Origin of the sequence: Pseudomonas sp. 18173 (assembly GCF_050432945.1) — a bacterium.
Classification (GTDB): Bacteria; Pseudomonadota; Gammaproteobacteria; order Pseudomonadales; family Pseudomonadaceae; genus Aquipseudomonas.
On sequence record NZ_JBKFTN010000004.1, the window covers coordinates 170898 to 286240 of the forward strand.

Consider the following 115343-nt stretch of genomic DNA (forward strand, 5'->3'; position numbering starts at 1 on the left):
GTGCATGCTGTTGGCGTAGCCATCAAGCAGGTCCATGGCCTTGTCCGGGTCCTGGCGAGCCAGGCGGCGCAGGCCGAGGCTGACCACGTCGGACATGGCTTCATCGGCCGGGGTGAAGCGCGACGGCTGGTTGAGCAGCTCCGGTTTCTGCGCGACGTCCACCAGCAAGCGACCGCGAGGGGCGAGGGTGGTCATGCCGTTGACCAGGCTGTTGGCCAGCGGGTAGTTGCGCGCCTGGGCGGCGAGTTTGGCGCGCTCCCAGCGTTTCTGCTCGGTCAGCTGGCCGTCCGCGGCCCACATGCCGAACACGGCATCGCACGCTTCGGGTTGGGATTTACCGGTCAGCCAGAGCTTTTCAGTGTTGGCATAACCTTCGGATTTGAGGTTGTGGCTGATCTGGTACTGCGCATTCAGGCAGTCCAGTTCGGTGAAGTTCATCTTCGGGTCGTAATACCTGACGAAGGTCGCCCAGTCGCCGCGCTCCGCCAGCCAGCGCAACCAGCGCAGTTTCATCCAGTTGGCCTGGGGCAGGTCGCCGTGTTCGGCGAGGAATTTCTCGATTTCGGCGTTGCTCGCGGTTTTCAGGCGCGCTGTCAGCTCGTCGTAGGCCAGGTACGGTTCCAGTGGATAATCGGCGAGGGCCTGGCTGTATCGGAAGTACGGGCCGCTATCGCCCTTGGCCAGGGCGCGTTTGGCTTCATCGTAATACTGGCGTTGGGTGGAAAGGTCCACCGCCTGGGCGGATTGAACGGCAGCGGCAGAGAGAAGAAAACAGGATAAAAGTCTGAAGAGGCGACTGCGCATGAGACGTCCGGGCAGAGAAATCATGACAAGTGCGGGTCGGGCCCGCACTGAATTGTCTGTAGCTTAGCCTTTTGCCAGCAGCCGGCGAAAGCTTTGCGGGTGTTCCCGCATCAGTTCGCAACATTTGTCGTTCAGAGTACAGCGAGAGTGAAATTGCCGGCCTTCTGAAGCCTCAAGTCAGGTAGAATGCGCGCCCGGTTTTTGGAGAAGCTCATGACCCTGCTCAAATTCAGCGATGTGTCCCTTGCTTTCGGCGCTATGCCGTTGTTGGACAAGGTGTCCTGGCAGATCGCCCGTGGTGAGCGGGTGTGCATCATCGGCCGCAACGGCACTGGCAAGTCCAGCATGATGAAGCTCGTCAAGGGCGACCAGAAGCCCGATGACGGTTCCGTCTGGCGCGCACCCGGGCTCAAGATCGGCGAATTGCCGCAAGAATTGCCGGTAGCCGACGAGCGGACAGTGTTCGACGTGGTGGCCGAAGGCCTTGATGGTGTCGGTGCGTTGCTCGCCGAGTATCACCACCTGAGCCAGAACATCGTCACCGATGCCGACCTGGACAAGCTGATGCACGTCCAGCACGACCTCGAGGCCCGCGATGGCTGGCGCTTGCAGACCCTCGTCGACAGCACCTTGAGCCGCCTGCAACTGCCGGCCGACAAGACCCTCGCCGAGTTGTCCGGCGGCTGGCGTCGTCGCGTCCTGCTGGCCCAGGCCCTGGTGTCCGAGCCGGACCTGCTGTTGCTCGACGAGCCAACCAACCACCTGGACATCGGTGCCATCGCCTGGCTTGAAGAAGCGCTGAAGGATTTCCAGGGCGCCGTGCTGTTCATCACGCACGACCGTTCTTTCCTGCAGAACCTGGCAACCCGCATCCTTGAACTGGATCGCGGTGGCCTGATCGACTGGAACGGCGACTACGCCAGTTTCCTCGTACACAAGGAAGCGGCACTGGCCGCCGAAGAAACCGCCAACGCCTTGTTCGACAAGCGTCTGGCCCAGGAAGAAGTGTGGATTCGCCAGGGCATCAAGGCCCGTCGTACCCGCAACGAAGGCCGCGTACGTGCGCTCAAAGCCTTGCGTGTCGAGCGCAGCGAGCGTCGTGAGCGTACCGGCAAGGCCAACATCCAGCTGGAAACCGCCGACAAGTCCGGCAAGCAGGTGATGGTGCTCGATAACGTGAGCTTCGCTCACCCGGACGGTCCGTTCCTGATCAAGGACTTCTCCATGGTGCTGCAGCGCGGCGACCGTATCGGTCTGCTCGGCGCCAACGGTACCGGCAAGACCACCCTGCTGAAGCTGATGCTCAGCGGTTTGCAGCCAACCAGCGGCAAAGTGGAAGAGGGCACCCGGATCGATGTCGCCTACTTCGACCAGTTGCGCCATCAGCTGGATCTGGAAAAAACCGTGATCGACAACGTCGCCGAAGGTCGTGACTTCATCGATATCGACGGCCAGAGCCGCCACGTGCTGAGCTACCTCGGCGATTTCCTGTTCAGCCCGCAGCGTGCGCGCACGCCGGTCAAGGCGCTGTCCGGTGGTGAGCGTGCCCGTCTGTTGCTGGCCAAGCTGTTCAGCAAGCCGGCGAACCTGCTGGTACTCGACGAACCGACCAACGACCTCGACGTCGAAACCCTCGAATTGCTCGAAGAGGTCCTGCTGACCTTCAACGGCACCGTGCTGATGGTCAGCCACGACCGGGCATTCCTCGACAACGTGGTCACCAGTACCCTGGTCTTCGAAGGTGAAGGCAAGGTTCGCGAATACGTCGGTGGCTACCAGGACTGGTTGCGCCAGGGCGGCTCGCCGCGCCTGCTGGGCGTGACCGAGAGCAAGTCTGGCAAGGCTGACCTGAACTCCGCCGTGGTGAAGGCCGAGCCTGCGCCGGTGGTGGCAGCGGTCGAAGCGCCAGTGGCGAAGAAAAAGCTCAGCTACAAGTTGCAGCGCGAGCTGGAAGCGTTGCCGGGGCAGATCGAAGCCATGGAGCAGCAGATTGCCGCCGTTGAGGCACAGATGGCGGACGCGGGCTTCTATCAGCGCCCGGCTGCCGAAACGGCTGCGGTGATTGCCCAGCTGGAGCAGTTGCAGGCTGAGCTCGACATCATGGTCGAGCGTTGGGCCGAGCTGGATGCCTGATTGATCCGGCAATGAAAAAGCCCGGCGCTCAGTGATGAGCGCCGGGCTTTTCATATGTAGATCTATCCACTCCCTGTAGGAGCGAACTCGCTCGCGATGGTCGCCAACGATGACGCGGGCAGCCTGACTCCCCGCGGCGCTCTCAGGTTCATCGCGAGCAAGCTCGCTCCTACACGGTGGTGGTGCAGTGTTCAGCTTTTGTTTTGCAGGCGCACCGCAAGCACGTCGCAAGGCGCGCCATGCAGCACGTCATTGGCGGTGGAGCCCAGCAGCAGTGCCAGGCCGTGCCGGCCATGGCTGCCCACCACGATCAGGTCGCAGGTTTGCTCCTTGGCCAGGTGGTGAATCTCCTGGCGTGGCTGGCCGTAGGTCAGGTGGCTGTATTCCCTGGAGAGCTCAGGATACTTGAGGATCAAGCGGTCGAGGCGCTCCTTGGCCTGATCGAACTGCTGTTGTTGCAGTTGTGACAGGTCCATTGGCACGTCGCCACCGAAGGCCATCGCCATCGGCTCGACAATGTGCACCAGTGACAATTTCGCGCCGTTGCTCACCGACAGCTCGCGAGCGCGGTGGATCACAGGGTCGCACTCTTCGGTCAGATCTACAGCGACCAGAATATGGTTGTAGGGCATGAGGTGCTCCTCCTGAGGATTGCAATATTGGTAAGTATGGCTGGTTTCAAGCGCATTGGTTCCAAAGTGACACAATGGGCTCATCAAGAATCGGGAGTACAGATATGACGGTCTGGATAGTGGTGTCAATCCTGCTGGTGGTACTCAGCCCCCTGGCATGGTTGCGCCCCTCACGTGCCCAGAGTGGGCGTATCGCCCTGCGGATGGAGGCCCGGCGCATCGGCCTGGCCATGCAACTGGCGCCTCAGGAGTGGCCGCACTGGCTGAGCCAGGAGCCGCCGAGCCCGTGCGCCCAGTACCATCGTCCGCGCCGCGGCACTCAGCCGGCGTGCTGGAGCTATTGGCAAAAATCACCTGGTCTGTGGGTGAATCAGTGGCAAGAGGTCTGCGAGGATCAGGCGTTGCTGAATCATTTCGAAAAATTGCCAGGTAACGTCTACAAGGTCGAGGCTGACAAGCAAATAATTGCCTTGTATTGGGGCGAGAAGGGCGAGGCCGAGGTGTTGCAGCACATCGACGCCACCCTCAAGGCGCTTGCCTGAACCCCCGATCCCCTGTGTAGGAGCGAGCTCGCTCGCGATGGTCGTCAACGATGACGCGGGAAGCCTGACACCCCGTGGTGCTCTCGGGTTCATCGCGAGCAAGCTCGCTCCTACAGGTGTTTTTCCCATGCAATAAAAAGCCCGACATTCATCATCGGGCTGGAGTTGGCCAGGCAGGCCGGTAAAAACGGTGTGGGCTGATCTTGCGCCAGGCGTTCGCCAAAGCGTTCAACTTTTCCCCTTGGTTTCGCCAGAGTAGCTTGTTAAACGCGGGCTGCAGCGAATTAGGGCGATTTTTCTAATGATTGATCTTATGAATGGCTCCACATGCAGCCGCGTGTTGCAGGCCTTCGTCTTACAGAAATGACCGCAAAGTCGCATTTCAACCCGCATTCTGGGCGATTGACAATTGGCGGAAATTCCGTGAAGGTGGCGTACCCAAATCAAACGGGCGTATGAATTGAGCGTTTGTATTTCAGACCGCTCCTACAGAATCCCGACTATCGCGTTGGCGGGTGTGCCGGGCAGATTGGCGTAGCATCGACGTTTAACGTCCTGCCAAGCTGGTCGCCTGCTTCCGACGTGTACTGTTCAGCTTCCATATCGTGGAGATCAGTTGATGATTTACGAAGGTAAAGCCATCACGGTTAAGGCTCTTGAAAGTGGCATCGTCGAACTGAAGTTCGACCTCAAGGGTGAGTCCGTCAACAAGTTCAACCGTCTAACCCTGAACGAATTGCGTCAGGCCGTAGACACCATCAAGGCAGATGCTTCGATCAAGGGCGTGATCGTCAGCAGTGGCAAGGACGTGTTCATCGTCGGCGCCGACATCACCGAATTTGTCGACAACTTCAAGCTGCCGGATGCAGAGCTTGTTGCTGGCAACCTGGAAGCCAACAAGATTTTCAGCGATTTCGAAGACCTCAACGTCCCGACCGTCGCCGCGATCAACGGCATCGCGCTCGGTGGTGGCCTGGAAATGTGCCTGGCGGCGGACTACCGCGTCATGTCCACCGCGGCCAAGATCGGTCTGCCGGAAGTCAAGCTGGGCATCTACCCGGGCTTCGGCGGTACTGTGCGCTTGCCGCGCCTGATCGGCGCCGACAATGCCATCGAGTGGATTGCCGCCGGCAAGGAAAACCGTCCTGAAGACGCGCTGAAAGTTGGTGCTGTCGACGCCGTGGTTGCTCCAGAGAAGCTGCAAGACGCCGCGCTGGAACTGATCAAGCGCGCCATCTCCGGCGAGTTCGACTACAAGGCCAAGCGCCAGCCGAAGCTGGAAAAGCTGAAGTTGAACGCCATCGAACAAATGATGGCTTTCGAAACCGCCAAAGGTTTCGTGGCTGGCCAGGCTGGCCCGAACTATCCGGCGCCGGTTGAAGCGATCAAGACCATCCAGAAAGCTGCGAACTTCGGTCGCGACAAGGCGCTGGAAGTCGAAGCCGCAGGTTTCGTCAAGCTGGCCAAGACCTCTGCCGCGCAGAGCTTGATCGGCCTGTTCCTGAACGATCAGGAGCTGAAGAAAAAGGCCAAGGCCTACGACGAAATCGCCAAGGACGTGAAGCAGGCTGCCGTATTGGGCGCCGGCATCATGGGTGGCGGTATCGCCTATCAGTCGGCTTCCAAAGGTACGCCGATCCTGATGAAGGACATCAACGAGCACGGTATCGAGCAGGGTCTGGCCGAAGCCGCCAAACTGCTGGTCGGCCGCGTTGATAAAGGCCGCATGACCGCCGCGAAAATGGCTGAAGTGCTCAACGGCATTCGTCCTACCCTGTCGTACGGTGATTTCGGTCACGTGGACCTGGTGGTGGAAGCGGTCGTCGAAAACCCCAAGGTCAAGCAGGCCGTACTGGCTGAAGTCGAAGACAAGGTCAAGGAAGACACCATCCTGGCGTCCAACACCTCGACCATTTCCATCACCTTGCTGGCCAAGGCCCTCAAGCGTCCGGAAAACTTCGTCGGCATGCACTTCTTCAACCCGGTGCACATGATGCCGCTGGTGGAAGTGATCCGTGGCGAGAAGTCCAGTGAACTGGCGGTCGCGACCACCGTTGCCTACGCCAAGAAAATGGGCAAGAACCCGATCGTCGTCAATGACTGCCCGGGCTTCCTGGTCAACCGCGTGCTGTTCCCGTACTTCGGCGGTTTCGCCAAGCTGGTCAGCGCCGGTGTGGACTTCGTCCGTATCGACAAGATCATGGAAAAATTCGGCTGGCCAATGGGCCCGGCCTACCTGATGGACGTGGTCGGCATCGACACCGGCCACCACGGTCGTGACGTGATGGCCGAAGGCTTCCCGGACCGCATGAAGGACGACCGTCGCTCGGCCGTTGACGTGCTCTACGAAGCCAAGCGCCTGGGCCAGAAGAACGGCAAGGGCTTCTACGCCTACGAGACCGACAAGAAGGGCAAGCAGAAGAAAGTCGCCGATCCGTCGGTGCTGGAAGTGCTCAAGCCGATCGTTTACGAGCAACGCGAAGTCACTGATGAAGACATCATCAACTGGATGATGATCCCGCTGTGCCTGGAAACCGTGCGTTGCCTGGAAGACGGCATCGTCGAAACCGCTGCCGAAGCCGACATGGGTCTGGTCTACGGTATTGGTTTCCCTCCATTCCGTGGCGGTGCGCTGCGCTACATCGATTCGATCGGTGTGGCAGAGTTCGTTGCCCTGGCTGACCAGTACGCTGATTTGGGCGCGCTGTACCACCCGACCGCGAAGCTGCGCGAAATGGCCAAGAACGGCCAGAGCTTCTTCGGTTAAGCGCCCCCAACTAGAGTGAGAGTGAACTTATGAGCTTGAATCCTAGAGACGTCGTGATTGTCGACTTCGGTCGTACTCCGATGGGCCGCTCCAAGGGCGGCATGCACCGCAACACCCGCGCCGAAGACATGTCGGCGCACCTGATCAGCAAACTGCTGGAACGTAACGTCAAGGTCGACCCGAACGAAGTCGAAGACGTGATCTGGGGCTGTGTGAACCAGACCCTGGAGCAGGGCTGGAACATCGCGCGCATGGCGTCGCTGATGACCCAGATCCCGCACACTTCGGCCGGCCAGACCGTCAGCCGCCTGTGCGGCTCGTCGATGAGCGCTCTGCACACGGCTGCGCAAGCGATCATGACCGGCAATGGTGACGTATTCGTCGTTGGCGGCGTCGAGCATATGGGTCACGTGAGCATGATGCACGGTGTCGATCCGAACCCGCACATGTCGCTGTACGCGGCGAAAGCCTCGGGCATGATGGGCCTGACCGCGGAAATGCTGGGCAAAATGCACGGCATCACTCGCGAGCAACAGGATGCTTTCGGCGTGCGCTCCCACCAACTCGCCCACAAGGCGACCGTGGAAGGCAAGTTCAAGGACGAAATCATCCCGATGCAGGGCTACGACGAGAACGGTTTCCTGAAAACCTTCGACTACGACGAAACCATTCGTCCGGAAACCACCCTGGAAAGCCTGGCGGCCCTGAAGCCGGCGTTCAATCCTAAAGGTGGTACCGTGACTGCCGGTACTTCGTCGCAGATCACCGATGGTGCTTCGTGCATGATCGTGATGTCGGCGCAGCGCGCACAGGACCTGGGTATCCAGCCTCTGGCAGTGATTCGCTCGATGGCAGTGGCGGGTGTGGATCCGGCAATCATGGGCTATGGTCCAGTACCGGCCACACAAAAAGCATTGAAGCGCGCGGGTCTGGGTATCTCCGACATCGACTTCTTCGAGCTCAACGAAGCTTTCGCCGCACAGGCCCTGCCAGTGCTGAAAGATCTGAAAGTGCTCGACAAGATGAACGAGAAGGTTAACCTGCACGGCGGCGCGATCGCCCTGGGCCACCCGTTCGGTTGCTCCGGTGCGCGTATCTCCGGCACTTTGCTCAATGTGATGAAGCAGAATGGCGGTACCTTCGGGGTGGCCACCATGTGCATTGGTCTCGGCCAAGGCATCTCCACCGTCTTCGAACGCGTTTAAGCGTCTCGTTGATGGAAGCCGGGGCCAAGTGCCCCGGTTTTTGTTTTTCCGGATTTATTTTGTTTTTTATTTGAAAAAATTTGAGTGAGGGCCAAATCATGCCGATACAACCTGGGCTCTACCAACATTACAAAGGTCCGCAGTACCGTGTATTCAGTGTTGCGCGGCATTCGGAAACCGAAGAAGAAGTGGTCTTCTATCAAGCCCTGTATGGCGATTACGGCTTTTGGGTACGTCCCTTGAGCATGTTCCTGGAGTCCATCGAGGTTGACGGTGAACAGGTGCCACGCTTTGCTTTGGTGCAGGCCGAAGACAGCCTTTTTACCAAGCCATAAGCTGAGTTCGCGCAATACCCTGCGCTTGACCTCACCTTGTTGCCACTATATATAGCGGTGCCGCGTCAGGCGCCAATCGCCTTTCACTTCTCGAATTCAGGAATTTTCTGATCCATGGGCAAATCGCTGGTCATTGTGGAATCCCCGGCTAAGGCCAAGACCATCAACAAGTATTTGGGCAACGAATACGTGGTGAAGTCGAGTATCGGCCATATCCGAGACCTGCCCACCAGCGGTTCGGCTAGCGCCAGCAAAGAGCCAGCCGCCAAGCGCGGCAAGGCTGCTGCGGGTGAAGCGCCGGCACTGTCGCCGAAAGAAAAGGCGCGCAAGCAGCTGGTCGCGCGCATGGGTGTCGATCCGGATCATGGCTGGAAAGCCAAGTACGAGATCCTCCCGGGCAAGGAAAAAGTCATCGAAGAGCTGCGCCGGCTCGCCAAGGATGCTGACACCATCTATCTCGCAACCGACTTGGACCGCGAGGGGGAAGCCATTGCCTGGCACCTGCGCGAAGCCATCGGTGGTGACGACAGCCGCTACAAGCGCGTGGTGTTCAACGAAATCACCAAGAAGGCGATTCAGGAAGCCTTCTCCCAGCCGGGCGAGCTGGATATCGACCGTGTCAACGCCCAGCAGGCGCGTCGCTTCCTCGACCGCGTCGTCGGTTACATGGTCTCGCCACTGCTGTGGGCCAAGATCGCCCGTGGCCTGTCCGCCGGTCGCGTGCAGTCGGTTGCCGTGAAGCTGGTGGTTGAGCGCGAGCGTGAAATCCGTGCGTTCATCCCGGAAGAGTACTGGGAAGTTCACGCCGACCTCGGCACCGCCAAAGGCGCGACCGTGCGTTTCGACGTGGCTCGCGAGAAAGGCGAAGCCTTCAAGCCGCTCAATGAAACCCAGGCCATGGCGGCGCTGGAGAAGCTCAAGGCTTCCAGCTACAGCATCGTCAAGCGCGAAGACAAGCCGACCAGCAGCAAGCCGTCGGCACCGTTCATCACTTCCACCCTGCAGCAGGCCGCGAGCAACCGCCTGGGCTTCGGTGTGAAGAAAACCATGATGATGGCCCAGCGTTTGTACGAAGCCGGCTACATCACCTACATGCGTACCGACTCCACCAACCTCTCGGCCGATGCCGTGGCGATGGCGCGTACCTATATCGAAGGCGAGTTCGGCAAGAAGTACCTGCCGGAAACCCCGAACGTCTACAGCAGCAAGGAAGGCGCACAAGAGGCTCACGAAGCGATTCGTCCGTCCGACGCCAACACCGAGCCAAGCAAGCTGTCGGGCATGGAGCGTGACGCTGAGCGCCTCTACGAGCTGATCTGGCGCCAGTTCCTCGCTTGCCAGATGCTGCCGGCGCAATACCTGTCGACGACCGTCACCGTGGGTGCCGGTGACTTCGAGCTGCGCGCCAAGGGCCGCATCCTGAAGTTTGACGGTTACACCCGTGTCATGCCGCAGATCGCCAAGCCGGGCGATGACGACGTATTGCCGGACATGGCCCAGGGCGACGCGATGAAGCTGATCAAGCTTGATCCGACCCAGCATTTCACCAAGCCGCCGGCGCGCTACTCGGAAGCCAGCCTGGTGAAGGAAATGGAAAAACGCGGCATCGGTCGTCCTTCGACCTACGCGGCAATCATTTCGACCATCCAGGACCGCGGCTACGTGGCGCTGCACAACCGTCGCTTCTACTCGGAAAAGATGGGCGACATCGTTACCGAGCGCCTGGCGGAGAGCTTCTCCAACCTGATGGACTACGGCTTCACGGCGGGAATGGAAGAGCATCTCGATGACGTGGCCCAAGGCGAACGCGACTGGAAAAACGTGCTCGACGAGTTCTACGGCGACTTCAAGAAAAAGCTCGAAGTGGCCGAAAGCCCGGAAAGCGGCATGCGCGCCAACCAGCCGGTCATGACCGACATCCCGTGCACCACCTGCGGTCGCCCGATGCAGATCCGTACTGCATCGACCGGTGTTTTCCTCGGTTGCTCGGGCTACAGCCTGCCACCCAAAGAGCGCTGCAAGGCCACCGTGAACCTGGTGCCGGGCGATGAAATCGCCGCGGACGACGAGGGTGAGTCGGAATCGCTGGTGTTGCGTGGCAAGCATCGCTGCCCGATTTGCAGCACGGCGATGGATGCCTACCTGCTCGATGAGAAGCGCAAGCTGCACATCTGCGGTAACAACCCGGATTGCGACGGCTACGAAATCGAAGAGGGCACTTACCGCATCAAGGGCTATGAAGGTCCGAGCCTGGAGTGCGACAAGTGTGGCAGCGAAATGCAGCTCAAGACTGGTCGTTTCGGCAAGTTCTTCGGTTGCACCAATGCCACCTGCAAGAACACCCGCAAACTGCTGAAGAGCGGTGATGCGGCGCCGCCGAAGATGGATCCGGTGAAGATGCCTGAGCTGAAGTGCGAAAAGGTCAACGACACCTATATTCTGCGCGACGGTGCGTCCGGACTGTTCCTGGCAGCCAGCCAGTTCCCGAAAAACCGCGAGACCCGTGCTCCGCTGGTGATGGAAATCATCCCGCACAAGGACGAGATCGATCCGAAGTATCACTTCCTCTGCGAAGCGCCGAAGAAAGATCCGGATGGCCTCCCGGCTGTGATTCGTTACAGTCGCAAGACCAAGGAACAGTACGTGCAGACCGAGGTTGACGGTAAGCCGACCGGCTGGAAGGCGTTCTACGACGGCGGCAAGTGGAAAGTCGAAGACAAGCGTCCGGCAGCCAAGGCTTAACGCTGCCCCGCCCTGTAGGAGCGAGCTCGCTCGCGATGGACGTCAACGATGACGCGGGCCTTCAGAATGCCCGCGTTGCTCTCAGGTCCATCGTCGGAACGCCGCCCGGAGCAAGCTCGCTCCTCCAGGAAGCCAGCGCCATCGCCATTAAAGGCCGTATGGAAACCTTCGGGTTTCCATGCGGCCTTTAATGGCAATGGCGCTGGCTTCTTGTAGGAGCGAGCTCGCTCGCGAGGGACGTCAACGATGACGCGGGCCTTCAGAATGCCCGCGTTGCTCTCAGGTCCATCGTCGGAACGCCGCCCGGAGCAAGCTCGCTCCTACAGGAAGCCAGCGCCATTGCCATTAAAGGCCGTATGGAAACCTTCGGGTTTTCATGCGGCCTTTTTGTTTTGTGCTTGCGGTCGGATCGGCTGATCCACGAAACTGTCCAACCTGCGTGAAGCAATTATTTCGTTGTGGAGGCTGCCGTCATGGCCCACGAACTTTATACCCGCACCAATCAGAAGATTTACTTCGCCGGCTTGTCGCTGGAAGCACTGGCCCGTACTGAAGAAAGTCGGGCGATGAATTCGCTGGCGCTGATCCAGGCCGGGCGCGAATCCGCGCTGTTTCACCTGTACGGCGCGCTGTTGGGCCTGTGCCATGAAATCGCCGGTTTCTATCGCTTGCCTCAGGCCAATGCGCCCCGTGCAGAGTTGTTGCTGACTCGCGAGGTGCTGGAAACCATCGCCATTCCGGAAATGGCCGAGATGGTCGAGTTGGCCAATAACCCGGAGACCTGGCTGGCCAGGCTGCTGGCCGCCCACGCTGCGCTGTTTCAGCCGCCACGCGCGCCACACAAGCCGAAAGGGGACGTGACTCAGCCACTGATTCAGGCGGTCAATCTGGATGAAGAGGACGCGCCGGAGGAACTGAGTCGGGAGGAGCTGGAGAGCTGGCGTCAGAACCTGAAAGCGTTGGCGATCCGGTTTCGTGAAGGGTTGAACGAGTGCTGACACTCGCAGTCGGGTGATGACATCTGGTCAAGATCCCAAGCGAAGCCCGAGCGATGCCTATATAATCCCCGCCTTTCGTGGAGAACAGTCCTTTATGCCAACGTCCTTTCTAGAAATTGTCGAGTTACCAGACGGCCGTATCGAGCTGCGCAGGGCCGAGGACGAGGGTTCTCTGGTTACTTTGGATTTCTCCGAGGACGCCAAGGCGTTCCTGCAAGGGCAACACGTGGAAGTCGCCAAGGCGATGTTGAGCGTCGGTGTGCAGATGGCAGGACGCCTGGTTGAAGGCGAATTCGACAAGGAAGAGGGGACGCGGGTTCTTCATTGATCCCCGTCTGTCGTTTTTCTTGATGTCGCTACTCATCGGCTTCTCTGTCCATGGAGAAGCCCCGCGGGGGGAAGCCCGCGTTATACCTGTCAGTTAACCCAGTCGAATATTCAGGCTCTGAGCGTCCCCGGTGCGGGCGGCGCTGATCAGTTGTTGCCGCGATTGGGCGCTCAATGGGTTGATCCAGCTGACCACCGTGTGGCTGCGCCCCAGGCGCAACGCTTCGCAGGTCAGTTGCTGGGCGCTCTGGGTGCCCCGCGGTTGCAGCAACAGGATACGTTCGCGGTTGAGGCCGGCATCTCGCAACCAGGCTTGGGTCAGGCTGGCGGGCGGCGCGATCAATGTCAGCCAGCGTGCATCCTGGTCCTGACTCAATTCCCTGAGGATCGGTGCCAGAAGGCTCAGGCAGTTCCCGGCTGCACCACGCAGTGACAGCTCGCTGAAAGCGTCAGGTTCGGCGCTCCAGGGGGACTCGACCACGTCTTTCAGAATCGGCGCCAATGGCTGTGCCATGAACGCTTCGAACAACGACAGTTGGGCTTGCTGTGGTGATGTCTGTGGGAACTGCATGGTGCCTCCTTTAGCGGCGAATGACGCCGACGCTCAAGCCTTCGATCACCAGTTCCTGATCTTGAAGGTTCACTTCAATAGGGGCGAACTCGGGGTTCTCGGCGATCAGCCAGACCTTGCTGCCGTCACGCTTGAAGCGCTTGACGGTCACTTCGTCGCCGATTCGCGCAACCACGATCTGGCCGTTTCGGGCTTCGCGGGTGGTGTGGACCGCCAGCAGGTCGCCGTCGAAAATGCCGACATCCTTCATGCTCATCCCGTGGACGCGCAGCAGGTAGTCGGCGCGCGGATGGAAGAAGGCAGGATTGATGTTGCAGGACTCTTCGATGTGTTGCTGCGCAAGAATCGGGGCGCCGGCTGCGACCCGGCCAATGATCGGCAGGGTGGAATCATCGGCCTTGGCTTCGAAACCGGGGATGCGAATGCCACGGGAGGCGCCAGGCGTCATCTCGATGGCACCCTTGCGGGCCAACGCCTTGAGGTGTTCTTCCGCCGCATTGGGTGACTTGAAACCCAGTTCCTGAGCGATTTCCGCGCGGGTGGGTGGGTATCCGTTGTCTTCCAGGCAGCGTTTGATGAAAGCCAGAATCTCTGCTTGTCGTGGCGTCAGCTTTAGCATATCGATCGCTCTGTCTTTTTATACAGTGACTGGGATTATATACAGTGGAGCGGTCTTGGCAATGCTCCATTTTTCACTCGCCGCCGGACGGTCAATCAGTCAGTGGATTGAAGCTTTGTCGTTGTGTGGTTAAATGTCTGACCGACCATTCCCAAAACGAACCGCCAGACTTGACAAGGCACAGGCTGAAACGTATGTTTCAAACAAGTGTTTGTCAGGCGGAGTAGCCATGGCCCAGTCGGAAACCGTTGAACGCATTCTTGATGCCGCCGAGCAGTTGTTCGCGGAAAAAGGTTTCGCTGAAACCTCGTTGCGTCTGATCACCAGCAAGGCAGGTGTCAACCTGGCGGCGGTGAACTATCACTTCGGTTCGAAGAAGGCGTTGATCCAGGCGGTTTTCTCGCGGTTCCTCGGGCCGTTCTGCATCAGTCTCGATAAAGAGCTGGAGCGGCGCCAGGCCAAGCCTGAAATCAGGCCGACACTCGAAGAGTTGCTGGAAATCCTCGTCGAGCAGGCGCTGGTGGTGCAGCCGCGCAGCGGCAATGACCTGTCGATCTTCATGCGTTTGCTGGGGCTGGCGTTCAGCCAGAGCCAGGGGCACTTGCGTCGTTATCTGGAAGACATGTACGGCAAGGTGTTCCGCCGCTACATGATGCTGGTCAACGAAGCGGCGCCGCGTATTCCTCCTATCGAGCTGTTCTGGCGCGTGCACTTCATGCTGGGTGCGGCGGCGTTCAGCATGTCCGGTATCAAGGCCTTGCGCGCGATTGCCGAAACCGACTTCGGCGTGAACACTTCGATCGAGCAGGTCATGCGTCTGATGGTGCCATTCCTGGCCGCCGGCATGCGTGCCGAATCCGGTGTGACGGATGCGGCCATGGCCACTGCCCAGTTGCGTCCGCGCAGTAAATCGACACCGGTTGCCGCCAAGGTTTGACCGTACACGGGTGGGCGCGGCAGCTGACATCCGCTAAGCTAGCCGCCCATGCCGACTCTGTTTCTGAACCCGTTTCCCATCGATACCGCCGACCTGCCGGGCACAGCCCCTGGCGGCGTATTCGTGTGGGACGGGTTTTCTGTTATCAAGGAAAAACTATGACTGCTGGCTTGCAAGGCTCGTTGATGGTGGACGTCGCCGGTACCTGGCTGACGGCCGAAGATCGCCAATTGTTGCGCCAGCCCGAAGTGGGTGGCTTGATCATCTTTGCCCGTAACATCGAGCATCCGCGGCAAGTGCGCGAGCTGAGTGCAGCCATTCGCGCCATTCGTCCCGACCTGCTGTTGGCGGTGGATCAAGAGGGCGGCCGCGTGCAGCGCCTGCGCCAGGGTTTCGTGCGGTTGCCCGCCATGCGTGCCATTGCCGACAACCCGAACGCCGAATACCTGGCCGAGCAGTGCGGCTGGATCATGGCGACCGAAGTGTTGGCTGTTGGCCTGGACCTGAGTTTCGCCCCGGTGCTCGACCTCGATTACCAACGCAGCGCGGTGGTGGGTACCCGTTCGTTCGAGGGTGATCCGGAGCGCGCCGCCCTGTTGGCCGGTGCATTCATCCGCGGGATGAACAGCGCAGGCATGGCGGCCACCGGCAAGCACTTCCCCGGCCACGGCTGGGCCGAAGCGGATTCCCACGTCGCGATCCCGAATGATGAGCGCAGCCTCGATGAGATCCGCGCCAACGATCTGGTGCCCTTTGCCAAATTGAGCAAGCAACTGGCCGCGGTCATGCCCGCCCATGTGATCTACCCACAAGTCGACGCCCAGCCGGCCGGTTTTTCCCGGCGCTGGTTGCAGGAAATCCTGCGTGGCGAGTTGCAATTCGACGGGGTGATCTTCAGTGATGACTTGTCCATGGCGGGGGCTCACGTGGTCGGCGATGCCGCCAGTCGAATCGAAGCCGCGCTGACAGCCGGTTGCGACATGGGCCTGGTGTGCAACGACCGTGCGGCCGCCGAGCTCGCCCTGAGCGCTGCCCAGCGGCTGAAGGTCAAGCCGTCCGGGCGTATTGCACGGATGCGCGGCCAGTCGTTCGCCAGCACCGAATACCGTCAGGACCCTCGCTGGCTGACCGCTGTCGGTGCGCTCAAAGAAGCTCAATTGATTGATTAAGGACTGTTCGTTATGACGGTTTACGCAATTATCGGTGGCACTGGCCTGACTCAGCTCGAAGGCCTGAGCATTCGTCAGTCACTGACAGTGGGCACGCCTTACGGTGCCCCTTCGGCCGATGTCCAGATCGGTGAGTACGCCGGCAAGGAAGTGCTGTTCCTGGCACGTCACGGTCATCCGCATCGTTTTCCGCCGCATCAGGTCAACTACCGCGCCAACCTCTGGGCGCTGAAGCAGGCCGGGGCGCAGGCGATTCTCGCGGTCAATGCCGTGGGTGGCATCCATGCCGCCATGGGCACTGGGCATTTCTGCGTGCCGCACCAGTTGATCGACTACACCAGCGGTCGTGAACACACTTACTTTGCCGATGATCTGGAGCACGTCACCCATATCGACCTCAGCTATCCCTACAGCGAACCTTTGCGCCAGCAACTGATCGCGGCTTTGGCAGCGGAAGGCGTGGGCTACAGCAGTCATGGCGTGTATGCCTGCACTCAAGGGCCGCGTCTGGAGACGGTGGCTGAAATCGCCCGGCTGGAGCGCGATGGCTGCGACATCGTCGGCATGACGGGGATGCCGGAAGCGGCCCTGGCCCGCGAGCTGGAACTGGATTACGCCTGCCTGGCGCTGGTGGTGAACCCGGCGGCGGGCAAGTCGACGGCGGTGATCACCATGGCCGATATCGAGCAGGCTTTGCATGACGGCATGGGCAAGGTGAAATCGACGCTGGCGCGGGTGCTCGAGGGCTGATCAGTCGATACACCGAGTCGACCCCTTCGCGGGCAAGCCCGCTCCCACAGGTTCAGTGTCGTTCGCAGAAATTGTGTTCGACGCGGTCACTGTGGGAGCTGGCTTGCCAGCGAAGAGGCCGGTTCAAACACTGCAAATCTCAACGTTTTTCGAGGTTTTTCGGCAGTGGCGCAAACAGCGCCTCGATATCATCGTTCTGCAGTTTCCAGTCCCCGGCCTGGCGGCCATCCAGCACGCCGGCCGCGAGGTCGGATTTTTCCTTTTGCAGGTGCTGAATCTTTTCTTCCACCGTGCCGCGGGCAATCATTTTGTAAACGAACACCGGCTTCTCCTGGCCGATGCGATACGCCCGGTCGGTCGCCTGGTTTTCCGTTGCCGGGTTCCACCACGGGTCGTAATGAATCACCGTGTCCGCTTCGGTCAGGTTCAGGCCCACGCCACCGGCCTTGAGGCTGATCAGAAAAATCTGACGCTTGCCGCTCTGGAATTCCTTCACGGGGGTGCGGCGGTCGCGGGTCTGGCCGGTCAGCAGGGCGTAGGCCACGCCGCGTTTGTTCAGTTCGTCCTCGATCAGCGACAGCATTGAAGTGAACTGGGAGAACAGCAGGATCCGCCGACCTTCCTCGAACAATTCCTCGAGCATTTCCATCAGGCTGTCGAGCTTGCCTGACGTGCTGCCACGGCTTGGCAGGGGCGCTTCGTTGACCAGGCGCAAATCGCAGCACACCTGGCGCAGCTTGAGCAGCGCTTCCAGAATGATGATCTGGCTGCGGGCCACGCCTTTGCGGGTGATCTCGTCGCGGACTTTCTTGTCCATGGCCAGGCGCATCGTCTCGTAGACATCGCGTTGGGCCTCGTTGAGCTCGACCCAGTGGATGATCTCGGTTTTCGGTGGCAGCTCGGTGGCCACCTGTTCCTTGGTGCGGCGCAGCAGGAACGGCTTGATCCGGCCGTTGAGGTGCTGAAGCCTGACCTCGCTGGTGCGTTTTTCAATCGGCACGCGGTAATCGCGGTTGAAGCTTTTGACGTCACCCAGCCAGCCGGGCAGGAGGAAGTGGAACAGCGACCACAGTTCGCCGAGATGGTTTTCCAGCGGTGTGCCGCTCAGGCACAGGCGCTGCCGGGCGTTGAGCTCGCGGGCAGCCTGGGCGGCCTTGCTGCCCGGGTTCTTGATGTATTGCGCTTCATCCAGCACCAGTATGTGCAAGGGCTGCGCCGCGAGGCGTTCGACATCCTTGGGCAGCAGCGCATAGGTGGTCAGGATCAGGTCGTAGTCGGCCAGCTTGTCGAAGTGCTTCTTGCGGCTGGCACCGTACAGCGCCAGGACTTTGAGCTGCGGCGTAAAGTGCGCCGCTTCGTCGAGCCAGTTGGGGATCAGGCTGGTCGGCATCACGACCATGCACGGCCGATCGAGGCGGCCGGCGTTTTTCTCGCTCAGGACGTGCGCCAGTGTCTGCAGGGTTTTGCCCAGGCCCATGTCGTCCGCGAGAATTCCGCCCACTTCCAGCTGTCGCAGTGACTGCATCCAACTCAAGCCTTCGAGCTGATAAGGGCGCAGCGTTGCATTCAGGCCGTCCGGGACGGTGGCCGTGTGGTCCTTGATATCGCGCAGGCGCTGGGCAAAGGTGCGAATCTGCTCTCCACCTTCCCAGAGCAGTGGCATGTCTTCCAGCGGGTTCAGGCGCGTGGCATCGGCCTTGCTCAGGCGCAGTGTGGTTTCGCCGGGCTCCTGCAGGTAGAACTCGCCGAGGGTTGCCAGCACCGGCTTCAGGCGGCCGAAGGGCAGGGCGACTTGCAGCGGGCCGTGTTCGGAGTTCGGGCGATGGGGGATATTGACCAGGATCAGCTCGTCGTCGCGCCGTCGGGCAAGGCGTTCCGGGTTGAGGATTTCGGTGTGGGAACGCATCAGGTTGAGCAGGATCGGCAGCAGGCTCAGGCGTTCGCCGTTGACGATGATCCCCAGTTCCAGGTCGAACCAGTCGCGCTCCGGTACCTGTTCGACCGTGGCGTACCAGTCGTCTACCGCCGTCAGGTCGAACCCGAAGTCCTCGTCGATCTGCAATTCCCAGCCGTGGGTGCGCAACTTCGGCAGTTCATTGAGGGTGAAGGTCAGCCAGGCGCTGTCATTGACCATCTCGAACAGCTCGCCGGCACTTTCCGGCAAGGCCTTGCTTTGCCGGGTGGCCACTTTGAAGCCGAGGATTCGCAGCTGTTCCCGGTAGGACTGTTCCACTTCCGGGTGGCGTTTTATCCGCAGCGTCTGGGTTTCCTGACGAATCAGGATGTCGGCGTTTTTCTGACCGCTGACGTACTCGTCCAGGTAACTGAAAGACAGCGCCGCGCGATGCTGAATGTAACGCTGCATTCGACCGTTGCGCGGTTCGAACGCGCTGAACTCGATGCTGGCCAGCCACAGGCGCGGGACGGGCTGCACATTGTCCACCAGCACCTGTGGCGGGGCTTTCGGGCTGCGGTTTTCCAGGACGGCCTGGAGTTTTTCCAGGAGTTCGGCGTCTTTGGCGGCGGCGGGGTAGTCGAGGGTTTCCTGCACTTGCAGGAGCACCGCTGCGCAATGCTTGCAGTTGTTGTGGACCGGGCAGGAGCAGGTGGCGTCGACCATCAGCAGGGTGCCCTTGGCTGACTCGCGCAGGCGAATGGTCTGACGGTAGACGTTACCGCCAGAGCCTTCGCAGGCGGCGATGATCGTGGCGTCGCCGGCTTCAACGATCCTGACACGATTCTCCAGCGCGTAGCGACGGCCACGCTCCAGGCTCTGTTCCTTGAATCGGCTGACCCAGGACGGCGCCAGGGGTTTGCTCAGGGTCGCTGACATAGGGACTTCAATCAGTCCGGAATTTCTTCGGGAGCTGGGCGAGGGGCTGGGGCGGTCAGCGAGGTGATCTTGATCAGCAGGCCGAGGTGGCCGTTGTCGAGGAAGTTCAGCTGGCCGTTCTTGGTGTGGCTTTCCTGTTTCAAGCGCTCGCTGGCAGTCACCATGCCATTGGCATCGATCTGATTGACCCAGAAATCGGCGTCGACGTCGGTAAAGCGTCCCAGTTTCATGTTCAGCGTGCCCTCGATCGGGAACTGACCATATTGTTCCTTGCCGTCGCTGATCGCCACTTTGCTGCCAGCTTCGCCGAGGGTCTGTTGCCAGGCCTTGTGCAGCAACACCGTGTAGTCGGCACTGCTGGTGAGTTTTTCGACCTCGCCGTTCAGGCTTGGCGTGCGCAGGCTGTCGGGGCTGACGGGTTGGGCGCCAGCCGCCCAGTCTTCCGGCGCGGCACGGCTGACAATCGCCGGCACGGCGTTTTGCCGGACCAGAATCATTTCGACCTGATACAGGTCATCGGCAAATGCCGTAGGCGCAACCAGTGCCGGCATCAACAGGGTCAGCAAAGTCAGTGAGCGAAACAGGCGCATGCGGCGTCCTTCAAGCAGTTGTCGGAACGAGGCGCTCGAAAAGCGCCTCTACAGTATTAAAGCGCTCTTCCGGGCGCTCCATCGGAACCATGAACTTGAACATCGTGGCGCCTTCGAATTTGTAGCGTTTTGGCTGGCTCTGGATCAGCTTGATCAGGGTCAGCGGGTCGACCGGCGTCTGTGCGGCGAACTCGACGCGACCGCCTTGGGGGCCGCCATCGACTTTCTTGATGCCCAGCTGCTCGGCCTGCAACTTCAATGCAGTGATGCGGATCAGGTTCTTGGTCGGTTCCGGCAACAGGCCGAAACGATCGATCATCTCCACCTGCAGATCCTTCAGGCCGTCTTCATCGGTGGCCGAGGCAATGCGCTTGTAGAGAATCAGGCGCGCGTGGACATCCGGCAGATAGTCTTCCGGAATCAGTGCCGGTACGCGCAAGTTGACTTCCGGACCACCGCCCAGCGGTTGATCGAGGTTTGGCTGCTCACCCTTGCGGATCGACTTCACTGCGCGCTCGAGCATTTCCATGTACAGCGTGAAACCGACAGCCTGGATCTGCCCGCTCTGGCCGTCACCGAGCAGTTCGCCGGCGCCACGGATTTCCAGGTCGTTGGTGGCGAGCACGAAGCCCGCGCCGAGGTCCTGGGTGTTGGCAATCGCTTCCAGGCGCTTTTCCGCGTCCGGGGTGATTTGCTGGCGCGGTGGCGTCAGCAGGTAGGCGTATGCCTGGTGGTGGCTGCGCCCGACCCGGCCGCGCAATTGGTGCAGCTGTGCCAGGCCGAACTTGTCGGCGCGCTCGATGATGATGGTGTTGGCGCTCGGCACGTCGATGCCGGTCTCGATGATGGTCGAGGCGATCAGCACGTTGAAGCGCTTGTGGTAGAAGTCGCTCATCACCTGTTCGAGTTCGCGTTCGCGCATCTGCCCGTGACCGATGCCGATGCGCGCTTCCGGTACCAGTTCGGCAAGGTCGGCGGCGCATTTCTCGATGGTCTTCACATCGTTGTGCAGGTAGTAGACCTGACCGCCACGCAGCAGCTCACGCAGCAGGGCCTCTTTGACCGTGCTCTTGTTCTGCTCCATGACGAAGGTGCGTACCGACAGGCGACGGGCCGGCGGTGTGGCGATGATCGACAGGTCGCGCATGCCCGACACCGCCATGTTCAGCGTGCGCGGAATCGGCGTGGCGGTCAGGGTCAGGATGTCGACTTCGCTGCGCAGCGCCTTGAGCTGTTCTTTCTGGCGCACGCCGAAACGGTGTTCCTCGTCGATGATCACCAGGCCCAGGTTCTTGATCTTGACGTCGTCCTGCAGCAGCTTGTGTGTGCCGATGACGATGTCGATCTTGCCTTCGGCCAGGTCTGCGACCGCCGCATTCACTTCCTTGGCCGACTTGAAGCGGCTCATCACTTCTACGGTCACCGGCCAGTCGGCGAAGCGGTCGCGGAAGCTGTTGTAGTGCTGCTGGGCGAGCAGGGTGGTCGGCACCAGGATCGCCACTTGCCTGCCGCCATGCACGGCAATGAACGCCGCGCGCATTGCCACTTCGGTCTTGCCGAAGCCGACGTCGCCGCACACCAGGCGATCCATGGGCTTGGGTGCGAGCATGTCTTCGCGCACCGCTTCGATGGTGGTCTGCTGGTCCGGGGTCTCTTCAAACGGGAAACCGGCGCTGAAGGTGGCGTAGTCGGCTTTCGGATCGGCGAAGGCGTAGCCTTCCCGGGCTGCGCGGCGCGCATAGATGTCGAGCAGCTCGGCGGCCACGTCGCGAACCTGTTCGGCGGCCTTGCGCTTGGCTTTCTGCCAGGTCTCGGAGCCGAGGCGGTGCAGCGGGGCCAGGGCATCGTCGCTGCCGGTGTAGCGGGCGATCAGGTGCAGGTTGGCCACCGGCACATACAGCTTGGCGCCTTCGGCGTATTCCAGGGCGAGGAACTCGGCGGTCTGGTTGTCGATTTCCAGGGTCGCCAGGCCCAGGTAGCGGCCGACACCGTGGTCGATATGCACCACTGGCGCACCTTCACGCAGTTCGGTGAGGTTCTTGATGACGGCATCGTTGTTGGCATCGGCGCGTTTTTCGCGGCGCCGACGCTGCATCACGCGCTGGCCGAACAGCGGGCTTTCGGCAACCAGGGCCAGGGCCGGGTCGTCGAGCTGCAGGCCTTCATCGAGCGGCGCGATGGTAATCGCCAGGCGCTCCTTGCCGGCGACAAAGTCCGGCCAGCTGTCGACGGTCTTCGGGCGCAGCTTCAGGCGTTCCAGCAGTTCCAGCAGCACTTCGCGGCGGCCTGCCGATTCGGCGGTAAACAACACGCGGCCGGGGAACTGGTCGAGGAAACCCGACAGCGCCGCCAGCGGCTGGGTGGCCTTGGCTTCGATGGCCAGGTTCGGCAATTCCCGCGCGGGAAAGCGCTCGCGGCCGGAACCGGTTTCCACGTCCTGCTGGCTGGCGACCACTCGTGGCCAACTCTTCAGGCGGGCGAAACAGTCTTCCACCGGCAGGAACAGCTCGGCGGGTGGCAATAAAGGACGGGACGGATCGACGCGGCGTTCTTGATAGCGATTGCGCACGTCGTTCCAGAAGTTTTCCGCCGCTTGCTCGATGCCTGGCAATGAGAACACTTGCGTGTCCTGGGGCAGGTAATCGAAGAGCGTGGAGGTTTCTTCAAAGAACAGTGGCAGGTAGTACTCGATGCCGGCCGGGGTGATTCCGCTGTTGAGGTCCTGGAAGATCGGGCAACGGCGGAAGTCGACATCGAAACGCTCGCGGAACCGGGCCTTGAAGCGGGTAACGGCTTCTTTCTCCAGCGGGAATTCCTTGGCCGGCAGCAGCTTGACCGAGTCCACCTTGTCGATGGAACGCTGGTTCTCCGGGTCGAAGGTGCGCAGGGTCTCGATTTCGTCGTCGAACAGGTCGATGCGATACGGCAGCTTGCTGCCCATCGGGAACAGGTCGATCAGTGAACCGCGTACGGTGAATTCGCCATGCTCGTACACGGTATCGACATAGCGATAACCGGTGGCTTCAAGCCGGGTGCGCATCTGTTCGACATCGAGCTTCTGGCCGACATCCAGCACCAGGCTGCTGCCAAGCAGGAATTTGGTCGGTGCCAGGCGGTGCAGGGCGGTGGTGATCGGTACCACCAGCACCCCGTGGCTCAGCTCCGGCAGTCGATAGAGCGCGGAGATTCGCTGGGAAATGATGTCCTGGTGCGGCGAGAACAGGTCGTAGGGCAGGGTTTCCCAGTCGGGAAAGTGCAATACGGGCAAATCCGGGGCGAAGAAACCCAGCTCCTGTTCCAGCCGTTCGGCACTTTGGCTGTCGGCGGTCAGCAGCAGGGTAAAGCGCTTGGCAGCGCTGGCGGCCTCGGCAATGGCCAGGCTCAGGGCGGCACCGGGCAGGTTGCCCCAGTGCTGTTTACCTGCCGCGGCAGGGAGAAGCGGTAGACGCAGAACGGGCACGGAAGGTTGAGCTCCAAGCGTTGCGACAAAGTCGGTAATTGTAGCGGTCTACGATGCCGCCTGTCAGTTGCTGACTGTGTCTAAAGCACGGGTTTGGCGAAATGTAGTGGTAAAGACAAAATTCGGCGCTTTTTTACCTAAAATTAATGAATATGTAGTGGCAAAAACAACGAGTGTTACGGAGGGTTACGGACAAGGTGGTGTGCCCTCCAAAAAATTGACTGCGCTACAAGTCCCGGTTTTATTGGGCTGGAGCGCGGCGTAATTTTTTTGAACGACGAATTGTTACGTAAAGCACGACGGGCGCGCATTGCTACGGCTGTCACTCGGCGGCATAATGTAGCCCCTTTTTTCTGCCCCTACATGTGGAAGGTTCCCGTGACTCAGAAGCCCGACCAGTGTCTTGGTGAATGGATCGACCGTGAAGCACTCGCAGAAGCGATGATTCCGCTTATCGGTCAGCTCTACCGCAATAACAACGTGGTGAGCTCGATCTATGGCCGCAGCCTGATCAACCGCTCGGTGATTTCGATCCTCAAAGCACACCGCTTTGCCCGTCATCGCCAGACCGACGAAACCGAACTCTCCGTCCACGAAACATTCCCGCTGCTCAAGGCGATGAGCGAGCTCAAGCTCGGCGCCGCCTCGGTAGACCTGGGCAAGCTGGCGGGCAAATACAAGGCCCAGGCCAATGGTCGTACTGCCGAGCAGTTCGTCCGTGAAGAGCTGGCCGACGTGGTTGGCCAGCAGAACGCTTCCGCCCGCAAAGGCACCGACGTTGTCCTGTACGGCTTCGGTCGTATCGGCCGTCTGCTGGCACGCATCCTGATCGAGAAAACCGGTGGTGGCGACGGCCTGCGCCTGCGCGCCATCGTTGTGCGCAAGGGCGCCGAGAACGACCTGGTCAAGCGCGCCAGCCTGCTGCGTCGCGACTCGGTCCATGGTCCGTTCGATGGCACCATCACCATTGATGAAGCCAACAACACCATCACCGCCAACGGCAACCTGATCCAGGTTATCTACGCCAAGAGCCCGGCCGAAGTCGACTACACCCAGTACGGCATCGAAAACGCCCTGATCGTCGACAACACCGGCGTATGGCGTGACGCTGACGGCCTGGGCCAGCACTTGGCCTGCCCTGGCGCTGCCCGCGTGATCCTCACCGCACCTGGCAAGGGCGCGCTGAAGAACATCGTGCACGGCATCAACCATGGCGACATCAGCCCTGACGACAAGATCATCTCGGCGGCTTCCTGCACCACCAACGCCATCGTGCCGGTGCTCAAGGCAGTCAACGACAAGTACGGCATCGTCAACGGCCACGTCGAAACCGTTCACTCGTTCACCAACGACCAGAACCTGATCGACAACTTCCACAAGGGCAGCCGTCGTGGCCGCGCCGCGCCGCTGAACATGGTAATCACCGAGACCGGTGCCGCCACCGCAGCCGCCAAGGCGCTGCCAGTGCTCAAGGGCAAGCTGACCGGCAACGCGATTCGCGTTCCTACGCCGAACGTGTCGATGGCCATCCTGAACCTGAACCTGGAAAAGGCCACCACTCGCGAAGAGATCAACGAGTACCTGCGCCAGATGGCCATGCACTCGGAACTGCACAAGCAGATCGACTACGTGAGCTCCCAGGAAGTGGTTTCCACCGACTTCGTTGGTTCGCGCCACGCAGGCGTAGTGGACGCTGAAGCGACCATCACCCAGGATAACCGCGTTGTTCTGTACGTCTGGTACGACAACGAGTTCGGTTACAGCTGCCAGGTGGTTCGCGTGATGGAAGACATGGCCGGTGTAAACCCGCCAGCATTCCCGCGCTAAGCCTTAGTTGCACATGAAAACGCCCCGACCTTGGTCGGGGCGTTTTTGTTTGCGCTGCTTTTGTCTATTGAGGGATATGTTGTTCGCTCTGGCCTCATCGCGGGCAAGCCCGCTCCCACAGTTCTACCGCACAATGGCTGGTCCTGGTGGCGTGTCAGGGGGGGGGCGTGGGGGGGGGGGGGAGGGGGGGGGAGAGGTTGTTCGCTCTGGCCTCATCGCGGGCAAGCCCGCTCCCACAGTTCTATCGCATAATGGCTGGTCCTGGCGGCGTGTCAGGGGGGGGTATTGGGGGGGGGGGGCTCGGGAATTGTTGATCAGGTGGCAGGGGGTGGTTTTTTTGCTGCTCGGCGCACTATCAGGCTGCGGCAACGGCGACACTCTGGAAAACTTCGGTGGCCCGACCATGGGCAGCACTTATTCGATCAAGTATGTGCGCCATGCCGGTCTTCCGGCGCCGGACGAAGTCCGTGTCGAGGTCGAGCAAATCCTTGCTGACATTGACCGGCAAATGTCGACGTACCGCAGTGACTCGGACATCGAGCGCTTCAATGCATTGCCGGCCAACCGCTGTCAGGCGATGCCTGCGCCGATCCTCGAACTGGTCCGCGTGGGCGAGCAACTGTCGGTGCAAAGCGACGGTTCCTACGACCTGACGGTGGTGCCGTTGCTGAACCTCTGGGGCTTCGGCCCGCAGGCCCGTGAGGAAAAGGTCCCGACCGCCGAAGCACTCGCTGAAGCCCGCAGCCGCGTCGGTCACCAACATTTGCGCATCGACGGCGACCAGTTGTGCAAGGACGCCGCCGTCGAGGTCGATTTCAACAGCATCGCCGCCGGTTATGCGGTGGACACGATTGCCGCAAGGCTCGAGGCCATGGGCATTCACGATTACCTCGCGGAAGCGACGGGGGAGCTCAAGGCGTCCGGCAGGAAGGCCGACGGTTCGCCATGGCGCATTGCCCTGGAAGAACCTCGGGATGACCGGCAAGTCGCCGAGCGCGTCGTGCTTGTCGACGGATATGGCCTGTCCACCTCCGGCGACTACCGGAATTATTTTGAGCAGGGTGGCCAGCGTTTTTCCCACACCTTCGATGCGCGTACCGGTGCGCCGGTCTCGCATGCCCTGGCGTCGGTCACGGTCATTCATCCTTCGGCATTGATGGCCGATGGCTTATCGACGCTGTTGCTGATTCTCGGCCCGGAGCGCGGTTGGGACTACGCAGAAAAACACGATATCGGCGCATTTTTTGTGATTCGTGCCGATACAGGTTTCGTCACACGCAGCAGTCACGCTTTTGAACGCCTCAGTGGCAAAAAAACCAAGTGATTGTGGCGATTTGAGCATTGAAAACTGGCGTTGTAGTGCAGGCAAAAGTAGCCTACGACGCGACCAAGGGTTAATGTGCGCGGCGTTGACGCTTCTATAGACTGTGTCCGGGTTCTGCACTGACCCCAAATTGTTCCTTCATGCCGCAGGTTGGCGTGATTTAGCCGCAGGTGCCGAGGGTGCCGCGGCCTGTTCTGAGGAGTACGCATGGCTGTCTACAACTACGACGTGGTGGTGTTGGGTTCCGGCCCGGCGGGGGAAGGCGCGGCAATGAACGCCGCCAAGGCAGGGCGCAAGGTGGCGATGGTCGATAGCCGTCGCCAGGTCGGCGGCAACTGCACTCACTTGGGCACCATCCCGTCCAAGGCACTGCGTCACTCGGTGCGGCAGATCATGCAGTTCAACACCAACCCGATGTTCCGGGCCATTGGCGAACCACGCTGGTTCTCGTTCCCGGACGTGTTGAAAAGCGCCGAGAAGGTCATCTCCAAACAAGTCGCTTCGCGTACCGGCTACTACGCCCGTAACCGCGTCGACGTGTTCTTCGGCACCGGCAGCTTCGCCGACGAGCAAACCATCGAAGTGGTCTGCGCCAACGGCGTGGTCGAAAAACTGGTGGCCAAGCACATCATCATCGCTACCGGTTCGCGTCCTTATCGCCCGGCGGACATCGATTTCCACCACCCGCGTATCTACGATAGCGACACCATCCTCAGCCTCGGCCACACCCCGCGCAAACTCATCGTTTACGGCGCTGGCGTGATCGGCTGCGAATACGCCTCGATCTTCAGTGGCCTGGGCGTGCTGGTCGAACTGGTGGACAACCGTGGTCAATTGCTCAGCTTCCTGGATTCGGAAATCTCCCAGGCCCTGAGTTATCACTTCAGCAACAACAACATCACGGTTCGCCACAACGAAGACTACGACCGTGTCGAAGGCGTGGACAATGGCGTGATCCTGCACCTCAAGTCCGGCAAGAAGATCAAGGCCGACGCCTTGCTCTGGTGCAACGGTCGTACCGGCAACACCGACCAGTTGGGTCTGGAAAACATCGGCGTGAAGGTCAACAGCCGTGGCCAGATCGAAGTCGACGAGGCGTACCGCACTTGCGTGCCGAACATCTACGGCGCCGGTGACGTGATCGGCTGGCCAAGCCTGGCCAGTGCCGCCCACGACCAGGGCCGTTCGGCCGCTGGCAGCATCGTGGACAACGGTAGCTGGCGTTTTGTGAACGACGTGCCAACCGGCATCTACACCATTCCGGAGATCAGCTCGATCGGCAAGAACGAGCAGGAGCTGACCCAGGCCAAGGTGCCGTACGAAGTCGGCAAGGCGTTCTTCAAGAGCATGGCGCGGGCGCAGATCGCCGGCGAGCCGCAAGGCATGCTGAAGATCCTGTTCCACCGCGAGACCCTGGAAGTGCTGGGCGTTCACTGCTTCGGTTATCAGGCGTCGGAGATCGTGCACATCGGCCAGGCGATCATGAACCAGCCGGGCGAACTGAACACGCTCAAGTACTTCGTCAACACCACGTTCAACTACCCGACCATGGCCGAAGCCTATCGGGTAGCGGCGTACGACGGCCTCAACCGGCTTTTTTGAGCGGCTCCGGCCGGTGGCCTGAGCCGGCCGGGGAGACCGATTTCAGCAATTCTCGAGCGTGGCAGTGGCCAAACCGGGAAAGTCTGTAATCAGGCTGTCAACGCCGAAGTCGGCGAGTCTGCGCATCAGCGCAGGCTCGTTGACGGTCCACACCGACACATGCAGCCCCTGACGCTGCGCCCTTTGCAGGCGTTCCGGCGTGCACAGGGTCCAGTTCAGCGCCAGGATCTCACAGCCATAACTGGCCGCGACCTTCAGCGGGTCGAGCCAGGCGTACTCGGCCACCAGTCCGCGGGATACGTCCGGCACCAGTTCCAGTGCTGCCTTCAATACTTCGCGTGAACTCGATGTAATGGTCACCTTGTCCATCAGGCCGTGACGCTGGGCCATTTCGCGAATCGCCAGCACGGTGGTCGCGGCACGCATGCGTGATGCGCTCTTGACTTCCAGCTGCCAGTGATCGAAGTCGCATTTTTCGAACAGTTCTTCCAGCGTCGGAATCGGGCAGGGCTTGATCCAGCCCGGGCCACCCTTGCGTGCGTCATAGGTCACAAGCTCGGCCGCCGTGTGTTCGACGACCTTGCCGCGACGGTCGGTGGTGCGTTTGAGGGTCGGGTCGTGGATGACCATCAGCTCGCCGTCCATGGACAGGTGCAGGTCCAGTTCGCAGCGACGCACGCCGTGCTTGAGACATTCCTGAAAGCTGGTCAGGGTGTTTTCCGGTGCTTCGCCCTTGGCGCCGCGATGGCCGTAGATGAGGGTCACGGTTCTTCCTTAAATTAATTGCCTGATTCGAGTTGTTCGCGGGCCAGGCGTCGTTCCTGGGCTTGCTTTTGCAAGATGTGGCGGGCCAGCAGTTGGCGCTGGGCGTCGGTCAGGTGCTCGAACTCGGTGCCGACGTCATAACCATCGCCCTTGCGGTCGCAATGGGTGACGCGGGCGCGCAGCAGCAGGCCAAGGGCTTGCGGCATCAGCACCAGCTTGACCGACAGGCGTGCGCCGGCGGCAATGGGCGATGGATGCTGAAAGTCGATGCCGCCTTCGGAAATGATCACCGGCTGCGGTTCGCCGATTTGCCCGAGCACGGTGATGGCGATCACCTGGCTTAGCAGATCGATGCGTTTGTTCTGGGATTTGAGGAACGCCGCAATGTTCCGGTCGCGTTCGCTGATCTGGCGCAACAGGTGTTGCGACTCGAATTCGCTCAGGTGCAGTTCGCTGAGCAGGTTGAAGAGCGGGGAAGCATCCTGCAACACTTCCTGTCCTGCCGCTTCAGTAGCGGACAGGGGCCGAATTTCCAGTGCGATCGTATCCTCGATACGGTAGTATTCGCGGCGATCTTCTTCATCTAATGTCGACATGGCGAACCCATGGTAGCGGCGGTGGTCTGAGTGTAAAGCTGGTTATCGACCCCCGCCACAAGGACGTTCCTTTTCCCTCCGAACAAGCCCCGACATGTTCAGACCTCTCTTCGTATTTATCGGCACGCGTTACACCCGTGCAAAGCGTCGCAATCATTTTGTGTCATTCATTTCCCTGACTTCGATGATCGGGCTCGCCCTTGGCGTGGTCGTGATGATCGTGGTGCTATCGGTAATGAATGGCTTCGATCATGAGATGCGCACCCGCGTGCTGGGCATGGTGCCCCACGCGACCATCGAGTCCGGCGAGCCGATCAGCGATTGGCAAAGCCTGGCGGCCAAGGTCAGGCAGAATCCGCAGGTGACGGCCGTGGCGCCGTTTACCCAAATGCAGGGTTTGCTGACCAACAACGGCAAGGTCTCGAAAGTGCTGCTCAATGCCATCGACCCGGCGCAAGAGCGCCAGGTGTCGATCATCGATCACTTCATGACGCAGGGAAAACTTGACGATCTGGTGCCGGGTGAATTCGGCATCGTCATCGGCGACAAGGCCGCGACCAAGCTCGGTGCGGCCGTCGGCGACAAGCTGACCTTCGTCGCCCCGGAAGTCACCGTGACCCCGGCCGGGATGTTCCCGCGCATGAAGCGCTTTACCGTGGTCGGCATTTTCCATGTCGGCGCCGGTGAGCTCGATGGCTATCTCGGCGTCACCAACCTGCAGGACCTGGCCCGGCTGCATCGCTGGAAACCGGATCAGGTCCAGGGCCTGCGCCTGAAGTTCGACGACCTGTTCCAGGCACCGCGCACCGCGTGGAGCATCGCCCGCGATCTTGGCGAAGACCGATTCTACGCCCGGGACTGGACCCGTACCCACGGCAACCTGTACCAGGCGATCCGCATGGAAAAAGCCATGATCGGCCTGTTGCTGCTGCTGATCGTTGCCGTCGCCGCGTTCAACATCATTTCCACGCTGGTGATGGTGGTGAACGACAAGAAGGGCGACATCGCGATCCTGCGCACGCTGGGCGCCACGCCGGGCACGATCATGCGCACGTTCATGGTGCAGGGCACCGTGATTGGCGTGGTCGGTACGGCCATCGGCGCCGTGGTCGGCATCTTCGCCGCGCTGAATGTCAGTGCCGCGATCTCGGCCCTCGAAGGCCTGATCGGCCACAAGTTCCTCAACGCCGACGTGTACTTCATCGATTACCTGCCGTCGCAGGTGCAGAGCCAGGACGTCGTGATGGTCTGCTCCGCGGCGTTGGTCCTGAGTTTCCTCGCCACCCTGTATCCAGCCTGGCGTGCCGCGCGCACCCAGCCGGCGGAGGCGCTACGTTATGAGTGAGTCGGGCATGAGTGATAAAGCAATCTTGAGCTGCCGCAACCTGGGCAAATCCTACGAGGAAGGTCCGGAGTCGGTAGAGGTCCTGGCCGGGCTGCAACTGGAAATGCACCCGGGCGAGCGTGTGGCGATTGTCGGCAAGTCGGGTTCGGGCAAAAGTACCTTGCTCAATCTGCTGGGCGGCCTCGATACGCCGACCAAGGGCAGTGTCTGGCTCGACGGTGAGGAACTGTCGGCGCTGAGCGAGAAGAAACGCGGCCTGCTGCGCAATCGCGCCCTGGGCTTCGTGTACCAGTTCCACCACCTGCTGCCGGAATTCACCGCCCTGGAAAACGTCTGCATGCCGCTGCTGATCGGCAAGACGGCGATCCCTGAAGCGCGTCAACGGGCCACGGCATTGCTGGAGCGGGTCGGGCTGGGCCATCGCCTGGAACACAAGCCGGCCGAACTGTCCGGTGGTGAGCGCCAGCGTGTGGCCATCGCCCGCGCCCTGGTGAACAAACCGGGCCTGGTGATGCTCGACGAGCCGACCGGCAACCTCGACGCCCACACCGCCCAGGGCATCCAGGACTTGATGCTGGAACTCAGCACCTCGATGCGCACGGCGTTCCTGGTGGTGACTCACGACATGAACCTGGCCCGTCAGATGGACCGCGTCCTGCACTTGCAGGAAGGCTGCCTCACGCCCATCTGATTGGCTGAAACCCGATGCCTGAAAGGGCGTCGGGTCTTTTATTCTTATACGGTGCCCCAGCGAATGTTCAGACCGTTATCGATCTTTATCGGCACGCGCTATACCCGCGCCAAGCGCCGCAATCGCTTTGTATCCTTCATCTCGATGACCTCGATGATCGGCCTCGCCCTCGGCGTGCTGGCGATGATCGTGGTGTTGTCGGTGATGAACGGCTTCCAGCGCGAAATGAGCTCGCGCATCCTCGGCATGGTGCCTCACGCGACCATCGTCGGCGTCAACCCGATTGATGACTGGAAGCCGGTGGCAGCGGCGGCGATGAAAAACCCGCAAGTGACGGCGGCGGTGCCGTTCACCGAGATGGAAGGGATGCTCTCCTACAAGGGCACGATGCAGCCAATCCAGGTCAGCGGTGTCGATCCGGCGCTGGAAGGCCAGGTCTCGATTGTTGCCAAGCACATCGTCCAGGGCAGTCTCGAAGCCCTGAAACCGGGCGAGTTCGGCGTGGTGATCGGCGAGATCACAGCGCGCCGTTTCCGCTTGAACGTTGGCGACAAGATCACCCTGATTGTGCCGGAAGTCAGCAATGCGCCGGGCGGCATTACTCCGCGCATGCAACGCCTGAATGTGGTCGGCGTGTTCAAGGTCGGCGCCGAGCTGGATGGCACGATGGCGCTGATCCACATGGCCGATGCCGCGCAGATGCAGCACTGGGACCCGAACCAGGTGCAGAGCGTGCGCCTGGCGGTGAAGGACCTGTATGCCGCGCCACAGGTGTCGAGCGACATCGCCACAGGCTTGGGCGCCGCCTACAAGGCTGACGACTGGACCCACACCCAGGGCAGCCTGTTCAGTGCCATGAAAATGGAAAAAACCATGATCGGCCTGCTGTTGCTGATGATCGTCGCGGTGGCGGCGTTCAACATCATCGCTACCCTGATCATGGTGGTGAACGACAAGGGCGCGGACATCGCGATCCTGCGTACCATCGGCGCCACACCGCGGGAAATCATGGCGATCTTCATGGTGCAGGGCACCGTGATCGGCATCGTCGGCACCCTGATTGGCGGTGTGCTGGGCGTGATCGCTGCGTTGAACGTCAGTGCGATGGTGGGCTGGATCGAACGGGTCAGCGGGCAGCACATCTTCAGTTCCGATGTGTATTTCGTCAGCAACCTGCCGTCCGAGCTGCAAGGCGCGGACGTGGCGCTGATCTGCACGGCGGGCTTCGTCATGAGCTTCCTGGCCACGGTTTACCCGGCATGGCGGGCGGCGAAGATCGAGCCGGCTACTGCTCTGCGGTATTCCTGATATCGCCTTCGCGGGCAAGCCCGCTCCCACAGGGTTTGAGTCGTACACAAATGTGACGTTTGACTCGGAAACTGTGGGAGCGGCGGTGCGGCGATCCGACTTGCCCGCGAAGAGGCCGGAACTGCTGGCCTCAGTCTCCTTTTGGTAACTCGATCACAAACCTGGTCCACCCATTGTCCGATTCACAACGAATCTGCCCGCCATGGGCGCGGATGATCGACCGGGTGATCGCCAACCCCAATCCCGCATGTTCACTGCTGCCTTCGCGGCGTGCCGGGTCAGCCCGGTAAAAACGGTCGAACAAGCGCGGCAGCAACTGCGGATCAATGCCGTCTCCCGAATTCTCCACCCGCAGGCTCAGTCCGTCGGGTTGCTCGTCAATCGTGACCTGTATCGTGCCCTGGGCCGGGGTGAAGCGCAGCGCGTTGTCCAGCAGGTTGGACAGGGCCCGCCGTAACATGCTGCGGTCACCTTCCATGTGTCCAAGGCCTTCACGGCTAAGCGTGACCAGGGCGTCTTCCGCCAGCGGCGCAAAAAACTCCAGCAGCAGGTCTGTCTCTTGCGCCAGTTCCAGTGATTCGCGTTTGGGGATCAGCAGCCCATGGTCAGCCTTGGCCAGGTAGAGCATGTCGTTGACCAGTTGCGCCATCCATTGCAGTTCTTCGAGGTTGCTGTGCAGGGCTTCGCGGTAGTCCTCGATGGGGCGAGGGCGGGTGAGGGTGACCTGGGTGTGGGTCAGCAGGTTCGACAGTGGCGTGCGCAGTTCATGGGCAATGTCGGCGGAGAACGCCGACAGGCGCTGAAACGAGTCGTCGAGGCGTCCGAGCATGGCGTTGAAGTTGTGGGCCATTTCCGCCAGTTCCGGCGGCATGTTGTCTTCCGGCAGCCGCGAGTTCAGCGATTGCGCGCAAACACCGCTGGCCACCGCACTGATCCGGCGCAACGGGCGCAGGCCGCTGCGTGCCGCCCAGGCGCCCAGCAGCGCAGTGGCGAGGGCTGACAGGCCGACGGTCAGCCAGATCAAATGCTGCATGCGTTGCAGGAAGTGCTGGTGGTGGGTGATGTCCAGCAGCAAGGTCAGTTGCGCTGATTCGGGTTTGTCCGGGAAAAGCGGCGCATTCAGCACGCGATAATCCGTGCCTTCGTGGCTCACCGTCGACAATCCGGGCTGGCTCGGCAATGCCTGCGGCAGGCTTGTCGAGCTGTCATACCAGCGCCGGCCGTCGCTGCCGGTGATTCGCAGGGACAGGTCAGCCTGGCGGCTTAGCTCCTCCGCCAGCTTCACTTGGCTGTCACTCGACTGAAGGTCGTGCAGGGCCCGCCGCAAGCCAATCAACTTGCTGTCCAGCAGTTGCTGGTCGAGTTCAATGAAGTGCGCCTCGCTGGCGCGGCTGAACAGGACCCCGGCGAACAGCGACACCACGGCGGTGCATGCCGCGAACAGCAGCGCCAACCGGCTGCTCAGGGACAGGCGGCGCATCAGGCGGGGCGCTCTTCAAGGACATAACCCATACCGCGCACGGTGTGGATCAGCTTGTTGGGGAATTCATCGTCGATCTTCAGGCGCAGGCGACGGATCGCCACTTCGATGACATTGGTGTCGCTGTCGAAATTCATGTCCCAGACCTGGGAGGCAATCAGCGACTTGGGCAGGACTTCGCCCTGGCGGCGCAGGAGCATTTCCAGCAGGGCGAATTCCTTGGCGGTCAGGTCGATACGCTGTCCGCCGCGTTCGACCCGGCGACGGATCAGGTCCAGGCGCAAATCGGCCAGTTGCAGGCTGGTCTCCTGCGGCGTGGCACTGCCTCGACGCAACAGGCTGCGCACACGCGCCAGCAGTTCGGAAAAGGCAAACGGCTTGACCAGATAGTCGTCGGCACCCAGTTCGAGGCCGTGAACCCTGTCCTCCACGGCGTCACGCGCGGTCAGGAAAAGTACCGGCGTGTCCAGGCCAGCGCTGCGCACCGCTTGAAGAATCTGCCAGCCATCACGGCCGGGCAGCATCACATCGAGAATCAGCAGGGCATATTCACCGCTGAGGGCCAACTGCTGACCGGTGTTGCCGTCGGCCACCAGTTCCGTGTTGAACCCGGCCTCGGCCAGGCCCTGGCGCAGGTAATGGCCGGTTTTCGCTTGGTCTTCGACGATCAGCAGTTTCATGGGCGACTCATGGCAAGTGGAACGAACGCTTTATACCGTGTGAAGCATTGGTACAGGTCAACCTGACAAAGTTGTAATCTGGTTGTCAGGTTGCGGGCAGTGCCGGCAGTTTAAAGTTTTGTGCATGCCGAGCCTTATCTTGTTGGAGTACGACGATGTTTTTACGCAAATCCGTGGCGCAAATCCTGTGTTTGCTGGCGCTGAGCTCACCGGTGTGGGCGGACGCCGGGCATGGCTACGATTTCGGCCAGCCGGCCCCGGCGGCCAAGGCGACCCGCAGTGTCGAGGTGGTCATGGGTGACATGTCCTTCACGCCGAAGGCCATCGACATCAAGGCCGGGGAAACCGTGCGCTTCGTGCTGGTCAATAAAGGCCAGTTGTTGCATGAATTCAATCTCGGCGATGCGGCGATGCATGCCAGGCACCAGGCGGAAATGTTGCAGATGCAACAGAGCGGCATGCTGACGCCGACCGGCATGAAAGCAATGGACCATGGCGACATGGCTGGCATGGATCACGGCAAAATGGATCACGGCATGAAGCATGATGACCCCAACAGCGTGCTGGTGGAGCCGGGCAAGGCCGCCGAGCTGACCTGGACCTTCAGCAAAGCCACCAACCTCGAGTTTGCCTGCAACATCCCCGGTCATTACCAGGCCGGCATGGTCGGTAAACTGACTGTCAGTCAGTAAGCACTCAAAGGCGGGAGCAAAGGCTGATAGAATCCGCTGATTCTTCAGTCAGGTTTCCGCCATGCATCCCGCAGCCGAACACTCGCCGCTGGGCAAGTCCAGCGAATACATCGCCACTTACACGCCGTCTTTGCTGTTCCCGATCCCGCGCACCGCGAAGTGGGCGGAACTGGGCCTGACGGCGCAAACCCTGCCGTACAAAGGCGTGGATTTCTGGAATTGCTTCGAGCTGTCGTGGCTGCTGCCGTCGGGCAAGCCCGTGGTGGCGATCGGTGAATTCAGCATTCCGGCGGATTCGCCGAACATCATCGAGTCGAAGTCGTTCAAGCTGTACCTCAACTCCCTGAACCAGACGCCATTTGCCGATACCGCAAGCCTTGAGGCCACGCTGGCCGAGGATTTGTCAGCGGCTGCCGGCAAGCCGGTGGGGGTGCGCATTCGCAGCCTCAAGGATGTCGAGAGCGAGGGCGTCGTGGCGTTGCCGGGCGTGTGCATCGATGATCTGGATATCAGCGTCAGCAACTACGAGCATCCACGCCCGGAACTGCTGCGTTGCGATGATTCGCGCATCGTCGAGGAGTGTGTGCACAGCCATTTGCTCAAGTCCAACTGCCCGGTCACCAGCCAGCCGGACTGGGGCAGCGTGGCGGTGGAGTACCGTGGCGCGGCGCTGGATCACGCAAGCCTGCTCGAGTACATCGTCAGCTTCCGTCAGCATTCGGATTTCCATGAGCAATGCGTAGAGCGGATCTTCCTTGACCTGCAGCGCTTGCTCAAGCCGGAGAAACTGACGGTGTATGCGCGTTATGTGCGTCGTGGCGGGCTGGATATCAACCCGTATCGCAGTACTGAAGAAGTGCAGCTGCCGAACCACCGCCTGGTCCGTCAGTAAGGATTACCTGTAGGAGCAAGCTTGCTCGCGATGGTGTGTCAGCTTGATAGGTGCTGACTGACACTCCATCGTCGGAACGCCGCCCGGAGCAAGCTCGCTCCTACATTGCATTCGGTGGGTTCAGATTCCCATGTTGGCCAAGGCCTGCCCGATGTTGCGCAGGGTGCCGGCAAGGGTAGGGTGTTCGAGTTCGAAGCGCTCGACAGCCAGGTTGACGCCATCGGCGAGGCTGGCGTCCTGGGTTTTGGTTTCAAGTTCAAGCTTCAGTTCAATCTGCTGCATGAGCGCGTGCAAGTCTTCGCGCTCGGCTTCGGTCAGCGGAGGATTCTGTTCCAATTGCTCGCGCAGGGCATTGAGCTGTTCTTGCAGTTCGCGGGCAGGCATGGCGTTCTTCCTTTTCTCGATAGGCACTGGCATGGACCGCAACGACGCGCCAAGGCGGCACGCCAAGGATCCATGGCTTCCCTTTAGATTAATCCACTCGCGCGCAACCTGCATGATCTCGGTCAGGGCTTTTCGCCCTTGAGCCGACGCAAGCTGATGTCGGCCAGGCAGGTGTCGAGTTCACCGAGGTGATCGATCACCGAATGAACGCCCAGGCCGAACAGCTGCATCGTGGCCTTGGCGCGTTTGAGATCGCGTTCCTGTTGGGTCAGTGCCTGCCATTCCTGGGGCGTCAACCCGCACAGCGAGCCGCAGGACGCCAGGCCGATGGTCCACAACCCCGCATTGAGCCCTGCTTGCAGCAAGCGGGGCTCGCCGCTCACCAGTACACAACCGTCGAGTCGGTCGACGTTCAGGCTCATCAAGGCTTGCCAGCAGGCATTCGGGGCGGGCCATGGATTGTTTGTTGCTGGATGTTGCGAGGGTTTGATCCATTCCGGCAGCGCAACGGCCAGGGACTGGCTGAGGGCAGGGGGCAGCTCATCGAGCCAGGCGCAGGGGATTTGCTGGCGCTGCAAGCTGCGCAGGCTATCCAGTGCGCCGGGGGTGGCCTGCGCGTGTTCGGCCGAGTGGCTACCGTGCCGGTGCGTGTGTGCGCCGAAATCCACCAGGCAGCCACTCAGGCCGAACAGTACGGCGGTCAGGCTGGGTGCGGTTTGGGGCAAGGCTTCGGCGAGCGGCATATGGACGTCCCTGAAATAGCCTGAAGGCTAGCGGGCGACGGTGACAGTTGAGTGACACGGATGTGAATCGCTCACATTTGGCACGATTGCTTGGGTGTGGTTTTCGTGCAAAGTGCCTTAAACGGCGTTTACGTCTTATACTTGCCAACTTATTGCCTGGGCCAAGCGCCCGAGCCGGTACAGACCAAGGAGTTTTTTTCTATGCGCTGGAGCAATCATCTAGCCAGGATTTGTGTATGCGCCAGTGCGATGCTGGTTCCGTTCGTTGCCCAGGCAGCCACGGAAGAGGATCCTTGGGAAAGCGTCAACCGCCCGATCTACAAGTTCAACGATGTGATCGACACCTACGCGCTGAAGCCTCTGGCCCAGGGCTACCAGTACGTGACGCCGCAGTTTGTCGAAGACGGCGTTCACAACTTCTTCCAGAACATCGGCGATGTGCGCAACCTGGCCAACGATATCCTGCAGGCCAAACCTCGTGCCGCAGGCGTTGATACCGCACGAATCATTTTCAACACCACCTTCGGCTTGCTCGGCGTCATTGATGTCGGCACCAAGATGGGCTTGCAGCGCAATGACGAAGACTTCGGTCAGACGCTGGGTTACTGGGGTGTCGGTAGCGGCCCTTACGTGATGCTGCCACTGCTGGGTCCGAGCACCTTGCGTGATGCGCCGTCCAAGTACGTCGACACCTACACTGGCGCTTACCGTTACGTGAACGACGTGCCTGTGCGTAACTCGTTCTATGCCCTGGACATCATCGATACCCGTGCCAGCCTGCTATCGAGCGAGAAGCTGATCACTGGTGACAAGTACACCTTCATTCGTAATGCGTACTTGCAGAACCGTGAATTCAAGGTGAAAGACGGTCAGGTTGAAGACGACTTTTAACCTAAACCGGTAAATTGAAAAGGCGGCCCTCAAGGTCGCCTTTTTTATTTGCGAAGCGCGGCTTGATCGGCATCGACCCGCATGCGGGTGAAATCGCGCTTTTCGCCGTAGTCCCGGCTGGTTTGGCTCATGGGTTCGATCCTTCCATTGGGTTACGGATTTGTCTGTTCTTATAACTCTCGGTGATTTGACAAATAAAGACGTCAAGCGACCATCGGCGTGAGCTTGAAACGCCCCGCGGATGGGAGTACCGTCTGCGCCTTAGAAGGGCACCTCTGGTGTACATGTGTGTAGGGCAAATGCCCGAAAACGGTGCGACAGAGAGGCTAGAAAGCGAATCCAGTAGTCTGTGCCGGGCCATAGTCCCCGCCTGCTACGCCAACCTAATTCTGGCGCCGTTTGCCCACATGCCAAAAACCAGTGCCACGCTGCTGATAATCGATGATGACGAAGTAGTGCGCGCGAGCCTCGCCGCCTATTTGGAAGACAGTGGTTTCAGCGTCTTGCAGGCCAGCAATGGTCAGCAGGGTCTTCAGGTATTCGAGCAAGACAAGCCCGATTTGGTCATCTGCGATCTGCGCATGCCGCAGATGGGCGGACTCGAACTCATCCGCCAGGTCACCGAGCTGTCGCCGCAAACGCCGGTGATCGTGGTTTCGGGTGCGGGCGTGATGAACGACGCGGTCGAAGCCCTGCGCCTGGGTGCAGCGGACTACCTGATCAAGCCTCTCGAAGATCTGGCCGTGCTCGAGCACTCTGTGCGCCGGGCCCTGGATCGTGCGCGCCTGTTGCTGGAGAACCAGCGCTACCGCGAGAAGCTGGAAAAGGCCAACCGCGAGCTCGCCGCCAGCCTGAACCTGCTCCAGGAGGACCAGAACGCCGGTCGCCAGGTGCAGATGAACATGCTGCCGGTCAGCCCCTGGGCCATCGACGAGTTCAAGTTTGCCCACCAGATCATCCCGTCGCTGTACCTGTCGGGTGATTTCGTCGATTACTTTCGGGTCGACGAGCGCCGGGTAGCCTTTTACCTGGCGGACGTTTCCGGGCATGGCGCCTCTTCAGCCTTCGTCACCGTGCTGTTGAAGTTCATGACCACGCGCCTGCTGTTCGAATCCAAGCGCAGCGGCACCTTGCCGGAATTCAAGCCTTCAGAGGTTCTTGGTCATATCAACCGGGGCCTGATCAGTTGTAAGCTGGGTAAACACGTCACAATGGTCGGTGGAGTCATCGACGAGGAGACAGGTTTGTTGACCTATAGCATCGGCGGTCATCTGCCGTTGCCAGTGTTGTACACGCCAGACAGTGTTCGTTATCTGGACGGGCGTGGTCTGCCAGTGGGCCTTTTCAATGAAGCCACCTACGAAGATCACGTGCTGGAACTGCCACCGACGTTCAGCCTGACGCTGATGTCTGATGGCATTCTGGACCTTTTGCCAGAACCCACACTCAAAGAAAAAGAAGCGGCGTTGCCCCAACGGGTCAAGGCGGCGGGCGGCACCCTGGATGGGTTGCGGCAGGTATTTGGATTGGCCACGCTAGGGGAGATGCCGGATGATATCGCCCTGTTGGTGTTGAGCAGGAATCTTTGATGAGTACTGGTAGAATCCAGTTCGCCGAGCAGGATGGCACCTTCGTCCTGAAATTCGTCGGTGAAGTTCGCCTGACCCTGTGTTCGGCGTTGGATGCGACTATCGAGCGGATCTTCAACGCGTTGAATTTCAACGCGATCGTGATCGATCTGACCGAAACCCGCAGCATCGACAGCACCACACTTGGCCTGCTGGCCAAGCTGTCGATCCTGTCGCGGCAGAAAGTCGGCCTGCTGCCGACCGTCGTCACCACCCACGAAGACATCACGCGTCTTCTGCAGTCCATGGGCTTCGAGCAGGTGTTCAACATCGTTGACCAGCCCGTGCCATGCCCGGAATGCCTGGACGACCTGCCAGACCAGGATCAGTCCGAAGAAGTGGTGCGGATCAAAGTGCTCGAAGCGCACAAAATCCTCATGGGCCTGAACGACACCAATCGTGAAGCCTTCCATGATCTGGTAAATGCCCTCGAGCGGCACTGATCCCCGGCCCTTTGTGGCGAGGGGGCTTGCCCCCGTTGGGCCGCGAAGCGGCCCTAAACCAAGCTATAACGGGTCTTGCGACTGCTGCGCAGCCGAACGGGGGCAAGCCCCCTCGCCACAGATGATCATTTGCCACAAATTATCTGTCACTGAATCAGGCGGCACAAAAAAGGGCGAACCCACCAGGGTTCGCCCTTTTTGAATTGCACCGACTCAGATCACAGCTTGGCCTGCAGCAACGCCTCGAGCTTCTCCTGATCCCGCGCGAACTGACGAATACCCTCCGCCAGTTTCTCGGTCGCCATCGCGTCTTCGTTGGACTGCCAGCGGAACTGCGATTCGTTGAGGCTCAGGCGCGCTTCACCGGCATGGCCTGGTGCCAGTTTGCGCTCCAGCTTGCCGGTATCCGCTGCCAGCTTGTCGATCAGGTCCGGGCTGATGGTCAGGCGGTCGCAGCCGGCCAATTGTTCGATCTGGCCCAGGTTGCGGAAGCTCGCCCCCATGACCACGGTCTTGTAGTCATTGGCCTTGTAGTAGTTGTAAATGCGCGTCACCGACTGCACGCCCGGATCATCCGCGCCGGTGTAGTCGTTGCCGTTGGCTTTCTTGTACCAATCGTAGATACGGCCTACGAACGGCGAAATCAGGAACACCCCGGCGTCGGCACAGGCGGCTGCCTGAGCGAAGGAGAACAGCAGGGTCAGGTTGGTCTGGATGCCTTCCTTTTCCAGGATCTCGGCAGCGCGGATGCCTTCCCAGGTGGATGCGATCTTGATCAGTACGCGGTCGCGGCCAATGCCGGCCTTGTCGTACAGCTCGATCAGGCGATGCGCGCGCTTCAGCATGGCGTCTGTGTCGAACGACAGGCGCGCATCCACTTCGGTGGAAATGCGGCCCGGGATCACTTTCAGGATTTCTTGCCCCACGGCCACGCCAAAACGGTCGCTGGCCAGGCCGACATCGCCCTTGCAGTCATTGACGCTGGCGTTCAGCAGCTCGGCATACGCAGGAATGGCCGCGGCCTTGAGCAACAGGGAAGGGTTGGTGGTGGCGTCCACGGGTTTAACGCGAGCGATAGCTTCGAAGTCGCCGGTGTCGGCAACCACGGTTGTCATTTGTTTGAGTTGTTCCAGCTTGGAAGTCATGAGCGTGCTCTGTCCTATGGGTCTTATGACATTACCCGAGCGCTGACAGCCACTCAAGGGCGTGTACGTGTATCGACGACCCCTGCGGCAACAACCTGAAAACAGTTGTTTGAAAGGCGGGGCATGGTATCGATGAATACGATGCCAAAACGCGGCACAGGTTCCAGGCAACTGACCGTCAGCGCTCGATGGATGTACGTCCTACTGCGGATTCAACTGGGTAGAAACAGCCATTTTCGCCGGTTTCGCCTGGCCGTCGGAGGTCAGCAGTCCGAAGTTTCTCTCCCGATCGTTGCTGCCCGTTTCACTGTTTTTCCACTCGTAGATTGATGTCAGCGCAATCCCGAGCTTTTTCACGTCGGCGATGAAGGTGCCGATTTTACCGGCCTGCGCTGCAATCCCGCCGTTGGAGCCGAGCGAGGGCACGCCCCATTCACTGATGACGCCAGGCAGATGGAAGTTCTGCTGGATGAACGCCTGGGCATTGCTGATCTGCGCGCCCGACATGCCATAGGGGTGATAGGAGATCGCGCTCAGGCATTGAGGGTACAAGCTGACGATTTTGTTCAGCGCCACCGTTGACCCGGAGCCGGCACTCGGTGGCCGGGCAAATCCGAAGCCGATCAGCGGCGTCGATTGCGGTTTGTCCTGTAGCGACTTGCACACGGCACTCATGAACGGAACAAACGTCGTGTCGAAATTTCCGGTTGGCCAGTACTTTTCCAGATCCGGTTCGTTCCATATCTCAATGGCGACGAGCTGCGCGCCGTATGAATTCTCCAGGCCCTTCACCGAATTGGCGAACGATTCGCCCGCGGCAGCGAGTTCGCTGGCGTTACCGGGCGCAGAGGTCAGCGCCTTGGTCGAGCGTACGGTCATCAGTACCGGCAGGCCGGCGGCTTTGGCTGCGGCAAAGGCGTCGCTGATCTGTTTTTGGTAGGCCGAGCCACCCAGGCTGTTGGTCCATACGCCAAAGCGCACGAATCCGAATCCTGCGGCCTTGATCTGCTCGGCGTCGGTGGAGGAGAAGGTCTGGATCTTCACCTGGACACCGATGGTTTTGTTGGCGGCAAGGGCGGGGAACACGCTATTGGCGTAAACCGGACTGGCTGCACCGAGCATTAACAGGGCCGAAACGGTGAGCTGTTTGAAATGTGCTGATTTCATGTCTGCGCTCCTGGCGGGCAGTGACATTTCCAATCGTTGATGGGTTACTTTCATTTCGATAGTCGCGAGGCTGCAAAGTGCGCGAATGTTATTTTTTGTCAGGTAACTATCTCCGGAAAATCACAGTTATTTTTGGTCCGTTAATTCTGGTTGGGTGGTTTTTGGAGGCTGTGGTACTTAATGCACTTGTATTAACAGGGCGAATCTATTTCTGAGTGCCGCAAGGTCTTTTGGGTTCACTAAAGCCCATTCGACATGTTGGCCTATTGATATTACACAGGAAAGTAACCTTGTTCAGAAAGATCCTTGTGGTTTGCGTTGGCAATATCTGCCGAAGTCCGACAGCTGAAACTTTGCTGCGTAACGCGCTGGCCACTCCAACGATCACGGTGACCTCGGCGGGCCTTGCCGCACGGGTCGGCGAGGCCATGGAACCGTCGGCCCTGCAGGTTCTGGAAGACCACGGGCACAACGCCCATGGGTTTAAGGCGCGGCAAATCACGTCGGACATCGTCAATGAATCAGACTTGATTCTGGTCATGGAAAAAGAGCATGTAAAACAAGTGCTGAAGATTGCCTCCCATGCCAGGGGCAAAGTCTTTCTGCTCGGCAAGTGGCAAAACGAGCGAGAAATACAGGATCCGTATCGCCAAGGGAAGGCCGCTTTTATTCATGCCCATGCATTGATTGAAGATGCTGTTAGCTCATGGGCGCAGCGCCTCGGACATTGATGAATATTCTTCAGATCAGTGAATGGTAAGAACAAACTTATGCAGTTACCGTCAGTAATCGGCACCCGTGACAACGATCAGGACAGCATTGATCTTCTCGGCATATTTGGCAGTTTGATCGACCAGAAATGGTTGATCGGTGCACTCACCGGTGCCTTCATGGCGACCGGCGTTGCCTATGCGGTTTTGGCGACGCCCGTGTACCTGGCGAACGCGCTGGTGCAGGTCGAACCGAAGAAGAACGACATGCTCGGGTTTTCCGATCTCAACAGCATGCTCGGCGGGCAATCGCCGTCGGTGACCGAAATCGGCATCATCAAGTCCCGCGCGGTGATCGGCAAAACCGTCGATGACCTGCGCCTTGATATCGACGTCACCCCCAACACCTTTCCGGTTATTGGCGGTTTTCTTGCCCGACGTTATCGCGGCGAGACTGAGTTCAGTGTCGCGGCGCCGCGTTTCGGCCTGAACAGCTACGCCTGGGGCGGTGAGCGCCTGGAGATCACCCGGCTCAAACTGCCAAAAGAACTGCTGGGCAAGAAACTCACGCTGATCGCCGGCGAGCAGCATCGGTTCCGCTTGTTCGATGAAAATGACAACTTGCTGGTGCAAGGCGTCGCTGGCCAAGCGTTTGCGCAGGACGGGGTAGAGGGGCAGGTCGCTCAGCTGTCGGCGAACCCAGGCACCCGTTTCGAAGTGGTGCGCAATCCACGGATCGTGACCATCCAGAGCTACCAGGATGCGCTGGATATCTCCGAGCAAGGCAAGGAGTCGGGGATTATCCGTTTGGCCCTGGCCAGCAGCGACGCGGCCGAGGCGGTGAAAATCCTCAACAAGATCGCTTCGTTGTATGTGCAGCAGAACGTGCAACGCACGTCGGCCGAAGCGGCGCAGAGCCTGGAGTTCCTGCAAGGCCAGCTGCCGCAGGTCAAACGCGACCTGGCCAAGGCCAGCGAGGCGCTCAACGGTTATCAAACCCGCGGCAAGACGGTCAACATTTCCCTCGAAACCCAATCGGTGCTGGAGCAGGTTGTCAGTCTGGACACGCGTATCTCCGAACTGAAAATGCAACAGGCGGAGCTGGACCGCAAGTTCACCAAACAGCATCCGGCGTATCGCGCGCTGATGACCCAGATCGGCGAATTGACCCAGCAGCAGAAGGCGCTGGAGGGCAAGGCCCAGGGCCTGCCGGCGACGCAACAGGAACTGCTGAACCTGACCCGCGATGTCGAAGTGGCGTCGCAGATCTACACGCAACTGCTGAACAAATCCCAGGAGCTGGACATTGTCCGGGCGGGGGCTGTGGGCAACGTGCGCTTGGTCGACACCGCGGATGTCGACCTGACCAACCCGGTCAAACCACGCAAGCCCCTGATCGTGCTGATTGCGACCTTCCTCGGCGCCTTTTTCGGGGTCGCGCTGGTGTTGCTACGCAAGTCCCTGAGCCGAGGCCTGGAAGGCCCGGAGGCCATCGAACAACTCGGCTTGCCGGTGTACGCGTCGATTCCATACAGCGCGCTGCAAAAGGAGGAGGACAGTAAAAAAGTTCGCTCCAGAGAAGGGGCGGACAAGCCGGCGTATCTGTTGGCGCTGCGCAGCCCGACGGACCTGTCCATCGAGTCGATCCGCAGTTTGCGCACGTGCCTGCACTTTGCGGCGCTGGATTCGACCAACAACCGGATCATGATTTCCGGCCCCAGCCCGCAGGTTGGCAAGACCTTCGTCTCTTCCAACCTCGCGGCAGTCATGGCGCAAAGCGGGCAGCGTGTGGTGCTGATCGATGCCGACATGCGCAAAGGCCATCTGCACAAGACGTTGAACACACCGATCACCAACGGTTTGTCGGACCTGTTGGTCAAGCGCTGCAGCATTGAGCAGGCCATCACTCCACTTGAAATCCACAACCTGCACTTCATCAGCCGCGGGCAGGTCCCGCCCAATCCTTCCGAGCTGTTGATGCACGCCAATTTCCGCGAGCTGCTGGCGCAACTCAGCGAGCGATATGACGTGGTGATCATCGATACGCCACCGCTGCTGGCGGTGACGGATGCGGCGATTGTCGGTCGTGAAGCGGGGATCAGTCTGATTGTCACGCGCTTCGGGGTGAACCCGGCCAAAGAAATCGCACTGACGATTCGGCGGTTCGCCCAGAACGGCATCGAGTTGAAGGGCGCCGTGTTCAACGGCGTCGAGAAGCGTGCGGCCAGCTACTACGGCAACGGCGGCTATGGCTATTACAACTACGAATACGCGTCCGATAAATCCTGAATGTCAGCGATTGTCCTTACATGCATGAAGTGGGTGAGCTGTGAAAAAAATATTGCACGTGGCTGAGACGATTAAAGGTGGCGTCGCGACGGTGATCCGCACGATTTCGGCTACACCCGAAGACGAGACGGTGAGCTTCGAGCTGGTCTATCTGGTCCCGCAGGATCAGGAAAAAGAACTGCACGGCATCCCTGGACAACAGATCCGTACGTTCGCCAGAACCGGGCGGAATGTGCCTTCACTGCTGCGTTTTGCCTGGCAACTGACCCGGGTGATGCTCAAGGAAAAACCCGATGTCGTGCATTTGCACAGCACCTTTTCCGGGGTGATCGGCCGTTGCGTATGCGTGCTGTTGCGACCCTGGCGCCGGCCGAAAATCGTCTACTGCCCACACGCCTTTTCGTTCCTGATGGAAAGCTCTGCGACCAAGCGCAAAGTCTATGGCGGGATTGAGCGGGTGTTGCAGAAAGTCACTGACGTGATCATTTGCGTCAGCCGCTACGAACTGGACAAAGCCGCGCGGTTTGGCATTCAGCGCAAGCGCATGAAGCTGATCTACAACGGCATTCATCACAAGGATGACGTGCCGAAAACCAACAGCCCCGAGCCCATTCACCTGCTGTTCGTCGGCCGTCTCGATTATCAGAAAGGCTTCGACGTGTTGCTCAAGGCTTTCGCCAAAGTCCAGCGCAGCGACCTGAAACTGACGGTGGTGGGCAGTGCCGTGAACGAGGATTCGGTCGAGTGCCCGCCGATGGAAGGGGTTGAATACCTGCCATGGGTAACGCCGAACGAAGTCCAGGCGCTGTACCAAAAAGCCGATGCGCTGATCGTCCCCAGTCGCTGGGAAGGCTTCGCCATGGTGCCGCTGGAAGGCATGGCCATGGGCTTGCCGGTGATTGCCAGCAACTGCACGTCACTGCCCGAGTTGGTCACCAACGAGGTGTCCGGCTACGTCTTCCCCAGCGGCGACCACCAGGCGCTGGCCGATGTGCTGGCGAAAATCCAGAAGCCGCGGTTGCTCGACCTTGGCAACGAAGGGCGCAGCATCGTCCGTGAGCGCTTCAGCGCCGCGTTGATGATCCGCCAGACCTATGACCTGTATCGCGCCCCCACTTTTTAAGTAGAACTCAAGCTTATGAACGTAACGATTTTGCATGGCTACAGTGCGTCCAACTCCGGTGATGGTCTGCTAGTGGACCTGGCCATTGCCCTGGTGCAGCGCAACTTTGGTGACGACACCTCGATCAGTGTCGTGGCCTCCGATCCGGAGTCCTTCAGTTACTTGCCGCACCAGCGTTTTGATGCGCCGGTGATGGCGGCCAAGGGGCTGGGGCGGGTCAGGCAAGCGGTGTTTCTCAATCAGTCCTACGCCGGTCTTGCCGATCTGCTGAAGAGAACCGATTTGATCGTCGGCGTCGGCGGCGGTTACATGCGTTCCAAAAGTGCCTTCGAACACATCAAGCTGAAACTGGGCCACGCCAAGCAACTGGAAACGGCGATCCTCAGCAAGGTGCCGTCGGTGTATCTGCCGCAAAGCATCGGGCCGTTTCATGGTGACAGCCGCAAGATCGTCGAGCATTACACCAGCGCCGATGCTGTGTTTGTACGCGACAACAGGTCCTCGGCGATTTTCGATGCCTGTGAAAATGTCTACCGGGCGCCCGACCTGGCCGTCCAGTCATTGGCCAGCAAAATCCTCATGCAGCCCAAGTTCACCCGCTGCGCGCCATCGCCGGCAACGGTGTGCGTGGTACTGCGCAAGCCGCCGCAGTGGAGCAAGGAAAAGAAAGTCGCCTACGTGGCCAACCTGAAGTTGCTGCTGCAGCGCTTGAAGAACAAGAGCAAAGTGGTTTGCGCGGTCCAGAGCGCGGTGCGCGGCAATGATGACGGCGCGTTCTATCGCGAATTGGGCATCACCGAAGACCTGCTGCCATTGAAAGCAACGTTGGCCAAATATCAGCCGGACCTGGTGATTTCCGTGCGTCTGCACGGTGCAATCGAATCGCTGCTGTCCGGCGTCCCGGCGTATCACATCAGCTATGAGCGCAAAGGTTTCGGCGCCTATCAGGACATGGGCGTGGAAGACTGGGTGATCAACGGCGGCGATATCGATGTCGACACCATCATCAACACGGTCTACGCGCCGAACGCATTGTCCGGTTTCGGCAAGCGCCTGACCGACACCTGCCGCGAGATCGAGGCAAAAGCCGTGGCCATGGACGAGATCATCAAAGGTATCGTTCGATGATACTTCGGCTACTGCTTCGCGGCGGAGCATTGGGCGCGAAGTTTTTGCTGGTGCTGGCGATCACCCATTTCCTCGGTTATGAGGCGCTGGGTTTTTACGGCGTGGTGGTCGCCGCCTCGTTGATTGCGTCGAAGTTCTACAGCGTCGGCTTCAGTTCCGAAATCAATCGGCTGATCAGCGTCGGTGGCAGTTCGCGACGGGTCGTCGACAAGGTGCTGCTGTTGTACCTGGCCGTGGGTTTGCTGTTGTCGGTGGCGACGGTGCTGGTTTATTCGCTGTTCCAGGCAGTCGAGGCAACGGCTGCGCTGATCCTGTGTGTGACGCTGGTGCTGCTCACCGAACACCTGTCCTTCGAGATCAACTCCTTCGTGTTTTCGGCGCAGAAAGCCACGGCCGGCGCGCTGCTGTTTTTCATCAAGACCGGCCTCTGGGCGATGTTGGCGGTAGGCGGGATGATGCTCGGTTGGGTGTCCGGGATCGCCAGTGTGCTGTGGTTGTGGGTTGTGGCCAACGTGCTGGTGATCGTCGCCGGGTACCTGATTGTGGTGAACGTACACAAGGGCCGGGTGAGCGGGACGCTGGCCACGGCGACCGTGTGGAAGGCCGGGTTGCCGTTCTATCTCGGCACCGGGTTGATCGCGTTGAGTCAGTACGCCGAGCGTTTTCTGATTATCGATCTGGAACCTTACGCCAGCCTTGGTAAATACGTGTACGCGTGGTCGGCGGCCAATACCTTGCAAGCGCTGTCCTATGCGGTGGTGGCGGTGGTGGGCATCCCGGTGCTCGCCAAGCGTTTTCAGGCCGATCAACAGCCGTTCTCGGTCAGGCAATTGTTCGTCAACAAGTGGGTCATGCGCTCGCTGGTGGTGTCGGCCGCGGTGGCGGTGCTGATTTACCTGTTCTTCAATGTCGTGCTCGATTACGTCGCCTCAAGTGTTCCTCGCCCGGACAACGCGATCCTTGGCGTGTTGATTTTTTCCTTCGCCCTGCGTGCGATCGGCGACATCGTCTGGGGTGGTTTGATTGCCTCGAAGAACAGCCGGGTGTCACTGGCCAGCGCAGCGATTTGCTTGTTGGTTTCGGTGCCCGTCAGCTACATGCTGATCAAGCACTATTCGATTTATGGTGCCGCTTGGGGCAATGTCTTTGCGATCATCGTGCAGCTCGGCGTGATTGCCGTGTTGACCCGTGTGACCCGACCGAAAGGGGTTTTGGCATGGGGTTGAAGCTGCCGCTGATCGAGTTTCGCGGCAGAAAACTCGATTCCTCGATTTCGTTCCTGATCCTGTTCACCGGGTTGTTTCTGTCGGTGGCCATGCCGCTGTTGATCCCCCGCGATCCAGGCCCGGATGCCATGACCCTGTGGTCGTCCTACGCACGGGCCGACAACTGCAATTTCTGGAACCCGTTCTCGCCGGATCGCTCTTCCTATGAGTGTTCGGCGTTTCTGCTGCGGCCCACCGGGATCAACCTGACCAATGCCTGGGCCTACGGCATGTTCTGCAATTTTTTCCTCACGGCGATTCCGGTGGTGGTGTTCCGGCGCATGCCGCTGGCGATTTTCGGCACGCTGTGTTTGTGGGGCATCGTTCGTTCGTTTTTCCTTGAAAACCTGACCAAGGAAATCATTGTGTCGGTGGCGGTGTTGAGCATTTTGCTCAGCTCTTTGACGCGCAAATATCGCGGCGGATTTTTCCTCTCGGCGGTGATCTACGGCATTCTGATCCGCCCCTACTGGATTCTGTTTTCACTGTCCTGGGTCGGCGTCTGCGTGATGAAGAAGTATGTCTCGCGCTTCACGTTCTTCCTGATGCTGTTCCTGTTCTACCTGGCGGTCGCCATGGCGATCCAGGTGGCGCTCGGCTTTCCGGTGTCGTCGATCCGCGCCAGTAACAACGAATTGCGCACGGCGGGTGAGGAGGGTTCCAAGTCGTTGATCGTCTCGTGGCTCAGCGGAAGCGACTTCGTCTCGCAGGCGCTGGACTCGATGATCATCTTCTTCCGGTTGTCGTTCCCGGTGGAACTGATTCTGCTGTCGGGGCCGGGGCAGGTGATCTTCGTGGCGTTGATGATCATGACCGCGTTGCTGCTGTTCAAAGTCATTACCTCGACCGATTACAAAGGCGCGCCGATCCAGACCAAACCCAAGGAATTGATCGCGATTCCGCTGGCATTTTTGCTGGTTCAAGGCCTGTTCGAACCGGACTTCGGCTCCTTCGCCCGGCACTTCTCGATGGTGGTGCCGGTGTTGTTCGTGGGCCTGGGGTTGATGTTACGGGCGAACAAGCCGGTGCAAGTCGAATCAAGAATCCTGAATTGAGGCAGGTGCTTTATGTCGAGCAAGAAAAAGTCCCTGGAGATCGAAACCCTGCGTGGCCTGGCGTGCCTGCTGCTGGTGCTCTATCACGTCATCGGCCCGTTGGGCGGTGGCTTGAAAATAGACATCGGCTCGCCATTCCGGGTGCTCGCCGACTCGATGGTGTATGTGCGCATGCCGCTGTTCACCTTCATTTCCGGCTACATCTATTCCATCTACAAAATCCGCGGCAATGACTTTTCCGCGTTCTTCTCCGGCAAGGTCCGGCGGCTGATCGTGCCGTTGTTTTGCGTGGGCGTGCCGTTCTCGGTGTTGCAGGCGGTGGGTCCGGGTGTGAACAAGGACGTCGGTGTAATCGATGCGCTGTTGTCGTTCTATGTACCGGTCAACCACTTCTGGTTCTTGCAGGCGGTGTTCATCATTTTCATGTTCGTTGGCCTGCTGGAATGGCGTGGCTTGTTGCGCACGGCGACCCGGCTGTATCTGTTGTTTGCGTTTGCCGCGCTGGTGTTTCTGCTGCCACCGTTCAAGTTCGACGCGTTCGGCATCAACGGCGCGATCTACCTGCTGCCGTTTTTCGTGGCGGGGATGATTGGCCAGGCAAAGGTCAACGTATTCAAACAAAGGTTCAAGGTGATCGGCCCGTTGCTGTTCGTGTTGATCTCGCTGACGCTGCTGTACGTGGCGACAGTGGATCGCGAGTTGATCGTCGATCGCCGCAGCCTGGTCGGTTTGACGGTGGGCTGCGTGTCCTGCATTGCGCTGCTGTCGAGTGACATGCGCTCGAAGTGGCTGACCTGGTTGGGCGGCTATTCCTATGGGATTTTCCTGTTCCACGTGCTGTTCGCCGCCACCTCGCGGTTTGTGCTGGGGCGCCTGGGCGTGAAGGATGAAAGCCTGCTGGTGCTCGGTGGCGTGGCGTGTGGTTTGCTGGGGCCGGTTGTACTCTCGATGGTATTCAGCCGTTTCAATTTCACTTCCGTGCTGTTTCTGGGCGAGCGTGCAGCGACCAGGAAACCGCTGGCGAACATCGCCCCGGTGACGCAATCCTGATGATTGTCCGAGTGAAGGAAGTGATGCATGTTGGCAGTTGATGACGTCCAGCCTGTTGCGGTGTCGGTGGTCGAAGTCGGCGATGCGCGCGAGCGGTTTGCCCGGTGGCGCGTAGGCAAGGCGGGGAAGGTGCTGTCGATCTCGGTGATCGGCGACAGCTACAGTGCCGGGCAGGATTTCTATCTGAACAGACTGGTGCAGCGGGTGGCCGGGGAGGTCGGTTTTGCCGGCCCCGGATACGTCGGTTTCAACCATGGTGCGGCACTCGGCGGCTCGCATTTCAAATACACCCGCAGCAGCGAAAAGTACTTCGGCGGTGACTGGCAGGTGTCGGGCCTCGGCCAGGCCAGCCCCGACAGCCGCACCGTGACGGGGCGGCCCGGTGCGTGGATTCAGGTCGATGCCAGCCCGACACCGGCGATCAACACTGCTGTCACTCAGGCGAAATTGCTCTACCTCGGCAACGGTGAACCCAGTGAGGTGCGCTATCGCTGGACGCCGTCACAAGACTGGCAGCCATTGCAGCTCACGGGTGCCGGGGTTCAGCAAGTGCTGCTGCCAGGCACAACGGCAGCGGCAGACTGGGCATTCAGGCTGGAAGTGGTGAAAGGTGCATCCACGCTGTTTGGCCTGTGGATGAGCAACGACCAGGGCGGCGTGCGGGTGTCCAAGCTTGCTGCATCCGGCGCGGCATCCGCCGACTTCTACCACGACGATCCGCAGTGGCAGGCGCAGTGGAAAGCGGTGGTGTCGAAGATCCCTGCAGATATCTACCTGATCATGCTCGGCGGCAACGATCAGGGTTTCGGTGTGAAACCCGAGCAGTATCTGAAAAATGTTCAGGGGCTGGTGGGGATGGTCCGCGAGATTCAACCAGCGGCGAGCATCAACCTGATCCTGCGCCAGGACACCACACGGTCCAGTGCCTATCCGATGTCGGCTTATGCGCAGGTTCTCGAGCCCTGGGCTCGCAAGGAACGCCTCGGTTACGCCAATCTGCAGTGTGCGTTCGGTACCGACGTCAAACGCTACACCGCCGCCATGATCGGCCCGGACAGGATTCATCCGGTTCCGGCCACGGGTGGGCGGGTGATCGCTGATTTCTTTTATCGCCTAATTGTCGGTGGCAACGCTGGGTGTAGGAGCGAGCTTGCTCGCGATGGACTTGAACGATAACGCGTAAAACCAGATGCCCAGCGGTGTCATTGAGTTTATCGCGAGCGAGCTCGCTCCTACAGGGTGGTCGATTCGAAGTGCTCCAGATGAGCGAGCAGCTCTGCGGTCTTGAGTGGCATCAGTTGTGTGACACAGCGGGTCTCCACATTGATGATGATCGCCGGGTCGTTGCAGCAGATGCGCACGCGGAATCGCCAGTCGCTGAAAATCACTTTCAGTCCATCGCGGTCATCGATTTCCAGCGCCTGCCCGCGGTAAAGCCTTTTCAGGTGAGCGAGCAGGGGATAGGGATCGTTCATCGGCCGGCGGATGTCTCCGGAAGAGGGAAACATGCCGATCCGTTCCACCAGCAGCGTGGGGCCGAGCCAGGACTCGTTGGCGCTTGGCAACCGCTGATGCCGCGATAGCGAGGACATCACCCCGAGGTTGCCCACCTCCATTTCAATGTATGCCGAGAGTTTTTCAATGTTCATGGTTGGCGTTCCTGAATGAAGAGTGGGCGTGGGGTGCTGGAACCGTCTCAGCGGCCCTTGAGGTACAGGTTCTCGTAGCAGAAGTTGGTCGCCTGCAGGTAACCCTCGGCATCACCGCAATCGAAACGCAAACCCTTGAACTTGTAGGCCAGCACACAGCCGTCCTGCGCCTGCTTCATCAGGGCGTCGGTGATCTGGATCTCACCGCCTTTGCCCGGTTGGGTGTCGGCGATCAGGTCAAAGATATCGGGCGTCAGAATGTAGCGGCCGATGATCGCCAGATTTGACGGCGCGTCCTGCGGGGCGGGCTTTTCCACCATGTGCTTGACCCGGTAGATGCCGTCGGACATCAGCTCGCCAGCGATCACGCCGTACTTGTGGGTCTGGTCGCGCGGGACTTCCTGGATGGCCACGATCGAGCAGCGGTATTTCTTGTAGAGCTGGATCATTTGCGCAAGGACGCCGTCACCTTCCAGGTTCAGGCACAGGTCATCGGCCAGTACCACGGCGAACGGCTCATCGCCGATCAACGGGCGACCGCTGAGAATCGCGTGCCCCAAGCCCTTCATTTCCACCTGGCGGGTGTAGGAGAAGGTGCAGGTGTCGATCAGTTCGCGGGTGCCGGCGAGGAACTTCTCTTTTTCGGTGCCGCGAATCTGGTGTTCCAGCTCATAGCTGATGTCGAAGTGGTCTTCCAGTGCGCGCTTGCCCCGCCCGGTCACGATCGCCATGTGTTGCAGGCCGGCGTCCCGCGCCTCTTCAACGGCGTACTCGATCAACGGCTTGTTGACGATCGGCAGCATTTCCTTGGGCATCGCTTTAGTGGCCGGCAAGAAACGCGTGCCATAACCGGCAGCGGGGAACAAACATTTACGAATCATAAAAGTATCCTGGATATTCATGGAACACGGCCAACGAGTGCACGCACTAACGAAGGGGGTGAAAGTTTCAATGGATATTGAAGGGTTGCTTTAATACCTGACTCGGGTGGTTAGTGGCAATTAGCGATGATGGTAAAACACGATAATGTTATTAGATGTCGGTTGGAGCATTGTTGGTTATTTTTAGTCGGTATCTGTTGATAGTGATAAATGCACTTGGAGTGCTAATAAGTACCAGGCAATACAGTTTGACCTGCAAAAATATTTATTGCCAGTCGTTGAACTAATTTTGTTTTAGGTTGTTGTCGCCTTATTTGTGTGGATTGCGACACATATCCACAGCTTGAGGCTTGACACGCTACTTGGCACTTATCCAATCACGGACCGCGCTATGAAGATTCTGGTAACGGGTGGCACCGGTTATATCGGCTCACACACCACACTTGCGCTACTTGAAGCAGGTTATGAAGTTGTCGTGCTGGATAATCTTTGCAACAGCAGCGATGCGGCACTGCATGCCGTACAGGCCATTTGCGGCAAAAGTGCGTTGATGATTCGCGGCGATGTGTGTGACAGGTCCGTGCTGGACCGGATTTTCCGCGAGCACAGCATCGACGCTGTCCTGCATTTTGCCGGGCTCAAGGCAGTCGGCGAGAGCGTGCGCAAGCCGCTTGAGTATTACGAGACCAACGTCGGCGGCAGCATCACGCTGTGTCAGGCGATGGCGGCGGCCGGGGTGTTCCGCCTGGTGTTCAGCTCATCGGCGACGGTGTATGGCGAGCCTTTGCAGATGCCGATCCGCGAGGACTTCCCCACGGGCAATCCCACCAATCCCTATGGTCAATCCAAGTTGATCGTCGAAAATGTGCTGCGCGACCTGAGCCTGGCCGAGCCGCGCTGGAGCATCGCGCTGTTGCGCTACTTCAACCCGATCGGGGCGCATGACAGTGGGCGCATGGGCGAGGATCCCAACGGCATCCCCAACAATCTCGTGCCTTACATCAGCCAGGTGGCGGTTGGCAGCCTGCAGGAGTTGTCGATCTTCGGCGACGATTACCCCACGGTCGACGGCACGGGCGTGCGTGATTACATCCATGTCGTGGACCTGGCGGACGGGCACCTGAAGGCCCTGCAATCCATCGTCGGACGCACCGGCATTCATACCTGGAACCTGGGCACGGGCGATGGCTACAGCGTGATGCAAGTGCTGCGCGCCTTCGAGCAGGCGTGCGGGCAGCCGGTACCGTATCGGGTGATGCCGCGTCGCTCGGGTGATATTGCCCAGAGCTGGGCCGATGCCTCCAAGGCTGCCAGGGAGCTGGGCTGGAAAGCCACGCGCAACTTGCAGGACATGGTCACCGACACCTGGCGCTGGCAATCGAATCACCCCAACGGCTACCCGGGATGATGGCTTTTTAGTTCAATGTTATTTCCGGTCGGGTTGTTAGATATCGTCGGGAAAATACACTGGCAATGCCTTTTGCAAGTCCGTAGATATAAACCTGCCGTTCGACTTTTATCAGTTGGGTAAGACTGTGAAAGAACAACGGATCTTGTTCGCGATTTTCGCGGACTTGAACGCTACCACCTCTAACGTAATGCCCGATTGCTATCAGGTTGAATGTTAGAAAGGAGTTGATATGAAAAAAGTGATGGCGATTGCCCTGTTGTCGATGTTGAGCAACTGGGCTGCCGCAGCTGAAGCGCCGCTTACGGCGGTAACCAATGTAGTGGGTAATGTAGCGGCTTCCCAAGCCCCTGCCGCCAGTACTGCAATGGTTGCCAGTGCCATAGCGGCGTCCAACAGCGGTGGAAGTGCCAACGGCGGTACCACCGGTACGACGGGTACCACCGGTACAACCGGCACGCACAACTAACTGAAACATCTGTTGGTGCAGTACAAGGTCGCCCGACGAAAGTCGGGTGACTTTGTTTTTGGATTCGCCCTTGAATAGCGTAGTGCCATTATGACTCGTAGTGTTTATCTTTTAATGTTGGCAAGTATCGCTTTGCAAGGTTGCATGTTTTCCCCGGGCCAATACCTGAGCACCAGTGCCATCACCCGCCAAGGGGGCAGTGAAAGCAGCCGGGTCGAGCTGATTCCGATCACCCCCAAGCTGATCTCCATGAACCGGGCCACGCAAAAGCGCGAATCAGTGCCGGCTGAATTGTTGGCGGCGCCTGCCGAATACCGCATCGGCAACAACGATGTCCTGTACATCACGGTCTGGGATCACCCCGAGCTGACGGCCCCGTCCGGCGCGCAACAACAGATCGACGCCAACGGCCGTCTGGTGCGCGCCGATGGCACGCTCTATTACCCGTACATCAAGGAAGTCCAGGCCGCCGGCCGGACCATCCAGCAACTGCGCTCGGACATCGAACAACGACTGTCGGCGTTCATCGCCGAGCCGCAGGTGGATGTCGCGGTGTTGCGTTTTGCCAGTCAGAAAGTCGTGGTGACGGGGGCCGTCTCCAAGGCCGGTCCTCAAGCGATTTCCACCAATCCGCTGAGTGTGGTCGAAGCCCTCGGTTCTGCCGGCATCGATACCAACAATGCCGACCTCTCCGGCCTGATGCTGACGCGCAACGGGCGGGCGTACCCGCTCAATCTCGACTCGCTCAATCAGCAGGACTCCGAGTTGCAGAACATCTACCTCAAGGGTGGCGATCAGTTGTACCTGCCGTACAACGACAACAAGCGCATCTACGTCATGGGGGAGGTCAACCAGCCGCGCGCATTGAGCTTCAAGACGGCCACCATGAACCTCTCCGATGTACTCGGTTCGGTGGGCGGCCTGAGTCAGACCACCTCCAACGGCAACGCCGTGTACGTCATCCGTGGCGTTGAAAACCTCGATGTGGAACCGGCGAAGGTGTTCCAGCTGGAAGCCGAGTCGCCAACGGCCATGGCGCTCGCCTCGCACTTCGATGTGCGCCCCCAGGATGTCGTGTATGTCGGGCCTGCCAACGTGACTCGCTGGAACCGCTTTATCAGCCAGTTGGTGCCATCGGCATCGATTGTCGGTACGGGCGCTTCCGCAGCGAAGAACATGAGCGAAGTCAGCAGCAACAGCAAATAAGGCCGGGCCCGACTGTGAAAACGTTGAAAGTTGGCGTCTGCGTGATGGCGGCCGTGATGCTGAGTGGCTGTAACCCGCTGATGAGCGCTTCGTTGAACAACCTCAAGTCGGCGCTGATCGGGCCGGATGAGCTGGACGTGACGCCGGCACAAGTGGCCGAGGTCAAGTATCCGCAACTCAAACTGACCACGCCGTCCGGTTCCGGTGTGCTGGCGCTGGTGCGTGAGCGCGACGACCTGCAGTTCTGGGTCGCGTCCGGCAAACAGGTGCTGCTCATGCGCGATGGCCTCGCGGTGCGCAGCATCGGCCTGGGCCAGGGCGGCGATCTGGACGGGACGCGTCTTGCCGACACCGCGCCTTTCAAGCACGGCCTTCATCAAGTGCCGGATGGCTACACCAGCCAGCGCTGGATCGATCTCTATCAGGGTCACGAAGTGGGGGTGACCTTGAACAGTCGCTTCTTGCGCAAATCCATGGAAACCCTCGAAATCCTCAACAAGGAATACACCGTGCTACGTGTCGATGAGCAGATTGACGCCCCGGCCATCGGCCTGCGTGCGACCAATCGTTACTGGGTCGATCCCGTTGACGGTTTCATCGTGCAGAGTGAGCAGCAACTGACCTCGCAGTTGCGGGTCCGGATCGTGCAACTGACCCCTGACCGCAGGCATGCCCGTTGAAGCGGGTCAGGGCTCTGTCGGCGTGCCTGTTGTTGATCGCCGGCGTCAGCCAGGCAGCGGTCACCGTCACCGGTGACGTTGCCAACCCGGGGGCGGTCGACCTCCCGCCGGGCGGGCGATTGCTGGACGTGATCAGCGTGGCACAGCCCAATGCCGAGGGTTACTGGTTGGCGGGCGTACTGCTGCGCCAGTCCTTGCTTGAGGAACAGGCTCGGCTCAAGGCCGGGGTGTTGTTCGATCTGGACGTGTTGCAGCGCATGGCCTTGCTCTTCGATAGACCGAGCCGCGCAGCCCTCGCTGTGCGGCTGGCCGAGCAGGTCAGGCAGATGCCGGTCACCGGGCGCCAGGTGGCTGACCTGGACCCGGTCGCCGTGGAAGTGGGGTTTGCGCGCAACCTCCGCCTGGACGACGGCGACCGCCTCATCTACCCGTTGCGAGTCGACGAAGTCGAGGTCCTGGGCGCTGTCGCCGAGCCGTGCCGGCTGCAATATCAACCGCGGCAAGAGGTGCGCGATTACCTGCAAGGCTGCACGCCGCTGGTCGATGCCGACGCCGATTACTTGTGGTTGATCCAGCCCAACGGCACCTCCCGGCGAGTGGGTATTGCGCACTGGAATCGTGAAAGCGGGCAGGTGCCTGCCGCCGGCAGCAAGATTCTGGTCCCGGTCAAAACCGATGACCTTGATCCGCCAGTCCCTGAACTGAATCAGCAGTTGGCCGAATTTATTGCCACGCAGCTGGCTGAGGTGGTTCGTTGAATTTACGTTTTGCAGCCGTATTGTTATTGCCCTGTGGTCTGGCTTATGCAGAACCACGCATTACCCAAAATGATTTCGGTGGCGCCGGCTTGTTGCAAACGCCAACGGCCAGAATGGCGCCGGCCGGTGAGTTGAGCCTGAATGCCAATCGCACCGAGCCCTATAGTCGCTACAGCGTTTCACTCCAGCCACTCGAGTGGCTGGAAGGCTCGTTTCGCTACACCGCCATCACCAACCGCCCTTACGGTCCCGAGTCGTTGAGCGGCAACCAGAGCTACAAGGACAAGGCGGTCGACCTCAAGGCGCGCCTGTGGGAAGAAAGCCATTGGGCTCCCGAAGTGGCCGTGGGCTTCCGGGACATCGGTGGTACAGGCCTGTTCGCCAGTGAGTTCGTGGTGGCCAACAAGCGCTACGACAATTTTGATTTCAGCGCCGGCATTGCCTGGGGCTACCTGGGCAATCGCGGCGACTTCGAAAACCCGCTGGGTTCGCTCGACGATCGTTTCAAGACCCGTCCGGCCAGCGAAGGTACCGGTGATGTCAACGCCGGGTCCTATTTTCGTGGCAGTCCTTCAGTGTTCGGCGGCGTGAGCTACCAGACGCCTTGGGACCGGCTCAGCCTGAAACTGGAATACGAAGGCAACGATTACAAGAACGAGCCGAAGGACAACGAGATCAAGCAGGACTCGCCGATCAACCTCGGTGCGGTGTTCAGGCTGACGGATTCGATTGACGTCAGCGCGGCATGGGAGCGTGGCAACACGGCGATGTTCGGCGTCACCTTCCACACCAACTTCGCCAGCCGCAAGGCGCCGGCCAAGACGCTGGATCCGCCGGCCGAACCGTTGCCGGCAAAAGCGTCGACCACGCCGATGGATCAGGTCGACTGGGCCGATGTGTCCCGGCGCCTGCAGCAAAATGCCGGGTACAAGGTCGAGCGTATCAGCCAGCGTGACTCCGAACTGTTGGTGTATGGCGAGCAGTCGCGTTATTTCCATTCGGCCAAGGCCGTTGGCCGGGCGAGCCGGATTCTGGACAACAGCGTCAACGACGAGATCGACTGGTTCACTGTGGTCAACAAGCGCTACGACCTGCCGCTGGAAGAAACCAGCGTGCCTCGGCAAACCTTCCGCGAAGTGATCAACAACGAGGAGCCGCTGCAAGCGCTGCATCGCACCACCGAAATCAACCCGGCGGTGCCGCACAACGAGAAAACCCTCTACACCGAAGCACTCCAGCCATTCGCTTATGGCCTCGGGTTGGGCTTCAAGCAGAACGTGGGTGGCCCCGATGGCTTGCTCTATCAGTTCAGCGCCGACGCGGACGCCGAGTACCGCTTCAACCGCAACACCTGGTGGAGCGGCCTGCTCAGTGCCAATCTGATCAACAACTTCGACAAGTTCACCTATGACGCACCCAGCGGCTTGCCGCGTGTGCGCACCGACTTGCGCCAGTACATGACCACGTCCGAAGTCACCATGCCGTTGTTCCAGCTCAGCCATGCCGAGCAGTTGGACAAGGACCTGTATGGCATGGTTTACGGTGGCTACCTGGAGTCGATGTTTGCCGGCGTCGGGGGCGAGGTGCTGTTCCGTCCGACGGGGCAGCGCTGGTCGGTGGGGGCGGACCTGAACTACGTCCGCCAGCGCGAGTTCGACCAGGGGTTTGGTTTGCGTGATTATTCGGTGGTGACCGGCCACATCACCGGCTACACCGACTTGCCCCACGATACGCTTGCCGCCATCAGCGTCGGGCGTTACCTGGCAGGTGACTGGGGCGGCACACTGGATATCTCGCGGGAGTTTTCCAACGGCGTACGGTTTGGCGGGTGGGCAACGATCACCACCGCAGTCGGCGCTCAGTACGGCGAAGGCAGTTTCGACAAAGGCATCTACCTGTCCATTCCGTTCGACGAACTGATGAGCATGTCGACCATGCGCCGCGCCAACCTCGTCTGGTCGCCGCTGACCCGCGACGGCGGTGCGCGGCTCAATCGCAGCTTCCAGTTGCACTCCATGACCGACAGCCGCGACGACGACATGTTCTACCGCAACTTCGAGAAGATCACCGAGTAACCTGTGGGAGCGAGCCTGCTCGCGAAGACGCCGGCACATTCAGCATTGAAGTTGACTGACCCGATGCCTTCGCGAGCAGGCTCGCTCCCACACTGGTCCTCTGGTGAACCGGAAGTCCGGGTAGACCCCCATCTCTTGAATCACAGCCACGAAAAAGGGGACTTGCGTCCCCTTGCCGTGTTGCGTTGCGCCGCCCTAATCCATCAGTAGATGTCCTTCGACAACAGCGTGAACGGCGTCTTCAGCAGAATCTTCAGGTCCAGCCACAACGACCAGTTGTTGATGTACTTGAGGTCGATCTCGACACGCTTCTGCATCTTGTCGATGGTGTCGGTCTCGCCACGGCAACCGTTGATTTGCGCAAGGCCCGTAATGCCCGGTTTGATTCGATGGCGGGCCATGTAGGCGAGGATTTTCCCGGAATAGTAGTTGTTGTGCGCGACGGCGTGGGGGCGTGGGCCGACCAGCGCCATGTGTCCTTGCAGCACATTGAACAGTTGCGGCAGTTCGTCCAGCGAAGTACGACGGATGAAGCGTCCGACGGCAGTGATACGCGAGTCGTTACGGCTGGCCTGCTTGACCTCGCGATCATCGTGTACACGCATGGAACGGAACTTCCAGACCTGAATCACCTTGCCGTTCCAGCCATGGCGGTCCTGCTTGAAGAACACCGGGCCGGGCGAATTGAGCTTTACGGCCAGTGCAATGACCAGCAAAACCGGGCTCAGCAGGAGAATGGCCAGCAGCGCCACGCTTTTTTCCACCAGGCTTTTACTCAAGGCGGCAGTGGGCCGGCTGGTCAGCGGACTTTCGTTCAGGTAAATCGCCGGCAGGCCGTCCACGACTTTCACCGAGTGATTGAGCAGCGTCAGGCTGTTCAAGTCCGGCACCCAGACCACGTCAACGTTGGCATCCAGCAAATCGACGTACATGGCTTCGATTTTTGCCGCTTCCGACAGGGGCAGGGTGATGTACAAACGACGAATGTCATGGGTCTTGATCAGCTCCAGCAGGTTCTCCTGGGCACCGACGATGCGCGGAGCACCCGGTACCAGGGAAGGAAGGGCACCATTGCTGACCAGGCCCACCAACGGCAGGTTTTCCAGGTTGCTCAGCTTGTTCGCCAGTCCCAGCGCCAGTTCACCCGTGCCGACGATCAGGGTTTTATGCTCGCTTTTGCGTGACCGCTGGTAGAACTTCGAGAACGCATGCAGTGGTGCATACAGCAGCGCCTGACCAAGAAAACCGTACACTGCCCAACCCAGGATGACCTGCCGGGAAAACAGCTCATCGGCCTTGCAGATAAACGCGATGCAGGCCAGCGCAGCCATCGTCATGGACCAGCCCATGAACAGGCGCCCCAGTCCTGTCAGATAGTTATCTCTTTTTCGGTACACGCCGCTGAACGTATAAGCCGGAACCGAGGCCAGTACGGCGAGTGTTGCGCACATTCGGTAATAGAACTCGACCGTTCCAGTGTGCTGTTCAGCCAGTATGAACAATAAAGAAACTACAAAACCCTGTGCCAGCGCCCATTGCCCCCAAAAGGTAAGTCCCTTGAGGCCAGTGTTTCGATTGATACCAAGCGTGAGATCCATACAATATCCCCAAAAGACGTCCATTCAGGTTTCGACAGTTGAAATCCGAGTTGTTAATTAGGCTTGTTATTGTTGTTGAAGCGAGTGTCCTGAGGTAACAACGTCGATATGCCGAACTGTCGTCAGTCAATAGACTAAGTTATTGCTGGAGATACTGTCTGACGAGTTATAACAAGATGGCAAAGTGCCAACTATTAAAGTTTCAAAAAGACTCTGGTGTTAGAAAAGGTCGAATCGGAAGGGGTAAACAATCAAGGTGCTGTTTGATATTGTAGGGGGGTAAGAGGGGCTGGCTATTGCGGAGGTGGAACCAAACAGAGTGCTTTTTTATTGTTGTAATCGCACTGTTTTCTGTTTGTTTTATTCGCTTGAGGGGGGGGCTTACACCACGATTTCCTGTATCAGGCAATAGCCTCGATTTCTCACGGCGCGGAACAGCCGTTCACCGTTACTGGCGCTTTTGAACTTTTCTTGCAATCGGCTCAGGCACATTTCCAGGCCGCGATATTGTTCCGGCTCTCTGCCGATACTGAGGATCAGGTCGTCTCGACTTACCACGCGTTCTTCATGGTGCAGCATTTTCTTGACCAGCGCGGCTTCCAGACCGGTCAGGCTGATCTCGACACCCTCTTTCACCAATACGCTTTGATCTTTGTCGAGTTGCCAGGCTTCGCTGCAAGGAGTATCGACCTCTATTGTGCGCGGAGTGTCGTTAGCCGCCACAGTTGTTGCCGGCATGCTGTGGAATGGATTTGCGGATTGCGCTGCCAGCCATTCTGACTCCAGAGTGGCCAGGATTCGCTGCGTATCATGTTCGATACTGCGTGCGACGTTTTTCCTTGAAACGCTTGGGTAGGTGAACTCCATCAACACGGGAGCGGAAGAGGGTGAATCAACACCTTCAATAAACATTTGTGCCTGGGAGGTACCAAACGAGTTGAAGCGCTCACTGGACAAAATGCTCTCAAGTTCGCGCTGCGACGTTGTACTGTGGGTCACGACGACAAAGTATTTTCTTGGGAGGGTTGTACTAGTTTCCATGTCTCTCTCCTGAAGTACGCACCAAATTTGGCTAAAAAGTGATCGGCAGGGGAGTAATGACTCCCTCGGAAATAATCGAAAGGCAGGGTCTGGGCCCCAAATTTGGCCCTCGATAGGTTCCACTCGATCTGCTGCTATAGAATAAACTTTTATTTTTATGGTTCGATGTTGTCACGGCCATGGAATTGATAAATTGCCTTCGGTATGAAATACAAAAAGCGATGAAATCCAGATCTTTGTATCGTTGAGGAAATAAAATGGCAACTTGATATTAAAGCGCCGTTATTCTGTCTCTCAGGGGGTTGAAATCAGTCCCCTCATCAAGCGGTATCCGTGCCCCCGGATGCTCTGGATGGCGTTGGTGCCATACATGTCCTTGATTTTTCCACGAAGGCGACTGATGGATTTTTCCAGCGCCCGAGGGTCATAAAAGTTGGTGTTAAGCCCCATGATGTTGGCAATTTCATCGTGACTTAATATGTGGTTACTGGTGCGCGCGAAGGCTTCCAGAATCTTCATTTCTGCAAAGGAGATATCCAGTTTCTTGCTGGTACCCAGTAGACAAATACGGGTGGGGTCCAATATCAGATTGATATCTCTTTGCCATTCTTCACTGTTAAAGAAACCGGCAAGCAACTCGGAGCCTTCGTCGGCCAGGGTATTGAACTTGATACAGTGGTCGGCCCCTGCAAGAAAGTACTTTATCTTGTTGTAGGTGCCTCGGCCGGTGATGACCGCACAAATGATGGGCTTCAAGTTACCGGTGCGCAGGCTTTCTACTAACGCGAGGCTTTCCTCGAGGGCCGGGGGGCTGTCGATGACGATGAAGATGGCGCGATACGAACCAGAGCGTTCATTCTTGTTGGACGAACTAGTGTACGAATTGGCCTCTAGTGCCATATCGGTCCGCACATGCCTTGCGACTAGCGCTCTAAAATGTTCAGCCACGCCACGGGTACGACCCAGAGTGAGAACACCGGGTTCATCATTTGTCTGGCGCTGGCTTCTAGTCGCTAAGTTCCCTGTAAGCATCATGCATTGACTCGAATAGGTGCTGACATCGGGATGTTAAAGCACCGGTTCTCATCTGTGACTGACAATTGGTAACATTTACGCGATTTTTAGAGGTGGCTCTCGAGTTTTCTAACAATAACTAAGCTTTTCAAGCTTTTAGTTGATTTTCTGGGCTGTCTGAACTAGTAGGAGCGCGCCGTTAGATGGTGGCAATATGGAATTGTGCCACTGTTTTTAGTCGATGGCGATTTATTTTTCATGTCCATTTGCCACTATTTAGATATCTGCGTGCCATCATTCATTCGGGGGTGGTCATTTCATTGGAAATACAAATAGTGTGAGAGCGGTCACATTTTATTGAATGGAAAGATTTTTTTCTACTGGGCATCTAAGTACTTGTGAAAGGTATTCGTACACGGACGATTAATAACATGGCTTGAGTGTGTCTTTTGATAAGACATATTCTCCCCTGCTACATCAGGTTGCGGGTGTGGATGTTTCGGGATGTTTCGGGATGTTTCGATTGTTTTGCTGAAGCTGCTCAATATCTGAGTGCAGTTGACGGACCGTTCTCAAAGAACGATCTGACGGAGGATTAATGGATTTCTGGACCCTTTTCAAAGTGTTGGTCTTAGGTGCGGTAGAGGGCCTGACCGAGTTTTTGCCCATATCCAGTACGGGTCACCAGATTATTGTTGCGGACTTGCTGGCATTTGGCGGTGAGCGCGCCATGGCGTTCAACATTATTATTCAGCTAGGTGCAATACTTGCCGTTGTCTGGGCGTTTCGCTCGAAGATTCTAGAGATCGTCAAAGGATTGCCGACCCAGCGCAATGCACAACGTTTCACCCTGAATTTGCTGATCGGTTTTCTTCCGGCAGTCGTTCTGGGTGTCTTGTTCGCCGACCAGATTCATGAATACCTGTTCAACCCGATCACCGTCGCGGTCGCATTGGTCGTGGGCGGCATTGTCATGTTGTGGGCGGAGCAGAGAGACCACGTGGTACAGGTCGAGCATGTCGACGACATGCACTGGTCGGATGCGCTGAAGGTAGGTTTTGCGCAATGCCTGGCGATGATACCGGGCACATCCCGTTCCGGATCGACCATTATCGGCGGCTTGCTGTTTGGTCTGTCGCGCAAGGCCGCCACCGAATACTCGTTCTTTCTGGCGATGCCAACCATGGTCGGCGCGGCGGTGTATTCAGGCTACAAGTACCGGGGGCTGTTCCAGACCAGCGATTTGCCAGTTTTTGCCCTGGGCTTCGTCACGGCATTTTTTTTCGCCATGATCGCCGTACGCGGCCTGCTCAAGTTCATTGCAAACCACAGCTATGCCGCCTTCGCGTGGTACCGGATCGCTTTCGGATTGTTGATCCTGGCAACCTGGGCATTCGGTTGGGTGAACTGGACAGCGGCGACCGCCAGCTGACAGAGGAGCCAGGCGGATCAAACCGCCTGGCTGAAATGGCGGCAATATCCGGGCATCAACGCCCTTCAAGCAACTCGGCAGCTTGATCCAGCAAGGCCAAAGGTTCCTTGGCCTTGTGGATATCCACCGACAACAACTGGCGGAACTTGCGCGCCCCCGGGAACCCGGTGCCCAGGCCCAGCACATGTCGAGTGATGTGGTGCATCGACCCACCGGCATCGATATGCGCCGCGATGTAAGGCCGTAACTGCGCCAGCGCCTCGGCGCGGCTGATCACCGGTGCCGTGCTGCCGAACAGCTGCTGATCCACCTCGGCCATCACATAAGGGTTGTGATACGCCTCGCGGCCCAGCATCACGCCGTCGAACGTCTGCAAATGCTCGTGGCAGGCTTCCAGCGATTTGATCCCGCCATTGAGAATGATCTCCAGCTCCGGAAAATCCGCCTTCAACCGCGCCGCCACGTCGTAGCGCAGGGGCGGAATGTCGCGGTTCTCCTTGGGCGACAAGCCCTCCAGAATCGCAATCCGCGCGTGCACGGTAAAACTGGTGCACCCGGCATCGCGCACCGTACCGACGAAATCACACAACTCTTCGTAACTGTCCCGACCGTTGATCCCGATCCGGTGCTTGACCGTCACCGGAATCGACACCGCATCACGCATCGCCTTCACACAATCGGCCACCAACTGCGGATGCCCCATCAGGCACGCGCCGATCATATTGTTCTGCACCCGATCACTCGGGCAGCCGACATTCAGGTTCACTTCGTCATAACCATGCTCCTGCGCCATGCTCGCACAGGCTGCCAGGTCCAGCGGCACACTGCCGCCCAGCTGCAACGCCAGCGGATGCTCGGCCTCGTTGTGCCGCAGAAAACGCTCGTGATCGCCGTTGAGCAGGGCACCGGTGGTGACCATCTCGGTGTAGAGCAGGGCGTTCTTCGACAGCAGGCGCAGGAAAAAGCGACAGTGGCGGTCGGTCCAATCCATCATGGGGGCGACGGAGAAACGGCGGGAGAGCGAGGCGGGTGTGGCGGTGGTTACGGACATGGGGGATCTGGAATCGGTGAGGCTGGGAGGTGGGGGAGTTTATCAGGAATGGGCTTGTCAAAGCGCAAACCGCAGCTGAGGCGACCAGTGAGGGCATAGTGTCAAACACCGCGCCGGCCGGCAGCATGGTGCATTGCGTCGCAAGAGCCCGGCTTGTCCCTGTGCATGCACAACGAATTTCTGCATCCCGATGCCGACGACCAAGGACGGATCGCCTTGGCAGCCTGGCATCCCCGGTGGCACCAAATCATGAATCAGTTTCTTTACACCGACAAAATAGCCAATGGACGTCTGCGAGCGAGCATTTGCCAGGCAGAAAAAAGCCCGCGCTTGGCGGGCTAGGCTTTGAATGGTCAGTCAGGGAAGTGCAGGCTGCACGTTTCCTTGAAGGACTTGGGGTTGAGCAGCGCCCGGCTTATGCATGTAGCGTTTTTCAATGAAAATATACGATGCAGTCGAGACGATCGAAGCAAAGCACAGGGTCAGTCCGGCAAAAATAGCAAAGTTGATGATCGATAGGGATCCCATGTCGCCCACATAGAAATGGGCCGCACCAAATACCAGAAACAAAATCATGCTGTGCAGTAAGTAAAAGCTGTAGCTGACGGAGCCCATGGCTATGAACGTGCGAGCGGATAATATACCGGGGCGGGAAATCGCGAGTGCAATAAATAGAATGGATACGTTGATCCATTGTTCAAGGCCGTAAGTTGTCTTCAATCCTGCACGATAGAACATGAAGACCAGTGCGGCAATGGCCACAAGTGCTGCAATAGTACGGATCTGTTTACTGAATTGCTTTGAAACAATAAAAAAACTTACTGCGCCTGGAATAAAAAACGACCAGGTACTTAGGCCAGTAAGCCAGAGATCAATAACGGCGAACAGAATTATGGCACCCAGTGTCGCTCTCGTACTTTTTTTCGCCGCGATATAAAGAATTGGCAAAACGAAATAGAAGCGCCACTCGATGGCGAGCGTCCAGGCCACACCAATCAAACGGACAAAATTGAACTCGTTGATGGTCGGTATCGCAAGCAATCCAAACCCAAAGATACCTGGGAGAGACATGATTATCTCGGCAGGAGCTTGTTTGATCGGCCATGAAAACCAGGCCGCGATTGCAAGTGCAACTGTGGCGGCGACGAGAAATGCGGGGACAATTCGTCGCACACGCTTGGCGTAAAAGTCTGTCCAGTCTACAGGTTTTTTTGAAAGTATTTTGCTGGTAAACAGTAGCCCTGTTATGCAGAAAAACAACTGCACACCGAGGGCGCCGAATAATACAGGCGTCTTGCTATCGCCAGTATCCAGATAAAAAACCTTCGGCATGATCACCAGATTGGCCAAGACAAACGGGGTATGGTTCAGCGCTACAAAAGAGGCCGCAACGCCTCGCAGGCCGTCAATCCATTTGGTTTCCGTATGACCTTCAGGAGCAAGTGACGGTATTCGTCGCGACAAGAAAAACATCGGGATGAATACACAAGGAAAAAGGGAAGCAAGCAACATCCAGATTTCTGGAGTGTGCATGATGAATAGTGGTTCCATTGCGACGACCTTGGAAAATTCGCGGAACCTTATCAGATATTGGCACAATGCCTCTACTGGATCTCTCTCGTTTTCGCCAAAATCCCGCACATCGTATGACGGCCGAAAAAGCCCCCCTCGTCGACACACATCCATCGCAAATCGCTGCAGCCTCTCAAGGCCGCAGGGTAGGCCATGATCTCGCGCCCGGTTGACCTGTAAACCACCCTTGTCCGCCCAGGAAGCGGGTGCAGAGGAGGGGCGCTGCCAACGACGCCGAAAACGTACGTTGCGCTCTGGAAGCAAGCGATCGGATGAGGCGTTTATCTAGATGACGCTCGCGGTACTCCTGTTGCCGGGATGCCCCCAAACCATAGGTCGCCGGCCGATCCTGAAAATCAGGAATAAACAGTAGCTGGCATGAGTGACTGTAAGCTGTCATCTGCGGGCTGTTGCAAACCTTCAGGTGTCACAGAGCCAGCATCTGTAGACTTACCGATAGGGCAGCGATACCATGCGCGCGTCGAAATTCACCGGTAACTGAGTTGCGAAACAGGGGCTTTCATCGCTCGGCGCAACTCAGATAGAGCTTTTAGAGAACTTCAAAATGCTGGTTGAGTTGGCACTGTCCAAGATGATGTGGCTATGTTGCATAGTCTGTCGCAGTGCATTTGATATGGCACAAACACGCAGCTAGTTAAACTAACCCTAATCGGCCTAATTCCACATGATTTTTAGCTCATGGCAGTTCATTCTGCTTTTTCTGCCAATCTCGTTTTTCGTCTATTTTTGGCTAAATCACCGACGCTTGATCACCGCAGGAAAGGTCTGGTTGGTTGCCGTGAGCCTGTTTTTCTACGCGTATTGGGATATCCAGTACCTACCTCTGATACTGGGTTCGATTTTCTTGAATTTCGCCATCGGTACAGGGCTTGCCCAAGCGCATGGGCAATCTATTGGTGAGATAAAAAAGCCGCATCATGGGGTCAACAGGAAAGTAGTGCTGACAACTGGCATTGCAGCCAATCTGATGTTGCTAGGCTACTTCAAATATACTGATTTCCTGCTTGGCAACATCAATGTCGTCCTGGGCACGAGCTACACACTGCCTCACATCTTGCTGCCACTTGCGATCAGCTTTTTCACCTTTACGCAAATTGTTTATCTGGTGGACAGCTATCGAGGAGAGACAGCGGAATATGATCTGCTGAATTATTCGCTGTTTGTGACGTTTTTCCCACATCTTATTGCCGGGCCGATCGTTCATCACCGCCAGATAATGCCGCAGTTCGCCTCACGCTGGACACTGACCCAGAGATACCCGAATATTCTGAAGGGTTTATTTATCTTTTCGATCGGCCTTTTCAAGAAGGTTGTTATCGCAGACAGTTTTGCCGTCTGGGCAACGGCAGGATTTGATAGCGGTCAGACACTTGGATTTTTTGCTGCCTGGGCAACAAGCCTGTCCTACACATTTCAGCTTTACTTCGACTTCAGCGGGTATTGCGACATGGCAATTGGCGCGTCGCTGCTATTTAATATCTGGCTGCCAATAAACTTCAACTCGCCCTACAAGGCGCTGGATATCCAGGATTTTTGGCGACGCTGGCACATTACCCTCAGCAGTTTCCTGCGCGATTACCTTTACATCCCGTTGGGGGGGAATCGTTCTGGAAAATACCGCACCTATTTCAATCTATTCGCCACTTTCGTTCTTGGCGGCTTATGGCATGGTGCAACATGGATGTTTGTGATTTGGGGCGCCATGCATGGCGGCGCTCTTGTAGTCCATCGGTTCTGGACACGTTTTCGCAGCCCGATGCCACCAGTGCTCGCGTGGATCGTGACCTTCATGTTCGTGAACTTCACATGGGTGTTTTTTCGCGCCAAGACCTTGGATGATGCCTTCCGCGTGCTGAATGGAATGATCGATTTTCGCTCCGCGTTTGGCCATACCATTGCTGCAACCCCGACATCAGACTTGGCGTGGGGTGGCTGGCTGTCTGACTTGGCTTTGAAAGTAATGCCCGCAAGCCTTGTCGGGCAAATGCCCATTTACCTCGCAATTATCTTCGCTTTTGCGATCATAGCCCAAAAGAACTCGATGGAAATGGCAAACGGGAGCATAGAAAGGTGGAAGCTGATTTATGGCGTCGCCCTGCTCTCGGTGGCAATGTGCTTTACGCTGGCGGCTACTAGCTCAGTATTCCTTTACTTCAACTTTTGATTGCACTCATTATGAAACGTAGCATATTCGTTTTCTTATTTTCGGTTTTGCTGGCACTGCTTGCAGTTCCGGCAATCAACATAATTGTTGCGCCGAGCCGCGATGCAATCAAGCTGAAGGAAAAGTCATTCCTTTATAACGTGGACTTCGTGTCCAGATGGGCGGCAACGCTGCTTTATCCGCTCGGTATCAGTACAGATCCGAAGCAGGTGATCGTTGGCAAAGATGGCTGGCTTTATCTAGGGGATATGTACCAGCAAACGATATCCGATGACAGACGCCCTGCAACGGAAAATGACACGCTCATTGGCAAGCAGATTGGGGCCGCTACCGAGGCTTGGGATGCTTACCTTGCTGGCAAGGGCGTAAAACTCTTCCGAATCATGGTCGGACCGAACAAAGGCACAATTTACCCGGAACACATGCCTTCCTGGGCCAAACCGGCCGTGTCTAACCCTACTGATGCCCTGCTGGCAGAAACAGGGGGGGAACATTACATAGACCTCAGGCCACCTTTGTTGGCTGCCAGGGAGACACAGGACGCAGCTCTCTACTACAAGACGGATACGCACTGGAACGACCTGGGTGCCGGGATTGCATTCCGTGCCTTTGCCCAACAGGTTGGAAAAGCTGCCCCGGAGCTTCAATGGCCATCAGAAAAGACGTATGAAGTCGCTCGAGTCGATCCGCGAAAAGGAGGCGATTTGGCTAATTTTCTTCGACTCACAGCAAGCCTCACTGACTACGAGCCGATAACTCGTGCATCCAGTCTGTCCGTAGAAACAACGGAGTCTGACTTCGATACCAAAAAAGTCCTTCGCCATGGCGGTAACCCGGTGGTTGGCTCTCCAATGACGCCACTTCTAGTCACGTCGGTTGGGGCGCTGAATAACAAAAAGGTTCTTTGGTTAAGAGACTCATTCGGAAACTCGTTGTCTCCCTTGATGGCTGCAACGTTTAGCGACGTACTTCAACTCCATTGGAGTGAGGCGATAAAGCCAGGCGGCCGTTTTTCTCAGCTTGTTGAAGAATTCAAGCCTGATTACGTTTTTGTCACTGTGGTCGAGCGTTCTGCGAGAACACCTTCGTTTGCCGCTTACCCCCCGCCGGCCTTTTTTCCCAAGGGTAAAGATTTTCAGGCGGTTCGGACTGTTGCACCCGTAAGGTCAAATAATCTGATACCGGGCCCGTCCGAGAGCGAATACCAAATCAATGGAAATGACGCCTTTGTCGATTTTGCTCTCCTGGATTCCGCCACCCAGTCAAATGCGCAGTATCTCAATATCGGTCTGACTTGTGCTGACGGATCACCATCGGTTCCACTGCAATTATTTTGGCTCGAGGATGGGCAATCAGGCTACGACGAAGAGCACAGCGCAAGATTCTCGATTCGCACAGGGCAAACTTTGATTGACCTTCGTACGCTGCCGAAATGGCGTTCCGTCGCTTCCATCAAGCGGGTCCGCGTGGATATTGATTCTGTAGGTTCTTGTACTCGCTTCAAGCTCAACAACCCGAGCTTTGGTGTAAAAACCTCGTCCCTTTGAGAGGTTCTGCGATTACAGACGATGTCGATCCGCGAAGCGGCGGGGGGAGAATATAACCAGGTGCGCAGGGTTCCTGAACCATCGCTGTCACCTTGCAAAGTTTCATGAAACGTGGCGCAGGCGAGGCATAGGATGGCGGTCAAAGGTCATGTCCCCATGCCTCAACCCACAGGAATAAAAAAATGATCGCAAACCTCGTCAAAGTCTCACTGATTGCCGGTGCTTTGTTGTTGAGCGCCTGTTCGGGTGTGAGTTCTCATCGCGATTATGCGGCCGACTCCGTGCAACCGGCCGGTTTTGGTCCGGGGCCGACCCGCAGCAACCCCGACAAGATGAATTTCCATGGCAGTGCACTGGGCAACAGTTTTGGCGAGTATGGTTCAGGCTTGCTGCACGACGATTGACCGGTGGCGCAGAACGGTGGAGTGATTTCCACCGTTGCGCCCTGGGTGAGACTCAGACGAGCCTCAAACCTTCAAAAGGATTCCAGCCTTGCGAGCCTTTTACCTGTTTCAGGTAATAGGCGTAGTTGGCGCTTAATCCGTACATCAGTGCAAAGGCGATATTTATGCCGGTGTCGAAGGCCTTGGGTGCTTCTTCATAACCCAGCAGGGCGAAAACCACTGCCAGGGCGAAGGATAGGGCAACGATGATCGCAATGATTGCCAGGTTCTTTTTCCACAGTCCAAGCACGAAAAAGTAGATCGGCCCGAAAAAAAATGCGATGAAGTTCAGGTTGATCAGGATGCGCTTGCGCGCGGGCAACTGCTTGAAACCCGCTTTGAAATCGGGGCTTTTGGGGGCGCCGTACTGATCAAAAAAAGCGAAACGTTCTTGCCATTTCGGGCTGACATTGTAGGTTTGCAATTCATCCGTGCTGCTCATGGTCTGTCCTTTTTTGAGGGTTTTGCTCGGTCGAGGTACCGACCGAAATAGCGTTCGGTGCGCTCATCAACACGTCCTGCCTATGACCGGACTGCTGCTGGCGCGAAATCAGTTTCAAGCATGTATCGAGATTTAACAAGCCATGACAAAGAGCCTTGGCACGCCGTTACTTGCCTTCAGGCACCGCCAGCCACTGCCGCAGAATCTTCTGGTAATTGCCCGTCGCCTTGGCCAGGTGCAGCCATTGATCTACGTACAGCTTCCAGGTGATGTCGTCGCGGGGTAGCAGGTAGGCTTTTTCGCCGTATTGCAGGTAGTGCGTCGGATTGACTGCGCACAGGCCCGGTTTGAGCTTCTGCTGGTACAGCGCCTCCGATGCATCGGTGATCATCACGTCGGCCTTTTTATCCAGCAATTCCTGAAAGATGCTGATGTTGTCGCGCAACTGCAATTGCGCCTGGGGCAGGTAGGCGTGGACGAACGCTTCGTTGGTGCCGCCGGCAGGTTCGACCAGGCGAACCGAGGGTTGGTTGATCTGTTCGACGGTCTGGTACAGCGCCTGGTCTTCGCAGCGCACCAGCGGGATTTTGCCGTCGACGTCCAGGGTGGTGCTGAAGAAGGCTTTTTTCTGCCGTTCCAGGGTGACCGAGATGCCGCCCATGGCGATGTCGCACTTGCCGGCGAGCATGTCGGGCATCAGGGTTTTCCAGGTGGTGGGCACCCACTCGACCTTGACGCCAAGGCTTTCAGCCAGGGCGCGGGCCATGGCAATGTCGATGCCGGAATACTCGCCGTCTTCGGCTTTGAAGGTGTAGGGCTTGTAGTCGCCGGTGGTGCAAACGCGCAGTTGTTCCTGTTGCATGACGCTGTCCAGATGCGAAGGTTCTGCCTGGGCACCAAGGGAGAGTGCGAGCAAGCCGCCGAGCATCATCGATCTTGTGCTGTTTTTCATTGTGATCGGGCTTTTGTGCTGGAGTGGGTTTGAAGCGGGGGAGTGTAGTGAATCTTTCACCGGTGTGAAAAATCAACGCCCCCCTGAAGATTGCTCATTCCCCTTCCGGGCTCAACGTCCCCAACCATGCCACCAACCCCACAATCAATACCGCAGCGGCCATCTCCACTGCCACACTGCGCCGAAGGGCATGGGCTGCCGCGCGATACTGGCCCTCTCGCAACGACTGCTCCAGCAAAGGCCCAAGATGAAAGCGGTTCAATGCCGCCAGCACCAGCATCCCGGCAAACAGCAGCACCTTGATCGCCAGCAGAATTCCGTAGTGGCTGAGTAAAACCTCATCGAGCGTCGGCCCGACGATGAACAGGTAGTTCACCACGCCGGTCACGGTGATGATTACAACGATCAGTGCACCGACAAGCTCAAATCGCCTGACTGCGCGAACCAGCAACCGTATGTGTGCTTCGGCTTGCAGGGCCCGGGGTTGCGCCATCAACGCAAACGCCAGCAACGCGCCGAACCAGGCGCCCGCCGCCAGCAGGTGCAGGATGTCCGCTGTAAAGTGCCAGAAACGACGGCTGCCTTCGTCCATGGCGCCATGCCCGCTCCAGGCCAGGCTGGCGAGGGCGATACCGCCGGCGGTGGCGGCAATCACCAGGCTGATGGCGGGCGCGCGTGGGTTGAGCATCAAGGCCAATCCCGCCACCGCTAACGCAATCATCCGCACGGCCCAGGCCAATCCGACGTCTGTCTCGAGCAGCATCATCTCGAGATGAGGGCGCAACTCGGCAATGTCTGATTCGCCGCTCATTACGCGGACCATCAGGACCATGCCGGCGATGGACAGCAGTGCGCCTAGCCCGGTTGTTGCCGTCAATAACCGGCGAAAGAGCAACACTGACCCGGATAGCCGTTCCTGTCCCTTGAAGCTGTAGAGCCCGAACAGCGCCACGCCAAACAACAGCATCAAATCCACATACAACACAAACCGCAGCACGACGCTGGCCGAGTCGCTCATCGATCATTTCACTTTGAACGTGACGTTGCCGGTGATCGGGTGAGTGTCCGACGACACCGCGCGCCATTCGACCTTGTAAGTGCCGGCGGTCAAGGGCGCTGTCGGCATGATGAACATGGTCTTCGGATCACTGCCGCCACTGACTTTTGCCTTGACCGGCATAGGGGCGTGGGCCATGCCGGCCATTTCGGTCATCAGCAGTTTGGCGCCGGAAAACTGGGTGACGAGGTTTTCGGAAAAGTGCAGTTCGATCTTGTCGGGTGATGCACCTTCTACGCCTTCCGCCGGGGTGGAAGAGAGCAGTTTGGGGTGGGCTTGAGCGAGGGTGCTAACAAGCAGGCCGCTGAGCAACGCGACTGCGATAGCGGTGGGTTTGATGAGGCGCATGCAAGGTCCTTTACCGCTTGAGGCGGTTGTTATTGGTGTGAGGTGAGTCTGTTCAGAACCACAGCCGAATACCGAGCACCAGGCGTGTTTCGCTGCGGTCCTCGCCTTCGTCGTTGGCAAAGTCGGCGGTGTTGCCATAGGTGCGGTTCCAGGTGACGCCGAGGTAGGGCGCGATTTCCCGACGGATTTCGTAGCGCAGGCGCAGGCCGGCTTCGGTGTTGGACAGCCCCGCACCGATGCCACGTTGCGGATCGTTTTTGCCGTAGGCGTTGAGTTCGACGGTCGGCTGCAGGATCAGCCGATTGGTCAGCAGGATGTCGTAGTCGCCTTCCAGCCGCACGGCGCTCTGGCCGCCTTCGCCAATGAAGGCCGTGGCTTGGGCCTCGAAGTTGTACAGCGCCATGCCTTGCACGCCGAGCGCGGCCCAGGTTTGGGGGGCGCTGGGTTTGAAGTCCTGGCGCACGCCGCTGACGACGTCCCACCACGGGGAAATGGCGTGGCCCCACAGGGCCTGGATTTCCGCGTCTTCGGTCACGCCGTTGCTGCGTTCGCCTTCGGAGCGCAGCCACAGGCGATCAATGTCGCCGCCAATCCAGCCGGACAAATCCCAGGCCAGGGTGCTGCCGTTATCGGCGTCCTGCCATTCCAGTTTGTCGGCGAGGAAAAACGAATTGAGTGTGCTGTCATGCACGCGGTGACCGGCGGGATCGACATACACCGCAGCGCGATCGGCATCGGTCAGCATGGGGATCGGCGTACGACTTTCGCTGGGCGCGGCGGGCTGCATCTGGCCTTCGTCCATGCCTTGCATCTGGCTGTGGTCCATCTGGCTGTGATCCATGCCTTGCATGTCATCGCTGGCGGCCATCGCCGTCGAGGTCACGAGGGCGAAAATAAACGGGGTGAATCGAATCATGGGGTGCGCCTCATTCTTCCACGCGAACTTCACGGAACATGCCCATTTCCATGTGGTACAGGAGATGGCAGTGATAGGCCCAGCGGCCGAGCGCATCGGCAGTGACCCGATAGCTGCGCCGGGAGCCCGGTGGCATGTCGATGGTGTGTTTGCGCACCATGAACTGGCCGTTCTCGTCTTCGAGATCGCTCCACAGGCCGTGCAGGTGGATGGGGTGCATCATCATCGTGTCGTTGACCAGCACGATCCGCAGTCGCTCGCCGTACTTGAGGTGCAGCGGCTGTGCATCGGAGAACTTCACGCCGTTGAACGACCAGGCGAATTTTTCCATGTGGCCGGTCAGGTGCAGTTCCAGGGTGCGGCCGGGCTCGCGGCCGTCCGGGTCTTCGAAGGTACTGCGCAGGTCGGAATAGGTGAGGACGCGACGACCGTTGTTGCGCAGGCCCATGCCGGGGTCGTCGAGTTTCGCCGAGGTGGACATGGCTTGCATGTCCACCAGCGGGTTGTCGGTTTCCGACGCCGGGTGGGCCTGCATGCCGGGCATGTCGCCCATGGCCATGTTGCTGTGATCCATGCCCGCCATACTGCCATGGTCCATGCCGCCCATGCCCATGTCATCCATGGTTACCAGGGGGCGCGGGTCCAGTGGTGGTAACGGCGCAACCAGTCCGGCCTTCACCGCGAGGGTGCCGCGTGCGTAGCCGGTGCGATCCATCGCCTGGGCGAACAGGGTGTAGGCCGCTTCGGTCGGTTCGACGATGACGTCGAAGGTTTCCGCCACGGCAATGCGAAACTCGTCGACGCTCACCGGTTTGACGTGCAGGCCATCGGCGGCGACCACAGTCATTTTCAGGCCGGGGATGCGCACGTCGAAGTAGGTCATGGCCGAGCCGTTGATGAAGCGCAGCCGCAGCTTTTCCCCCGGGCGGAACACCCCGGTCCAGTTCGAATCCGGCGCCTGGCCGTTCAACAGGTAGGTGTAAGTGGCGCCGCCGACGTCCGCAAGGTCAGTGGGGTTCATCTTCATTTCGGCCCACATCTTGCGGTCGGCGACGGTCGGGCCCCAGCCTTTTTCGCTGACATCGTGGATGAAGTCGCCCACGGTGCGTTTGTTGAAGTTGTAGTAATCGGACTGTTTTTTCAGGGTCTTCATCAGGCCGACCGGGTCTTCGTCGGTCCAGTCGCTGAGCATCACCACGTAGTCGCGGTCGTACTGGAATGGCTCCGGGTCTTTGGCGTCGATCACCAGCGGGCCGTAGACGCCGGATTGCTCCTGCAACCCCGAATGGCTGTGATACCAGTAGGTGCCGTTCTGGCGCACGGTGAACTGGTAGACGTACAGGCCGCCCGGCTCGATGCCCTTGAAGCTCAGCCCCGGTACGCCGTCCATGTTCGCCGGCAGCAGGATGCCGTGCCAGTGGATGGACGTGCTGTCCTTGAGCCTGTTGCGCACCCGCAGCGTCACCGTATCGCCTTCGCGCCAGCGCAGCAGTGGGCCGGGAATGCCGCCGTTGATGGTCATCGCGGTGCGTGGCTGCCCGGTGAAGTTGACCGGGGATTCGCCGATGAACAGGTCGAAATCGTTACCGGCCAACACCTGCGGTTCGCCGGGACTGCTCAGCGCCCAGACCGGCGTGCGCCATAACCCGAGGCCGCCGAAGAGCCCGCCGATGGCCAGCCCTTTGACGAAGGTGCGTCTTGAAGTGTGGGAGTGCATGCCGTGTGTTCCGCCCGTCAGCCTGTTGAACTTGTCGACGAGGCTAGCGGGCGGTGCCTTTCAGCAGGCTGAGGCAGGGATTACAGTTTTGACAGGTGGGGGCGTTGCTTACTGGCGTGAAGTGGACTTTTCCCTTGAGGCCACAGTGTCGCTGCCGCAATTGATGTAGGAAGACGACTTCAGCCAGCGCTGGTCCGGGTAGTAGGAAAACAACAGCTGCCCGTCCTTCATCGAGTCGATCAGCCGATGGGCTATCGCCGGTCTCACGGCCGGGCAACCCAGGCTGCGGCCGATCCGGCCGTTGGCGCGGGCCAGCACCGGGCTGACATAGGGCGCGCCGTGAATGACGATGGCCCGGTCATAGGCGTTATCGTTGAAGCCGGGCTCCAGGCCTTCCATGCGCAACGAGTAGCCGTTCTGGCCGAGGTAGCTCTCTTGGGTGCGGAACAGGCCGAGGCTGGTGGCGTGGCTTTCGTTGCGGTTGGAGAACAGCGTCGCCATGTTTTCGCCGCTGTTGCGGCCATGGGCGACCAGTTCGTGAAACAGCAACTTGCGTCGTTTAAGGTCGAAGACCCACAGGCGTTGTTCGGTCGAGGGCAGGGAATAATCGATCACTGCCAGCCTTTGGGCCGGGGCGATACCCTGGGCGCGGCTGCATTGGGTTGCGCGGACGGCCAGGGCAATCACTTTGGCGTCGGCGCCTGGTGCTGCTTTGACCAGCGCGTTTTCAAGCGAATCGGCGTAGGCTGACGTTACTGAAAGGCACGTCAGTAAAATGGCAAATAAAAGGCCAAAGCGGTTTAGCGCCATAATCGGGTCTCATCATGATAATTTCGAGTCTAGCAGCGAGTGGAAAGCTAGCCGTTTGAAACGGGGGATTAAGGATTATCCATGGTGCAATTAACAAGGTCATTCGTCATAAGCCGCCTGTTTTTTATGGGCTTCCTGATCAGCGGCGCGGCGATTGGGCAAACTTCGCCGATTGAGCCGGTATCTGCGGCGAACAGCACAACCGATGCCGCGGCGCCCGACGATGCGGTCGGCCAGGCGATTCAGGCGACGCTGGAACCGCTGCGCTCGGCCTTTCCGCCGTTGCTCACGTCCAGGCGCCATCAGCGTGTGGATGTCAACCGCGTGGTGCTGGATTTCTATATGCATCGCAATTACCGCGCGGCCTGGACGGATGACCGTGATGTGGCCCAGTTACTCAGGAGCCTCGAAGACACCCGGATCGACGGTCTGAATCCGGTGGATTTTCGCATCTCCGAACTGGCCCAGGCCCATGAATCGCTGGCAGCGGCCATGCCTTCCACGGCGCAACGGGCGATGTTCGACATGGCGGCCACCCGCACGTTCATCACCGCACTGCTGCAACTGCGACGGGGCAAGGTCGATCCGTCGCGGCTGGACATTCACTGGAACTTTGATCCGGCCGGTGGCGATGCCCGCGAGGACATGAACAAACTGTTCGCCGCGCTCGATGGCCATGACGTGGCACGCGCATTCGCCGAGGCGCCTCCTCAGGAAGAGATTTACCGCAACTTGCGTGAGGGCCTGGCCCGGTTGCGCCAGGTCCGTGATGCGGGCGGCTGGCCGAAAGTCACCGAGGGGCAATCGCTCAAGCCCGGCATGGACGGGGTGGCAGTCGCCCAATTGCGTGCGCGCCTGATGGCGGGCGGCTACCTGGATCCGCACCTGTCGAAAAAAGCCGGTTACGACGACAAGGTCATTGCCGCGGTGAAGAAGTACCAGGCCGAGCAATACCTGGGGGCCGATGGCGTGGCGGGGGCGGCGACGCTGGCGGCGCTGAACGTGCCGGTCGAGGCGCGGATTGATCAGGTGCGGGTCAACATGGAGCGCGCCCGCTGGCTGTTGTACAAGCTTCAGGGCACGTTCGTGATCGTCGATATCGCCGGATACAAGGTGGCGATGTACCGCGACGGGCTGCCGATCTGGCGTTCGCGGGTGCAAGTCGGTAAACCGGTGCGCAGTACGCCGGTGTTCCAGGCCGAAATCACCTATGTCACGTTCAACCCGACCTGGACGGTGCCGCCGACCATCCTCAAGCAGGACGTGATTCCGAAAATCCAGAACGATCCGGGTTATCTGGCGGCCAACCGGATTCGCGTGATTGATCGCGAAGGCAATGTGCTCGATCCGTCGAGCGTTGACTGGAGCAACCCGCGAGGCATCCACCTGCGCCAGGATGCCGGGCCCGACAGTTCGCTGGGGCAGGTGGTGATCCGCTTTCCCAACGACTATGCGATTTACCTGCATGACACGCCGCACCGCGAGCTGTTTGCGAAAACGGTTCGGGCCACCAGTTCAGGCTGCATCCGTGTGGAAAACCCGTTGCAACTGGTCGAGTTGTTGTTCAACGACCCGGTGCGCTGGAACAGCGCCGGCATTCAGAAGCAGTTGGCCAATGGCAGGACCGAGAACATCCTGCTGCCGGTGAAGGTGCCGGTGCTGTTGGCCTATTGGACTGTTGACCTGAGCAATGACGGGCGAGTGACGTTCAAGCCCGACATTTATGATTACGATGCCAAGGTGTTGCAGGGCTTGAGTCAGCCGGCGAAGTTGCCGGCCCTGGACTTGCGTCGTGCAGAGATACCGCTGGTGGTGACGGGGCAGAACAAACTGTAACGGAAGACTGAAAACGGGCGCTATGGGCTAATGCTAATGGCGCTATGGGCTAATGCGAATACTGTAGGAGCGAGCTTGCTCGCGATGAACTTAAGAATGCTGCGTTTAGTCAGTAAACCCGCGGCATCGTTAACGACCATCGCGAGCAAGCTCGCTCCTACAAGTATTACCAAGCCGTTCGGCAAACTCTCTAAAGCGCCAGCCCTTGTTGCACCGCTAAAAGCAGATCGGATTCCGTCAGCGCCACCGCGTCCAGCTGCGCGGTGGCCTGCTCGATCGTTTGTAGCCACCAATGCGTTTCACCGTGTTCGTCCACGGTGCGCAACAGGGCGAACTCGTTGGTTTGTGAATGGATTTCGACACGCCCCTCGCCATCGGCAGTGAAGCGTGCAACCGGGTCAAAGGTGAGGCTGTGGTCGTTGCCGGAGATGATCAACTGGTCGATGGCATAGCGGTGAATGTCCCCATTCGGGCAAGTCTCGATCACATGGGTGGGGTTGCGCCGCAGGACCAGGCCAACTTCGGTCAAGGGCAGCAGCCAGGTCTCTATCCGTTGATACAGTTCGTAGACCTGGGGCGGCCAGGCATCGATCGCCTGATCCGTGCCGGCAAGCCGTGTTTGCTTCAATTTTGCCGCGAGCTCGTCTGCCTTGCTCATGTCGGGTCCCTGTGTTGAGTTCAGTCTAATCGTAGCTCGTTGGCGTGCAGGCATCGTTGCCCTGGGTCATGTTGGCAGCACCACCGGGCAAGCATGACCACTGGGCAAGTGATTGCCCATTTGTCATGGATAACCCCGTAAACTACGCCCCACAAAAATTGAGGGCTTTGGGTCGTTGCCCATGCCTTGCCCCGACAGGATAAACTTTTGCCCACACGCTTTAACGACCCGGACCACGCCCCAGGCGTCGCCTTGAAACGTCTGCCGCTGCGCAAGGCCGCGGTATTGTTCATTGCCACGGTGTGCCTGTGCCTGTGCGGTTTGCTCTACCTGCAACTGGAACAGTCCCGTCGCCATGATCTGAGCCTGGCGCAAGTGGCGTCTTCGAACCTGACGCGGGCCATGGCGCAGCAAGCCGAAGACACCTTCATGAAAGCCGACCTGGTGCTGACCAGTCTGGTGGACTGGATTCAGGTCGACGGTTTTGGCCCGGACCAGCGGCCGCGCTTGCAGCAGACCTTCGCCCGGCGGGTGCTGGCGCTCGAGCAATTGCACGGCATCCTGCTGTTCGACCAGAAGGGCCAGTGGGTGGTGACCTCGTTTGACAACCTGCCCCGGGGTGCCGGGGTCGCGGATCGCGAGTACTTCAAGTATCACCAGCAGAACGTCTCGTCGGTGGCGCATATCGGCCCGGCCATCCGCAGTCGGGAAAACGGTGAGTGGATCATTCCGGTTTCCAAACGGGTCAACGACAGGAACGGGCACTTCCAGGGCGTATTGCTGGCCGGCATCAAGATGTCGTACTTCGACCGGTTCTTCAAAAGCTTCAGCCTCGACGATAACGGTTCGATGTTTCTCGGCTTGACCGATGGCACGTTGTTGGCGCGTCGGCCTTTTGTAGAGGCGCAGATCGGCGCATCGCTGGCCCAGAGCGAGATGTTCCAGAAGTCCCTGCCACTGGCCACCTCCGGCAATGCGGTGTTCACGTCCATCATCGACGGTGTGACACGCCTGTACGGTTACCGCCAGCTGGAAGCGTATCCGCTGGTGGTCGCCGCTGCGTCGTCCACGGAGTCCATTCTCGCGGGCTGGTACGACACGGCGTTTCGCTCCAGCCTCATCGTTGCCCTGGTGTTGGTGGGCGTGGGGTTGTTCGGTTGGGTGTTCATTCATCAGGTGCGTGTGGGCGAGCGGGTCGAGTCGGATTTGCGCAGGGCCCAGGAGGCGCTGGAGCTGATCGCCACCCACGACAGCCTGACCGGGCTGGCCAATCGTCGATTGTTCGAGCGGGCGCTGGACATCGAGTTCGGGCGCGGTGCCCGGCAGGCGAGCCCCTTGAGCCTGATCATGCTCGATATCGATTACTTCAAGCGCTACAACGACACTTACGGCCACGTAGTGGGGGATCACTGCCTGGCCGAAGTGGCGCGGGCGCTGAAGAGTTGCTGCCACCGCAAGGCTGATCTGGCGGTGCGTTATGGCGGCGAAGAGTTTGCGGTGCTGCTGCCCGACACCGACATCCACGGCGCCATGACGATTGCCGAGCAGATCCGCCGCAGCGTCATCGACAAGAGCATCAGTCACACCGGCTCGCCCAATGGTTACGTGACGGTCAGCCTGGGGTGTTATTCGTTTGTGCCGTCGGGGCGTGACAGCATGGACGTGTTTGTCGAGCGGGCGGACGCGGCGCTGTATCAGGCCAAGCATTCGGGGCGAAACCGTGTGGCAACGTTGTCGATGGCCGGCGGTGTCGAGGCGTTGATGCGTTCCGATCGTTGAGGTGTTCTTCCTGCCGATTGTCTGTCTCTCGGTACTGGCTGAATTGATCGTCTAGAGTTCCGTTAGTTCTGTCGAATCCGGCAGATTCCCCTTCGTACGGACGATCGCCAACATGTTGATACCCCAAACATTGACAGCCGTTGCTTTGACCGTCGCAGCCGCTGCCATTTTTCCGCTGGCCAGCCACGCGCAATCGAAAATCACCGCCGAGGAAGCTCACGCGATCGGTGTGGATGCGTACATCTATTTTTACCCGTTGCTGAGCATGGACGTTACCCGCAAGCAATTCACCAACATCGAACCGGGCAAGGAATTCGGCAAAGGCCCGATGAACATGTTTGTGAGCGTGCCGCAGTACCCGCCTGCCGATTTCAAAGGGGTGGTGCGCTCTAACTTCGACACCCTGTATTCCATTGCCTGGCTGGACTTGACCAAGGAACCGCTGGTGATCGCCGCGCCGGATACCGACGGGCGTTTCTACCTGTTGCCGATGCTTGATATGTGGACTGATGTGTTCGCTTCGCCGGGCTGGCGCACCACGGGCACGGATGCCGGGCATTTCCTGGTGACGCCACCGGGGTGGGACGGCACGGTGCCCGCCGGGATGAGTCACCTGCCGGCGCCCACCCCGTTTGTCTGGGTCATCGGCCGTACCAAGACGGACGGCGCGGCGGATTACGCGGCGGTGCACAAGATCCAGGCTGGCTACACGGTGACGCCGTTGTCCCGGTTGGGTAAGGAGCCTGAAGCCGTCACTGTGAAAATCGACCCGGCGGTGGACATGAAAACGCCACCGAAGATTCAGGTCGACTCCATGTCGGCTGCCAATTACTTCACTTATGCTGCCGACCTGCTGAAAGTGAACCCGCCGCACAGCACCGACCAGCCCATGCTGGCGCAGATCAAGCGTATCGGCATCGAAGCGGGCAAGCCGTTCGACATGGACGCGCTGGACCCGCAAATCCAGGCCGCGCTGCAAACGGTGCCCCAGGATGCGCAGGCCCTGATGACCTGGAAAGTGCCGACCCTGGCGCGGGAGGTCAATGGCTGGTCGATGAACACCGACACCATGGGCGTCTACGGCAACTACTACCTCAAGCGCGCCATCGTTACGCAGATGGGACTCGGTGCCAACCTGCCCGAGGACGCGATCTATCCGTTGAACATCGGCGACAGCAACGGCAAGCCGCTCGATGGAGCCAACAAATACGTGCTGCATTTCAGCAAGGGCGAGACGCCGCCGGTGAACGCCTTCTGGTCGATCACCCTGTATGACCCGGAAGGGTTCCAGATCGCCAATTCACTCAATCGTTTTGCGGTCAGTAGCTGGATGCCGTTCAAGGGCAACGCCGATGGCTCGCTGGACCTCTATTTCCAGAACGAAAGCCCCGGCAAGGATCTGGAGGCCAACTGGCTGCCGGCGCCCAAAGGGCCGTTCAACCTGACCATGCGTTTGTACGGCCCGAAAGCCGAGGCGCTGAATGGCAAATGGAACCCGCCGGCGGTCCAGCCGATGTAAGTCTCGGATGACAAGAAGCAGGCAATGACTGCCCGTCATTACCTGCTTTTGCCTGTCCAGCTGCCCGTTCCGCCACCCGCACCACCGGTTCCACCTCCGGGTGCGCCGGTGCCACCGCCCGCGCCACTGCCCGGACCATTGACGCCGGTGGTGCCCATTGACGAGCTGGGCCCCTGACCGCGGCTGTAGTCGCCTGAAGGAGCGCTGGACCTGTTGTTGTCTGGCAACACGGTTGAGCCTCGGGTAGCACCCGATGTCGTACCGGTTGTGCCAGCGCCATCGCCGGACGCTGCCAGTGCAGCCAAGGGCATTGCCGACAGCAATCCCGCCAGGAGCAGCGAAGTCATTCTGATGTTCATCATGGTCGTCTCCTGGGATGAGTCGTTCCCTGATGTTGGTGTGAAGGGGTGCGCGGAGTCGTGGTGCCAACTGGATTGGCACAGGCAGCGCTGGGTTTTTCATGCCGGGTGATTGGCTAAATCAATTGTCGGCGGCAGTGCCTGATCCCGTATACATAGCGGCCACTGGTGGAGCAATCCGCCGCTTGCGTGCATAAGGATTGAACGATGAGCGAGCCACGCCTGACTGACCGTGCTTTGTATCTGCAACGCCTGGGTTTCGATGCACCCCCGCAACCGACCCTGGAAACCTTGCGCCAACTGCAACTGCGCCATACCGGTGCCTTTGCGTTTGAAAACCTCACCACATTATCCGGCGAACCGGTGCTGATCGACTTGCCGTCCATCGAACAGAAGGTCTTGCACGATGGGCGTGGCGGCTACTGCTACGAACTCAACAACCTGTTCCTGGCTTTGCTTCAATCGTTAGGTTTCGACGCCCGTGCCATCAGTGGCCGGGTGGTGATGGGGCAGCCGGAGGGGGCCTGGACCGCCCGTACCCATCGCCTGAGCCTGGTCATCATCGACGACGTGCGCTACATCACCGACGTCGGTTTCGGTGGCATGGTGCCGACCGCGCCACTGCTGCTCGATTCCCGCGCCGAACAACTCACCCCTCACGAGCCGTATCGCATCGACCTGCACGTCGACGGCTTTACCCTGCGCGCCAACGTTGCGGGTGAATGGCGAGCGATGTACATCTTCGATCTGCAACGCCAGGAAGACATCGATTTTGCCGTGGGCAACTGGTACGTCTCGACCCACCCTGAGTCGACCTTCGCCAAACAGTTGATGGTGGCACGCACCGGGGAGGGGTGGCGCCGTACGCTCAATAACAGCAGCTTCGCGGTTCACCGGATTGGCCGCGACAGCGAGCGGCGAGAGGTGACGGATGTACAGGAATTGATTGGCTTGCTGGACAGCGAGTTCGGCATTCGCGTACCGGAACAGGCGCAGTTGCTGCGAACGCTGGAACGCTTGATCGCGGCGCCGCAATAGCGGGCCGATCGAAAACATCACATCGCCAAGGGCTGATCCGATCGATCAGCCCTTGGCGTTTCAGGGCCGAACCCCCGGTTCCATCACCCGTTGAATTTCGCGCAAGGCCTCTGCCAGTTTCTGCTCCAGGCCCTTGAGTTCGGCAGGGGTGATTGTTGGTTTTAGCTGTGCAGGCCTGGCTTCGTTGAGCAGGGCCCGGCGCAACGTATTGTTGATCGCGGTCTGGTAGCCGTACCCCTCGTTTTCTGCCAGTGCCCGGGCAGCTTCGATGACGGCGTCATCAAGCATGATGGTAATGCGGGTCTTGCCTTTGGCGGGCGCCACGGCCCCGCGTTTGGCGTTGCTGAAGTCGTATTGGTCTTTCATCGGTCATGCCTCCAGGTACTGTCGGCGTTCGCTTTTGGTGGCGATGCGCGCGGAAATGATTCGAACGAAATTCGGATCGCGCCAGGTGTAAGCAACGACCAGCAAACGGCCTTTGGCATCCAGCCCCATGGTGATCCAGCGTTGTTCATCATGGTGGTTGTCCTCGAGGGTCAGCGCTCGCTCGTCATGGAATACCGGCTCGGTCTCTGCGAGGCTGATGCCTTGGTGCTTGAGTTTGTTGGCTGCGTTCTTTGCCTTGTGGAACTGAATCTCGAATGACTTCATTATGCATACTTTATATGTATATGGAAGAAGGTGGCTTTGCTGATGATTGCCAGGAGCCGAAAAGACTAGTCAGCAACAGGGGTTGCCCGGGAAGGGATGTGTTTCAAGGTTTCAGGCGGGGGCTGCGCTTGTGGCAACCAGGGGAAATGGACAGGTATCCATTTCGTGACTGATAAGTTGTATACAACTCTATAGACATTTGTCCTGACTATTGCATACAGTGTGCGCATAACAAAAACCAGGGAACCCCCTACCATGAAAACGCCCCATGTTTCACACCAACGGCCCGAGGACGAAAATCTTGGGATCGGCGCGAATATGGCTTATGGCCTGCAACATGTTCTGACCATGTATGGCGGTATCGTCGCGGTGCCATTGATCATCGGCCAGGCGGCCGGGCTCTCGCCGGCGGACATCGGTTTGTTGATTGCTGCTTCATTGTTTGCGGGGGGGCTGGCAACACTGCTGCAAACCCTGGGTTTACCGTTTTTTGGTTGTCAGTTGCCGCTGGTGCAGGGCGTATCCTTCTCTGGCGTCGCGACCATGGTGGCGATTGTCAGCAGTGGCGGGGAGGGCGGGTTTCAGTCGGTGCTGGGCGCGGTCATAGCGGCGTCCCTGATCGGATTGCTGATAACCCCGGTGTTCTCGCGGATCACCAGGTTCTTCCCGCCGCTGGTGACCGGCATCGTGATTACCACCATCGGCCTGACGCTGATGCCGGTAGCCGCGCGCTGGGCCATGGGCGGTAACAGCCACGCGCCGGACTTCGGCAGCATGGCGAATATCGGCCTGGCGGCGGTGACACTGGTGCTGGTGCTGCTGCTGAGCAAAATCGGTAGTGCGACCATCTCCCGGCTGTCGATTCTGCTGGCCATGGTCGTCGGCACGGTGATCGCGGTGTTCCTCGGCATGGCGGATTTCTCGTCCGTGACCCAGGGCCCGATGTTCGGCTTCCCGACGCCGTTCCACTTCGGCATGCCGACCTTCCACTTCGCGGCGATCCTGTCGATGTGCATCGTGGTGATGGTGACGCTGGTGGAGACCTCGGCGGATATCCTTGCCGTCGGTGAGATCATCGGCACCAAGGTTGACTCCAAGCGCCTGGGCAACGGTTTGCGCGCCGACATGCTGTCGAGCATGTTCGCGCCGATCTTCGGCTCCTTCACCCAAAGCGCCTTCGCCCAGAACGTCGGGCTGGTGGCGGTCACCGGCATCAAGAGCCGCTATGTGGTGGCAACCGGCGGTCTGTTCCTGGTGATCCTCGGCCTGCTGCCATTCATGGGCCGGGTCATTGCCGCCGTGCCGACCTCGGTGCTCGGTGGCGCCGGTATCGTGCTGTTTGGCACTGTAGCGGCCAGCGGCATTCGGACCCTGTCCAAGGTCGACTACCGCAACAACGTCAACCTGATCATTGTCGCCACCTCCATCGGCTTCGGCATGATCCCGATCGCCGCGCCGAACTTCTACGATCACTTCCCAAGCTGGTTCGCGACCATTTTCCATTCGGGCATCAGTTCTTCGGCGATCATGGCCATCGTGCTGAACCTGACCTTCAACCATCTCACCGCCGGTAACTCCGACCAGCAATCGGTCTTTGCGGCCGGTACCGAGCGGGTGCTGCGCTATCAAGATCTGGCGGCGTTGCGTGAAGGGGATTATTTCAGTGACGGTAAACTGCACGACTGCGACGGCAAGGAGATTCCGGTGCTGGAGGTGGATCATGGGCACGCCGAGTCGCAAGCGTTACATGCGAAAAGCAGTGAGCATGTCTGACAACAAGGCGTGATGAACGAGGCCGATTTACCACCAGGTAGATCGGCCTTTTTTGTATGTGGGAAGTGCACCGGTGTAACTTGTTGTTAGCGAGAGTTGGAATGACGCCTGTGTATGCCGAATGTTTTGCTGGCAGTCTTGGTTCTAAGTATTTTGTATTAATGGGTTGCCTTGGCTGGTACAAAAGCTTGCTGTTGTAAACTCTGATTTCCTACGTGCGAAAGTGAAGAATTACATTTCGCTATTTTATTTAAATGACTACCATTGCCGGACAGTTTTCAAGGTCTGCTCCCAAGAAGTGATAGCTCTTTTCGAAACTGAATGTAATAACCTGGATGTGAAATGAACATGGAAGATATCGAAATTTACAATTTGATAAATGATGAGAGCGCTCACTCTTCGAATGGCATGAATTTCGGGCCGCGCCTGGATTCGGCTGATCAACCAAGATTAGTGGTCACGTCAGAGCAGTTGCTGGAAATAAAACAGTATGTACGACTTGGTCGAGCACTGCCGACGGCGCGCGACGAGATAGAAAAAAGCCTGGGAGGGGTCATTGATCATCCAAATTTCAAGTGGTTGGATATTCAGGACCTGAATGTAAAAGTAAAAGATCACGCTACTGGGTGGTCTTCCATAGAAAATGGATTGATTCAGGTCGGTGGTGGATTGAGCGGGTTGGCAAAGGACCTGGTTGAATTCAGCCAGAACCTGATGCATGACATTGAGCAGATGCCCATTGTCGAGCGCCTCAAGCCATATAATGATCTGGAGGTCGAGAATGCGCCATTCATGGCGTTTGACCAGAGCGATGCAGCTATTCACGCTCAGCTTGGGTTGGTGTTCGAAGATCTTAAGAAAAGTGTAGTTGTTGCCCGCAAGCCGACATTGGATTTGAAAGTTGAAATCGATAATTTCAACAGGGTATTGAATGATAAGCTAATCCCGTTGGTCGGTGAAAAAGTAGCCAGGCTCGACACCATTGATTTTGCAATTGACCTTGAAAAGTTTCGCGCAGAACTTGATCGTGTTGAAAAAAGTATCAATCAGACAAACAAGGAGTTGGTCAAGCATGGTGCGATGCAGGTTTTGAGTGGTTTCAATACTCTGGCGTTGCTTTTGAATGCGCTTTTCTCCAGTCCTGAAGAGGCAATCCTGGGCAAGGCGTTCCTTGAGTGCCAGGAAAAGCTCGACGGTTTCATGAGGGAAAAGCAAAGGCTGTTGAGCCTGATTGGCGGGCAGGAGAAACTGCCTGGGTTGATTCTTTCTCACAGCAAGTCGCTGGACAATCTAGCCGCTCACATGGGGGCTGCCGCAAGGGCATCGAACGCATTGGTATTAGTGTGGAATTCAGTTGTGGCCGAGATCGACAGGTCTGCCACTGAATTTGCACTGATAGAGGATGGTGTCAGTCTGATCAGATTTAAACAGAGCTTCAATCGTGGTATCTCCCCTTGGAATGAAGTTCGGCATATGGCTGATGAGCTGCTGATTTCCTTGAAGAAGGCAATCAAAGATTTTAATGAGCAAGGTTTTCTTCAGGAGGAAGGGGTGGTATGAACATGGACGGTGCAGTAAAAACTTATGTGCAGCTAATGCCAGATTATTCGCTGATGAAGGTTAATAAAAAGGCTATTAATAAGATTGCTGCCAGATTGAAGCTGGATTTCTCCGATTATTTTAAAAAAAAGTTGGAGCGACTCGATCATTTGCTCAACGATACACATGCGAATATCTTTGAAATGGCAGTGGCTGTAATGCCCATGTTGAGAGAGGCTAATTTCAAGAGTTTCATGATCGAATTTGAGCGGTTGAGCAATGAGGAAGGTTTATCCGTTGAACAGCGGATGATGACCCAGGAAGGTCTTAAAGCTGATTATATAAAAAGTGTTAACGCCGATGCGGGGAGAATTCGAGGGTTCGTGCTGGCAGTAAATGCTTGTATCAATAGTTTGGACGATATCGAGATACCGGGGGAAGGGCAAAGTGATTCAAGTATTTTGCTCGGATTCGATGAGGATGTTGTGACGACACTCAATGATCTGGGCAGGCGGCTTGAAGAGGTAGAGATGCAATGCAGGGTTTTAGATGATTTGATCAGTGTGATAGATGATAAAAACATGATCGATCACCTGTTGCCATGGATTCCGGATAGCGATTTTTTCAAGAGTTTTGAGATGTCTGCTCCAAAGGTTGAACTGGTGAAAAAAGGATTGCAGCTGTTGCGTAAGCTTCTTGAACAGGGCTCTGAGTATATAAGATACACCGAGATGGTAAGCGCCCGGGATGGCTTGCGGGCCAAACGCATGCATTATCTTGAAGAAAAAAATAAATACCAGGAGCTGCAGGCTGATCGAGAAATGAGGGTTGATATCTTGCGGCAGGTCAAATCGGTTGAAGGCTTGAAAGTCGATTATTTGCATGAAGCCAATACGTTGCTCCGTAACATCAACAACTATGCAAGCTACTTTGATCTTGCTCCACAGACCACGATCGACAATTTGAAGGTGATCACCGACGCCGCTGTCAGCTTGTCCAAAACCCTTGAGCCAATTGCTTCGGCTTGGCGAACCAAAGAGGCGTGATAGCGAATGCCGAGCCAGATGGCCGGAGAGCGTGAATAGCCAGGCATAAAAAAGCCCCTGGATCTTTCGATTCAGGGGCTTTTCGATGTTGCTGTCTGGCTCCACGACCTGGACTCGAACCAGGGACCCAGTGATTAACAGTCACTTGCTCTACCAACTGAGCTATCGCGGAATGGCGCGTATCTTACTGATTCAAAAAGAGAAGTCAAGCATCGAATAACAATTGGTGCGAATCATCGGGACGGGCGGTGGTTTGGCGGCGATTGGCGGTTACCAGGATCGTCCCGGAGGTCTACCATGGCCACCCGGAAGTGGTGACACGCGCTGCCGGCCATTCGCCGAAAAGGTATGCGCCATGAATCATTTGACCCTCACACCTCTACACCACGGGGTGCACCCATGAGCATCTCTCAGATCAGCCTGCCCAAAGGTGTCGGCCCTCACGCCGAAAAGTTGTTCGATGCCATCACTCAGGCCGGCACCGCTGAAACATTGAACCGCGCGGGTGGCAAGGCCGAAGGTTTTGTCCTGGGCCTGGAAAGCACTAAAGCGATCAAGAGCCAGGTCGCGGAATCGCTGTATGTCGCCTACGACGACGCTGCCAGCCAGCGTGCGACCGAACTGGCTTAACCGCCGAAGGTAATAGTGCCAAGCATCAGTTTGGCGTAGAGCGCTGTGGCACCCAATTGCACCAGCCACAGGGCCAGGCCGCCGAGGAATACACCGGCAGCGACTTGCATTACCAGGTTGTTGCCACGTTTGGTCGGGGCGCGGGGGGTGAAGTGATCCAGGTCATCCAGGTCATCGCGGTCAGCGCGCAGGTCATCGTTTTTCATGTGGGTTCTCGGGAATGCTTCGTACACAAATCCTGTGGGAGCGGGCTTGCTCGCGAAAGCGGTGGGTCAGGTTGTACAAGTATTGAATATACTGCCGTCTTCGCGAGCAAGCCCGCTCCCACATTTGATTAGTGTGGAGTTTAGAGGGCTGGGTCGTTGCGTTGAGAATTATCTGCAACAAATAAAAAACGGGAAGCCACATGGCTTCCCGTTTTTCATTTCAAGGCGTCATCAGATGACTTGGACGATAGCGTCCGTCACCACCTTGATGTTGCTCTGGTTCAGCGCGGCCACGCAGATGCGGCCGGTGTCCAGGGCGTAGATGCCGAACTCGTTGCGCAGGCGGTGAACCTGTTCAACGCTCAAGCCCGAGTAGGAGAACATGCCGCACTGACGGCCGACGAAGCTGAAATCGCGCTGCGGCGCTTTTTGTGCCAGCAGGTCGACCATCTGGGTACGCATGCCACGAATGCGCAGGCGCATTTCGGCCAGTTCGGCTTCCCATTGGGCGCGCAGTTCCGGGCTGTTCAGTACTGCAGCGACAACGCTGGCACCGTGGGTCGGCGGGTTGGAGTAGTTGGTGCGGATCACGCGTTTGACTTGCGACAGTACGCGCGCGCTTTCTTCTTTCGATTCGCTGACGATCGACAGGGCGCCAACACGCTCGCCATACAGCGAGAACGACTTGGAGAACGAGCTGGAAGCGAAGAAGGTCAGGCCCGACTCGGCGAACAGGCGCACGGCAGCGGCGTCTTCGTCGATGCCATCGCCGAAACCTTGATAGGCCATGTCGAGGAACGGCACGTGGCCTTTGGCTTTCACTACTTCAAGAACGTTTTTCCAGTCCGCCGGGCTCAGGTCCACGCCGGTCGGGTTGTGGCAGCAGGCGTGCAGCACGATGATCGAGCCGTTTGGCAGCGCGTTCAGGTCTTCGAGCATGCCGGTACGGTTCACGTCGTGGGTCGCGGCGTCGTAGTAGCGGTAGTTCTGCACCGGGAAACCGGCGGTTTCGAACAGGGCGCGGTGGTTTTCCCAGCTCGGATCGCTGATCGCCACAACGGCGTTCGGCAGCAGTTGCTTGAGGAAGTCAGCGCCGATTTTCAGGGCGCCAGTACCGCCAACGGCCTGGGTGGTGATCACGCGGCCAGCGGCAATCAGCGGCGAGTCATTGCCGAACAGCAGCTTTTGCACGGCCTGGTCGTAGGCGGCAATACCGTCGATTGGCAAGTAGCCACGGGAAACGTGTTGAGCGGCACGAACGGTTTCGGCTTCGACAACGGCGCGCAGGAGTGGAATTCGCCCCTCCTCGTTGCAGTAAACACCGACCCCCAGGTTGACTTTGTTGGTGCGGGTATCGGCGTTGAATGCTTCGTTGAGGCCCAGGATTGGATCGCGTGGTGCCATTTCGACAGCGGAGAACAGGCTCATTATTGCGGCGGCTCTGAATGGAGAGTGGAGGGACGTGTCGCGCTCCAGCCGAATGCACTAGAGCGGTGCACAAACGGGGAGCTAGTATAGAGGCCATCCGCGATCGATGGCGACAGGCGATTCGGCTTTTAAGGCAAGTTTTTCCGATTATTTTGCGACCATTAGTCGAATGGCGTCGGCAAAGGTTTTGCGCGATGTAGGACGTTTGGCTTGAAAGCGATGGCAATCGGCTCCACATTGAGCACAATCCAGTTTTTTCCTCGGGCGACATCGGTCGTTTGCGGTCTTTCTCGTTCGTGCCGGTTTTGCCGGCAAGAGTGATCCAGAGGTTTTTCATGTCCGAATTCCAGCTAGTCACCCGTTTCGAGCCCGCCGGCGACCAGCCGGAAGCCATCCGCCTGATGGTCGAGGGTATCGAGGCCGGGCTGGCGCACCAGACGCTGCTCGGTGTGACCGGCTCGGGCAAGACGTTCAGCATCGCCAACGTGATCGCCCAGGTGCAGCGCCCGACGCTGGTGCTGGCGCCGAACAAGACCCTGGCGGCGCAGTTGTACGGTGAGTTCAAGGCGTTCTTCCCGAACAACGCGGTGGAATATTTCGTTTCCTACTACGACTACTACCAGCCTGAAGCCTACGTGCCGTCCTCGGACACCTTCATCGAGAAAGACGCCTCGATCAACGACCACATCGAACAGATGCGTCTGTCGGCGACCAAGGCCTTGCTGGAACGCAAGGACGCGATCATCGTCACCACGGTGTCGTGCATCTACGGTCTGGGCAGCCCGGAAACCTACTTGAAGATGGTGTTGCACGTGGATCGCGGCGACCGGCTCGATCAGCGTGAACTGCTGCGACGCCTGGCCGACCTGCAATACACCCGCAACGACATGGATTTTGCCCGTGCGACCTTCCGCGTGCGTGGCGATGTGATCGATATCCATCCGGCGGAATCCGATTTTGAAGCGATCCGCATCGAGCTCTTCGACGATGAGGTGGAAAGCCTGTCGGCATTCGATCCGCTGACCGGTGAAGTCATTCGCAAGCTGCCGCGCTTCACCTTCTACCCGAAGAGCCACTACGTGACGCCGCGGGAAACCCTGATGGGTGCGGTCGAAGGCATCAAGGTCGAGTTGCAGGAGCGCCTGGAATACCTGCGTTCCAACAACAAGCTGGTGGAAGCCCAGCGCCTGGAACAGCGCACCCGTTTCGATCTGGAGATGATCCTCGAGCTGGGTTACTGCAACGGCATCGAAAACTACTCGCGTTATCTGTCCGGTCGCGAGGCCGGCGCGCCGCCGCCGACGCTATATGACTATTTGCCGCCGGATGCCTTGCTGGTGATCGACGAGTCCCACGTCAGCGTTCCCCAGGTGGGTGCGATGTACAAGGGCGACCGTTCGCGAAAAGAGACGCTGGTCGAATACGGTTTTCGCCTGCCCTCGGCACTGGATAACCGGCCGATGCGTTTCGATGAATGGGAAAGCATCAGCCCGCAGACGATTTTCGTCTCGGCGACTCCGGGCAACTATGAAGCCGAGCACGCCGGGCGCGTGATTGACATGGTGGTGCGTCCGACCGGGCTGGTGGACCCGCAAATCGAGATCCGCCCGGCACTGACCCAGGTCGACGACTTGCTGTCGGAAATCACCAAGCGTGTCGCCCTGGAAGAGCGAGTGCTGGTCACCACGCTGACCAAGCGCATGGCCGAGGATTTGACCGATTACCTGGCCGACCATGGCGTGCGCGTGCGCTACCTGCACTCGGACATCGACACCGTTGAGCGTGTGGAGATCATCCGCGACCTGCGCCTGGGCACGTTCGATGTGCTGGTGGGCATCAACCTGCTGCGCGAAGGCCTGGACATGCCGGAAGTCTCGCTGGTAGCCATCCTCGATGCCGACAAGGAAGGCTTCCTGCGTTCCGAGCGCTCGCTGATCCAGACCATCGGGCGTGCGGCACGTAACCTCAATGGCCGGGCGATTCTGTATGCCGACCGGATTACCGGCTCCATGGAGCGGGCGATCGGTGAAACCGAACGTCGTCGCGACAAGCAGATCGCCTTCAACCTGGCCAACGGCATCACGCCAAAAGGCGTGTTCAAGGACGTTGCCGACATCATGGAAGGCGCCACCGTGCCCGGCTCGCGCAGCAAGAAGCGCAAGGGCATGGCCAAGGCCGCCGAGGAAAACGCCAAATACGAAGCCGAATTGCGCTCGCCGGGCGAGATCGCCAAGCGTATCAAGGCCCTGGAAGAGAAGATGTATGCGTTGGCGCGTGATCTGGAGTTTGAAGCGGCAGCGCAGATGCGCGACGAGATTGGCAAGTTGCGCGAGCGGTTGATTACCGTTTGATCTCTAGCGCCTGATCGGGCCTCTTCGCGGGCAAGCCCGCTCCCACAAGGATCTTTGGCGTTCACAAAACCTGTGGGAGCGGGCTTGCCCGCGAAGAGGCCAGTGGGAGCACTACCGAATCAATGGGCTTCCCCGGCCTTGAGTCCAGCCGGCAATTTCCTGGTCAACAACACCGCCACCATGCTGATCCCCAGCGCAATCCCGACAAAATGAAACGCATCGTTATAGGCCATGATCGACGCCTGTTGGTGGGCGATTTCGCTGAGCTTGCCCAGTGCCGCGGTTTCGTTGCCCAGCGTGCTGGTCAATGATGCCAGGCGTTCAGCCACCTGCGGATTGCTCGGCACGATGGATTCACGCAGGTAGTCAAAGTAGACCTTGGTCCGCGCATCCAGCAGCGTGGCGAGCAGGGCGATGCCGATGGCTCCGCCGAGGTTGCGCAGGATGTTGAACAGGCTCGACGCCGATCCCGCATCCTGGGGCAGGATGTAGGAGGTGGCGATCAGCGAGATGGTCACCATGATCAGTGGCTGACCCAGGGCGCGGATGATCTGGATCTGATTGAACTGTGGCCCGGCAAAGTCCGGGTTCAGCACCCCCGAAGAAAAACTCGCCAGCCCGAACAGCCCGAAGCCCAGGGTGCATAGCCATTTCGGCGAGACAAATTTCATCAGCTTGGGCACCAGCGGAATCAGGAACAGCTGCGGCACGCCCATCCACATGATCACTTCGCCGATCTGCAGGGCGTTGTAGTTCTGGATCTGCGCCAGGTAGAGCGGCAGCAGGTAGATCGAGCCGTACAACCCGACCCCCATGCCGACGCTGGAAATACTGGACAAGCCGAAGTTGCGGTTGCCGAGGATGCCGAGGTTGATCAGCGGATTGGGTTTGGAAAACTGCACGATCACAAAGGTGATCAGGCTCACCAGTGCGATGCTGCCCAGGGTCACGATCAGGTTCGATTCCAGCCAGTCCTTGCGATGGCCTTCCTCCAGAAACACCTGCAGGCAACCGAGCCCGACACCGAGGGTGAGAATGCCGGCGTAGTCGGTGCTCTTGAGCAGTTCCCAGTGCGCTTCTTTCTTCTCAAGGCCGTACATCAGGCCGGCGATCATGATCAGGCCGGGCGGGATGTTGATGTAGAAGATGTATTCCCAGCCCCAGTTCTCCGTGAGCCAGCCGCCCAGGGTCGGGCCGATGGAGGGCGCGAAGGTGGCGGTCATGGCGAACATGGCCATGCCTTTGGCGCGGTGGTGTTCCGGGAGCTTGATCAGGGTCAGGGTGAACGCCAGTGGAATCAGCGCGCCGCCGGTGAACCCTTGCAGGGCGCGGAACACGATCATGCTTTCCAGGCTCCAGGCCATGGAGCAGAGCAGGGAGGCCGCGAGAAACCCGAGGGATACCCAGACCGCCAGGCGCCGCGCCGACAGCAGCTGCACGAGCCAGGCGGTGAGCGGGATCATGATGATTTCCGCCACCAGGTAGGAGGTGGAGATCCACGAACCTTCTTCCAGGGTCGCCGACAGCGCACCCTGGATATCCTTGAGCGAGGAGTTGGTGATCTGGATGTCCAGCACCGCCATGAAGGCGCCGAGCATCACGCTCATCACCGCGATCCAGTCGCGCCGGGTCGGTTCGCCGACCGGGCGGATCAGTTGATCACCGGCCATCGTCAGGGGCGTCTTTGCTGCTCACTTTGCTGGTGACATTGTCAGGGGCGTCCTTGATGTTCACCTTGGCGGTCACCGACATGCCCGGACGGATCTTGCCGCGCAGCGGATTGTCCGCGGCGAAGGTCAGCTTTACCGGAATCCGTTGTACGACTTTGGTGAAGTTGCCCGTGGCATTGTCCGGCGGCAACAGGCTGAACTGCGCACCCGAGGCGGCGAACAGGCTGTCGACCCGGGCTTCGATCGGTGTGTCGCTGTAGGCGTCGAAGATCAACTCGGCTTTCTGCCCGGGCTGCATGTGGCCGATCTGGGTTTCCTTGAAGTTGGCCTGAATCCAGATGTCTTCGTCCGGCACGATCGACAGCAGGTAGGCGCCGGCCTGCACGTATTGGCCTTCGCGGGCTGCGCGCTGGCCGATCAGGCCGCTGATGGGCGCGCGGATTTCGCTGCGGGTGAGGTTCAGTTCGGCCTGGGCGAGGTCGGTTTTGGCGTTGGCGATCTGTGCGTCGAGGCGTTTGATCTCGGCGGTCAGTGCGTTGACCTGCTGACGCTGGCTTTGCGCGTCAGCCTGGGCCTTGGCCACTTGCGAGCGGGCAATGTGGTTGTCGGCGGACAGGGTGGTCACCCGTTCTTCCGAGACATAACCAGGCTTGCGCAAGGTCTCGGCGCGGGTCAAATCAATCTGCGAACGACCGAGGCTGGCCTGGCTGGACGCAACCTGCGCTTCGCTGGCGGCAATCAGGCTGGCCTGCTGGGTCAATTTGCTCTGGGCTTGCAGGCGTTCGGCCTGGCGGGTGGCGAGGGTCGCGTTGGCGCGGTCGACGGCAAGGCGGAAGTCGTCGCCTTCGAGTTTGATCAGCAACTGGCCTTTCTCGACATGCTGGTTGTCCTGCACCAGCACCCGATCGATGCGCGCACCCAATTGGCTCGACACACGGGTGATCTCGCCCTGGACATAAGCGTTATCGGTGCTTTCATAAAAACGCCCCTTGAAGAACCACTGGGCAAACAGACCCCCGGCAATCAACAGGACAATCAGCAGGAACGAGTAGAGGCGACGCTTGAGTTGGGCAGGCATGGGGCAAACTGTAGTCGAGAAATTGTAATAGAAGTTATCAGCAGACAAATCTGGCATACAGCCGATAAACGGTAAATGCCATCGGCTGATATTCGGCCATTCACCGCGCCATACGGGTGTTACAGACGCAAACTTGGCTTAAATGCCCTGTTCACTGGAGCGGGGCGGGTGTCGCCTGTTACCATTCCGCTCTTGTTTGATGTTCTGTTCGAACTTCGCTTTTCATTCTTTTCGAGACATGCCATGACCACCGTCCGCACTCGCATCGCGCCATCGCCTACCGGGGACCCCCACGTAGGTACTGCCTACATCGCCTTGTTCAACTACTGCTTTGCCAAGCAGCATGGCGGTGAGTTCATCCTGCGGATCGAAGACACCGACCAATTGCGTTCGACCCGCGAGTCCGAACAGCAGATTTTCGACGCCTTGCGCTGGCTCGGCATCGACTGGAGCGAAGGCCCGGACGTTGGCGGCCCGCACGGTCCGTATCGTCAAAGCGAGCGCGGCGACATATACCAGAAGTACTGCCAGCAACTGGTCGACATGGGGCATGCCTTCCCGTGCTTCTGCACCGCCGAAGAGCTGGACCAGATGCGCGCCGAGCAGATGGCTCGTGGTGAAACCCCGCGTTACGACGGCCGTGCGCTGCTGTTGTCCAAGGAAGAAGTCGCCCGTCGCCTGGCGGCTGGCGAGCCGCACGTCATCCGTATGAAAGTACCGAGCGAAGGCGTCTGCGTGGTGCCGGACATGCTGCGCGGCGACGTTGAAATCCCGTGGGACCGCATGGACATGCAAGTCCTGATGAAGACCGACGGCCTGCCGACGTACTTCCTGGCCAACGTGGTCGACGACCACCTGATGGGCATCACCCACGTCTTGCGTGGCGAAGAGTGGCTGCCATCGGCACCCAAGCTGATCCTGCTTTACGAATACTTCGGTTGGGAACAGCCGGAACTGTGCTACATGCCGCTGCTGCGTAACCCGGACAAGAGCAAGCTGTCCAAGCGCAAGAACCCGACCTCGGTGACATTCTACGAGCGCATGGGCTTCATGCCCGAAGCGATGCTCAACTACCTGGGGCGCATGGGCTGGTCGATGCCGGACGAGCGCGAGAAGTTCTCGTTGCAGGAAATGGTCGACAACTTCGATCTCAAGCGTGTGTCCCTCGGCGGGCCGATCTTCGACATCGAGAAGCTGTCGTGGCTCAACGGCCAATGGCTGCGTGACCTGCCAGTGGAAGAGTTCGCCGCACGCGTGCAGAAGTGGGCGTTCAATTCCGAATACATGATGAAGATCGCGCCGCACGTGCAGGGCCGGGTCGAAACCTTCAGCCAGGTGGCACCATTGGCCGGGTTCTTCTTTGCCGGTGGCGTGAACCCGGATGCGAAGCTTTTCGAATCCAAGAAGCTGTCGGGCGATCAGGTCCGCCAACTGATGCAGTTGATCCTGTGGAAGCTCGAAAGCCTGCGTCAGTGGGAGAAGGACAGCATCACCGCGACCATTCAGGCCGTGGTCGAGTCCCTGGAACTGAAGCTGCGTGATGCCATGCCGCTGATGTTCGCCGCGATCACAGGCCAGGCCAGCTCGGTGTCGGTGCTTGATGCGATGGAAATTCTCGGGCCGGACCTGACCCGTTTCCGTCTGCGCCAGGCCATTGACCTGTTGGGCGGTGTGTCGAAGAAAGAAAACAAAGAGTGGGAAAAGCTGTTGGGCGCTATCGCCTGATACGCTTGATGCAGGACTGATGGCCATTGCGTATGCCCGTCGTTGGGCGCGCAGTGGTCCTCAGACCCCCGATTTTTCGGGGGGAGGGCGGTAAGTGATTGTTATGTCGGCAAAAAATTTTAAATTTTTTGAAAAATAAGTTTGACAGGCTTTCGATACGCCCTTAAGATTCGCCCCGTCCTCAGCGATGACATCAACGATGAGGGGCTATAGCTCAGCTGGGAGAGCGCTTGCATGGCATGCAAGAGGTCGACGGTTCGATCCCGTCTAGCTCCACCAATTTACACTTCGAAGCCTGGCCACACCGGCTTCGAAGCGATCAACACTCAGCGTTGATCAGTTGTATAGAAGGGTTTGCGTCCCCTTCGTCTAGTGGCCTAGGACACCGCCCTTTCACGGCGGTAACAGGGGTTCGAGTCCCCTAGGGGACGCCAGTTTTACAGAAGCGATGTTGCAAGATGTCGCTCCGCCGCGAGGCGAAAAATCCGGGGCTATAGCTCAGCTGGGAGAGCGCCTGCATGGCATGCAGGAGGGCAGCGGTTCGATCCCGCTTAGCTCCACCAATTTTCCAGTTCAAGGTCTGGCCACACCGGCCTTGAAGCGATCAGCACTCAGCACTGATCAGTTGTATAGAAGGGTGTGTGTCCCCTTCGTCTAGTGGCCTAGGACACCGCCCTTTCACGGCGGTAACAGGGGTTCGAGTCCCCTAGGGGACGCCAGTTTTACAGAAGCGATGTTGCAAGATGTCGCTCCGCCGCGAGGCGAAAAATCCGGGGCTATAGCTCAGCTGGGAGAGCGCCTGCATGGCATGCAGGAGGTCAGCGGTTCGATCCCGCTTAGCTCCACCAATTTTACAGTTCAAGGTCTGGCCACACCGGCCTTGAATCGATCAGCACTCAGCACTGATCAGTTGTATAGAAGGGTTTGTGTCCCCTTCGTCTAGTGGCCTAGGACACCGCCCTTTCACGGCGGTAACAGGGGTTCGAGTCCCCTAGGGGACGCCACGATTACCCGCTCTGCGGGATTTTATAAGGGTCATTCAATTATTGAATGGCCCTTTTGTTTGTCTGGCGTTTGGCCAAATCCCCCATTTCTTTCCAGACTGTTCTTCAGACCAGCGGTCACATCCATGACTTGCGTAAAATTATTATGAGAATAATATTCTAGTCGTAATATTCGGAGGCAACGATGAACGATAAAAAAGCTCAAACCCGCGAACGCATCCTCAAGGCTGCCAGCGCAGCGCTGATTCAGCGCGGCCCGGCCGAGCCGAGTGTGGGCGAAGTGATGGGGGCGGCGGGCCTGACGGTCGGCGGCTTCTACGCACACTTCGAAAGCAAGGACGCGATGATGCTCGAGGCGTTCAAGCAATTGCTCGGTCACCGTCGCGACCTGATTGCCGACATGGATGCGCAGTTGACCGGCGAAGAGCGCCGCGCTCTGGTGGCAGCGTTTTATCTGTCGCGCAAGCATCGTGATTCCTCCGAATCGGCCTGCCCGATCCCGGCATCGGTCGGCGAACTGGGGCGGCTGCCGGAAGCCTTTCGTGTCGCGCTGAATGAGCATGTGGAAATGATGGTCGCGCAGTTGGCGGCCAGTCCTGAAGAAACCGAAAAAGCCCTGGCCGATATGGCCTTGATGGTGGGTGGGCTGGCTCTGGCGCGGGCGCTGGGGCCGGGAGAGCTGTCCGATCGATTGCTGCGCGCCGCCAAATCGGCAGTGCGCTGACCTGAAGGCTGCGGCCTGAGGAGAATGCGATGAGCGCGTTAAAGTGGGTTCGTGGCGTTAATGGCACCTTGGGCTGGTTTGCCCCGAAACTGGTCGCTAGCAAGATGCGACTGGCCTTCATGACTCCGCGGAATCTGCCGCCCCGTGACTGGGAGCTGCCGCTGTTGGCGAGATCCGAGCGCATCACCCTGCGGTTTGGCCTTTCGGCCCTGCGTTGGGGGCAAGGCCCGGCAGTGATGCTGATGCACGGCTGGGAAGGCCGGCCGACACAATTTGCCAGTTTGATCACCGCGCTGGTCGATGCCGGTTACTCGGTCGTCGCACTGGATGGTCCGGCCCACGGTCGCTCACCTGGCAACGAGGCCAATGTGGTGCTGTTCGCCCGCGCCATGCTTGAAGCGGCTGCCGAACTGCCACCCTTGCAAGCGGTCATCGGCCACTCCATGGGCGGCGCCAGCGCCATGCTCGCCGTGCAGTTGGGCCTGCGCACTGAAACCCTGGTGAGTATTGCCGCCCCGGCGCGGATCCTTGGCGTGTTGCGTGGATTTGCCCGCTATGTCGGGCTGCCACCAAAAGCCCGCTCGGCGTTCATTCGTCAGGTGGAGAGCGATGTCGGCATGCGCGCGGCCATGCTCGATGTTGCGCACTACCAACTCGACATGCCCGGCCTGATCGTTCACGCCGAAGATGACACTTTTGTCCCGGTCAGCGAGTCGGAGTTGATCCACGAAGCCTGGTTCGACAGCCGCTTGTTGCGCTTGACGGACGGTGGTCATCAGCGTGTATTGGCCGACCCGCGGGTGATTGATGGCGTGTTATCACTGCTGGCCGGTCGCAGTCTGCAATCGCGCCAATCCGCTTGAGCATCCGTTACACTGCCCCGGTCGAATCAATCTGACCGGGGAGTGGGGCATGGGCTGGGATCGGGAAACGCCATTTATCATTGATCTGCAAGTGGGCGCCGAGGACATTGACGGGTTGGGGCACGCGAACAACGCGGTCTATGTGACCTGGCTCGAGCGCTGTGCCTGGCGCCACTCCCAGCGCCTTGGCCTGGATCTGGTCGAGTACCGGCGGCTGGACCGGGCGATGGCGGTGGTGCGCCACGAGATCGATTACCTGGCGGCAGCCTATGATGGCGATGAGCTGCAATTGGCGACCTGGATCGTTGATTGGGACCAGCGCCTGAAAATGACCCGGCACTTCCAGTTGAAGCGCCCCAGCGACAATTCGACGTTGTTGCGGGCGCAGACCACGTTCGTTTGCATCGAACTGTCCACGGGCAAGCCCAAGCGCATGCCGGCGGAGTTCATCGAGGGCTATGGCCCGGCGTTGCTATCGCTCTAACCAATGTAGGAGCGAGCTCGCTCGCGAAAAACCCGAGATCGCCGCGGGGTGTCAGGCTGGTTGCGTTATCGTTGACGACTATCGCGAGCAAGCTCGCTCCTACAGGGGATCTGCGGTTTCTCGCGTAATCCAGTAAACTGCCGCACGTTTTTCCTCGAGTGTGTTTTTCATGCAAATTGCTTTGGCGCCCATGGAGGGGTTGGTCGACGACATCCTGCGCGATGTGCTGACCCGCGTGGGTGGTATTGACTGGTGCGTGACCGAGTTCATTCGGGTCAACGACCAGTTGCTGACGCCTGCCTATTTCCACAAGTTCGGCCCGGAACTGCTCAACGGTGCCCGGACGGCCTCCGGCGTGCCGCTGCGTGTGCAACTGCTCGGTTCCGATCCGGTGTGCCTGGCTGAAAATGCCGCGCTGGCGTGCGAACTGGGTTCCGAAGTGATCGACCTGAACTTCGGCTGTCCGGCCAAGACCGTCAACAAATCCCGTGGTGGCGCGGTACTGCTCAAGGAGCCCGAGCTGCTCAACCAGATCGTCGAACACGTTCGTCGTGCCGTCCCTGCGCACATTCCGGTCACCGCCAAGATGCGCCTGGGCTTCGACAGCCCGGACGGTTCGCTGGTATGCGCCACGGCCCTGGCCGAAGGCGGTGCGGAACATATCGTGGTGCACGCGCGGACCAAGGTGGACGGCTACAAGCCGCCGGCTCACTGGGAGTGGATTCCGCGCGTACAGGACGTGGTCAAGGTGCCGGTGTTCGCCAATGGTGATATCTGGAGCGTCGAAGACTGGCGTCGCTGCCGCGAGATCAGCGGCGTGGAAGACATCATGCTCGGTCGCGGCCTGGTGTCGCGTCCGGATCTGGCCCGGCAGATCGCCGCGGCGCGGGCTGGTGAAGAGGTGGTCGAGATGACGTGGATCGAGTTGCTGCCGCTGATCCAGGACTTCTGGCTGCAAGCCAAGGCACAGATGACACCACGTCAATCGCCGGGGCGCCTGAAGCAATGGCTGGCGATGCTGACCCGCAATTATCCCGAAGCGGTGGAGCTCTTCACCGTCCTGCGTCGTGAGACCGAACTGGATAACGTCTCGCGCTTGTTGGGGCTGCCGGTGGCTGAGGCCGCCTGAAACTTTTTTAGAAAAAAGCAGAAAACACTCTCTTGAAATGCAATCGGCGGTCCCTATCTAAGGGTTACGCGATGCCGAATTCGGGTCGCGGAGACAAAAACCTTGCTGATTGTTTTCAGGAGATTTGAAACATGAGTACTGCATTTTCCCTCGCACCACTGTTCCGTTCCTCGGTAGGTTTCGACCGTTTCAACGACCTGTTCGAAACCGCCCTGCGCAATGAGCCAGGCAGCACCTATCCCCCTTACAACGTGGAAAAGCACGGTGACGATCAATATCGCATCGTCGTAGCCGCCGCCGGTTTCCAGGAAGATGACCTGGAGCTGCAAGTCGAGAAGGGTGTGCTGACCATCAGTGGTGGCAAACGTGACGCCAACGAAGGCGTGACCTTCCTGCACCAGGGCATTGCCCAGCGTGCGTTCAAGCTGTCCTTCCGTCTGGCGGACCACATCGAGATCAAGGCTGCCGGCCTGAGCAACGGTCTGTTGAGCATCGACCTGCTGCGGGTGATTCCGGAAGAGGCGAAAGCCAAGCGCATCCCGATCAACGGGGTGCAGAAACCGGCTCTGCAACACTGAGTCAAAGCAAGAAAAAGGGCGCCATTGGCGCCCTTTTTTGTGACCGTTGTCCCGTCACTTCAGGAGTTTTTGAAACTCCTCCACCGGCAACGGCTGGCTGTGCAGATATCCCTGATAGAAGTGGCAATCCAATCCCTGCAAGAACTCCAGTTGCTCGGCTGTTTCGACCCCTTCGGCAATTACCTTCAAGTCCAGGCTGTGGGCCATGGCGACGATGGCGCGGATGATCTCGGCGTCGTTCGGGTCGCTGGTGGCGTCGCGGATGAACGACTGGTCGATTTTCAGGGTGTCGACCGGCAAGCGCTTGAGGTAGGTCAGCGAGGAATAGCCGGTGCCGAAGTCGTCCATGGCGAAGCTCACGCCAAGTTTTTTCAGGCGGCGCATTTTGTTGATGGTGTCTTCCAGGTTCTGGATCACGATGCCTTCGGTGATTTCCAGCTTCAGCAATGTGCAGGGTAGCCCGTAGGTGGCGAGGCTGTTTTCAACGCGTTCGACGAAATCGTTCTGGCGGAACTGGCGCGGGCTGATGTTCACGCACAGGCTGAATTTGTAAGGATCCACCAGGCCGCCGTCGATTAATTGTTTGAATGCCTGGCAGGCTTCGTCGAGGATCCAGGTGCCGACTTCCAGGATCAGTCCGCTGTCTTCCAGCACCTTGATGAACTCGGTGGGCGACTGTGCGCCGAGTTCCGGGTGGTTCCAGCGCACCAGTGCCTCGGCGCCGACGATACGGTCGCCCCGGGCGTCGACCTGGGGTTGGTAATGCACGCGAAATTCGCCCCGGGAAAGGGCCAGGCGCAAGTCGGTTTCCATGCGCAGGCGCTCGCTCGCGGCCTTCTGCATGGTGTTGTGGTACATCTGCGCGGTGTTGCGCCCCGAGTCCTTGGCGCGATAGAGCGCGATGTCGGCGCGCTTGAGCAGGTCGGTCGGGGTCGAACCGTGATCAGGGATCAGCGCGATGCCGATGCTGGGTGTCACTTGCAGGCGCTGGCCGTCGAGGAACATCGGCTCTGACAGCAGTTCGCGGATGGTGTCGGCCAGTTCGCGAACCTGATCGCTGACCTCGCTGCGCGAACCTTCGAGACCGCTGAGCAGCACCACGAACTCGTCACCGCCCAGGCGCGCAACGGTGTCCTCCATGCGTACGCTGGCTTCCAGGCGCGCGGTGATGATCTTCAGCACGGTATCGCCCACCGGGTGCCCGAGGGAGTCGTTGATGTGCTTGAAGTGGTCGAGGTCGAGGAACATCAGCGCGCCGCGCAGATTATGACGCTTGAGCAGGGCGATCTGCTGGCTCAGGCGGTCCATCAGCAAGGCGCGGTTGGGCAGGTTGGTCAGTGGATCGTGGTAGGCCAGGTGGCGGATCTGCGCTTCGGCGTTTTTCAGCAGGCTCACGTCTCGCGCAGTCAACAGCAGGCAGGCGGTTTCGTTGAGGGTGATCGGCTCCACTGAAACTTCGACGGTAAGCAATTCGCCGCGCTTGTTGCGCCCGAGCATTTCCTGATGATGAACCCGACCCTTGATCTGCAATTCCGCCAGCAGTGCCGAGCGTTGCTTTTCTTCGGCCCAGATCCCGACCTGGTACACCGTGCGGCCCACCACTTCCTCGGCGCGGTAACCGGTCAGGCGGCAGAAACCGTCATTGACCTCCAGATAGCGTCCGGTGTCGCGCTCGGTGATGGTGATGGCATCGGGGCTGGAGTGGAAGGCCTTGGCGAATTTCTCTTCACTGGCCTTGAGCGCCGCTTCCGAGCGCTGTTGCTGGGTGATATCGCGCAGCGTGGTGACGATGCAGGGCTGGTCGCCGACGCTGATCTGGCGGCTGGAAATCACGCAAGTCAGGGCCTGTCCATCCTTGTGCTGGACCAGAATGGCAACGTTGTTCAGGCCCTGTTCGCGGATGACCTGTTCGATCCGTCGCAGGCTTTTCGCCGATGCGTCCCACAGGCCGATTTCGTCGGCGCTTCGGCCAATCACATCGGCGGTGCTCCAGCCGAAGGTCTGGGTGAAGCTGGAGTTGATTTCAATGAACTGGCCGGAATCCTGGTGGGTGACGCAGATCGGGTCGGGACTGACCTGGAACAGCGTGGCGAATTTCTCTTCGGAGGCCACCAGCCGTTGTTCACGTTCCACCTGGTCGGTGATGTCGAGCAATGTGCCGGCCATGCGCACCGGCACGCCGTTTTCATCGCGGTAGAGGCGGGCGCGGCTTTCCAGGTAGCGCGAGCTGCCGTCGGGCAATTGCACGCGGTAGGTCAGTTGATAGTTGCCGGCCGGGCCTTCACGCAGGCTGCGGTAGGCATCGCGCATGGTGTCGCGTTCTTCGCCGGGCACACCTTCGAAGAACTCGTCGAAGGATTCGTGAAAGGGTTTGGCGTCCAGGCCGTGCAGTTGGGCGGCCCGTGCCGATCCGTACAGCATGCCGCTGGGAATGTGCCAGTCCCAGGTGCCGAGTTGCGCTGAGTCCAGGGCCAGGTCGAGGCGTTCCTGGCTGTCCTTGAGGGCCTGTTCGGCGACTTTGCGTTCGGTGGTGTCAAGGAATGTGCTCAGCAGATAGGGCTGGCCTTCGAGCTCGACTTTTTGCGCACTGAGGATGCCGTCATGGATCTGGCCATTGCTGGCGCGAAACTGCACTTCCATGCTGACCAGTTCACCTTTGGCTTTGGTGGCCTTGACCAGTTCGTCCCGTTGCTCGGGATGCACCCACAGCCCCAGTTCCACGGTGGTGCGGCCGATCGCGTTTTGCACCGGCCAGCCGAACAGGCTTTCGAAATACTGGTTGGCCTCGGTGATCAGGCCGTCTTCCTGGCGGGTCAGCAGGACCATGTTCGGGCACAGGTGAAACAGGGTGGCGAAGCGTTTTTCCGAGCTGCTCAGCGCCTGTTCGCGCTGGCGCTGGTGAGTGATTTCGCGGATCACGCCGATCATTCGCGGCCTGCCGAGCTTGTCCGGCAACAGGCTGCCGCTGATTTCCAGCCAGTGCAGGCTGCCATCGGGCCAGCGAATGCGGTGGTGCATGGCCTGCTCCAGCGGCGCGCCGGCGATGACCGCATGGAAGGCGCGGACGGTTTTGGCGCGATCTTCCGGCGGCAACAGGTCGAGGTATTCCAGATCATGTGGCAGCGGCTGCCGGGGATCGAAGCCGAACAGCGCCTGCGTGCCTCGGGACCAGCTGATCTGCCCGCGCTCGATGTCCCAATACCAGGCGCCCAGGCGCGCGCCGTTGAGCGCGGCCAGTAGTTGCGAAGCGCTTTCCCAACTCTGTTCGGAGCTTTTCGGGTCAAGCGCCTGAATACGCGGCATCGGCGGAATACGGTCAACAGATTTCGGCATTGGTAAGCCTTGGGCTGAGTTTGGGCGTTTGTTGCAGGTCTTCGCGGCTCTATAGGAGTAGCACAAGTTAGCCTTGAGTCCCTGGCAGTTCGAGTTGAGCGTCCAGCAGGGCCATGAAGGCCCGCGCAGCATTCGACAGCGTCCTTTCCGTGTGCAGGATATAGCCTAGCTGGCGAGTGAGCTGTATGCCCGGCAAAGGGATGCGCGCCACCTGCTCATCGAGCATGGTGCGCGGCAGGACACTCCAGGCAAGGCCGATCGAGACCATCATCTTGATGGTTTCCAGGTAGTTGGTGCTCATGGCGATGTTTGGCGTCAGGCCCTGGGCTTCAAACAAGCGTTGCACGATGTGGTGGGTGAACGTATTGCCGCCGGGGAATACCGCCGGGTGTCGGGCGATGTCCGCCAGGCTGACCTTGCCGTTGTTGAGCAGTGAATGCTCCGGGGCGACCACGAAATCCAGCGGGTCGTCCCATACCGGCGTGGCCTTGACCAGTGCGTGCGGCTCCGGCGCCAGGGTGATGACCGCCAGTTCGGCGCGGCCATGGAGGATTTCCTCATAGGCCACTTCCGAATCGAGAAACTGGATATCCAGCGCGACGTCCGGGTAGCGGCGGGTGAACTCTCTTAATAAAGGCGGCAGACGGTGCAGGCCGATGTGGTGACTGGTGGCCAGGGTCAGACGACCGGTCACCTCTCCCGTGAGGTTGGTCAGGGCTCGGCGCGTATCATCGAGTACGTTCAGAATCTGATAGGCCCGCGGCAGCAGGGCACGCCCGGCCTCGGTCAGGCCCACTTCACGACCCAGGCGGTCGAACAACCGCACCTTCAATTGCTGTTCCAGACCGGCGATGCGCTTGCTGATGGCGGGTTGGGTCAGGTGCAGCCGTTCGCCGGCGCCGGAGAAACTTCCGGTCTCGGCGATGGCAATAAAGGCATTGAGGTTGGCCAGGTCCATAGTCGCATTCCAGCTGGTTATCCAAAGCATAAAAAATATGAATTTGAGTTATTTAATGTAACCCCCTAGGATCGACCTCACAAGCCAAAGGGTTATTGAAATCGTCAAAGCCCGGGGCATAGAAACAAGCTGATGAGGAAACCGTCTGATGGCCGGCAAAACGCTCTACGACAAGCTCTGGGATTCGCATTTGGTCAAGCAGCGCGACGATGGCTCTGCGCTGATCTACATCGATCGTCACATCATCCACGAAGTGACCTCGCCGCAAGCCTTTGAAGGCCTGCGTCTGGCCGGGCGCAAGCCATGGCGCATCGATGCCAACATCGCGACCCCGGACCACAACGTACCGACCACGCCGGAGCGCAAGGGCGGCATCGACGCCATCGTCGACCAGGTCTCGCGTTTGCAAGTCCAGACCCTCGACGACAACTGCGATGAATACGGCATCGTCGAATTCAAGATGAATGACATTCGCCAGGGCATCGTCCACGTCATCGGCCCTGAGCAGGGTGCAACCTTGCCGGGCATGACCGTGGTCTGCGGCGACTCCCATACCTCGACCCACGGCGCATTCGGCGCATTGGCTCACGGTATTGGCACCTCCGAGGTCGAGCACGTGCTCGCCACCCAGTGCCTGGTCGCCAAGAAAATGAAGAACATGCTGGTGCGCGTCGAAGGCCAATTGCCGTTCGGCGTCACCGCCAAGGACATCGTGCTGGCCGTGATCGGCAAGATCGGTACCGCTGGCGGTAACGGCCACGCCATCGAGTTCGCCGGTAGCGCGATTCGTGACCTGTCCGTCGAAGGCCGCATGACCATCTGCAACATGTCCATCGAAGCCGGCGCTCGCGTTGGGCTGGTGGCCGCCGACGAAAAAACCGTGGCTTACGTCAAGGGCCGTCCATTTGCTCCGAAGGGCGCGGAATGGGATTTGGCCGTCGAAGCCTGGAAAGACCTGGTCTCCGATGCTGATGCCAAGTTCGACACCGTTGTCGAGCTCGATGCTGCGCAAATCAAGCCGCAAGTCAGCTGGGGCACTTCGCCGGAAATGGTTTTGGCGGTCGATCAGAACGTGCCGGATCCTGCGAAGGAAATGGACCTGGTCAAGCGCGACTCCATCGTGCGTGCCTTGAAATACATGGGTTTGACCGCCAACCAGGCGATCACCGACATTCAGCTCGACCGCGTGTTCATCGGTTCCTGCACCAACTCGCGGATCGAAGACCTGCGTGCGGCGGCCGCGATCGCCAAGGGCCGCAAAGTGGCCTCGACCATCAAGCAGGCCATCGTGGTGCCGGGCTCGGGCCTGGTGAAGGCGCAGGCCGAATCGGAAGGCCTGGACAAGATTTTCCTCGAAGCCGGCTTCGAATGGCGTGAGCCGGGTTGCTCGATGTGCCTGGCAATGAACCCGGACCGTTTGGAAAGTGGCGAGCATTGCGCCTCGACCTCCAACCGCAACTTCGAAGGCCGTCAGGGCGCCGGTGGTCGTACCCACCTCGTCAGCCCGGCCATGGCCGCGGCCGCCGCTGTGAACGGTCGTTTCGTCGACGTCCGTGAAATGATTCAGGGAGCGCAGTAAGCATGAGAGCATTTACCCAACATACTGGTCTTGTCGCACCTTTGGATCGTGCCAACGTCGATACCGACCAGATCATTCCGAAGCAGTTCCTGAAGTCGATCAAGCGCACGGGTTTCGGCCCGAACCTGTTCGATGAGTGGCGTTACCTGGATGTCGGGCAGCCGTATCAGGACAACTCCAAGCGCCCGCTGAACAAGGACTTCGTCCTCAACGCCGAGCGTTACCAGGGCGCCAGCGTATTGCTGGCCCGCGAGAACTTCGGTTGCGGCTCCAGCCGCGAGCACGCGCCGTGGGCGCTCGAAGAGTACGGTTTCCGCAGCATCATCGCGCCGAGCTATGCCGACATCTTCTTCAACAACAGCTTCAAGAACGGCTTGCTGCCGATCATCCTGAGCGATGCCGAAGTCGACGAACTGTTCCAGCAGGTCGAGGCCAATCCGGGCTATCAGTTGCAGGTCGATCTGCAAGCCCAGACCGTGACCCGCCCTGACGGCAAGGTGTTGAGCTTCGAAATCGACGCGTTCCGCAAGCATTGCCTGCTCAACGGCCTGGACGATATCGGCCTGACCTTGCAGGACGGCGATGCGATTGCGGCGTTTGAAGCCAGGCACCGGGCGAGCCAGCCTTGGCTGTTTCGCGACGCTTGACTGATCCGGCATTGATGCAGGCAGGACCGGCCTCTTCGCGAGCAAGCCCGCTCCCACTTTGGAATGCATTTCAAATGTGGGAGCGGGCTTGCTCGCGAAGACGGCAACCCAGACACCACAAGGCTAAGCCCTGAAAAAGGAAGTCCCCATGACCAGTACCGCCCAGCACAGCCAGGTAGTCCAGAAACAATTCGGTGAGCAGGCTTCGGCCTACCTGAGCAGCGCCGTTCACGCTCAAGGCACCGAATTCGCGCTGCTACAAGCCGAACTGGCCGGGCAGGGCGAGGCGCGGGTGCTGGACCTGGGCTGCGGCGCCGGTCACGTGAGTTTTCATGTGGCGCCGCTGGTCAGGGAAGTGGTGGCCTACGACCTGTCGCAGCAGATGCTCGACGTGGTCGCCGCTGCGGCGGTTGATCGTGGCTTGAGCAACGTGACCACGGTCAACGGTGCCGCCGAGCGCCTGCCGTTCGCCGATGGCGAGTTCGATTTCGTCTTCAGCCGCTATTCGGCGCACCATTGGAGCGATCTCGGCGTGGCCCTGCGGGAAGTGCGCCGGGTGTTGAAGCCGGGTGGAGTGGCGGCGTTCGTCGATGTGTTGTCACCGGGTAGCCCGCTGTTCGACACTTACCTGCAAAGCGTCGAAGTGCTGCGCGACACCAGCCACGTGCGCGATTATTCCGCCAGCGAGTGGTTGCGCCAGGTCAGCGAGGCGGGGCTGCACACGCGCAGTACCACCCGTCAGCGCTTGCGCCTGGAGTACAACAGCTGGGTCGAGCGCATGCGCACACCTGAAGTGATGCGCGCGGCGATCCGGGCGCTGCAGCAGTCGATGGGCAGTGAAGTGCGCGAATATTTCGAGATTGAGGCCGATGGTTCGTTCAGTACCGATGTGCTGGTACTGATGGCTGAACGATAAGTTCTGAACGATAGAATTTTTCCGGGCGCGCCCAAGGCGCACCGACTGATGACATGAGGAAAGCATGAGCAAGCAGATTCTGATTCTCCCAGGTGACGGTATTGGCCCGGAAATCATGGCCGAGGCGGTCAAGGTTCTGGAATTGGCCAGCGACAAGTTCGCCCTGGGCCTGGAGCTGAGCCACGACGTGATCGGTGGCGCGGCCATCGACAAGCACGGCGTGCCACTGGCCGACGAGACCCTGGAACGTGCCCGCGCAGCTGACGCGGTACTGTTGGGCGCCGTTGGCGGCCCGAAATGGGACACTATCGAGCGTGACATCCGCCCTGAGCGCGGCCTGTTGAAAATCCGTGCGCAACTGGGCCTGTTCGGCAACCTGCGTCCGGCGATCCTGTACCCGCAACTGGCCGAGGCTTCCAGCCTGAAGCCGGAAATCGTTGCCGGGCTGGACATCCTGATCGTTCGCGAACTGACCGGCGGCATCTACTTCGGCGCGCCACGTGGTACCCGTACCCTGGAAAACGGCGAGCGTCAGTCCTACGACACCCTGCCGTACAGCGAAAGCGAAATCCGCCGTATCGCCCGTGTCGGTTTCGACATGGCCATGGTGCGTGGCAAGAAGCTGTGCTCGGTGGACAAGGCCAACGTACTGGCGTCCAGCCAGCTGTGGCGTGAAGTGGTCGAGCAGGTGGCCAAGGATTATCCTGAAGTCGAACTGAGCCACATGTACGTCGACAACGCCGCCATGCAACTGGTGCGTGCACCCAAGCAGTTCGACGTGATCGTCACCGACAACATGTTCGGCGACATCCTGTCCGACCAGGCCTCGATGCTCACCGGCTCCATCGGCATGCTGCCGTCGGCGTCCCTGGACACCAACAACAAAGGCATGTACGAGCCGTGCCACGGTTCGGCGCCGGACATCGCGGGCAAGGGCATTGCCAACCCGCTGGCGACCATTTTGTCGGTGTCGATGATGTTGCGTTACAGCTTCAACCAGCAGGCGGCGGCCGATGCCATCGAGAAAGCCGTCAGCCTGGTGCTGGATCAGGGCTTGCGTACGGGCGACATCTGGTCGGCCGGTTGCACTAAAGTCGGTACGCAGGAAATGGGTGACGCAGTAGTCGCCGCGCTGCGGAATCTGTAATCTCTCGGGCCCGCTGCCAAATTCAAGACAAGGCAGCGGCCCACATTTCAAGAAGGTGTAGTTGCGATGAAACGTGTAGGTCTGATCGGTTGGCGCGGTATGGTCGGTTCCGTGCTCATGCAGCGGATGCTGGAAGAGCAGGATTTCGATCTAATCGAGCCGGTGTTTTTCACCACTTCCAATGTCGGTGGCCAAGGCCCGTCCGTGGGCAAGGACATTGCTCCGCTCAAGGACGCTTACAGCATTGAAGAGCTGAAAACCCTCGACGTGATTCTGACCTGCCAGGGTGGCGACTACACCAGCGAAGTCTTCCCCAAGCTGCGCGAAGCCGGCTGGCAGGGCTACTGGATCGACGCTGCCTCCAGCCTGCGCATGCAGGATGACGCAGTGATCGTTCTGGACCCGGTCAACCGCAAGGTTATCGACCAGCAACTGGACGCGGGTACCAAGAACTACATCGGCGGCAACTGCACCGTCAGCCTGATGCTGATGGGCCTCGGTGGCCTGTTCGAAGCGGGCCTGGTGGAGTGGATGAGCGCCATGACCTATCAGGCGGCCTCCGGTGCCGGCGCGCAGAACATGCGTGAACTGATCAAGCAAATGGGCGCGACCCACGCCGCTGTTGCCGATCAACTGGCCGATCCTGCCAGCGCGATCCTCGACATCGACCGTCGTGTTGCTGAAGCCATGCGCAGCGATGCATACCCGACCGAAAACTTCGGCGTACCGCTGGCCGGCAGCCTGATCCCGTGGATCGACAAGGAACTGCCGAACGGCCAGAGCCGCGAAGAGTGGAAGGCCCAGGCCGAGACCAACAAGATCCTCGGTCGCTTCAAGAGCCCGATCCCGGTCGATGGCATCTGCGTGCGTATCGGCGCCATGCGCTGCCACAGCCAGGCGCTGACCATCAAGCTGAACAAAGACGTACCGATCGCTGATATCGAAGGGCTGATCAGCCAGCACAACCCTTGGGTCAAGCTGGTGCCGAACAGTCGCGAGACCAGCATTCAGGAGCTGAGCCCGAACAAGGTCACCGGCACCCTGAACATCCCGGTTGGCCGTCTGCGCAAGCTGAACATGGGCTCGCAGTTCGTCGGCGCATTTACCGTCGGCGACCAGCTGCTGTGGGGCGCGGCCGAACCGCTGCGTCGCATGCTGCGGATCCTGCTCGAGCGTTGATCGACTGAAGCAATGAAAGAACCCGCGCCTTGAGAGAGGCGCGGGTTTTTTTATGCCTGAGGTTTCTCGGGTGTCTGGTCTGGCCTCATCGCTGGCAAGCCAGCTCCCACAGGTTCAGCGCCGTCCTTGTGGGAGCGGGCTTGCCCGCGAAGGGGCCGGTACAGTCACAGCAAACATCCGGCAGAATTGCCTGCATCCCCACCACCCGGTAAAGTGCCGCTCCCCCCGTTTCGCCAGAGGTCAAACCATGAGCCAGTCCATTGATATTGCCGTGATCGGCGCCACCGGTACTGTCGGCGAAACGCTTGTGCAGATTCTTGAAGAGCGCGATTTCCCGATCGGTACTCTTCACCTGTTGGCCAGCAGCGAGTCGGCCGGCAGTTCCGTCATGTTTCGCGGCAAGAGCGTGCGGGTGCGGGAAGTCGATGAGTTCGATTTCAGCAAGGTGCAGTTGGCATTCTTTGCGGCCGGCCCGGCGGTTTCGTTGAGTTTTGCTTCCCGTGCGACCGATGCCGGTTGCTCGGTGATCGATCTCTCCGGCGCCTTGCCGGCGGAAAAGGCGCCGCAGGTGGTGCCCGAGGCCAACGCTCAGGTGTTGTCCGGCTTGAAAAAGCCGTTCCAGGTCAGC

Annotated in this window: 100 protein-coding genes and 7 tRNA genes (2 of these 107 cut by a window edge); 67 read left to right on the top strand and 40 right to left on the bottom strand. The window is 59.1% G+C overall.

Features of this window, described 5'->3' with window-relative positions; all coding sequences use genetic code 11:
- On the bottom strand, positions 1–804 hold the start of the coding sequence (locus ACLD1X_RS06225) for a transglycosylase SLT domain-containing protein (protein WP_429366586.1). 1125 nt of this gene lie to the left of the window's left edge; only the first 804 of its 1929 coding nucleotides appear in the window; it begins with the start codon at positions 802–804; the stop codon falls past the left edge of the window.
- Between the two features lie 213 nt (positions 805–1017).
- Between ACLD1X_RS06225 and ACLD1X_RS06230 the strand changes: the two genes are divergently transcribed.
- A complete protein-coding gene (locus ACLD1X_RS06230) occupies positions 1018–2937 on the top strand; it encodes an ATP-binding cassette domain-containing protein (RefSeq protein ID WP_429366587.1) in 1920 nt (639 codons plus the stop codon).
- A gap of 191 nt (positions 2938–3128) precedes the next feature.
- Here ACLD1X_RS06230 and ACLD1X_RS06235 read toward each other — a convergent pair whose 3' ends face one another.
- Positions 3129–3569 carry a universal stress protein gene (locus ACLD1X_RS06235; protein ID WP_046041383.1) on the bottom strand — a complete coding sequence of 147 codons (441 nt, stop codon included), beginning with the start codon at positions 3567–3569 and terminating at the stop codon, positions 3129–3131.
- A gap of 104 nt (positions 3570–3673) precedes the next feature.
- On the opposite strand from ACLD1X_RS06235, the gene ACLD1X_RS06240 reads away from it, so the two are divergent.
- The 7 genes from ACLD1X_RS06240 (at position 3674) to ACLD1X_RS06270 (ending at position 12486) form a co-directional block, all read left to right on the top strand.
- Positions 3674–4111, top strand: a complete 438-nt coding sequence (locus tag ACLD1X_RS06240; protein ID WP_429366588.1) for a hypothetical protein — start codon at positions 3674–3676, stop codon at positions 4109–4111.
- 619 nt (positions 4112–4730) lie between these two features.
- Complete coding sequence (gene fadB, locus ACLD1X_RS06245; protein ID WP_429366589.1) at positions 4731–6878, top strand: fatty acid oxidation complex subunit alpha FadB; 2148 nt, start codon at positions 4731–4733, stop codon at positions 6876–6878.
- A gap of 29 nt (positions 6879–6907) precedes the next feature.
- Complete coding sequence (fadA, locus tag ACLD1X_RS06250; protein ID WP_008023006.1) at positions 6908–8083, top strand: acetyl-CoA C-acyltransferase FadA; 1176 nt, start codon at positions 6908–6910, stop codon at positions 8081–8083.
- 98 nt (positions 8084–8181) lie between these two features.
- On the top strand, positions 8182–8418 hold the full coding sequence (locus tag ACLD1X_RS06255; protein WP_429366590.1) for a DUF1653 domain-containing protein: 237 nt from the start codon (positions 8182–8184) through the stop codon (positions 8416–8418).
- 114 nt (positions 8419–8532) lie between these two features.
- Positions 8533–11160 (top strand): type I DNA topoisomerase, encoded by a 2628-nt coding sequence (gene topA, locus ACLD1X_RS06260; RefSeq protein WP_429366591.1) that lies wholly within the window; start codon positions 8533–8535, stop codon positions 11158–11160.
- A gap of 473 nt (positions 11161–11633) precedes the next feature.
- Entirely contained in the window at positions 11634–12158 is a 525-nt protein-coding gene (locus ACLD1X_RS06265) for a DUF6586 family protein (RefSeq protein WP_057400204.1), read from the top strand.
- 94 nt (positions 12159–12252) lie between these two features.
- Positions 12253–12486: a hypothetical protein gene (locus ACLD1X_RS06270; RefSeq protein ID WP_008023011.1), complete on the top strand. Its 234-nt coding sequence runs from the start codon at positions 12253–12255 to the stop codon at positions 12484–12486.
- A gap of 93 nt (positions 12487–12579) precedes the next feature.
- On the opposite strand, the gene sulA is transcribed toward ACLD1X_RS06270, so the two are convergent.
- Together sulA and lexA are read right to left on the bottom strand one after the other, a co-directional pair.
- Entirely contained in the window at positions 12580–13056 is a 477-nt protein-coding gene (gene sulA, locus ACLD1X_RS06275; protein ID WP_429366592.1) for an SOS-induced cell division inhibitor SulA, read from the bottom strand.
- Between the two features lie 10 nt (positions 13057–13066).
- Positions 13067–13675, bottom strand: coding sequence for a transcriptional repressor LexA (gene lexA / locus ACLD1X_RS06280; protein WP_007974043.1), 609 nt, complete (start codon positions 13673–13675; stop codon positions 13067–13069).
- Between the two features lie 229 nt (positions 13676–13904).
- Between lexA and ACLD1X_RS06285 the strand changes: the two genes are divergently transcribed.
- The 3 genes from ACLD1X_RS06285 to ACLD1X_RS06295 all read left to right on the top strand — a co-directional run bounded on the left by ACLD1X_RS06285 (position 13905) and on the right by ACLD1X_RS06295 (position 16531).
- On the top strand, positions 13905–14612 hold the full coding sequence (locus tag ACLD1X_RS06285) for a TetR/AcrR family transcriptional regulator (RefSeq protein WP_057400206.1): 708 nt from the start codon (positions 13905–13907) through the stop codon (positions 14610–14612).
- 170 nt (positions 14613–14782) lie between these two features.
- Positions 14783–15781, top strand: coding sequence for a beta-N-acetylhexosaminidase (gene nagZ / locus ACLD1X_RS06290; RefSeq protein WP_429366708.1), 999 nt, complete (start codon positions 14783–14785; stop codon positions 15779–15781).
- Between the two features lie 12 nt (positions 15782–15793).
- Positions 15794–16531, top strand: coding sequence for an S-methyl-5'-thioinosine phosphorylase (locus tag ACLD1X_RS06295; protein ID WP_429366593.1), 738 nt, complete (start codon positions 15794–15796; stop codon positions 16529–16531).
- 139 nt (positions 16532–16670) lie between these two features.
- On the opposite strand, the gene ACLD1X_RS06300 is transcribed toward ACLD1X_RS06295, so the two are convergent.
- The 3 genes from ACLD1X_RS06300 to mfd are packed head-to-tail and all read right to left on the bottom strand — an operon-like array spanning position 16671 to position 23414.
- Positions 16671–19364: an SNF2-related protein gene (locus tag ACLD1X_RS06300; protein ID WP_429366594.1), complete on the bottom strand. Its 2694-nt coding sequence runs from the start codon at positions 19362–19364 to the stop codon at positions 16671–16673.
- Between the two features lie 11 nt (positions 19365–19375).
- On the bottom strand, positions 19376–19954 hold the full coding sequence (locus tag ACLD1X_RS06305; protein WP_413421419.1) for a CsiV family protein: 579 nt from the start codon (positions 19952–19954) through the stop codon (positions 19376–19378).
- 10 nt (positions 19955–19964) lie between these two features.
- Entirely contained in the window at positions 19965–23414 is a 3450-nt protein-coding gene (gene mfd, locus ACLD1X_RS06310; protein WP_429366595.1) for a transcription-repair coupling factor, read from the bottom strand.
- A gap of 363 nt (positions 23415–23777) precedes the next feature.
- On the opposite strand from mfd, the gene ACLD1X_RS06315 reads away from it, so the two are divergent.
- The 3 genes from ACLD1X_RS06315 to sthA all read left to right on the top strand — a co-directional run bounded on the left by ACLD1X_RS06315 (position 23778) and on the right by sthA (position 28167).
- A complete protein-coding gene (locus ACLD1X_RS06315) occupies positions 23778–25241 on the top strand; it encodes a glyceraldehyde-3-phosphate dehydrogenase (protein ID WP_429366596.1) in 1464 nt (487 codons plus the stop codon).
- A gap of 307 nt (positions 25242–25548) precedes the next feature.
- Positions 25549–26565 (top strand): FAD:protein FMN transferase, encoded by a 1017-nt coding sequence (locus ACLD1X_RS06320; protein ID WP_429366597.1) that lies wholly within the window; start codon positions 25549–25551, stop codon positions 26563–26565.
- A 207-nt stretch (positions 26566–26772) separates the two neighbouring features.
- Positions 26773–28167 carry a Si-specific NAD(P)(+) transhydrogenase gene (gene sthA / locus ACLD1X_RS06325; protein ID WP_007984277.1) on the top strand — a complete coding sequence of 465 codons (1395 nt, stop codon included), beginning with the start codon at positions 26773–26775 and terminating at the stop codon, positions 28165–28167.
- 42 nt (positions 28168–28209) lie between these two features.
- Here sthA and ACLD1X_RS06330 read toward each other — a convergent pair whose 3' ends face one another.
- Both ACLD1X_RS06330 and ACLD1X_RS06335 read right to left on the bottom strand, forming a co-directional pair.
- Positions 28210–28932: a glycerophosphodiester phosphodiesterase gene (locus tag ACLD1X_RS06330; RefSeq protein ID WP_429366598.1), complete on the bottom strand. Its 723-nt coding sequence runs from the start codon at positions 28930–28932 to the stop codon at positions 28210–28212.
- Between the two features lie 14 nt (positions 28933–28946).
- A complete protein-coding gene (locus tag ACLD1X_RS06335; protein ID WP_429366599.1) occupies positions 28947–29528 on the bottom strand; it encodes a PilZ domain-containing protein in 582 nt (193 codons plus the stop codon).
- A gap of 94 nt (positions 29529–29622) precedes the next feature.
- Here ACLD1X_RS06335 and ACLD1X_RS06340 point away from each other — a divergent pair, with 94 nt between their 5' ends.
- The 3 genes from ACLD1X_RS06340 to ACLD1X_RS06350 all read left to right on the top strand — a co-directional run bounded on the left by ACLD1X_RS06340 (position 29623) and on the right by ACLD1X_RS06350 (position 32872).
- Positions 29623–30873: a lipoprotein-releasing ABC transporter permease subunit gene (locus ACLD1X_RS06340; protein WP_429366600.1), complete on the top strand. Its 1251-nt coding sequence runs from the start codon at positions 29623–29625 to the stop codon at positions 30871–30873.
- A gap of 7 nt (positions 30874–30880) precedes the next feature.
- Positions 30881–31564 carry a lipoprotein-releasing ABC transporter ATP-binding protein LolD gene (gene lolD, locus ACLD1X_RS06345; protein WP_178076692.1) on the top strand — a complete coding sequence of 228 codons (684 nt, stop codon included), beginning with the start codon at positions 30881–30883 and terminating at the stop codon, positions 31562–31564.
- Between the two features lie 63 nt (positions 31565–31627).
- Entirely contained in the window at positions 31628–32872 is a 1245-nt protein-coding gene (locus tag ACLD1X_RS06350) for a lipoprotein-releasing ABC transporter permease subunit (protein WP_429366601.1), read from the top strand.
- Positions 32873–33002: 130 nt separating this feature from the next.
- Here the strand turns inward: ACLD1X_RS06350 and ACLD1X_RS06355 are convergent, their stop codons facing one another.
- Both ACLD1X_RS06355 and ACLD1X_RS06360 read right to left on the bottom strand, forming a co-directional pair.
- Complete coding sequence (locus ACLD1X_RS06355; RefSeq protein ID WP_429366602.1) at positions 33003–34352, bottom strand: heavy metal sensor histidine kinase; 1350 nt, start codon at positions 34350–34352, stop codon at positions 33003–33005.
- Entirely contained in the window at positions 34352–35032 is a 681-nt protein-coding gene (locus ACLD1X_RS06360) for a heavy metal response regulator transcription factor (RefSeq protein ID WP_429366603.1), read from the bottom strand. Before ACLD1X_RS06360 ends, ACLD1X_RS06355 begins: the two co-directional genes overlap by 1 nt.
- A gap of 155 nt (positions 35033–35187) precedes the next feature.
- Here ACLD1X_RS06360 and ACLD1X_RS06365 point away from each other — a divergent pair, with 155 nt between their 5' ends.
- Complete coding sequence (locus tag ACLD1X_RS06365; RefSeq protein WP_429366604.1) at positions 35188–35724, top strand: cupredoxin domain-containing protein; 537 nt, start codon at positions 35188–35190, stop codon at positions 35722–35724.
- A gap of 61 nt (positions 35725–35785) precedes the next feature.
- Positions 35786–36616: an NADPH-dependent 7-cyano-7-deazaguanine reductase QueF gene (gene queF / locus ACLD1X_RS06370; protein WP_429366605.1), complete on the top strand. Its 831-nt coding sequence runs from the start codon at positions 35786–35788 to the stop codon at positions 36614–36616.
- A 120-nt stretch (positions 36617–36736) separates the two neighbouring features.
- On the opposite strand, the gene ACLD1X_RS06375 is transcribed toward queF, so the two are convergent.
- Positions 36737–37000, bottom strand: a complete 264-nt coding sequence (locus ACLD1X_RS06375; RefSeq protein WP_429366606.1) for a DUF4404 family protein — start codon at positions 36998–37000, stop codon at positions 36737–36739.
- 122 nt (positions 37001–37122) lie between these two features.
- Positions 37123–37743, bottom strand: a complete 621-nt coding sequence (locus ACLD1X_RS06380) for an HAD family phosphatase (protein WP_429366607.1) — start codon at positions 37741–37743, stop codon at positions 37123–37125.
- Between the two features lie 201 nt (positions 37744–37944).
- Between ACLD1X_RS06380 and ACLD1X_RS06385 the strand changes: the two genes are divergently transcribed.
- The 3 genes from ACLD1X_RS06385 to rssC all read left to right on the top strand — a co-directional run bounded on the left by ACLD1X_RS06385 (position 37945) and on the right by rssC (position 40705).
- Complete coding sequence (locus tag ACLD1X_RS06385) at positions 37945–38634, top strand: MlaA family lipoprotein (RefSeq protein WP_429366608.1); 690 nt, start codon at positions 37945–37947, stop codon at positions 38632–38634.
- A 407-nt stretch (positions 38635–39041) separates the two neighbouring features.
- A complete protein-coding gene (gene rssB / locus ACLD1X_RS06390; protein ID WP_043302549.1) occupies positions 39042–40223 on the top strand; it encodes a two-component system response regulator RssB in 1182 nt (393 codons plus the stop codon).
- Entirely contained in the window at positions 40223–40705 is a 483-nt protein-coding gene (gene rssC, locus ACLD1X_RS06395; protein ID WP_429366609.1) for an anti-sigma factor antagonist RssC, read from the top strand. Before rssB ends, rssC begins: the two co-directional genes overlap by 1 nt.
- A 218-nt stretch (positions 40706–40923) precedes the next feature.
- Here the strand turns inward: rssC and tal are convergent, their stop codons facing one another.
- Together tal and ACLD1X_RS06405 are read right to left on the bottom strand one after the other, a co-directional pair.
- Complete coding sequence (gene tal, locus ACLD1X_RS06400; RefSeq protein WP_429366610.1) at positions 40924–41850, bottom strand: transaldolase; 927 nt, start codon at positions 41848–41850, stop codon at positions 40924–40926.
- 201 nt (positions 41851–42051) lie between these two features.
- On the bottom strand, positions 42052–43017 hold the full coding sequence (locus ACLD1X_RS06405; protein WP_429366709.1) for a glycosyl hydrolase family 5: 966 nt from the start codon (positions 43015–43017) through the stop codon (positions 42052–42054).
- A gap of 290 nt (positions 43018–43307) precedes the next feature.
- Between ACLD1X_RS06405 and ACLD1X_RS06410 the strand changes: the two genes are divergently transcribed.
- Genes ACLD1X_RS06410 through ACLD1X_RS06445 form a run of 8 tightly spaced genes read left to right on the top strand, consistent with a single transcriptional unit; the run spans position 43308 to position 52813 of the window.
- Positions 43308–43748 (top strand): low molecular weight protein-tyrosine-phosphatase, encoded by a 441-nt coding sequence (locus tag ACLD1X_RS06410; RefSeq protein WP_429366611.1) that lies wholly within the window; start codon positions 43308–43310, stop codon positions 43746–43748.
- A 39-nt stretch (positions 43749–43787) separates the two neighbouring features.
- Positions 43788–46016: a polysaccharide biosynthesis tyrosine autokinase gene (locus ACLD1X_RS06415; RefSeq protein WP_429366612.1), complete on the top strand. Its 2229-nt coding sequence runs from the start codon at positions 43788–43790 to the stop codon at positions 46014–46016.
- 40 nt (positions 46017–46056) lie between these two features.
- Positions 46057–47139, top strand: coding sequence for a glycosyltransferase (locus tag ACLD1X_RS06420; protein ID WP_429366613.1), 1083 nt, complete (start codon positions 46057–46059; stop codon positions 47137–47139).
- 15 nt (positions 47140–47154) lie between these two features.
- Positions 47155–48267: a polysaccharide pyruvyl transferase family protein gene (locus ACLD1X_RS06425; protein ID WP_429366614.1), complete on the top strand. Its 1113-nt coding sequence runs from the start codon at positions 47155–47157 to the stop codon at positions 48265–48267.
- The gene (locus tag ACLD1X_RS06430; protein ID WP_429366615.1) at positions 48264–49493 is read left to right on the top strand and encodes a polysaccharide biosynthesis C-terminal domain-containing protein; all 1230 of its coding nucleotides are present in this window, start codon (positions 48264–48266) and stop codon (positions 49491–49493) included. The genes ACLD1X_RS06425 and ACLD1X_RS06430 overlap by 4 nt, the downstream gene beginning before the upstream one ends.
- Positions 49484–50587 (top strand): hypothetical protein, encoded by a 1104-nt coding sequence (locus ACLD1X_RS06435; protein WP_429366616.1) that lies wholly within the window; start codon positions 49484–49486, stop codon positions 50585–50587. The genes ACLD1X_RS06430 and ACLD1X_RS06435 overlap by 10 nt, the downstream gene beginning before the upstream one ends.
- Positions 50588–50599: 12 nt before the next feature.
- Positions 50600–51637 carry an acyltransferase family protein gene (locus tag ACLD1X_RS06440; RefSeq protein WP_429366617.1) on the top strand — a complete coding sequence of 346 codons (1038 nt, stop codon included), beginning with the start codon at positions 50600–50602 and terminating at the stop codon, positions 51635–51637.
- A 27-nt stretch (positions 51638–51664) separates the two neighbouring features.
- Positions 51665–52813, top strand: a complete 1149-nt coding sequence (locus ACLD1X_RS06445) for a GDSL-type esterase/lipase family protein (protein WP_429366618.1) — start codon at positions 51665–51667, stop codon at positions 52811–52813.
- 56 nt (positions 52814–52869) lie between these two features.
- Here the strand turns inward: ACLD1X_RS06445 and ACLD1X_RS06450 are convergent, their stop codons facing one another.
- Both ACLD1X_RS06450 and galU read right to left on the bottom strand, forming a co-directional pair.
- Positions 52870–53286 carry a mannose-1-phosphate guanylyltransferase gene (locus ACLD1X_RS06450; RefSeq protein WP_429366619.1) on the bottom strand — a complete coding sequence of 139 codons (417 nt, stop codon included), beginning with the start codon at positions 53284–53286 and terminating at the stop codon, positions 52870–52872.
- 47 nt (positions 53287–53333) lie between these two features.
- The gene (gene galU / locus ACLD1X_RS06455; protein ID WP_429366620.1) at positions 53334–54167 is read right to left on the bottom strand and encodes a UTP--glucose-1-phosphate uridylyltransferase GalU; all 834 of its coding nucleotides are present in this window, start codon (positions 54165–54167) and stop codon (positions 53334–53336) included.
- A gap of 391 nt (positions 54168–54558) precedes the next feature.
- On the opposite strand from galU, the gene galE reads away from it, so the two are divergent.
- From galE to ACLD1X_RS06485, 6 genes are all read left to right on the top strand, one after another.
- Positions 54559–55575, top strand: a complete 1017-nt coding sequence (gene galE, locus ACLD1X_RS06460) for a UDP-glucose 4-epimerase GalE (RefSeq protein WP_429366621.1) — start codon at positions 54559–54561, stop codon at positions 55573–55575.
- Between the two features lie 232 nt (positions 55576–55807).
- The gene (locus ACLD1X_RS06465; RefSeq protein WP_429366622.1) at positions 55808–56044 is read left to right on the top strand and encodes a hypothetical protein; all 237 of its coding nucleotides are present in this window, start codon (positions 55808–55810) and stop codon (positions 56042–56044) included.
- A 144-nt stretch (positions 56045–56188) separates the two neighbouring features.
- The gene (locus tag ACLD1X_RS06470; RefSeq protein ID WP_429366623.1) at positions 56189–57250 is read left to right on the top strand and encodes a polysaccharide biosynthesis/export family protein; all 1062 of its coding nucleotides are present in this window, start codon (positions 56189–56191) and stop codon (positions 57248–57250) included.
- 14 nt (positions 57251–57264) lie between these two features.
- A complete protein-coding gene (locus tag ACLD1X_RS06475; protein WP_429366624.1) occupies positions 57265–57930 on the top strand; it encodes a YjbF family lipoprotein in 666 nt (221 codons plus the stop codon).
- Positions 57927–58688 carry a capsule biosynthesis GfcC family protein gene (locus ACLD1X_RS06480; RefSeq protein WP_429366625.1) on the top strand — a complete coding sequence of 254 codons (762 nt, stop codon included), beginning with the start codon at positions 57927–57929 and terminating at the stop codon, positions 58686–58688. The genes ACLD1X_RS06475 and ACLD1X_RS06480 overlap by 4 nt, the downstream gene beginning before the upstream one ends.
- Positions 58685–60763 (top strand): YjbH domain-containing protein, encoded by a 2079-nt coding sequence (locus ACLD1X_RS06485; protein WP_429366626.1) that lies wholly within the window; start codon positions 58685–58687, stop codon positions 60761–60763. The genes ACLD1X_RS06480 and ACLD1X_RS06485 overlap by 4 nt, the downstream gene beginning before the upstream one ends.
- 203 nt (positions 60764–60966) lie before the next feature.
- Here the strand turns inward: ACLD1X_RS06485 and ACLD1X_RS06490 are convergent, their stop codons facing one another.
- The 3 genes from ACLD1X_RS06490 to ACLD1X_RS06500 form a co-directional block, all read right to left on the bottom strand.
- On the bottom strand, positions 60967–62361 hold the full coding sequence (locus ACLD1X_RS06490) for an undecaprenyl-phosphate glucose phosphotransferase (RefSeq protein WP_429366627.1): 1395 nt from the start codon (positions 62359–62361) through the stop codon (positions 60967–60969).
- Positions 62362–62742: 381 nt separating this feature from the next.
- Positions 62743–63402 carry a winged helix-turn-helix domain-containing protein gene (locus ACLD1X_RS06495; protein ID WP_429366628.1) on the bottom strand — a complete coding sequence of 220 codons (660 nt, stop codon included), beginning with the start codon at positions 63400–63402 and terminating at the stop codon, positions 62743–62745.
- Between the two features lie 294 nt (positions 63403–63696).
- Positions 63697–64437: a winged helix-turn-helix domain-containing protein gene (locus tag ACLD1X_RS06500; RefSeq protein WP_429366629.1), complete on the bottom strand. Its 741-nt coding sequence runs from the start codon at positions 64435–64437 to the stop codon at positions 63697–63699.
- A gap of 577 nt (positions 64438–65014) precedes the next feature.
- On the opposite strand from ACLD1X_RS06500, the gene ACLD1X_RS06505 reads away from it, so the two are divergent.
- Positions 65015–65848 carry an undecaprenyl-diphosphate phosphatase gene (locus tag ACLD1X_RS06505; RefSeq protein WP_429366630.1) on the top strand — a complete coding sequence of 278 codons (834 nt, stop codon included), beginning with the start codon at positions 65015–65017 and terminating at the stop codon, positions 65846–65848.
- Between the two features lie 55 nt (positions 65849–65903).
- On the opposite strand, the gene dusA is transcribed toward ACLD1X_RS06505, so the two are convergent.
- Positions 65904–66899 (bottom strand): tRNA dihydrouridine(20/20a) synthase DusA, encoded by a 996-nt coding sequence (gene dusA / locus ACLD1X_RS06510; protein ID WP_429366631.1) that lies wholly within the window; start codon positions 66897–66899, stop codon positions 65904–65906.
- 357 nt (positions 66900–67256) lie between these two features.
- On the bottom strand, positions 67257–68450 hold the full coding sequence (locus tag ACLD1X_RS06515) for an acyltransferase family protein (RefSeq protein ID WP_429366632.1): 1194 nt from the start codon (positions 68448–68450) through the stop codon (positions 67257–67259).
- An 820-nt stretch (positions 68451–69270) separates the two neighbouring features.
- On the opposite strand from ACLD1X_RS06515, the gene ACLD1X_RS06520 reads away from it, so the two are divergent.
- The 3 genes from ACLD1X_RS06520 (at position 69271) to ACLD1X_RS06530 (ending at position 72607) form a co-directional block, all read left to right on the top strand.
- Positions 69271–70656 (top strand): MBOAT family O-acyltransferase, encoded by a 1386-nt coding sequence (locus ACLD1X_RS06520; protein WP_429366633.1) that lies wholly within the window; start codon positions 69271–69273, stop codon positions 70654–70656.
- An 11-nt stretch (positions 70657–70667) separates the two neighbouring features.
- Positions 70668–72203: an alginate O-acetyltransferase AlgX-related protein gene (locus ACLD1X_RS06525; protein WP_429366634.1), complete on the top strand. Its 1536-nt coding sequence runs from the start codon at positions 70668–70670 to the stop codon at positions 72201–72203.
- Positions 72204–72385: 182 nt separating this feature from the next.
- Positions 72386–72607, top strand: coding sequence for a hypothetical protein (locus ACLD1X_RS06530; protein ID WP_429366635.1), 222 nt, complete (start codon positions 72386–72388; stop codon positions 72605–72607).
- A gap of 52 nt (positions 72608–72659) precedes the next feature.
- Here ACLD1X_RS06530 and ACLD1X_RS06535 read toward each other — a convergent pair whose 3' ends face one another.
- The 7 genes from ACLD1X_RS06535 to ACLD1X_RS06565 form a co-directional block, all read right to left on the bottom strand.
- Positions 72660–73088 carry a DUF2628 domain-containing protein gene (locus ACLD1X_RS06535; RefSeq protein ID WP_429366636.1) on the bottom strand — a complete coding sequence of 143 codons (429 nt, stop codon included), beginning with the start codon at positions 73086–73088 and terminating at the stop codon, positions 72660–72662.
- A gap of 166 nt (positions 73089–73254) precedes the next feature.
- Complete coding sequence (locus tag ACLD1X_RS06540; RefSeq protein ID WP_429366710.1) at positions 73255–74016, bottom strand: transporter substrate-binding domain-containing protein; 762 nt, start codon at positions 74014–74016, stop codon at positions 73255–73257.
- Between the two features lie 118 nt (positions 74017–74134).
- A complete protein-coding gene (gene copD / locus ACLD1X_RS06545; protein ID WP_429366637.1) occupies positions 74135–75058 on the bottom strand; it encodes a copper homeostasis membrane protein CopD in 924 nt (307 codons plus the stop codon).
- A 3-nt stretch (positions 75059–75061) separates the two neighbouring features.
- Positions 75062–75445, bottom strand: coding sequence for a copper homeostasis periplasmic binding protein CopC (gene copC / locus ACLD1X_RS06550; protein WP_429366638.1), 384 nt, complete (start codon positions 75443–75445; stop codon positions 75062–75064).
- 52 nt (positions 75446–75497) lie between these two features.
- Positions 75498–76361, bottom strand: coding sequence for a copper resistance protein B (locus tag ACLD1X_RS06555; RefSeq protein WP_429366639.1), 864 nt, complete (start codon positions 76359–76361; stop codon positions 75498–75500).
- A gap of 10 nt (positions 76362–76371) precedes the next feature.
- The gene (locus tag ACLD1X_RS06560) at positions 76372–78078 is read right to left on the bottom strand and encodes a copper resistance system multicopper oxidase (protein WP_429366640.1); all 1707 of its coding nucleotides are present in this window, start codon (positions 78076–78078) and stop codon (positions 76372–76374) included.
- A 108-nt stretch (positions 78079–78186) separates the two neighbouring features.
- On the bottom strand, positions 78187–78888 hold the full coding sequence (locus tag ACLD1X_RS06565) for a murein L,D-transpeptidase catalytic domain family protein (RefSeq protein ID WP_413421523.1): 702 nt from the start codon (positions 78886–78888) through the stop codon (positions 78187–78189).
- Between the two features lie 81 nt (positions 78889–78969).
- On the opposite strand from ACLD1X_RS06565, the gene ACLD1X_RS06570 reads away from it, so the two are divergent.
- Positions 78970–80724: a L,D-transpeptidase family protein gene (locus tag ACLD1X_RS06570; RefSeq protein WP_429366641.1), complete on the top strand. Its 1755-nt coding sequence runs from the start codon at positions 78970–78972 to the stop codon at positions 80722–80724.
- 190 nt (positions 80725–80914) lie between these two features.
- On the opposite strand, the gene ACLD1X_RS06575 is transcribed toward ACLD1X_RS06570, so the two are convergent.
- Entirely contained in the window at positions 80915–81382 is a 468-nt protein-coding gene (locus tag ACLD1X_RS06575; RefSeq protein ID WP_429366642.1) for a hypothetical protein, read from the bottom strand.
- A gap of 207 nt (positions 81383–81589) precedes the next feature.
- On the opposite strand from ACLD1X_RS06575, the gene ACLD1X_RS06580 reads away from it, so the two are divergent.
- Positions 81590–83161, top strand: a complete 1572-nt coding sequence (locus tag ACLD1X_RS06580) for a sensor domain-containing diguanylate cyclase (protein ID WP_429366643.1) — start codon at positions 81590–81592, stop codon at positions 83159–83161.
- Between the two features lie 112 nt (positions 83162–83273).
- Positions 83274–84680: a DUF1254 domain-containing protein gene (locus tag ACLD1X_RS06585; RefSeq protein WP_429366644.1), complete on the top strand. Its 1407-nt coding sequence runs from the start codon at positions 83274–83276 to the stop codon at positions 84678–84680.
- A gap of 38 nt (positions 84681–84718) precedes the next feature.
- On the opposite strand, the gene ACLD1X_RS06590 is transcribed toward ACLD1X_RS06585, so the two are convergent.
- A complete protein-coding gene (locus tag ACLD1X_RS06590) occupies positions 84719–85042 on the bottom strand; it encodes a hypothetical protein (RefSeq protein WP_429366645.1) in 324 nt (107 codons plus the stop codon).
- Positions 85043–85246: 204 nt separating this feature from the next.
- On the opposite strand from ACLD1X_RS06590, the gene ACLD1X_RS06595 reads away from it, so the two are divergent.
- A complete protein-coding gene (locus tag ACLD1X_RS06595; protein ID WP_429366646.1) occupies positions 85247–86077 on the top strand; it encodes an arylamine N-acetyltransferase family protein in 831 nt (276 codons plus the stop codon).
- 60 nt (positions 86078–86137) lie between these two features.
- Here the strand turns inward: ACLD1X_RS06595 and ACLD1X_RS06600 are convergent, their stop codons facing one another.
- Both ACLD1X_RS06600 and ACLD1X_RS06605 read right to left on the bottom strand, forming a co-directional pair.
- The gene (locus tag ACLD1X_RS06600; RefSeq protein ID WP_429366647.1) at positions 86138–86443 is read right to left on the bottom strand and encodes a BrnA antitoxin family protein; all 306 of its coding nucleotides are present in this window, start codon (positions 86441–86443) and stop codon (positions 86138–86140) included.
- A gap of 3 nt (positions 86444–86446) precedes the next feature.
- Positions 86447–86728, bottom strand: a complete 282-nt coding sequence (locus tag ACLD1X_RS06605; protein WP_413421538.1) for a BrnT family toxin — start codon at positions 86726–86728, stop codon at positions 86447–86449.
- Positions 86729–86983: 255 nt separating this feature from the next.
- Here ACLD1X_RS06605 and ACLD1X_RS06610 point away from each other — a divergent pair, with 255 nt between their 5' ends.
- The 3 genes from ACLD1X_RS06610 (at position 86984) to ACLD1X_RS06620 (ending at position 91086) form a co-directional block, all read left to right on the top strand.
- Positions 86984–88501 carry a nucleobase:cation symporter-2 family protein gene (locus ACLD1X_RS06610; protein ID WP_429366648.1) on the top strand — a complete coding sequence of 506 codons (1518 nt, stop codon included), beginning with the start codon at positions 86984–86986 and terminating at the stop codon, positions 88499–88501.
- Positions 88502–88843: 342 nt separating this feature from the next.
- Positions 88844–90061 carry an alpha-xenorhabdolysin family binary toxin subunit A gene (locus ACLD1X_RS06615; RefSeq protein ID WP_429366649.1) on the top strand — a complete coding sequence of 406 codons (1218 nt, stop codon included), beginning with the start codon at positions 88844–88846 and terminating at the stop codon, positions 90059–90061.
- Entirely contained in the window at positions 90058–91086 is a 1029-nt protein-coding gene (locus ACLD1X_RS06620) for an alpha-xenorhabdolysin family binary toxin subunit B (RefSeq protein ID WP_429366650.1), read from the top strand. Before ACLD1X_RS06615 ends, ACLD1X_RS06620 begins: the two co-directional genes overlap by 4 nt.
- 96 nt (positions 91087–91182) lie before the next feature.
- Here ACLD1X_RS06620 and ACLD1X_RS06625 read toward each other — a convergent pair.
- A tRNA-Asn gene (locus ACLD1X_RS06625) sits at positions 91183–91258 on the bottom strand.
- 227 nt (positions 91259–91485) lie between these two features.
- Here ACLD1X_RS06625 and ACLD1X_RS06630 point away from each other — a divergent pair.
- Positions 91486–91716: a hypothetical protein gene (locus tag ACLD1X_RS06630; RefSeq protein WP_429366651.1), complete on the top strand. Its 231-nt coding sequence runs from the start codon at positions 91486–91488 to the stop codon at positions 91714–91716.
- On the opposite strand, the gene ACLD1X_RS06635 is transcribed toward ACLD1X_RS06630, so the two are convergent.
- Both ACLD1X_RS06635 and ACLD1X_RS06640 read right to left on the bottom strand, forming a co-directional pair.
- Complete coding sequence (locus tag ACLD1X_RS06635; protein ID WP_347907606.1) at positions 91713–91922, bottom strand: hypothetical protein; 210 nt, start codon at positions 91920–91922, stop codon at positions 91713–91715. The two genes, ACLD1X_RS06630 and ACLD1X_RS06635, sit on opposite strands and share 4 nt — an antisense overlap.
- A gap of 231 nt (positions 91923–92153) precedes the next feature.
- On the bottom strand, positions 92154–93350 hold the full coding sequence (locus ACLD1X_RS06640) for an amino acid aminotransferase (protein ID WP_429366652.1): 1197 nt from the start codon (positions 93348–93350) through the stop codon (positions 92154–92156).
- A 335-nt stretch (positions 93351–93685) separates the two neighbouring features.
- Between ACLD1X_RS06640 and uvrB the strand changes: the two genes are divergently transcribed.
- Positions 93686–95701 carry an excinuclease ABC subunit UvrB gene (gene uvrB, locus ACLD1X_RS06645; RefSeq protein ID WP_429366653.1) on the top strand — a complete coding sequence of 672 codons (2016 nt, stop codon included), beginning with the start codon at positions 93686–93688 and terminating at the stop codon, positions 95699–95701.
- Positions 95702–95820: 119 nt separating this feature from the next.
- Here uvrB and ACLD1X_RS06650 read toward each other — a convergent pair whose 3' ends face one another.
- The gene (locus tag ACLD1X_RS06650; protein ID WP_429366711.1) at positions 95821–97311 is read right to left on the bottom strand and encodes an MDR family MFS transporter; all 1491 of its coding nucleotides are present in this window, start codon (positions 97309–97311) and stop codon (positions 95821–95823) included.
- Positions 97312–97360: 49 nt separating this feature from the next.
- Positions 97361–98449: an HlyD family secretion protein gene (locus tag ACLD1X_RS06655; protein ID WP_429366654.1), complete on the bottom strand. Its 1089-nt coding sequence runs from the start codon at positions 98447–98449 to the stop codon at positions 97361–97363.
- Between the two features lie 243 nt (positions 98450–98692).
- Here ACLD1X_RS06655 and gltX point away from each other — a divergent pair, with 243 nt between their 5' ends.
- From gltX to ACLD1X_RS06715, 12 genes are all read left to right on the top strand, one after another.
- Entirely contained in the window at positions 98693–100174 is a 1482-nt protein-coding gene (gene gltX, locus ACLD1X_RS06660) for a glutamate--tRNA ligase (protein WP_007956429.1), read from the top strand.
- A gap of 203 nt (positions 100175–100377) precedes the next feature.
- Positions 100378–100453, top strand: a tRNA-Ala gene (locus tag ACLD1X_RS06665).
- A 79-nt stretch (positions 100454–100532) separates the two neighbouring features.
- Positions 100533–100608: transfer RNA gene (locus tag ACLD1X_RS06670), tRNA-Glu, on the top strand.
- Positions 100609–100661: 53 nt separating this feature from the next.
- Positions 100662–100737: transfer RNA gene (locus ACLD1X_RS06675), tRNA-Ala, on the top strand.
- An 80-nt stretch (positions 100738–100817) separates the two neighbouring features.
- A tRNA-Glu gene (locus ACLD1X_RS06680) sits at positions 100818–100893 on the top strand.
- 53 nt (positions 100894–100946) lie between these two features.
- Positions 100947–101022, top strand: a tRNA-Ala gene (locus tag ACLD1X_RS06685).
- A gap of 80 nt (positions 101023–101102) precedes the next feature.
- Positions 101103–101178, top strand: a tRNA-Glu gene (locus ACLD1X_RS06690).
- A 184-nt stretch (positions 101179–101362) separates the two neighbouring features.
- Positions 101363–101902 carry a TetR/AcrR family transcriptional regulator gene (locus tag ACLD1X_RS06695; protein WP_429366655.1) on the top strand — a complete coding sequence of 180 codons (540 nt, stop codon included), beginning with the start codon at positions 101363–101365 and terminating at the stop codon, positions 101900–101902.
- Positions 101903–101931: 29 nt separating this feature from the next.
- Positions 101932–102765, top strand: coding sequence for an alpha/beta fold hydrolase (locus ACLD1X_RS06700; RefSeq protein ID WP_429366656.1), 834 nt, complete (start codon positions 101932–101934; stop codon positions 102763–102765).
- Between the two features lie 49 nt (positions 102766–102814).
- Positions 102815–103249 (top strand): acyl-CoA thioesterase, encoded by a 435-nt coding sequence (locus tag ACLD1X_RS06705; protein WP_008022133.1) that lies wholly within the window; start codon positions 102815–102817, stop codon positions 103247–103249.
- A gap of 169 nt (positions 103250–103418) precedes the next feature.
- Positions 103419–104378: a tRNA dihydrouridine synthase gene (locus tag ACLD1X_RS06710; RefSeq protein ID WP_429366657.1), complete on the top strand. Its 960-nt coding sequence runs from the start codon at positions 103419–103421 to the stop codon at positions 104376–104378.
- Positions 104379–104509: 131 nt separating this feature from the next.
- The gene (locus ACLD1X_RS06715) at positions 104510–104956 is read left to right on the top strand and encodes an Hsp20 family protein (RefSeq protein WP_102701161.1); all 447 of its coding nucleotides are present in this window, start codon (positions 104510–104512) and stop codon (positions 104954–104956) included.
- A gap of 54 nt (positions 104957–105010) precedes the next feature.
- Here ACLD1X_RS06715 and ACLD1X_RS06720 read toward each other — a convergent pair whose 3' ends face one another.
- Both ACLD1X_RS06720 and ACLD1X_RS06725 read right to left on the bottom strand, forming a co-directional pair.
- Positions 105011–108289, bottom strand: a complete 3279-nt coding sequence (locus ACLD1X_RS06720; protein ID WP_429366658.1) for a PAS domain S-box protein — start codon at positions 108287–108289, stop codon at positions 105011–105013.
- Between the two features lie 67 nt (positions 108290–108356).
- Positions 108357–109247, bottom strand: a complete 891-nt coding sequence (locus ACLD1X_RS06725; protein WP_429366659.1) for a LysR family transcriptional regulator — start codon at positions 109245–109247, stop codon at positions 108357–108359.
- A gap of 148 nt (positions 109248–109395) precedes the next feature.
- Here ACLD1X_RS06725 and leuC point away from each other — a divergent pair, with 148 nt between their 5' ends.
- From leuC to ACLD1X_RS06755, 6 genes are all read left to right on the top strand, one after another.
- On the top strand, positions 109396–110826 hold the full coding sequence (gene leuC, locus ACLD1X_RS06730) for a 3-isopropylmalate dehydratase large subunit (RefSeq protein ID WP_429366660.1): 1431 nt from the start codon (positions 109396–109398) through the stop codon (positions 110824–110826).
- 2 nt (positions 110827–110828) lie between these two features.
- Positions 110829–111473: a 3-isopropylmalate dehydratase small subunit gene (gene leuD, locus ACLD1X_RS06735; RefSeq protein ID WP_429366661.1), complete on the top strand. Its 645-nt coding sequence runs from the start codon at positions 110829–110831 to the stop codon at positions 111471–111473.
- A gap of 148 nt (positions 111474–111621) precedes the next feature.
- Positions 111622–112389 carry a class I SAM-dependent methyltransferase gene (locus tag ACLD1X_RS06740; RefSeq protein ID WP_429366662.1) on the top strand — a complete coding sequence of 256 codons (768 nt, stop codon included), beginning with the start codon at positions 111622–111624 and terminating at the stop codon, positions 112387–112389.
- Positions 112390–112453: 64 nt separating this feature from the next.
- Positions 112454–113536, top strand: coding sequence for a 3-isopropylmalate dehydrogenase (gene leuB / locus ACLD1X_RS06745; RefSeq protein ID WP_429366663.1), 1083 nt, complete (start codon positions 112454–112456; stop codon positions 113534–113536).
- Positions 113537–113602: 66 nt separating this feature from the next.
- Positions 113603–114715, top strand: a complete 1113-nt coding sequence (gene asd, locus ACLD1X_RS06750; protein WP_007975660.1) for an aspartate-semialdehyde dehydrogenase — start codon at positions 113603–113605, stop codon at positions 114713–114715.
- A gap of 247 nt (positions 114716–114962) precedes the next feature.
- Positions 114963–115343, top strand: the beginning of a protein-coding gene (locus tag ACLD1X_RS06755; RefSeq protein WP_429366664.1) for an aspartate-semialdehyde dehydrogenase. 630 nt of this gene lie beyond the right edge of the window; only the first 381 of its 1011 coding nucleotides appear in the window; the start codon lies at positions 114963–114965; the stop codon falls past the right edge of the window.

Coding starts and splice junctions, on each gene's coding strand:
- ACLD1X_RS06230 (WP_429366587.1), top strand. CDS start 1,018: ATGACCCTGCTCAAATTCAGCGATGTGTCCCTTGCTTTCGGCGCTATG.
- ACLD1X_RS06235 (WP_046041383.1), bottom strand. CDS start 3,569: ATGCCCTACAACCATATTCTGGTCGCTGTAGATCTGACCGAAGAGTGC.
- ACLD1X_RS06240 (WP_429366588.1), top strand. CDS start 3,674: ATGACGGTCTGGATAGTGGTGTCAATCCTGCTGGTGGTACTCAGCCCC.
- fadB (WP_429366589.1), top strand. CDS start 4,731: ATGATTTACGAAGGTAAAGCCATCACGGTTAAGGCTCTTGAAAGTGGC.
- fadA (WP_008023006.1), top strand. CDS start 6,908: ATGAGCTTGAATCCTAGAGACGTCGTGATTGTCGACTTCGGTCGTACT.
- ACLD1X_RS06255 (WP_429366590.1), top strand. CDS start 8,182: ATGCCGATACAACCTGGGCTCTACCAACATTACAAAGGTCCGCAGTAC.
- topA (WP_429366591.1), top strand. CDS start 8,533: ATGGGCAAATCGCTGGTCATTGTGGAATCCCCGGCTAAGGCCAAGACC.
- ACLD1X_RS06265 (WP_057400204.1), top strand. CDS start 11,634: ATGGCCCACGAACTTTATACCCGCACCAATCAGAAGATTTACTTCGCC.
- ACLD1X_RS06270 (WP_008023011.1), top strand. CDS start 12,253: ATGCCAACGTCCTTTCTAGAAATTGTCGAGTTACCAGACGGCCGTATC.
- sulA (WP_429366592.1), bottom strand. CDS start 13,056: ATGCAGTTCCCACAGACATCACCACAGCAAGCCCAACTGTCGTTGTTC.
- lexA (WP_007974043.1), bottom strand. CDS start 13,675: ATGCTAAAGCTGACGCCACGACAAGCAGAGATTCTGGCTTTCATCAAA.
- ACLD1X_RS06285 (WP_057400206.1), top strand. CDS start 13,905: ATGGCCCAGTCGGAAACCGTTGAACGCATTCTTGATGCCGCCGAGCAG.
- ACLD1X_RS06295 (WP_429366593.1), top strand. CDS start 15,794: ATGACGGTTTACGCAATTATCGGTGGCACTGGCCTGACTCAGCTCGAA.
- ACLD1X_RS06300 (WP_429366594.1), bottom strand. CDS start 19,364: ATGTCAGCGACCCTGAGCAAACCCCTGGCGCCGTCCTGGGTCAGCCGA.
- ACLD1X_RS06305 (WP_413421419.1), bottom strand. CDS start 19,954: ATGCGCCTGTTTCGCTCACTGACTTTGCTGACCCTGTTGATGCCGGCA.
- ACLD1X_RS06315 (WP_429366596.1), top strand. CDS start 23,778: ATGTGGAAGGTTCCCGTGACTCAGAAGCCCGACCAGTGTCTTGGTGAA.
- sthA (WP_007984277.1), top strand. CDS start 26,773: ATGGCTGTCTACAACTACGACGTGGTGGTGTTGGGTTCCGGCCCGGCG.
- ACLD1X_RS06335 (WP_429366599.1), bottom strand. CDS start 29,528: ATGTCGACATTAGATGAAGAAGATCGCCGCGAATACTACCGTATCGAG.
- ACLD1X_RS06340 (WP_429366600.1), top strand. CDS start 29,623: ATGTTCAGACCTCTCTTCGTATTTATCGGCACGCGTTACACCCGTGCA.
- lolD (WP_178076692.1), top strand. CDS start 30,881: ATGAGTGATAAAGCAATCTTGAGCTGCCGCAACCTGGGCAAATCCTAC.
- ACLD1X_RS06350 (WP_429366601.1), top strand. CDS start 31,628: ATGTTCAGACCGTTATCGATCTTTATCGGCACGCGCTATACCCGCGCC.
- ACLD1X_RS06355 (WP_429366602.1), bottom strand. CDS start 34,352: ATGCGCCGCCTGTCCCTGAGCAGCCGGTTGGCGCTGCTGTTCGCGGCA.
- ACLD1X_RS06360 (WP_429366603.1), bottom strand. CDS start 35,032: ATGAAACTGCTGATCGTCGAAGACCAAGCGAAAACCGGCCATTACCTG.
- ACLD1X_RS06365 (WP_429366604.1), top strand. CDS start 35,188: ATGTTTTTACGCAAATCCGTGGCGCAAATCCTGTGTTTGCTGGCGCTG.
- queF (WP_429366605.1), top strand. CDS start 35,786: ATGCATCCCGCAGCCGAACACTCGCCGCTGGGCAAGTCCAGCGAATAC.
- ACLD1X_RS06375 (WP_429366606.1), bottom strand. CDS start 37,000: ATGCCTGCCCGCGAACTGCAAGAACAGCTCAATGCCCTGCGCGAGCAA.
- ACLD1X_RS06380 (WP_429366607.1), bottom strand. CDS start 37,743: ATGCCGCTCGCCGAAGCCTTGCCCCAAACCGCACCCAGCCTGACCGCC.
- ACLD1X_RS06385 (WP_429366608.1), top strand. CDS start 37,945: ATGCGCTGGAGCAATCATCTAGCCAGGATTTGTGTATGCGCCAGTGCG.
- rssB (WP_043302549.1), top strand. CDS start 39,042: ATGCCAAAAACCAGTGCCACGCTGCTGATAATCGATGATGACGAAGTA.
- rssC (WP_429366609.1), top strand. CDS start 40,223: ATGAGTACTGGTAGAATCCAGTTCGCCGAGCAGGATGGCACCTTCGTC.
- tal (WP_429366610.1), bottom strand. CDS start 41,850: ATGACTTCCAAGCTGGAACAACTCAAACAAATGACAACCGTGGTTGCC.
- ACLD1X_RS06405 (WP_429366709.1), bottom strand. CDS start 43,017: ATGAAATCAGCACATTTCAAACAGCTCACCGTTTCGGCCCTGTTAATG.
- ACLD1X_RS06415 (WP_429366612.1), top strand. CDS start 43,788: ATGCAGTTACCGTCAGTAATCGGCACCCGTGACAACGATCAGGACAGC.
- ACLD1X_RS06425 (WP_429366614.1), top strand. CDS start 47,155: ATGAACGTAACGATTTTGCATGGCTACAGTGCGTCCAACTCCGGTGAT.
- ACLD1X_RS06430 (WP_429366615.1), top strand. CDS start 48,264: ATGATACTTCGGCTACTGCTTCGCGGCGGAGCATTGGGCGCGAAGTTT.
- ACLD1X_RS06435 (WP_429366616.1), top strand. CDS start 49,484: ATGGGGTTGAAGCTGCCGCTGATCGAGTTTCGCGGCAGAAAACTCGAT.
- ACLD1X_RS06440 (WP_429366617.1), top strand. CDS start 50,600: ATGTCGAGCAAGAAAAAGTCCCTGGAGATCGAAACCCTGCGTGGCCTG.
- ACLD1X_RS06445 (WP_429366618.1), top strand. CDS start 51,665: ATGTTGGCAGTTGATGACGTCCAGCCTGTTGCGGTGTCGGTGGTCGAA.
- ACLD1X_RS06450 (WP_429366619.1), bottom strand. CDS start 53,286: ATGAACATTGAAAAACTCTCGGCATACATTGAAATGGAGGTGGGCAAC.
- galU (WP_429366620.1), bottom strand. CDS start 54,167: ATGATTCGTAAATGTTTGTTCCCCGCTGCCGGTTATGGCACGCGTTTC.
- galE (WP_429366621.1), top strand. CDS start 54,559: ATGAAGATTCTGGTAACGGGTGGCACCGGTTATATCGGCTCACACACC.
- ACLD1X_RS06465 (WP_429366622.1), top strand. CDS start 55,808: ATGAAAAAAGTGATGGCGATTGCCCTGTTGTCGATGTTGAGCAACTGG.
- ACLD1X_RS06470 (WP_429366623.1), top strand. CDS start 56,189: ATGTTTTCCCCGGGCCAATACCTGAGCACCAGTGCCATCACCCGCCAA.
- ACLD1X_RS06490 (WP_429366627.1), bottom strand. CDS start 62,361: ATGGATCTCACGCTTGGTATCAATCGAAACACTGGCCTCAAGGGACTT.
- ACLD1X_RS06495 (WP_429366628.1), bottom strand. CDS start 63,402: ATGGAAACTAGTACAACCCTCCCAAGAAAATACTTTGTCGTCGTGACC.
- ACLD1X_RS06500 (WP_429366629.1), bottom strand. CDS start 64,437: ATGATGCTTACAGGGAACTTAGCGACTAGAAGCCAGCGCCAGACAAAT.
- ACLD1X_RS06505 (WP_429366630.1), top strand. CDS start 65,015: ATGGATTTCTGGACCCTTTTCAAAGTGTTGGTCTTAGGTGCGGTAGAG.
- dusA (WP_429366631.1), bottom strand. CDS start 66,899: ATGTCCGTAACCACCGCCACACCCGCCTCGCTCTCCCGCCGTTTCTCC.
- ACLD1X_RS06515 (WP_429366632.1), bottom strand. CDS start 68,450: ATGGAACCACTATTCATCATGCACACTCCAGAAATCTGGATGTTGCTT.
- ACLD1X_RS06525 (WP_429366634.1), top strand. CDS start 70,668: ATGAAACGTAGCATATTCGTTTTCTTATTTTCGGTTTTGCTGGCACTG.
- ACLD1X_RS06530 (WP_429366635.1), top strand. CDS start 72,386: ATGATCGCAAACCTCGTCAAAGTCTCACTGATTGCCGGTGCTTTGTTG.
- ACLD1X_RS06535 (WP_429366636.1), bottom strand. CDS start 73,088: ATGAGCAGCACGGATGAATTGCAAACCTACAATGTCAGCCCGAAATGG.
- ACLD1X_RS06540 (WP_429366710.1), bottom strand. CDS start 74,016: ATGCTCGGCGGCTTGCTCGCACTCTCCCTTGGTGCCCAGGCAGAACCT.
- copD (WP_429366637.1), bottom strand. CDS start 75,058: ATGAGCGACTCGGCCAGCGTCGTGCTGCGGTTTGTGTTGTATGTGGAT.
- copC (WP_429366638.1), bottom strand. CDS start 75,445: ATGCGCCTCATCAAACCCACCGCTATCGCAGTCGCGTTGCTCAGCGGC.
- ACLD1X_RS06555 (WP_429366639.1), bottom strand. CDS start 76,361: ATGATTCGATTCACCCCGTTTATTTTCGCCCTCGTGACCTCGACGGCG.
- ACLD1X_RS06560 (WP_429366640.1), bottom strand. CDS start 78,078: ATGCACTCCCACACTTCAAGACGCACCTTCGTCAAAGGGCTGGCCATC.
- ACLD1X_RS06565 (WP_413421523.1), bottom strand. CDS start 78,888: ATGGCGCTAAACCGCTTTGGCCTTTTATTTGCCATTTTACTGACGTGC.
- ACLD1X_RS06570 (WP_429366641.1), top strand. CDS start 78,970: ATGGTGCAATTAACAAGGTCATTCGTCATAAGCCGCCTGTTTTTTATG.
- ACLD1X_RS06575 (WP_429366642.1), bottom strand. CDS start 81,382: ATGAGCAAGGCAGACGAGCTCGCGGCAAAATTGAAGCAAACACGGCTT.
- ACLD1X_RS06585 (WP_429366644.1), top strand. CDS start 83,274: ATGTTGATACCCCAAACATTGACAGCCGTTGCTTTGACCGTCGCAGCC.
- ACLD1X_RS06590 (WP_429366645.1), bottom strand. CDS start 85,042: ATGATGAACATCAGAATGACTTCGCTGCTCCTGGCGGGATTGCTGTCG.
- ACLD1X_RS06595 (WP_429366646.1), top strand. CDS start 85,247: ATGAGCGAGCCACGCCTGACTGACCGTGCTTTGTATCTGCAACGCCTG.
- ACLD1X_RS06600 (WP_429366647.1), bottom strand. CDS start 86,443: ATGAAAGACCAATACGACTTCAGCAACGCCAAACGCGGGGCCGTGGCG.
- ACLD1X_RS06605 (WP_413421538.1), bottom strand. CDS start 86,728: ATGAAGTCATTCGAGATTCAGTTCCACAAGGCAAAGAACGCAGCCAAC.
- ACLD1X_RS06610 (WP_429366648.1), top strand. CDS start 86,984: ATGAAAACGCCCCATGTTTCACACCAACGGCCCGAGGACGAAAATCTT.
- ACLD1X_RS06615 (WP_429366649.1), top strand. CDS start 88,844: ATGAACATGGAAGATATCGAAATTTACAATTTGATAAATGATGAGAGC.
- ACLD1X_RS06620 (WP_429366650.1), top strand. CDS start 90,058: ATGAACATGGACGGTGCAGTAAAAACTTATGTGCAGCTAATGCCAGAT.
- ACLD1X_RS06630 (WP_429366651.1), top strand. CDS start 91,486: ATGAGCATCTCTCAGATCAGCCTGCCCAAAGGTGTCGGCCCTCACGCC.
- ACLD1X_RS06635 (WP_347907606.1), bottom strand. CDS start 91,922: ATGAAAAACGATGACCTGCGCGCTGACCGCGATGACCTGGATGACCTG.
- ACLD1X_RS06640 (WP_429366652.1), bottom strand. CDS start 93,350: ATGAGCCTGTTCTCCGCTGTCGAAATGGCACCACGCGATCCAATCCTG.
- uvrB (WP_429366653.1), top strand. CDS start 93,686: ATGTCCGAATTCCAGCTAGTCACCCGTTTCGAGCCCGCCGGCGACCAG.
- ACLD1X_RS06655 (WP_429366654.1), bottom strand. CDS start 98,449: ATGCCTGCCCAACTCAAGCGTCGCCTCTACTCGTTCCTGCTGATTGTC.
- gltX (WP_007956429.1), top strand. CDS start 98,693: ATGACCACCGTCCGCACTCGCATCGCGCCATCGCCTACCGGGGACCCC.
- ACLD1X_RS06695 (WP_429366655.1), top strand. CDS start 101,363: ATGAACGATAAAAAAGCTCAAACCCGCGAACGCATCCTCAAGGCTGCC.
- ACLD1X_RS06700 (WP_429366656.1), top strand. CDS start 101,932: ATGAGCGCGTTAAAGTGGGTTCGTGGCGTTAATGGCACCTTGGGCTGG.
- ACLD1X_RS06705 (WP_008022133.1), top strand. CDS start 102,815: ATGGGCTGGGATCGGGAAACGCCATTTATCATTGATCTGCAAGTGGGC.
- ACLD1X_RS06710 (WP_429366657.1), top strand. CDS start 103,419: ATGCAAATTGCTTTGGCGCCCATGGAGGGGTTGGTCGACGACATCCTG.
- ACLD1X_RS06715 (WP_102701161.1), top strand. CDS start 104,510: ATGAGTACTGCATTTTCCCTCGCACCACTGTTCCGTTCCTCGGTAGGT.
- ACLD1X_RS06720 (WP_429366658.1), bottom strand. CDS start 108,289: ATGCCGAAATCTGTTGACCGTATTCCGCCGATGCCGCGTATTCAGGCG.
- ACLD1X_RS06725 (WP_429366659.1), bottom strand. CDS start 109,247: ATGGACCTGGCCAACCTCAATGCCTTTATTGCCATCGCCGAGACCGGA.
- leuC (WP_429366660.1), top strand. CDS start 109,396: ATGGCCGGCAAAACGCTCTACGACAAGCTCTGGGATTCGCATTTGGTC.
- leuD (WP_429366661.1), top strand. CDS start 110,829: ATGAGAGCATTTACCCAACATACTGGTCTTGTCGCACCTTTGGATCGT.
- ACLD1X_RS06740 (WP_429366662.1), top strand. CDS start 111,622: ATGACCAGTACCGCCCAGCACAGCCAGGTAGTCCAGAAACAATTCGGT.
- leuB (WP_429366663.1), top strand. CDS start 112,454: ATGAGCAAGCAGATTCTGATTCTCCCAGGTGACGGTATTGGCCCGGAA.
- asd (WP_007975660.1), top strand. CDS start 113,603: ATGAAACGTGTAGGTCTGATCGGTTGGCGCGGTATGGTCGGTTCCGTG.